The organism is Paenibacillus sp. 23TSA30-6 (assembly GCF_014858585.1).
GTDB lineage: Bacteria > Bacillota > Bacilli > Paenibacillales > Paenibacillaceae > Paenibacillus.
This window is the reverse complement of sequence record NZ_SLTL01000010.1, coordinates 57,672-173,014: the sequence shown is the minus strand read 5'-3', so window position 1 is coordinate 173,014 and position 115,343 is coordinate 57,672. Positions and strand designations below refer to the sequence as shown.

Genomic DNA, 115,343 nt, shown 5'->3' with positions numbered 1-115,343 from the left:
GCCTTGCGCTCATTTGCGAATTGAAGCAATCAACTGCTATATTTACCCGGGGTTTACTTCCGTCCATTTGAAGCTATGTAGACGACAATCTCTACCTGTTGATGAGTATTGATGTGTTTATTCTGGCAGTCGCAATATGTAATTTATATTAGGGAATACATTTATTGAGAGGTTCATATGAATATAAAATGATAACTTCAACAATATTAAACAATTAAACTAATGGAGGAAATCCAACATGACAAAATTTAGTCAGAATCCAAACGATTATTCTTTTTCAATTGATCCTGTCGTTATAGCAGAAGAAAATGTTTCGACAAATGGTGATTCCAAAAATACTTTTCCAAAAAATGTTCTAGTCGATAATAATCTGTCTTGGGAAAGCAGCTTAAGCGGTAAAGGTGGAGAATTAATTTTTAAATTAGATGAGGGCAAAACGATTAATGATATCCTCTTGGCTCAGCCAACTTTTAAAGCTTTTATTCTTACGTTTTCTCTTCATGGTTCAAACGACGGAGAAAATTGGTTTAGATTAGGTGAAGTAGAGGCTGTGCCCACTACTGCAAAAACGACTTACCAATTTAGCAATGAGATTCCTTTTCAATATTATAAAATAACTGTACTTTCATCTGGCCTGAATAATACAACAACCTATTATGGTGTACGATATATTCAGTTAAGAACCGCTTTAATCAATGGCGTTCCAGCCTATAGAAATTCCAATTTAAATCCCGCTATTGTGGAATAAAAATCAATGTGAGCATACTGCATCAATTCCTATATGCACATATACAAAAGAGGGGCTGGCTAATGCCACCCCCTTCTTTTTATTGAATTTTTTGAATCATGTTATAAATCATTTCAGCCGCTTCGGCACGTGTGATTTCCTGTTTTGCACGGAAGCTTCCATCTGGATATCCTTGTACTAAATTAATTTCGGTTAGACCAAGTACATCTTCTCTGGCCCATTCCACAATTTGAGAGGCATCTGAGTAGATATTGCTTTCTTGTTGTGGCGTAGCCTTGATAACGTTGTTCACCATTTTAGCCGCCTGCTCCCGGTTAATAACGCGATCTGGAGCAAATACCTTATTACTAAATCCACGAGCGACCTGATCTTTAATCGCTGTTTTTAGTAGATCAACATACCACGCTGATGGATTGATATCCTCGAAGCTTAAAGCCATATCCGTTTCGAGCGGTAATTTCAGGGAACGGACGAGCATCGAAGTGAACTCCATACGTGTTACAGGTCTGCTCGGCTCAAAAAGGGTTTGGGTAATACCCTTCACTACCCCCAAATCTGCAAGGGCATTAATCTTATCTTTATTAAATGCCCGCTCGATGTCACTAAAGCGATTGGGCTTCGTCTCGACTGAAGGTGCTTGAATGATTGCTGTTTCAGTCAACTCCTCTACATCGGGCTGAATCGGCTTGATGATCCCCCCACCTCCTGCTCCACCGCCTGAGGCTGAGGCTCCAGTACTCCCTGTTGTTTTACCGTTCGCTTGTTTTGCAAAGGTACGCTTTCCTTGGCTGTTTTCTGCCCAAAGCTGAACTTCATACGATTGTTTCTCTCTAAGTTGACTCCAAATAAAGCTTCGATCCTTACCACGATATAATTCTGTTTGTCCCTCACTGGTGAGCACGAAAATATCATTTTTGTGTTCTGACTCCCAATGGATCATAAACTCGCTATTGGTCGTTTCTGTTTTCGAAAATGCAAATTCTGGAGACGGTAACGTTTCTACCTCACCTTCTGTCTGTTTACCTTCACCGCTTGTGTTAACCGGTTTAACGGTAATACGATACACCGTGGAGCTGTCCAAGCCATCTACTTTAAAATTAGAGTTGGCCGTATGACCGATAAGCAGACCATTTTGGTACACATGGTAGGTATCCGCACCAGGAGCTTCTTTCCACGTAACTACCAGATCGGTATCTGTTACATCTTTAAATGTCAGCTCATGATCTGGTATTTGGCCTGGGAGCGCACGATACGTAAATGGAGTCCACTCACCTGCGCCCGTTGTATTGACAGCTTGAATGCCGAACGAGTACATCGTACCGGGTTGGATACCTGAAAGCTTAATACTAGTATCCTTGGTATCCACGATTTCACCAGTATCTTTCCGAATTACAGCATATTGATAAGCATTTTTGGTTTCATCCCAGTTCAGCAAAATCTGGCCATTCCCTAGCTCTGTGACTTTGACGTTTTGCACTTGAGGTGGAAGCGTAAGCAGCTTTTCCCGCACAGGCTGACTGAACCCGCTACTATTACCGCTGCTCACCTGAAAATCGTATTTTTGTCCACCTTCTAATCCGGAAACGACTACACGTGGTTCAGTGCTGTAATAATCCTGGCTATTGATTGATACTTTATATTTGGTCGCTCCATCGACTGGGTCCCAAACAATCGCGGCATCATGTTCCCGAACCTCTACCGCTATAAGACGTACAACCGATGCGGGTAGTGTTAACGCGTTGATAGTCGTATCTCCGCCTATACCACTTCGATTGTAGGCTCGGATTCGAATATTTGCAGTCCTACCTGCGGGCAATCCATCAAAAGTATAGGCATGGCTTCCCCGGGAAAGCCGCACATCTGGCTCATCATTAACATTCAAGATGTATCCGTCAGCCCCCTGCACATCTTGCCAACCTACACTGACAGAATATACATCATTTTCCACACTCGCCAGCGTGGTTACCCAATCAGGTAATGTGATGACCCCTAAATGAGCATAATCTCCAAAGCCCGTTGCATTTTCAGCTGAAATGGAATAATTATACTCCGTTCCTGCCTGAAGTCCCTGATCAGCGAATTCAGTATACACATCCTTATAAACAGATACTTTGTCCCGCTCCAGAGCATAGTATGTCGCTGTAATTACACGATTCCATTTCAAGTCGATTCCATCGTCCTTCACGGTTACGTTTTGAAATCCGCTCGGGCTATCTGGCAGGCTCAAAAAAGACACATGCTTAGCTGCACCCTCTCCGCTAGCATTCATAGCTGTTACAGAAACATCGTAAAATTCGCCTGGTTTCATTCCCGTAATTGGATTATATACATCCTGTGTGACTGTATCCTTAAATATGACTTCCCCCGTACTAACATCTGTTGCTGTAATCTTATAGTTGTCAGCTGAAAGCACTGGCGTAAAATCAGCCATGATTTGTGCTGAATTACGAGAAATGGTTCGTAATCGAATATGGTCCGGGGCATCAGGTAACGTTAACACGCGGACCCGATTGGAATAGGCATTACCTCCCACGTGATTACTGGAACGTACTTCATATTCGTATTGCTGCCCTCCCTGTAGCCCTTTGTCTGTAAAAGAATTTGTCGGATGCGCAACATCCCAAATCTCATTCGTCGTCAAATTTCGGATGGTATAGACGTAACCATCATCAAGGCCCGATGGAAGAGTCCATTGCAAATCTACCTCTGTATTTCGTACGGCTGATGCAGAAAGAACAACTGGCTGAGGCTGCTTCTGAATACGAAGTGCTCTGCTGACTGTTTCAGAAATGTTACCCGCCTGATCTTTAACCTTGGCATGAACATACCATTCACCTTCATTTGAAAGGTTAATCTGAATTCCTGTATCGGCAGCTGTATCCCAATGTTCGGGTGTATCTGGGCTGCTCGTGATTTTATACTGCATCGTTGTTGATTCGATCCCCGAATGCTGGTCAGCGTATCGTATCCCCATCTGAATATTCGTATCCTTCCATTCACGGGAATCTGGTGTTAGCCTGATCGTTGGGGGTTCCAAATCAATGTAAGATGTTGCGGACACCGGATCACTCCGATTTCCAGCTGCATCCACAGCTTGAGCAGTCACTTTTACGATGCCAGAACTATTTAATACTCCCGATGAACCAGGAACATAATTGCCAGAGCCCATTTGATATTCGTAATGTACTGCTGAAATATCCGTTCCACCCGAAATAGCAAATTGTACTGGCTTATTGGTGTATCGGGTGGGCATCGTTACCTCGGAAAACGTAACCTCCGGGGGCGTTGGCTTGGTTCGATCAATCATGACCGATTGAGTCACGATTGGACTAGGCACGTCCAGATTATTGATCGTTCGTGCTGATAGTTCGTACATCCCTTCCGCGTTTAATGTAAAAACGCCATTGTATGTCTGCCACTCCCCTGCTGAACTCAAACGATACTGCGTCATCTTGATTCCATTTACAGGATCACTTCCTGAATCAATAGCAATATTCACATTGTTGATCGTTGGACCCACCTCGCTAGCTCGGATAGCAGGAGCAGTCGGTCCCTTTTTATCAATAGTGACTTCCTTGCTTACTTCTTGGCTCACATTACCCACGTTGTCTATGGAGCGGGCATAAATCGTGCTTTTACCATCTTTATTAACATGGAATGCTCCACCATAATCTTGCCAACCTTGATTAATAACGCCCGTCAAGCGAAATTGTGTATGGGCCAGCCCAGAATAGTCGTCCGCTCCTGGCTGCAATGTAATGGTATAGTCATTACTGTTGCCCGTTGCACTTATGATCGGTGGCGTCGGCGGCATTTTGTCTATCCTGACATTCCCGGAAGAAAGACCACTGTACTGGTTATTCACGTCTACAGTCCGGGCATAGATTGTATTTACACCATGATCATATACAGTAAAGGGTCCTGTGTACTGTTGAAATGCTCCACCATTTAGGCTGTATTCATAGTATTTCAGCCCTTCAGGCGCCACGTCTCCATTGATCCAAACCGTTACAGGTCCTTTGGTCCATTCCGTACTTGCTTGGCCCTCAGCCCCTGCACTAATCTGGGGTGGTTTAGGCATCAGACCTGATTTGGGAATGACACGGACTCCAAACTTGGATATTTCATTACTAGTCTGCTGGTTAGTACCCATAGCTCTAAAATACCGAATATCTTTTAACGTAATAGAGTCTGTGATCTCTACCCATTTCCCTTGATAAGAGCTACTGGCATAAAATTTTGTGACATCGGTCCATGTATATAAATTCGTTCCATTAGGCTGCCAACTGTTACCCGCTGCTGCATTAGATACATATATATCAGTATGGTAAGACCCTTCGATATAAACAAAAATCTTATAATCCGATGTCTTAATAGATCTTCCAATATCAACAAAACGGTGTGCAGGCTGCGTAGTACCATCGCATTTATACCTTGCTGAACCCGTACCATTATAAACTTCAGTTGCTCCTATTCCATTTCCTGACCATAACCCCCAACTGTCACCCCCACCAGGTAAATTATTTTGGCAAAAAGGTCCACCGATGATCTCTTGGGTAGCAGCTGATACCCTCTCTGGAAATATAGGGAGGGCGGTTAACATGATCATTACAGCTAAAAATCCATATACCCACTTGCTATACTTCCTTACCTTTCGCTTATTTTTTGGATACATACATTTCTCCCTTGCTTTATTTTATTTTCAAAGAGTTTTACAAACTCGTTTCGGCTAAAATAGAAAAAGCACCCCAAACGAAGGCGGTTAAGCCTAAGTTTGAGGTGCTTCCTCAATGCAACGAGTATGTTTTGAAGCTATTATACTTCGTTCTAAACGTAATGTAAACAGCACGATATCATTTAAAATTCATAAATTGTTGTAATCCACATTATTCCACATCTCGGGATTAGCCTTGAAGCCTTAATTAACGTGAACGCCCAAGTTCCGAAAAAAGCCGCGCAAGTTCTGACTATATGAGTCCTGTATAGCGGAAGATTCCTTAAGAATATTTTGCATACTGTTCATAAATGCGGAAGCTGAAGTCGTATCAGACTTGTCAAACCGGTTCTCTATTCGCGTGTTATTTAGCAACTCCGCAATCTCTCCTGTACGTTCCTTATACTTCTCAATCCATTTGGGGTTTTGAGGAACCTTTTGTGCAAAATCTATCAGCTGACTCAGTCCATTCCCTCCACCTTTAATGTCATTGATGAACGCAGTATATTTTTGGGGATCAGCCTGCCTCATCACTTCAGACAGTTTGACATAATCCTCAGGGGCACCTAACGGACGGTCTATTGGAGTCGTGTAGTTAATATCTCCGGTCTCCGGATCAGTTGATCGTGTCAAAGCAATAGCCGCTATCTGGTTCATGGTTTCCAAGAACTCTTTGGCCTTATCCCCTTCCATATAGTGGTCTGCAATATACTTGGATTGGGAAACTCCCATCTCCAGTAGCACGGTTCGCTGGCTCTCATCTGTTACTGTACCATTGACGATAAAATTGGATTCAATCATACTGTACACCGCATTGGACACTTCTTCTGGCTGACCTTCTAAAACCCGGTTTAATGTATCGTTGATCTGGGTTGTACCGAAATACTTAGCAGCCTGTGATACAATAGCTCCTTCAGCCAGCTGCCTACCGGTTTCGCTAATCTCTACGGAGTCTTGAACAACGAGTTCAGAGGGTTTTCCTTCATAAAGTTGGGGGGATTGGACTTGCTTTGCTGCCGGATTTATCCGCAAGCTACTAGTGTTAACAACAGCTTGATGCATTCTAAGGGGCTCAAAATTCATTCTATTTCCTCCTGTCATTTTGTAACAGGCACTCTAAGTCGTATGTATAATGTAATGTGACCCTGTTTCTATATATATCGGACAAAGCACATATGGAATGAATATATGCTTTGTCCTAAAAATGAACAAATATTAAAGCAGTTAATCAACCGCCATAAATACTGTAAGCGAAGTGATATACAACATCTGTGTCTATAATCGAAGTACCTCTAACCTGAGCAGCTACCCCTGAGAGATCAAAATAGTGTGTAAAACTGATTGCTCCAGACAGATATTCCGCAATACTTCCAGTTGAAGGTGGCAGGGAGACGGTAACACTAAAGGCTCCATTCTGATCCGTATATGCAGTACCTGTGCGAGTGCGATTTCCACTGCTTTCGGTCCAGTTCTGATTCAACCATGTCACATCAACAGGCGCATTTACAACTGGAAAATTATCAGTTGTAGTAACGACACCCTTCACAGTAAAACTGCTGCTTCCATTAACTCGATAATGGCGCCCATAAGAGTAGGTTGGGTAGTCATTAGGCCCATTTTTAGAAGAATCGTAACTGGTAATTACAATTTTTCCAGCCCGAAGTACTGGTTTAAGTGTTAGTGTATACAAATGGTCAGTTGAATACTGATTTGTGGTGTATACTCGTACATAGTAGGTTCCAGTATTTAAAGAAACATTGTGATTCGTTTGCGGGAGAAGCACCATCTGGTTGCCACTGAGAGCTCCATAAACTTCCGCTTTGTAACCGTAGCTTTCCGAGGTACTATCCAGCTTTACATTTAATGCATCGTAATTACGGCTTGCGGGGATCGTGATTTGATACCAGTCGTTATCAATGCCTGAATGGATGGAACGTGAGTTAAGGGAAGATCCACCCGTACTAAAGGTAAAGTTATAAGCATGAAAAGCGCTCTCATCCGGCTCATATGCATCGTAGCTGGAACTTGTATCGACAGTTAGATAGAAGGGATCATTAATGCTAGAGCCCTTCTTGGCATGAACTGCAATCGCATAAGCTTTTTCAGATCCGATAGCGTTGCGCGCTCCTACGTTTTCGGGAAGTGATGCAGCCCCCTGTTCATAATTGTTAAAATAAGTCCCGTAGGTGGAAGCGTCAATAGCATTGGGATTAATGTCACCTGTCGTCATATCAAACTCGTATAAGTATAAATCATAGTCAAGCTGTGCTGAAAATGGACCATCCAGCTGAGCTTGCAACAATTCGCCGGGCTGCAAGTAGATTGGGTATAAAAACTGTGTACCTCCCTCTTCCGTAATCGTACCGGAATACGTAGCAGTAGATGCTGTGGCTGCTGTTGGGCTTGCTTTCAGCGAAGGAACAGTTTCTTTTTTCAATGAGGGTGTCTCTGGTGTCTTGAAGTTGAGATCTTCCTTCATTGCATACACCGAAGAAGTAATACTGTCCGGCTTGTCTGCCCGCGTTAGCTGCTTAATAACATCTTCATTCACAGCTGTTAGCTGAACATTGGACTCCGCCTTAATCGCTTGGTCCGATACCCTCTCTGTGCTTTGACTCGCGTTCGCAGTCATCCCGAAGGCAAACAGGAGCATCGTACTCAGCATAACTGCAATAGCCTTTTTGAACCTCTTCATACTGAAATCCCCTCTCAAATGGTTTAAGGAATTCCCGCTATTCCCCGGATAAACCAGGGTAACTTCTAGGCTGTATGACTCTATCATAAAACACTTCTAGTTCTAATGGAATATACTGTACTAAATATTTTTATTTGTAATATATGATATCAGGACCATTGGCGTATAAAGTAATGTAGTGTGGCTGAATCAAAAAAACATAAAGAGTCTCCTTTTTCGAAAATGGAAAGCCTCAGCAAGCCATTGCGAAAAAAGCGACTCTTATGTTTTACTCTACTACGTTAAAAGATGATTTAATTTCTAATACTGTAAGCAAAAAGATAAATAATATCCGTTGTGCTAATCGAGGTTCCATCGACTTGAGCAGCTACCCCAGTAAGATCATAATAGTGTGTAGAACTAATTTCACTCAAGTAATCCACATTTCTTCCTGTCGATTGTGGAAGAGAAAGTGTGACACTAAAGGCCCCATTCGCGTTCGTATAAGTGGAGGCCGTTCTGGTACGGTTACCGCTACTTTCGCTCCAGTTCTTATCCAGCCAAACGATAGTAACAGGTGCATTCGCAACCAGATAACCGTCCGTTGTTTTAACAACACCATTCACGATCAGGCTGCTGCCTCCATTAATACGATAATGACGACCATAAGAGTAAGTCGGATAGTCATAATAGCCATTGGAGTTATAGCCAGTGATTTCAATTTTCCCAGCCTTGAGTACCGGTTTAATGGTTAGTGTATACAAATGGTCAGCTGAATACTGACTTGTGGTGTATACTCGCACATAGTAAGTTCCCGTGTTCAAGGAGACATTGTGATTGGTTTGCGGGAGAAGCACCATTTGGTTACCCGTGAGCACCCCATAAACTTCCGCTTTGTAGCCATAGCTTTCCGAAGTGCTATCGAGCTTTACATTTAATGCATCATAATTACGGCTTGCTGGTACCGTGATTTGATACCAATCGTTATCTATACCGGAATGGATGGAGCGTGAGTTAATCGAAGAACCTGCGTTGTTAATCGTAAAATTATAAGCATGAAAGGCGCTCTCATCCGGCTCATATGCATCATATTTGGAGCTTGTATCCACAGTTAGATAGAAAAGATCATTAATACTTGACCCCTTCTTGGCATGAACTGCAATTGCATAAGCCTTTTCAGATCCAGTCGTGTTGCGTGTTCCTACGTTTTCGGGAAGTGATGCGGCTCCCTGTTCATAATTGTTAAAATAAGTACCATAAATCGAATTGTCAATGGCATTGGGATTAATGTCACCTGTCGTCATATCAAACTCATATAAGTATAAGTCATAGTCAAGCTGTGCTGAAAACGGTCCGTCCAATTGAGCCTGCAACAATTCACCGGGCTGCAAATAGATCGGATATAAAAACTGTGTACCTCCCTCTTCCGTAATCGTACCGGAATATGTTGCGGAGGACGCTGTGGCTTTCGCTGATGCTGACTTTGGACTTGCTTTCAGCGAAGGGGTAACTTTCTTTTTCAAAACAGATTTCTGTGGTGTTTGTAAGTTGATATTTTCCGTAATGGCATACACTGAATCTGTAATGCTGGCGGGCTTGTCTGCCCGTGTTAAATGTTTAATGACGCTTTCATTTTCAGTTGTTAGCTGAACATTGGACTCCGCTTTAATCGCTTGTTCCGTTTTACCCTCTGTGGTTTGACTCGCGTTCGCAGTCATCCCGAAAGAAAGCAGGAGCACTGTGCTTAGCATAACCGAAGTTGCCTTTTTGAACCTATTCATACTGAAATCCCCTCTCGAATGTTTTAAGAAATTTCCACTATTTCCAGATACATCTGGAAAACTTCTAAGCTGTCTATCACTATCATAAAACAATTTTGGTTCTAATGGAAGATACTTCTTAAAATATTCTTATTTGTAATCCGTGATAATTAAGTCACCGCTTTTGGAACTATGTGTACTCGCCTCCTACACTTTTCTCTCTCTACTCTTCTTTCCTAAAAACCACGACGAAAAAGGCTCCCCTAATTAAAAGGTAGCCTTCTTTGGGTTTCAATGCTAAAAAACTTGAGCGCACGCAAAACACGTAAAAAGTTATTTTGAGAGCTTTGCTTCAATCCGCACTCATATAGAGTGCGACTTTTGCTAATGAATCTGCAAAGTTACTTTCTGCGTATTTCAATCCACGCACTCATATAGAGTGCGACCACATCTCAGAAAACAACAGGATACGAACCTAAAGTATTTCAATCCACGCACTCATATAGAGTGCGACTAATCACGGAATCGGCTCTTAATAATCAATCAGGGGATTTCGATCCACGCACTCATATAGAGTGCGACTCATGAAGCTGGAGAGTTAATTAAGAAGCTCGAAGAGATTTCAATCCACGCACTCATATAGAGTGCGACTACATTCGGCGATATCGCCTAACGCTACATAGGCCGATTTCAATCCACGCACTCATATAGAGTGCGACAATGCTAAGATAGGTTCATAAGGAAACAGCGTACTGATTTCAATCCACGCACTCATATAGAGTGCGACGGTCATTGAATTGTCCGCTACCGAATCGACCTATATTTCAATCCACGCACTCATATAGAGTGCGACTTCAGACTTCTTTTTACTGTAATACATACAAAGCTCCTTAATTTCAATCCACGCACTCATATAGAGTGCGACATTCGATCACCAAGGGTCAACTTATCAATCAGCCTATTTCAATCCACGCACTCATATAGAGTGCGACCTATGAGCTCACAGGTATTATCCTCACGAAAAATCAATTTCAATCCACGCACTCATATAGAGTGCGACGCTTCCCCAATAAATGTAGAATTACGGCCTGCTGATTTCAATCCACGCACTCATATAGAGTGCGACGTAGTATGTGTTTCCATACTCGTTTGCTGCTGTATTTCAATCCACGCACTCATATAGAGTGCGACCCTTTGACATTTACCAAAGTCATATCCTCATAATCATTTCAATCCACGCACTCATATAGAGTGCGACGCGGGGGAATCTCTCCTTCTATCCCAGGAGCCAGTCCAATTTCAATCCACGCACTCATATAGAGTGCGACTGATACTTGTTGGAAAATTTTTTGATCATAAAAATATTTCAATCCACGCACTCATATAGAGTGCGACAAAAATTATGCAAAGACAGTCTATTTGTGGGACTATTTCAATCCACGCACTCATATAGAGTGCGACCCCATGTTGACCATGATGACCGTCCCAATCATATTTCAATCCACGCACTCATATAGAGTGCGACATCCCGATTGAAGACGTTGACAAGGCGCTACGGCAATTTCAATCCACGCACTCATATAGAGTGCGACTTATTGATGAATCGGAGGGTGATAAGTAATGTATATATTTCAATCCACGCACTCATATAGAGTGCGACAGCGAAAATGCAGTAATTCATACCCTAACGATATCAATTCCACACATTACCGTAAAAACTGATGCCCAATAAGCTTGGATCAACTATTGACTTTTACGGATAGATAGCCAATCCAATACTTTTCGACAAGTTTCGAGGTGCGAAGGACCCGGGATTTTCATGTGCGCTTGGGGTTCGCACCGAATCGGCTTCTATATGGTTACCTATTTTTAATGAACAGATCAATCAACTTAGTTTCGACACTATTTTACCATAAAAACCCTACCATTCTCTTATTTATACGATATAATAAAATGATATGGATAGTTCTTTTTGACTACAAGGCACATCGAATTACCCATAACATACATAAAAAGGGGAATACAGATGAAAAAACTTAGCGTATTTATGTTGGTATTATGTTGCTTTTCCATTTTGGCAGCCTGCTCTACCGATCCGGTAAAAAAAGATTTAATTACCTATGTGAATGATGGAATGCTTCCCTTAGCACAAGATGAAAAAGCAGTAACTGATAAGTATGAATCCGTGACCGGAGATAAATACACAGATGATCTAACACTATATAATACTTTAAAAGACAACATTATCCCCGAATATACCAAATTCGTTGATAAGTTAGAAGCTGTAAAGACGGAAACTCCTGAGGTAAGAGCCGTCCACGAAACCTACATCAAGGCCGCTAGTACTCAAAAGGAAGCCTTTATTATGATGGTTGATGCGTTGGAAAAACAGGATATGGGCTTAGTCAATGAAAGTAACGCCAAACTCAGCGAGGGTAGAAAGCTATTCCGAGATTTTGGCGAACAGGTCAACGCACTTGCCAAAGAGCATGATGTGACTATGAATAAGAAATAAGATTTAAAACTCCCTTTTTGGGAGTTTTTTTTCTATATACCTACGAATATTCGAAGCAAATAACCGCTTTTCTTAATTCTCTGTCATAAAATAAATAGACGGAATCCGCCCCAAACGCTTGAAAATAATATCCCGTGAAAGAACCGATATAGGTAAAAGTCTCGCCATTGGCACATTTAGGTACATGAAGCAAGTTCGTATGTTCGAACTGGAGCATCTCTTCGATAGATTCACCATATTCCTTTATATAGCTTTGGGCCTCTTCGGACTGAAATGCGATATCATCCAATATACCGTTGACTTCAGGAAAACTCAACCCCCAACCACTCGATTGTTTGTCCTCAAAATCGCGGGTAAGTTCTTCTACGGACTCTTTGGCATCCCCAAAGGAGGAATACGGATAAATGTTGTTATTTTTCAGGAAAAACGCTTTGCGGGATTGGTAGTCTTGTTCATTAGCTATATACGCATGCTCCACTTCATCCAGAGACATGACTTTCCTTTTCATGCGTAGATATGCTTTATCCCCGGTGGATTTCAGCGTTTCATAGGCAGCTTCCAACTGCTCTTTCTGATGAAGGATAAAATAATCCCAATCCGCTTCGAATTTGTATTTACCATCCATCACATCGAACCCCAGCATATCTTCCTTCGTGAATGTGGTGTGAAATGACTGGGTATCCTCACCTACACTGCTCTCGTGAATTTCTTTTACGGAAACAAAATGCAACCACTCGTCCTGCTCCGGGAACAAAAATTGAAGATTAATCGAGCAAATCGGCAAAAAATGCTTCCGATAATGTTCAAGATCACCAACAAATACGTCCTCATATGCTGGAAAATGTTTGATGTATTTCTCAGGTATATTCATATTTTCCTCCTACATTGTGTGATTATCCGTCAGCTTTTCGACCCGAAACGTTCCTTCACAGGATGTAACGCTGTACAGCTCATCAAAACCTTCTTCGTAGCTCGGTACTTCAAGCTTACTCATTACGCTTTTAATACCGATCTCAGGAATATGCTCTTTACCTGTCCGTTCCTCATTACGCTTAATAGATTTTGCAAAATCAGGTTCAAAATAGTAGCCTATAATTTTAAATCCCTTATTTTTTGAAATAGCTATATATTTTTTCCGTTCCTCGGCTGTCGGATTCGTATTGTCCACAACAAAGCGCTGTATCGTTTCGATGGAGGCTTGAAGATAAATATTTTCCCTGTTCCGTGTTTTAAGCATGTCTAAATTTATTCTAATATGTGTTTTAAAGAAATACTCTTTATAAAATGTCGATTTTCCAGAAGCCTGAATTCCTATAAAAATGACACATTCCAACTCTCACACATCCTTTTCCAAGTAGACGTATTGGTTGATGTAGTTTGTTTCTGATAGCCCCACCTTTGCGTTACTGTTGCTTGGTAATACATACCCCGCGCTTTTGCCAAACGGAAGATCATTCCAATTTACTCCTTTTTCCACAAACAGCTTATCTTTCGGTTGTTTTCCAAAAACCATGCTGTACTTTGCCAGGCTTGATATCCTGGCGTTCGATACGTAACTCATTGCGCTTCTCGTCTTCTAAATGTGCGCAACACGCAGCATCATGGAAGCTTCCATTCCATTTCTCAGCCGCACTGCCATCTGCAATACACCAAGGACAAATGGCTTCATAGGACTGTGAGCCACATCCATTTTTGTTGAATATCCATCTTATATATATATGTCCTCCTCTATGATTATGGTCTATACCCATTTCATTGAATTGTAACAAACGGGTTTGTAATCCGCTATAAGTGGGCCGTCTACTTTCTGTTGTGTTGGTTCAATGCGATTACGATGGTGACAATTAATCCGATCAACGCAACCAGCAGCGTACCCAACATCATCATTAATGTCAAAGCATCTTTAACCTCCACAGCCCTCACATCCTTTGCAGGAGACTAGCTAACTGCCCACCCAAGCCATTTTGTCGTCAGCGTAGCAACTATACCTATGGGTTATTATCTACGGGCATACATTTCCTCTTCTACTCTTTCAATCGCTTGAATCAGCGTCATGTGAGGGTCCTCACGTTTATACTGCATGGCCTGTTCGCCTGTACCGCCAGCATCACACCATTCCCAGTACATATGCACATCTACGGATTCCTGAAAATATACAGATAAGGCTTCGACCGGATTCATAGCATACATCGCCATAAAGGTTTCATCTGGGAGTTGCTCATAACGCAGGTATTCGTCTTTCATCAGATAGAGCAGATGCTGGATTGCCTGATCATTCACATTAAAAATGACGGATGAACGCATTGCGTCTTTCAACTGTATTCAGTATGATTTTCATAGCATGACGAATCTGCACAGCTTCGGGACTGATTTTGAGCAGGTGAATTAAATCGTTAGTGGTTAAATTGGGGTTCCAAGGAGCTGGCTCAATAATCCGTGTCCATGCATCGTTATACCCGCTTTCAAAAACCTCAATCGCGTCCGAAACATCGACACCGATGGTTTGCCATTTTCGTTGAAGTGCATCTACAATATGATAATAGTGTAGCTCTGCCGCTTCTTGCTCTCCCTTTTCCTGCTCCCACACCTGATTCATGCGTACAATATCCTTGATCGCTTGCACATTCGCTTTCCGTTTTTCAGTCATAGGTATCATCCTCCATTGAAATTCTGGTAAAATGGCAATAGCAAAGCTAAGGGTATGTTGGATACATCCCTTTGGGTTGTAGTATGCCAGTCTCGGATATGCCCTTAGGGTCATAAAATAAATATAACTCTATGGTCATATTTTGTCAACGATATATGGAGGAAATCCAAATGTTAAAAATCAGAATCAAGCTAAAGCAAGTTCTCAAAGAAAAAGGTATCACTCAAAAACAATTAGAAGAACTATCCGGTGTTTCACAAGCAAGGATATCCAAACTAAGTAGTGATGACCGACAAGAAGTGAACTTGCTTATGCTTGAAAAGATCGCTCATGCTCTGGAGATCAAGGACATTTCCGTGTTAATGCAGTTTGAAGAAACAGAATAGCGTGGTTTGTGCATGTTAAACGTAGGAATAGATTAAGGAGTCTGTGTTAAAACAGGCTTCTTTTTTGGTATTCAGCTTTTTAGGGCGGTGGTCCGAACAATTCCACGTCTATAAAAAAAGTTAGTTCATCTTGAGTTTATTAGCATTTATAACCAACATAAAAAAGGTTGCCAAGTTCTTAGGCAAACCTTTTTTATATTTCAAAGAAAATGAGGAACGTCATAGCTGTGCTACATGTGTAGTATGAGAAATACGTGCTTTCAATTCACGCTCCTACTTAAGGAGCGACCTTCTCCAAATCCAGTCGTATACGTAATTAAAACATTTCAATCCACGCTCCTACTTAAGGAGCGACGCCATCTTTCCAGAGCGGCACACACTGTTCTGACGATTTCAATCCACGCTCCCATATATAGGGAGCGACAGCATGCCTTACAAAGCCTTACCCAGCAAGGCTTTGTAAACGCTTTTTCGCAAATCTCTTTTCAACTCACCAATAAATGTTAAAAACTACACCTCAAAATCGCTGAATCCCTTGTCTGGCGCGAGGTGCGAATGTTCCGGGTCCCTTGCCTTGTTCTGTTATAAATTCTTTTTCAATTCCTGATCCTTTTGCTGCTCACTCAAATGCTGTAGTTCCTTGCTGTCATACACTAGACTCAGGGCGGGTTCGAAATTATCACCATGTAAATCAAGCAAAATTTCTGTGTCTTCTGTCTCCCATACTGCCTGATAATGCAATTCGCCTGTCGCTACAGCCATTCCCCATTGGCTTGGTGTATCTTTGTATAACTCTCCCTTCCAAAGGGTATCATCACTGCTAGGTTTGCCGTATTTCTCCGTTAGGCTCTTTTTTAAGTCATTATAATTCTCAATATACTCATTTTTATTGGTATGTTTTTCGGTCACTACATAAGCTGCACGAACCAATTGATCATCCACAAATAAGTACATGAGTCCGCTTTCCAGTCCCAATATCTTGGAATAATAGCCAACTGACTCATGATCTTCTTCCTCAACCTTCATATCTTCAGATGCCTTTACTTGTTCTTTACTCATTCCCCAGCCTACGTTGCGAAATGAAATTTTACCTTGATATCCCTTATTTTCAGTCGCTATCGTCTCATGCACAGATGAACTGGCAGAGCCTCCTGATGTATTTGAACTTGTAGCACTCTCTGTACTCGTGGTATCGCTCTTGGAAGTAGTACACCCCGATAGAACGACCCCTGCCACGCATAAACATAAAAATATCTTTTTCATAAACTGACCCCTTTACCGAATATATACCAAAACTCTACCATGACTTTGGTAATGGGTCTATAGTTATAATCATTCAAACCATTTTTCAGCTATCTATTCCCGAACCATTACGTTATAATAATCTCAATTATTTTATTCCGATGTGAAAAGGATGATATATATGAGTCAAGCTCCAGCCTCGATTCCCCGTCCGTTGGTCAGGGCTAATCAATGGGTGATTGTGCTGTCTGTGGTCTTTACCTGGATTACAGGGGCGTATGGGGTGTTAGCTATTCCGCTTGTTGCGGGGTTACTCGGTGTGCTTTTCAACTTCAATCCGGTAATGCGGATAGCCAAGCTGTTTTTAAAGAAAAGTCCTTCCTCATATGTGCAGGAGGACCGGGGACAGCAAAGATTTAATCAGCTCCTTGCTGTCTTTTTTCTGCTGGTGGCTCTGGTAGGATTTACGTTCCAATGGAGTATTGTCGCTTATGTGTTCTCGGCGATGGTGCTGGTGGCGGCATTGGTGGCTATTCTTGGCTTTTGTGTCGGATGCTTTATTCTCTACCAATGGTCCCAATATCAATATCGGAGAAGAAATCACGTATAGATTGTCTCCCCTTCATCCTATTTTGCAACAATCGTATCCTCAAATACAAAAACAGAGATGGCTATATCTTCCTCCACCTTAATATCCGAAAAGAGGTGCAGCAGTCGGGAATCCATGTAATCCTCCAGTTCTTTGTTGAACTGTACGGGATAGATTTTTTGAACCATTTTGGTTCGGGCTGCATGCACCATCTCTTTCCCGGCAACCTCTTGTGCCAGAAACTTTTCGGATGGGGTTAAATTTCCATACAGCATCGTGATGGCCATGTTATCTACAAAGGTTGTATGTATGCGTTCCGGGCCTTTTCCAAATAGCTCTTTACGTACTTTTCGAATAATTTCGTTAAAACCCGTTTCCCTTCTCATATCGCACCGCTCTCCTAAAATCTACTAAAATCCCTATTACTATTTCCATCATAACCGATTCCTATCATATAAAACAGAGACTAGCGAAAGTGATTTTTGGAACATGCTCTAGTTGCCTATTTTGGGTATTGATAAAAAAAAGCTGGAGACGAATACTAAGTGTTAGACTGGAGTGTTTGATATGGCGATATTTTGAGAAGGAAAATCGCCTCATCCCGTGCTGTTTCGGTATTTTCTTTGAAAACAGACGTCAGGTAGATTTTATCTGCAATTATAAGCGTTCATTAATTTTGATTAACATTTCCTCTAAAATTTGCTTCTCCTCTTCGGTCAGGGCTTGAACAATTTCGTCCTCCACCTTTTGGAAAGAGTCACTAAAAGCTTCAATCAATTCAATGGCTTTTGGTAAAACATAAATATTTTTTTGCCGTTCATTATTGGCCGGGATTTTGCGCTCAATGAATCCTTTTTGCTCAAGACCTTGAAGTATGCTCGTAATGCTGGCTCCGCGCAGATGAAACCGATCGGCAAGATCCTTCTGAATTAAATCATTTTCTTGATTCTCGTAGATATAGCTAATCATTTTTCCTTGTTGAGCATTTAATCCCAACTCTTTTATGCTCTCGTCCGCTCTTTTCTTTAACTTAAGACCGATAATCTGAAACAAATCCAGATAAACCGTATCCTTTTGGGTTTTCATAATCGTACCTCCTCAAATTATTAGAAGTCTAATTGTCAGTAAATAAACTATATAAATCTCTAAACTGTTTGTCAAATAAAAATTTAGTTTGTTGACAGTCATAAAACTAACAGTTAGAATTCTAAGTGTTTCAAATTGAACACTAAGGAGGAACGACATGAAGAATGTAACTCAAAGCTCTACGTTAGAAAAAGTTACAGCGATTACGAATGTACGTATTTTCGATGGAGAAAAAGTTATTGAGCCCAGAAATGTTATCATCCATGGGGAAACCATTATTTCGGTAGGCGGAGACCTTCCGACGCATGCAACGATCATCGATGGGGAAAATGCGACATTATTGCCCGGCCTGATTGATGCGCATGTCCACACTTCAATCGGTGGGTTACGAGATGCTTTAAAATTCGGCGTTACGACAGAGCTCGAAATGAACGGCGATTTTACGGAAAGAGGACGCGAGATCCAGTTGAAAAATGTGAATGACGTCGCTGAAGTCCGTTCTGCTGGCACAGCGATCACCGCTCCGGGTGGTCATCCGGATGAATTATTTCCGCATGGGGATGAAATACCTGAGTTCGTATTAAAGGAATTGGAAAAGTTATCGGAGGAAGACCGGAAAGCTATGCTAGCCGCTTACGCTCACGATCACGAAAAAGTGCCCCAAGTGACGACTGTGGAAGAAGCGATCAAACATGTGCATACCCAAGTGGAGAATGGTGCCGACTATATTAAGATCATGATTGAAGAAGGGACGGTCATGGGTGCCCCTGGACTGCCTGTTTTAAGCGACGAGATTCTAAAAGCAGCCGTGGCAGAAGCCCATAAGTTCGATAAAATCGTCATAGCCCACGTCTTGACGGCTCATTCTTCGCAAACCGCCATCGATATTGGGGTCGACGGATTGGGACACTTATTTCTCGACAGGCCCGAATACACATCTGAGTTGGTGAAATCCATAGCGGATTCAGGCGCATTTGTTATACCGTGCTTGGTATTGAACTCATCCATTCTTGGGAATTCGGCATCAGAATTGGCGAATGATCCACGTGTTTATTCCAAATTAAGTCCGGAATGGATCGATATTTTGAACTCTAGCTTCCATACTTTCCCACAAGGCAATATGGAGAATAGCTTTAAAAATGTGATGGATCTTCACCGTGCCGGTGTGGATATTCTGGTCGGGACGGATGTCGCCCCCGTTCCCGTTCCAAATCTTGGCGGCCTTTCTCATGGAGCCAGCGTCCATCATGAAATGCAGTTGCTGGTTAAGGCAGGGTTCACTCCGACAGAAGCGCTTCAGTCGGCTACCGCAAAACCGGCCCGTTGCTTTGGACTTAACGATCGCGGCCGTATTACCGAAGGTGCGCTCGCTGACCTTATACTAGTAAACGGTGATCCGACAGCCAACATCTCGGATACCTTGTCGATCAAATCCGTGTGGTTCAAAGGTGTGCAACAACTATGTTAATCAGAGTCGATATCCCCGTACAATGTCGTCAGAGCGATTGCATACATTATTAACGAACCAGACGATGTCAGTGTCATCGAAATAATTATCCGGCCGCCCTCACAAACCATATAAAAATCCGGTATTTTTTGATTCTGTGCAAGGAACATTGTAAAAAGTGCGCACCGCATGGTTTCGGTACGCACTTTTTTTATCCTTGAATATGAGACTTATTCGTAGGCACCGATGTTCACAGCGACTCCCTGTACTCTAGGCTTCCCGTCAATATCCAGCGTTCCAATGATGGCACGGTCCGTGTTCCCGGCATCGATCGCCGGTGACGAAGACTGCAAATGGAAGTCGCCGTTCGCGGCATTCACGAATTTAGGATCGACAAACAGAGAATGCGTATCGTTGCCGGTCCCCGATTTGTATGCGAAGAATCCCGTATACTCTTTATTTTTCCAGATCCAGTTGGCTTCCGAGCTGCCGCTCGGAGCAAAATATAAGTTATAATCTACAACATTGCCGGAATTTTTGGTGTATCCATTGGAGATCAGCACATCCGTGGAGCTGGCCACGAAAATATTGTTTTTGATGACGTTGTTTCGCGTATCGTACTGAACCAAAAGCTGGCCGCTTCCATCGTCAAATGTATCGTTCTTGTATAGCGTATTGTTCACGATCTTGCAGTTTACCGTTGAGCCGCGCTCCTCATTGTAACCGCCCGTGGCAATGCCAGTCAGCCGGTTGTTATATATCACGTTGCTGCGGACCGTAATATTGCTGGTGGCTTTGCCAGCATGCTCGGAAGCAATTTCGATGCCGATGTCGTTGTTGTAGCTGTAGTTCTGCTCGATAATGCTGTCCTTGCCTCCATCCACATAAATGCCGCCGGCCGAGTTGTCATCGCTCTTGTAAGATGGGTTATTTTGAACAGAATTATTGTACACCCGGTTGCCCTTCACCAGCCCGTTTCGCGCCTGATCGTAAGCAGTATTCGGCGCAGTTCCCTCAAAGCCGATCAGATCAATCCCGATGTTGTCATTATTGTGAATGAGGTTGTCGGTCACCGCAAAGCCGTCCACGTTGCCGTTTAAAACGAGCGATTCGCTGGAGCCCAGCACGAGATTGTACAGCTCATTGCCGCTGATCGTAAGGTCGTGAATCGAAGCCGGAGCTTTCGTGCCGTAAACAGCGATACCGTGAGCGTCCCGGCCCAGCCGATCTTTGCCGGTCGGGGTGACCGTGTTTTTGATGTCATGGATTTTGTTGTTGGACAGATTAATGAAGCCGCCCGAACCGTGGACATAAATACCTACAGGCACCGCATTCTTGGAAGCAGTGGTGAAATTACGGATTTCAAACCCCTGAACGGTAACGTAATTGACATCGGCCAGTTCGATCAGCCCTTCGTTCCCGCTGACCAAAAGTCCGGTGCCGTCAATGATGGCGGTCTCCGTCCCATAGTTGGTAAACACAATGGAACCCTGCGAAGCGGAGCCAGAGCGGGTGATCTTCAGTTTCTGATTGTACACGCCGCCCCGGACGTAAACCGTGCTGCCCGCAGGAACCACGTCGGCCGCGTGCTGCAGCGTCTTCCACGGCGCGTCGCTCGTTCCTGCGTTGGAGTCGCTGCCGCTCGTGGCCACATAATATTCTGTATCGGCCGCGGAGGCGGCGGGAGGCTGCACATTTCCTACCGCCAGACCTAGCCCCAAAACCATGGCTAAACCTACCATAAAAATTTTCCCTAATTTCTTCATGGTCCTCCATCCCCCTTTTCTTATTTTTTTGTGAATTATACCACAAATTCACTAAATCTGTTACGCTTGCAAACGGAGTACAGCCTTGACCGTCCGCGAGCCTCCAGGCCCTCTAATGCCAAGAGTTGGAGAGTGAATGAAGAAGTGTAAGAGTTTTTTCTCATAACAAATAAAACACAGCCTACCCTATCGGCAGACTGCGCATGTTCTTATTCCAAAAGGACTAATCCTTTACCAGTCGATTTGAAAGCATCAACATGATAAAAGAGAATAAAATGATGACCGCTACCCAGCTCCAAGAGAGTGTCATATTTCCGACCTCGGACGCGGTGTAAATCGCCGTAGGCAGGGTTTGAGTCTGTTCAGGAATATTACCTGCAAGCATCAGCGTAGCGCCAAATTCCCCTAACCCTCGTGCAAATCCGAGAATGTATCCTGAAATGAGAGGTCGGTAGGCAAGGGGCATCGTAATGTGGCGAAACACTTGCCATTCGTTGGCACCTTGCACACGTGCAATCTGCTCCACCTCAGGGTCTACAGCTTCAAAGCCTGCTTTAATCGTGCGGTAAGCCAGTGGAAAAGCAACAACTACAGCCGCCACCACTGCAGCTCCCCACGTAAATACAATCGTCTGCTGGAACAGGCTTTCGAAGACAGTGCCAATCCAGCTTTTCCTTCCCAGCAATATGAGCAAAATAAAGCCGACAACAGTGGGAGGCAAAACGAGCGGAAGAAGTAGGACGGTCTCGATCACGCTGGTTCCCCTCCGCGGCGTGCAGTACGCCATCATCCGCGCTACCACAGTAGCTAATAAAAAGACGATGATGCTGGCGACGACAGCGACTTTAACAGATACGATAACCGGAGGAAGAAAAGCTGACCAATCCAACGGGACCCCCTCCTTTATCTGTGAATTCTATTTTCCCGTCATTTCTGTAGGGGCTGAAAATCCATCTTTGCTGAACACACTCATAGCTTCATCTGTCCGCAGAAAATCAAGAAACTCGCCTGCTTCCTGGCTATGTTTGGTTGCTTTTACAATGCCTTCAGGATACAGGATGGGTGCATGCAATTCCTCGGGCACTTCCAGTGCTATGACCGTTTTATCGGATGATTTGGCATCCGTCAGATAGACGAGCCCTGCATCGGCGTTGCCTGTTTCAACATAATTCAATACCTGTCTTACGTCCTTGGCGAATACCATCTTAGGCTCCAGCTTGTCCCATAGTCCGGCCTTCGTCAGCGATTCTTTGGAATACTGTCCGGCGGGAACGGTAGTAGGCTCCCCAACAGCCACTTTCAGGAAAGAAGGACCCATCAGATCATTGAGCGTAATGCTTTTGTTATCTGTGCTTTTCGCCTTATCTTGCGGAACAACCACAACCAGTTTATTTTGAAGCAGTACGTTATCCTTTTCCACCAATGAAGCATCGGTTAATGCCTTCATTTGCTTCAAGCCTGCCGAAATAAATACGTCAGCGGGTGCGCCTTGCTCAATTTGTTTTTGTAATGTACCAGATGAAGCGTAGTTAAAGGTAAGTTTGATATCTGGGTGCTGTTTCTCATACTGGCCCTTGAGCGTATTCAGACTATCTTGAAGACTCGCAGCGGCTGATACGACTAGTTCTGTCTTGGGTGCGGACTGTACAGCAGCCGGAGACGAGCACCCAGCCAGAACCCATGCCAACAATCCAACGAACGTGAATATGTACCCAAATTTCTTTTTCAACTTGTTCTTCCCCTATCCTATAAATTCCAAAATGAGATGACGAAAATGTGATAGCGAAAATAAGGAAACATTGTACATCTCATAACGGGTCGAATCTATTGGGTCAACCCAAATATTTGTGATAAATCGATCTCGCCTCGGCGATGTCCTTCGTGCCATGAATTAAGACGCGTCCATCCTGAAAAAGAACGATTCGATGCGTTCCGATAACAACGGATACCAGGTATGAATTATGCTCCACCTTGCCCCCCTGACGGGATAACAAACGTGCCGCTTCATTCAGATCACGTACAGCACCCGGGGCCGGGCGGATTTGAACCGTATCTCGTCCGCACAAGACAGCCGTTTTAGCCTGATGCTCCGATTGTAAAAAAGGATACACAGGGTGCTCACCACACGTTGGACAATCGGCTTTCTTCATCGCGCTGATTTGGATTGCCTGATGCTGATTGTTCCACAGATCGAAAGAAATCAGCTTCCCCTGTAAGGCTGATTCGTCCCCAGTGAGCAGCTTCAATGCCTCGGCACTTTGGTAAGCCGCCACCATCTGTACAACCGGGCTAATCACACCGACCGTATCACAGGTCGCACCGCCGAGCGGTACGGTTCCGAGCAGGCAATGCAGGCACGGTGTCTGTCCTGGCACGATGGTAAAGGTTGTCCCATAGCTGCCCACACACGCCCCGTAAATCCAAGGGATTTGGTGCTTGACCGCGTAATCGTTCATAAGCAGACGTGTATCGAAGTTATCGGTGGCATCTATGATGAGGTCTACCCCTGCCGCGATATCATCGATTTCCTCCAGCGAGACGTCCCGGACTAGCGCACGAATGTCCACGTCCGAATTGATTTGCTGCAATCGCTTCTGCGCGGCCACTGCCTTGGGGATCTGATCACGGGCATCCGCTTCGTCATAGAGCTGTTGGCGTTGCAAATTGCTCCAATCTACATAATCACGGTCTACCAACGTCAGCCGTCCGATGCCCGCTCGCACCAGCATGTCAGCATTGGCAGTGCCCAGTGCGCCGGCCCCCACCATCAGCACGTGCTTACTACGGATATTTTGCTGGCCTGTCGGTCCAATTTTCGAGAATAATTCCTGTCTAGAATAACGGGCATGAGACGCATGCGCATGTGCTTGTGCAGCAACTTCTATTTTCTGGATTTTGTCCATTTCTGACATCGTTGATTTACGCCTCCATACTTATCCATTGATAGCTACAAGTTGATCAGACAAGCTAAAAGTTCAAATGTCGCCCTTATTCGAAAGCTTTGGGGTATTTTGAGGATTCCAGCCACCCAGCTGATGCCCCTTCCATTCTGAGCCGTCCTCCCACACTTCCTTTTTCCAAATCGGTACGATTTGCTTTAACCGTTCAATGGCATGGCGGCTGGCTTCGTAGCAAGTATCGCGGTGTGCAGCAGAGACAGCAATCACCACACTCGTCTCTCCAATTCTTACCGTGCCAAGCCGATGTGTAATCGCAGTACGTGTAGAAGGCCAGCGCTCTGCAATTTCGTCACCAATCTGCTTCATCGTGTTCATGGCCATCGGGACATACGCCTCATATTCAAGCAGCACCGTTCGCTGACCTTGCGTAAATTCCCGAGTCGTACCATTAAAGGTCAGCGAGGCGCCATGAGAAGGGTCGAGCACCTTTGAGGTTACTTCATCGGCATCAATCGGGTCGTACGTAATGGCAAATAAACCACATTTTGAAACGACCGTCTCCATCCCGGGTGCTGACTGATGAAGAGCAATTACATCTGATGGAAGCACAAGTTCATCTGGAGAAGCCAGCTTTTTATGATGGGTAAAAAAAGAACCTGGCAGTTGTGAAGTCACTTCCGGGTACAGCTCATTCAGCTTTTTTCGAATGTCTGCAATGGTCACCGCTCCCTGTGAAAGTTCTACCGTGATCACATCACCAAGTTGCTCCGCCATACCTGCGAATAGTTGAATACGGTATTGCATATGATCTGCCCCCTTGCACCTATTCTATCGATACACCTATCCTATTAATAGAATTTACCCTCCTGAAACCGGAGGAATAATCGCAATCTCATCATGTATACTCACGAGGTCCTCAGGAGCGGCGTAGGCTTGATTTCTGGCAACAAAAGAACCCTGCAACTGAGCTGCTGATGCAGGGAAACACTCGGATAGCAAGTCTTTTAATGCGGCAACGGTCATCGTTTCTTGCACGGTAGGCACCGTAATTATAGGCCCTCCCATCTGTTCCGCAAGTCCGGCAAATACTTGAATATGATAGTTCATTTAACATGCCCTCCTTTTCAGTACAGTGAATGTCCACCACATATGTACCAAGAAAAACCAACATGAACTAATACCCCGAAAGGTTTTATTCCATGCTGGTTAACTATGACGGTGTACATTGAAGATTTTTATATTATATTTTAGATTCAAACAGTTCATCAATCCGTTCGGTATGCGTATATACATTCAGAGAACGACTGCGTATAAAGCCGACGGTCGTAATTCCCAGATCCTCAGCCAACTCAAGTGCAAGCTCTGTGGGAGCTGACTTGGACAAAACAACTTCACAGCCGATCTTCGCAACCTTCAACAAAATTTCAGACGAAATGCGTCCGCTGAATACTATGATTTTGTCTTGTAATACAATATCATGTTTTAGGCAATGCCCATAGATTTTATCCAGCGCATTGTGTCGGCCGATATCTATTCTGGACAGGATCATCCCGTCTTTGTCGCACAGCGCTGCATTATGAACACCACCGGTCTCCTGAAACGTAAGTGCCGAGTTTTGCATTAAATTCATCAAGCGGAAGCAATCGTCAAAAGACAGCGTAACATGGGTGTCATTCATTCTTTTTGCCACTTTCGCATCATTCATAAAATAAAAGCCCTGTCTACTTTTTCCGCAGCAGGAGGTAATGTATCGTTTGGAATGGAAGTTTTGATAAAATTCATTCATTCGACGGGTTTTAATATGAACAAAGCCTTCTTTTTCCTGAACCCAAATATCTTCGATATCATCGTACCGTTGAATGACGCCTTCAGAGGCCAAAAAACCTACTGCCATATCCTCCACATACTCCGGTGTACAAACCATGGTAGCAAATTCCTGCTGATTGATTTTGATGGTCACCGGATGCTCCGTCACCACAGTGTCTTCAAAACGCTTGATCTGACCGTCACGATAACGTAGAATCTCACGTTTTACCTCAGCTGGCTTTTCCATGTGCTCCACTCCCTTGTTTCTGACAGGCTGGCTCTTCGGCTCACCCGCCGATGTGTGACATTTCAATTTTAGACGTTGCTTGCTGTGTATGATTCAGCCGTTCCTCTGAATAGCGATCGGCACGTTCTCTCCAAACACGCTCAATGTAAGCTCTAATCTCGTCATCGGACTGTTCGGAACGCAGCATCGCGCGAAGCTTGTACCCTTGAGAGGCAAACAGGCACGTGTACAAGGAGCCTTCAGCAGAAATTCTCGCTCGTGTACATGTGGAGCAGAAGGCGTCCGTAACAGACGAAATAATGCCAATTTCCCCGTCTCTGTCCTGATACCTGTAGCGCGTCGCCACCTCACCTTTGTACTGGGGTGGGACAGGCTCCAACGGCATATGCTCGTGAATGGCTTCGATGATCCGCTGCTTGGAAACGACCTGATCCAATTTCCAGCCATTGGTGTTGCCTACATCCATAAACTCAACAAAACGTAAAATATGCTTTTTCTTTTGGAAATAGTCAGCCATGGGAACAATATCCTGATCGTTAAAGCCCTTTTGCACGACCATATTTATTTTCACCTGCATCCCTGCTTGAGCCGCAGCCTCAATACCATCCAGCACCGCCTTTACGCTGCTTCTGCCCCCGTTCATTTGGCGGAACCGATCATCATCGAGCGAATCCAGACTAACCGTCACTCTCTTCAGTCCCGCCTCTCGCAGTGCTGCAGCATATTTAGGCAAAAATACGCCGTTTGTCGTCATTGCAATATCTTCAACCCCATCGAGCTGAGTTAACGAATGAATAAGCAAGGATAAATTTTTCCTCAGCAACGGCTCGCCACCAGTAATACGCAGCTTCGTAACGCCCAGCGAGACAAAAATACGGGAAAGGCGTGTAATTTCCTCAAAGGTCAATATTTTTTCTTTTGGCAAAAACGGATAGTCATGGCCAAATATTTCTTCCGGCATACAATATCGGCACCGAAAATTACATCGGTCTATGACGGATATTCTTAAGTCCCGTAACGGACGATTCCATTGATCGTCGCTCCGGTTCGCCATCCTGTTCACCTCAATCCGTCTTCATTAATAAAACTCTTTACACTCTAAATTGGAACGGTATTTCCATTCATTTTATACTGAACCAAAAAACCGGCATCACAACAACTTCTTCGCTTATGAATACCGAAGAATCTGCTAAATGCCGGTTAATTTATCTACATCAGGATTTTACGAATCCCACATCATGTGATATAGAAAAATCAAACTAACAAGCGCTGCGACAAATAAAATATACGCGATTCCCACGTACACTTCATTTACGATTGCTCTGAAATAGATTACATTCCTATTGTTAGCAATCCTGGAACGTTTGTCAATGATTTTTCGTTTTCTCAAACGATAATCATTATCAATTAAAAAAATTAATAATGTACCGTTGAACTATCTTAAATTTTACGTTATAGTTACACGAGATGACATGCAGAAAATGACATATCTAAGTTATTCAGAAGTTATTGATATACAGACGGTGCGTACTGTTTGTTATTAATACATATTCAAATGGCGGATTGGCCTCCAGGACCTAGAGCTTGGTCACTACTCCACCATAAACACAAGTGCTGGAACACGAGCACTTGTGTTTATGGTGGAGTTTTTTTATTCCTAATTTTTAAATTTAAAATCTGAAAGGAGCCTGAACCGTGACTGATAGTACGATCAAAATTACATTAAACGGACAGGAACTGAAAACGAAGAACAGCGCAACGATTCTTGAAGTGATTAACGAAAACAATATCGCCCATCCCCAGCTGTGTTACGTTCCTGAAGTCGATCCGATCCGCACCTGTGACACCTGTATCGTCGAAGTAGATGGAAAGCTGGTGCGTTCCTGCTCGACACATGCTGCGGATGGCATGAATATTCATTTACACTCGGACCGCGCGAAAGCAGCTCAAACCGAGGCCATGGACCGACTATTGGAAAATCATCTCCTCTACTGCACGGTGTGCGATAACAACAACGGTAATTGTAAATTGCATAATACAGCAGAGCTCATGGAAATTGAACATCAAAAATATCCGTATCGACCGAAAGTCGACCCAACGGAAGTAGATATGTCCCATCCTTTTTACCGTTATGACCCAAATCAGTGTATTGCCTGTGGCCAATGCGTAGAGGTATGCCAAAACCTTCAGGTCAATGAAACGCTGTCCCTCGACTGGGAGGCTGAACGTCCTCGCGTCATATGGGATGATAGGGTTGCGATTAACGATTCCTCCTGCGTTAGCTGTGGTCAGTGTGTAACCGTCTGCCCATGCAATGCCTTGATGGAGAAATCTATGCTGGGTGAAGCAGGCTTTATGAGCGGCATGGATAAAGACTTATTAAATCCGATGGTGGATTTAATAAAGGAAGTGGAACCGGGCTATAGTGGGATTTTCGCTATTTCCGAAGCCGAAGCAGCGATGCGTGAAACCCGTACGAAAAAAACGAAAACCGTCTGTACGTTTTGCGGTGTAGGTTGCAGCTTTGAGGTTTGGACCAAAGGCCGCAAAATTTTGAAGGTACAACCTACCTCTGAAGGACCTGTTAACGGTATCTCGACATGCGTAAAAGGGAAATTTGGCTGGGATTTTGTGAATAGTGATCAGCGTTTGACTACCCCCTTAATTCGTCAAGGCGACGAATTTGTGGAAGCGACCTGGGAAGAAGCACTGAATCTGATGGCCAGCAAAATGGGTGCTATTAAAGAAACGTATGGCGGTAAAGCGCTCGGCTTTATTTCCTCGTCCAAATTTACGAATGAAGAAAACTATCTGATGCAAAAGTTGGCGCGTCAGGTATTCCAAACGAATAACGTCGATAACTGTTCGCGGTATTGCCAATCCCCCGCCTCATGGGGGCTTCAGCACACCGGAGGCATTGGCGGCGACAGCGGTACGATTAAAGACATTGCCAGAGCAGGTCTGGTCATGCTGGTCGGCTGTGCGCCGGGAGAAGGACATCCGGTGCTGGCTACCCGTATTAAACGTGCGCATAAGCTGCACGGTCAAAAGTTGATCTCGGTCGACCTGCGCAAGCATGAAATGGCAGAACGCGCAGATCTGTTCATTCGTCCGAAGCAAGGTACTGATTATGTATGGTTATCCGCTGTAGCCAAATACATCATTGAGCAAAACTGGCATGATGCAAAATTCATTGAAGAACATGTAAACTTCTATCCTGAATATTTGAAATTGCTGGAGCGTTTCACCCTGGAATTTGCCGAACAGGAAACTGGTATTTCCAAAGAGACACTGATTCAGGTAGCGACTATGATTCACGAAGCCGACGGCACTGCCATTTGCTGGGGCATGGGGGTGACGCAAAACATCGCAGGCTCTTACACTTCGATTGCAATTGCCAACCTACTGCTGGTGACCGGAAACTTTATGCGTTCAGGTGCAGGCGCATATCCGCTTCGCGGACATAACAATGTTCAGGGTGCTGCTGATATGGGTACGATGCCGGATATTCTCCCAGGCTATCAGCCTGTCACCAACGATGACATTCGTGCCAAGTTCGAAGCGGCCTACGGGGTACACATTCCAGGCCAACGCGGACTGGACAATATCCAAATGCTGGAGGCCATTGAAACTGGTGAGCTAAAAGCAATGTATATCGCCGGAGAAGAAATGGCGTGGGTGGATGCGGACTCCAACCATACACAGGAAATGCTGGCGAATTTAGATTTCCTCGTCGTTCAGGATGTATTCCTGAGCAAAACAGCAGAATTCGCGGATGTCATTTTGCCAGCCGTACCTTCGCTTGAAAAAGACGGAACCTTTACGAACACCGAACGTCGTGTCCAGCGTTTATATGAAGCACTCCGCCCTATGGGAGACAGCAAACCGGATTGGTGGATTTTCAGCCAATTTGCCAAGCATATGGGATTTGATTGGAACTACAGTCATCCAAGTGAAATTTTTGAGGAAATGGCGTCACTCACTCCATTTTTCTCCCAATGTAATTATGACGTATTGGAAGGCTGGAACAGCTTTCACTGGGGATCGCCGGATGGCAGCAACACACCACTTCTACACACCAACGGCTTTAACTTCCCGGACAAAAAGGCACGTCTCGGTCTTTTTGAATATGTACCGCCTAAACAATACCCGGCTGAGTTCGATCTGTCCTTAAACAACGGCCGACTGCTCGAACAATTCCATGAAGGAAATCTGACGACCAAATCACCGGGCATCCAGCTCAAGCTTCCAAGTGTATTTGTGGAAGTATCGCCGGAATTGGCGGAGGAACGCGGAGTCAAGGACGGATCGCTGGTTCGTCTGGAATCGCCATATGGTGCCGTGAAGCTGCGTGTTCTCGTCACCGACCGGATGCATGGAACCGATGTCTACGTACCTATGCACTCCAGCAGCCATGACAGCGCCGTGAACCTGTTAACTGGCGGAGCATTCGATGTAATCACCAACACACCAGCTTATAAGCAAAACAAGGTGCGGATGCACATTTTGGAGGTAGACGGTCAAAATCCGCTGCCACGTATCAACCCGCGCTATAAACAGCGTCATCCGCAAAATGGGGTTGAAGTGGATCGGAAATGGAATCGTCCCGGTTATGTCGATCTGGTGGATCAAAAATAAGGAGGTCGGACTCATGGCTAAGCCTATTTCAATCGTACGAAAGCGTGTGTTTACAGAAGAAGAACGACAAAAACAATCGCTGGATCAGCTTACTGCTGATCTGGCGGACAACGGGGCGGCCTTGCAGAAGACGCTCGAAATTGTACGTGAGCTGCACGATAGCGGTCTTCTCGAAGCGGCTCAGTCTATGCTGAAAGCCAAAGAAAGCATCGCCAAAATCGCTGTAGGACAAGCAACTCGCAAGCCTGTGACAAACATCATCAACAATCTGATGGGAGCAGCCGGCATGCTATCCGAGGTAGACCCTGAGCTGATGAAAAAGCTGGTGGGCAGCGTTACTACGGGCCTGAACGAAGCCGAAGAGCATTTAAAACAGAACAAAAAGACTCGCCTGCGCGATCTCATGAAGGCCATGAATGATCCGGATGTAAATCGGGCGATGGGTTTTGGCATTCATTTTCTCAAAGGGCTGGGAAAAGGCTTGTCCGATAAGTAGCTGAATATAGCGTGGAGAAGGACATCGAGCTACAGGATTATATTCGACGCTATCAGCAGGAGGACGATCAGGAATGCCTTCAGCTATTGCTGGAGCATTGCTGGCCTTATGTGGAGACTTTGATCGGGGAGCTTGCAATAACAACGGAAATGAATGAGGATTTCGTCAGGAAGCTTCGGCAAAAAGAAAAGACACGCTTCTCTTTTATAGCTGGCCCCACTACAAACGGGAGTCAGCTCTTTTCTTGTTCCCTTGATACATCCCCTACAACCGAACCTCCCTGCCTCGTCTCTCCGTCAAAAATTGCAACAGCCAAATACTATAGTTGATAAAAACCAGCGTAAAACTAATGACCGAAAACAGCGGAATTGTATGTACAATGGTAGCATAAACGATCCAAATCAACAGGATTATCAGCAGACAGATACGGAGGATTGCGTTGTTGCTTGATTCCTTGCGGAACAGCAACCTCTTCATATCCATAGTATGGTCGTTACGATGAAGTAGATGGACAAAGATCAGAATATGCAGAATCAGGTGAACAGCAAAAGCAATGAAGGCAAAAACGATACCTGTGGCAAATAGAGCAAAGCCATTTTCCAAATCAGAAGATTCATGTTCAAGCTCCGGCAATTGCCACATCCAGTACAACATGAACCCGTGACAGGAAGCTAGCGCAATGAGAATTGAAAATATATATAAAAATACTTTACTGACGGCAGTCTCCAAGTTTAATTCCTCCATACGGATAAGTATGGCTCTCTTAACTCTCACTCATATTCTCTGAGTAGTATAGCGAATTATTCTTATAGATCCAAATTTTAATAGAGTAAAACAGATCATAAAGCAAGGATTAAAGGAAAGGTTACCCTGAGAAGGATACACGGGATAAGGCTCAAAAACGTTCTATTCTCTGTTGTGGTATTCATTATTTTATTTGGGGCTGGATGGGTCAGGTTTATAAAAAATCACACCGAGGCGGCAGTAAAAGGCTATCCGGGAGTATACCGAATAACCTTTTTCAGCTACAACATGTACAGGTTCACATTACTACTCTACTTTTTATTTTTTATCCACCTGCAATAGCGTCACTGTTTTGAGAGAAACAGCATCTTTGATTTGCTCCTCTGCGATGACCTTGAGTTTAAGCAAACTGGCAATCTTCGAAGTATCCGGTTTGGAAAACAAGCGCCATAGCTGCGGATCAGGCAGTGAATCATACAGCTTGGTATGATCGTATTCCTTGCGGTGCTGCTGCACAACTTTGACCCGGTAGCTGCCAATTTCCCAATCTGCCACTCCCTGCTGCGCACAATGAGCTGTAATGTCATTACGCAAATCAGTCAATTCGCCTTCAATTTCTTTTTGCTTCTGCTTTAACTGATAGTAGCGACGCACCTTGTTTTCCAATTCCATCACGCTCCTCTGCTTACATATGTATGTTTGCAGAAGCGTTTTAGGACAAGTTTGTGGTGTGAAAATATAAGATGTATCTGCAAAAGCATTTCCCGGGTAATGGAGAGACTCAGGAAATGATCTTGAATCATCCGATCCGGGATCATCCGAACTTTATTTAGGGACATTGGCACCTGGATTTACAGGACCTGCTCCCTTCGATTCTCCTTTGCGTTTAACATAATTGGACCAGTAAGCCGTTAGAATAGGCACCAATATAGAGGTAACGATGACCGAAGCGGCTACTAACGCAGTTGCGGATTGCGCTACGGGCAGGAACTCTGGCTTTATATTCGCAACAATGACCGGATTGGCAACCGCCGCACCTGCCGTACTGGAGGCTGCAAGTCCTGCTGTACCGTTGCCGCCGCCGATATACTTGTCCGCCAGGATCAGCGGAATGCCTGTAATAATAATGACGCCGATGCCCAATATAATACCGAGTAAGCCGGTTTGGACAATCACACTCAGATCGATGGAACAGCCCAGTGCAAAACCGAAAAACGGAATAAGCGCATGCGTAGCGCTACCAAAATATTTACGAAAATCGTGATCCAGATTCCCCAGCATGAACCCGACCAGAAACGGCAGTACCGCCCCCACAAAAGCCTGCGGCTCAAAAACGGCCAATCCCGTACTACCCAAAATGAGCATGGTCACTAACGGACCAGATTCCAAGGACATCAGCACGAATGCCCCCGCCTCTTCCCTGGAACCGTATTGCTGCATAATGGAGGCGTATAGCCCACCGTTCGTCATATCCATCGAAGAAATCAGCGCCAATACCGACAGGCCCGCAAATAACCCACTTTCCACGCCGCCGACGGGTAGCAATTTGGATGCTATGATAGCCACTACCCAGGCAACTGCGATTTTGGTTAATACGAGCGTACCTGATTTACGTAATACCGTACCCGTAGCTCGTATATCAATGGAAGCGCCCATACAAAAAAACCACACCGCCAAAATCGGTACCGTCCCCGTCATTAGTCCCTTCGTAAACGATCCAAAGTAGTCCCCGGCCCACGGTATAAATGTATGAACCAATGCTCCTATAAACAGCGGCACCAACATAATGCCGCCCGGAATTTTATCAATGCTTTGCTTGATTTTCATAACTTCATTCAACCCTTTCGTTTTTGCCAGCGCAAAAACAAGGCCGTATTACTTGCGGCTCAAGCCTAATTCGGGAATCAACCTTGCGAAAGTTTCATGGCTCTCCTTCAACTGCCGTGCGAATGCTTCTGCATCCTTAACACGTAGCCCCAATCCATGCTTACGCATTTCTTCCCTGAATTCCTCATCTTTCGTCCCCTTGATCAGTGCGTCCGCCAGGGTTTGAGCAATCTCATCCGGCGTATCCCTGGGCACAGCCAGTCCTCTCCAAGTCCCGATAAAATGTACACTCAGCCCAGTAGCCTGCTGTAACGTCGGCACACTTGGAAACGCTTCCGAAACGGTGTCTGCCTGTATCGCCAGTATGCGCAGCTTCCCTTGGTCTACATACTTTTTCACTTCGGCAGGACTGACCGGCACAGCATCCACGAAGCCACTCATCAACGCTGAAACGGCTGGCCCAGCTCCCTCATAGGGAATATGGGTAAAGCGGACTCCGCTTTTTTGCTCCAGCATCGCAGCAGCGAGGTGCCAGATGCTCCCCGTGCCTGCATTGCCCATTTTCAGCTTGCCAGGATGAGCATGAGCGTCCTCCAGAAATGCTTCGGCCGTCGTCCAGGGAGCATCCGCTCTAACCGTGATGGCAGAAGGGTCCATATTGGTTTGGACCAGCGGTTTAAAGCGCTCATAGGTAAGGGGCAGCAGTCCCAGATGTGGCAGTGTGGTCAGCTCAGCAACCAGATACGTTACAGTGTAACCGTCCGCCTGCGCCTCAGCCCCTTCCATCAGCCCGACCGAACCGCCTCCACCCGTCCGGTTAACGACGATGATCGGCTGGCCGAGATGCTTTTCGGATGCTTTCGCCAATGCTCTTGCCGTGATATCCGTACCGCCGCCCGCCGCATAAGGAACGACGAGCGTGATGGGCTTCACAGGAAATGCACCACTGTGGTCACGCAAAGCGTGTTGATCCACATATTCACTGATACTCAAGGCAGAAAGAAAAGCCACTCCCGCCGCAACCAGCACATATTTTTGCCATGGCTTGTTCTTCATTACGCTTCCTCTTTTCCAAAAAATGAACTGGGCCAGTCACGCACCCGTTTTCACCCCCAGACGTTTTCGGTCATGATATTTGCGTTTACATGAAGTCAATGTACCGCAACGCGGGGGCTACAGCTATCGCTTAATCTTCGAATTTATCTTCCAAATCCCCAAAATACCGACCTTTTGGCGGATCTGCATATCTATTGGAACATTTGCTGATTTCCCGAAATTTCCCGGGGGTCACCTGTTTATGCTTCCGGAATACACGGATAAAGCTGTTCTCATTCCGGTAGCCGACCTGATCAGCAATCTCTGCAATTTTCAGATGTGTTTCGCACAGTAATGCACACGCTTTTTTCACTCGCAAACCAGTCAAGTAATCGTATACGGTGCTACCTGTCTCTTCCTTAAACATACTGCTCACCGATGACACGCTCATATGGACCTGATCTGCAATTTCCTGAAGCCCAATATTTAAATGCAAATGATGCTCCATGTAATCGATCATCTCCTGTACACGTACAAACTCCTTGGACTGTCTGTGTCCAGAGAGTTTTTCGCCGATATCAGCTACAATCGAATACATTTGCTTCTCGATATCTGTAAGATCAAGCGTCTGAATCTGATTCCAGTGGTAATCAACAAGCTTGTCCGGCGGCGTCACACCATGAGTCATGCACCATTTCAGCAGCTCCTCCATCAGTTCATGAACAGACAGATACACCTGCAATGGGGAGGTCCTGTGAAGACGAAGTTCTTCTCCCCATTGGCTGATCAGCTCGATACTTTTCCCGGCTTCCTGTGACTCCACGGCACGAATGATTTCCACATTCCGTTTTTCCACCGCTGATGAAACATGAGCATGCTCTTCTGGCCTAAAATACTCTGTAACATCCATGTTCATCCCCATGCTGTCCGTGCTCATATGCGAACATCCATATCCCTCATACAAACGCAAACCAAGGGCTTCTTTCCCCTTTACAAATGACTGACGTAACTCATGGATATCGGAGAATGCAGGACCCATTCCTATGGAAATAGTCAGGGGCAGATGCTCATCCACAACCTGAATCAGCCTGTCTGCGCTTTTGCGGAGCAGAATGCTGTCTTTGACATCGGCATCGGTATCAGCCCCAGTCCCAGTTATAGCTTCATCTTCGCTCTCACTTAACTGTAGTAGTACAACGAACCCGCTTTCCTCATCTGGCGCGCTTACCGCCTTCCAGTGAGGTTCAAGCCATTCCAGTAAAATATTATTCAACGCATATTTGAGCAGCATTTTATCCTCCTCTGGAAAGCTTGCTGCCCAGGTAGAATACCGATCGATTGACACGATCATCACAGCCAAAGAGCTGCCGTCCCAATCGGAAAAATACTGTTCCCATTTCATACGCATTTCCTGTATGCCCATTCTACGCTGGATGACATCTTCCATGTATTTGGAACGCAACTCCGGTAGACTTCGCTCCACCACCAGTGATTTGCGATGGAACTCTCCAACCAGCTTGCCAATGACCGGCTCCAGATCATACAATCCACCTTGGCGCGTTCCTTTGTAGCCTGAATTTAACAGGCTATTAATTCTTTTCATAGGGCGAAACGCCGCATAATTGTAATAGTAGACCGCTGAGCAACCCGCCAGTATCGAAATAAAGGCCAACCACAACATCATGTTGCGTGCCAGCTTGACATGCTTCAGCAGCTTGTCCATAGGAACAAGCGATACCAGACGCCAGCCCGTCACATCTGAAAAGGTCTGGTTCGCCATGTACTCCATCCCCCCTACCTCTACATAAGCATAGGGGCTCACATCCAGCTCTTTTAAAACCTTGTCCATTTCGTATAGGGGTACAGACGATTTTAACTTGGGATAGATCAACTCACCCTCCAGATCGTACACATATTGCGAGTTGGATAAATGAATATACAGCTTGGAGAAAAAGCGATCATAATCCAGATTGATCAGCACCGCGCCGATGACCTGCCCATCCTTTACCACGGGTCTTGCCAGCGAAAGGAGTTCTACCGTTCCATGTTCATGATTCGTGCCGTACCATCTTCGCTTAATCAGTAATGGCTTCTTTTGAATGTCCCGAATCCAGGGAACCCAAGTCGTATCCGGCGCTTGGTCCCAATCGGGTACATAGCCGTATTCGCTGGATACGAGAGCATGCTTTTCCAAAGAAATAACTTCAGCCGAATGAATCTCTTCATGCGAAGAAAGGGCTTTCAAGTATTTCTGTAGCCGTTTGATGACGGGAACGTTGTTTGACAGTGATTTCCCATCTGTTTGTAAACGTGCAAATGCCTCAACATCCGGGGAATAGGCTGCATCCAGCGCCTTATTATCGGACTCCCGAAATGCCCTGTTGGTCACATCCAGATTAATTTGCAGCAGTTCTATGTTCGGTGTGTTCAATTCGGTATCCAAACCCTTGCGATATCCCGAATACGATAGCAAGCCGATCACACTAATAATGAGTGATACACTTAGAGTGAGTAGCAGAATGAGCCTTGTCTGTTTATTTTTCAGAATCAATCGAAGCTTTAATCGCAGCATTCCCGTAAATTCATCCTTCCGGACTTCGTTTTCCAGCATCCCTTGCCAACAACGTACAGGCTAACATATACTCCCTAAATCTATTTGACACAGGATGGGGAATTCCCTGCCTATTAACTCTACGAAGAGCAATAAAAGGTAGCTATTATTGTCAATCATTAGACACTTTCAATAAAAAAGAAGAAGCCTCCCTGCATGGGTAAGACTTCTTCTATGGGTTTATCCTGTATCTATCATATAGCCAAAAAATGTGTTGAATTCGTGTTGCTTAGCCCGTTTTTTCCACCTGAAAACGATCCAGCTCCCGTTGCATCTCCTCACGAATCTGACGAAGCTCTTTCACCTTCTCAGCCGATTCCTCAAAGGAACGCTTCTGCTCCACGGTAGAGGCGGTAATTTCTTCGCTGCCTGCGGCGGATTGCTGGGTAATCGCGCTGATGTTCTCAATGGCTTGCTGTACCTGTACGCTCAGTTCCCGAGATACATTCATATCCGTCGACAGCTTGCTGACTTGGCTGGCAATTTGCTGTACTTTACCGCTTATCTCAGTGAACGATTCCCCGGTGGACGATGTTGCCTTCTCCTGCTCACGGAATAGCTCCTGACTTTGCGCCACAGAGGTCTTCACCTTGTTCATAGCCTGCGTAATGCCCTCGACTGCGGTATAAATTTGCTTCACAGCCGACTCCGACTGATTTGCCAGCTTTTTCACTTCGTTGGCTACGACTGCAAAACCTTTTCCAGCCTCACCCGCACGCGCAGCCTCAATTGAAGCATTCAAGGACAGCAGCGACGTCTGGCTGGCAATCTCGGATACATAACCGGTCATCGTCGTAATCTCGGCTGCATTGGCCTCCAGTTCCTTGACTGTCTGCTCCACCTCGGACATCGCTGAACGATTTTCCGCTACAATGCGTAGCTGATCGCTCATCACACGTGTACCTTGCTCAATGACACGCAATGCGTCTTCGCTATATGTAGAGGACTGCTTGGTCTCCAACAAATTCGCTTCAAACTTCTGCTGCATCTCATCCACAACGCCAACGGTGGTCGACAGATCCTCAGCAATTTTTTGACTACCAATCGCCAGTTCCTCTGTTGAGGTGCTAACTTGCGTCACGATTTCCTTCATGGTCTCATTATGCTGGTCAATATCCCGAGCCATCAGATCAACACGATTCCCCGACTGGTCAATAGAGAGCACAATGTTACGCAAGTTCCCGATCATGAACCGGAACGATTCGTTGAGCTCGTCCAGCTCATCACGTCCCTTCGTTTGCGCGAGCTGCACCGTCAAATTCCCATCGGCTTCGCGGCATCCGTCAACTTGCGAGTTCTGAGGGCAAGCTGCCTGGATGTATATGTATTATATAGCCCGACCGCCACCAGAAGCAGAACAGCTCCTGCCAAGGCCAATTGCCAAGTAAAACGAATACTCTTGGTCAATTCCTCTGTATATTCGTCATAACGCGCTTTTGTTAGAATATCCAGCATGAACACATCGTTCTGGATCCCCTGTACACGCATCGCATTACGTTTGGATTCAGGGCTGCTTCCGGTGCTCATCGCTTTATCCGTCGCAGCCTTCAATTCGCTGAATTTCGTTTCAACGGTATTCAGACGCTTTTGCTGCGTTTCGGTCTGCATCATGCCTTGCGAAAGCAAAGCAATCGTTTTTTCCGCCTGACCCAGTTGATTTTGCACATCCGTTTTGTTGCTCTCTGTCATAGAAGAAGAGTAGTTTTGCAGCGCCTGTCCTGACTGAATCAAATAAGCATTGAGTTGCTGTACATTCAGCATGGCTGGAACGAGACTACTGCTTTGCGAGTTGATACGGATCAATTCAAAAATAATATAGGCCACCAAAGCCAGGCATGCGATCAGGGAAACCATCGCGTTAAGCACCAGTTTACCTTGCAGTTTCATCAGGAATCATCCTCCGTTTTACGAAAATTTATTGGGTGGGCACAGTAAGACTGCCGGACTTGACCTGTTCCTTCAAGTCATCCAGCAGCTTTTGCTGCTCCGGGTTCAATGTCAAAATACGAATAGGCGCCAAACCTATGCCTTCTTCCGTAAGACCGAACACCATATTCTGGTCCGTAAATTTTCTTTGATGATCTGCAAAGCTTTTGACTGCCGTGTAAATGGCGACATCCACATTTTTAATCATGGAGGTCACTACTGCTTTTTCCGCAATAAAGAACTGGTCGCTGTCGACCCCGATTGCGAACTTTTGTTGCTTTTGCGTCTCCTGTAGCGCACCCACACCTGTAAGACCTGCCGCCGCATAAATCACATCAACTCGATCCTGATCTATCATGTCGCGCGCTATCTCCGAGCCCAGCTCCGCCTTGCCGAAATCTCCCGCATACGTAGCGGTAACCTTGGCATCAGGCTTAACGGAGCGAACCCCTGCTCGATATCCTACCTCAAACTTTTTCAACAGCGGAGACTCCACTCCCCCGATAAAACCCACCTGATCGGTTCGGCTCGCCATTCCTGCAACGACCCCTGCCAAAAAGCTGCCCTCTTCTTCTTTAAAAGTAATGGAAGCCACATTAGGTAAATCCGATTTTTCATCCACAATTACAAATTTGCGATCCGGATATTTTTTCGCAACGGTTTCCAGACTTTCTTTCACCATGTACCCCAACCCGATAATCAAATCGGATTTTTCTTGAACAAGCTGTTCAAAAGCAGCATCATATGTCTTGGTCTTGGAAATTTCCCGATATTCAAAAACGATTTTCCCCTCGTCCCGTGCCTTGACCAAACCCCGAAAAGCCGCGTCGCTATAAGACTGATCACCCAGACCAATATCTGACAGTACAATTCCTACCTTAATCGGTTGCTCCTTGGTTTGTGCTGCTGGCTGTCCACATGCACCCAGCAGTAATGCAAAAATAGTGACAATGGGAACCCACCTCAATGTTAATAACTGAACTCGTTTCTTCATGACATATCACCTCAGCATAATTTGCAAATCCCCAACATCTTTATATCGGTTATAAAGGCATTTTTTTTCATAAGGTTTTCTGTAAATTCATTGTAATGGGAGAAGTAAACTGAGGTGATATTTCCCATTTATCATTTGCTCCTGCTCCATTTGGAGGCCATCACGTCGGTTTTACTTTCTATGAGATCCATGACCTCCTCACGATGTTTAGCCTTGAACAGATCAATCATGTCCACCAGATCGCCGCGATCCAATAGCTTAACTCCGTTAACAGCAGCAAGTGTTTTACAGGATTCCGTGTAGCGTCCGGAAGTGATAACGACAGACTTGTCTGCCGCATAATAACGCATGGAGGTGTAAATTTCCTGCACCGCGCCCAAGCCGACCGGGTTTTGTACTGCATAACGCTTGGCCTGAATCACGACTCTGACACCTTCACGGTCTGTAAAAACCAGATCCGCTCCAAAATCGCGGCTACTGGTCGTTTTGTAGATGTCCTTATAGCCGAGCGCAGATAACAACCGTTGCAGATAAAGCTCAAATTCTGAGCCATCCTCCATCCTGTCTATATCCTGAATTCCGATTTTTCGCGGGTCCAGATCACGTAAAATCCGATTTCTGCGCCGACGTACCAGTCCTCTGATGATGAGTATGAGTAACAGTAGGAGTACAATAAGTCCTATTCCTAATTCCTTATATGCCGATAATTGCTCAAGCAGCATTCCTCTTCCCCTTTTCTACAATAGGCGTGCAGCGGTGTATTCCTTTTCAAGACATTCCACTTTATCACGCGCTGACACTCGTGTTACACAAGGACAGCCCCGCCGGATTCGACGGGGCTGTCTTCATTTTGCCTCAAAGCTGCCTACATTCTAAACTCCGCAATATTATTCCCGATTCAGCAGGGACTCTCCGGCAATACCCGGCTGAGTCATTTGATACGGGTCCAAAATAATGTCCAGCTCTTCCTCAGTCAGTACATTATACAACAGACACAACTCGCGTACCGATTTGCCAGTTGTAATCGCCTCACGGGCGATACGTGATACGACCTCATATCCAAGGTGGGGATTGAGCGCGGTAATAATGCCTACGCTGTTTTCGACATATTCACGACACCGCTCCACGTTCGCTTCAATTCCGTCCACACAATGAATGCGGAAGACATGAAAGCCCTGCTTCATAATTTCCAGCGATTGCAGCAGGTTGTAGACAAGCACAGGTTCCATCACATTCAATTCCAGCTGACCAGACTCGGAAGCGAGACAGATCGTATGATCATTCCCAATGACCTGAAAAGCAATCTGGTTGATGACCTCACACATTACCGGATTTACCTTACCCGGCATAATAGATGAACCCGGCTGGCGGGCGGGCAGACTCAGCTCTCCGAGACCAGCACGCGGCCCCGAGGCCATCAGGCGAATGTCATTCGCCACCTTGGACATATTCATCATGCAAATTTTTAACGCGGCAGACACTTCCGTATAAGCATCCGTGTTTTGAGTGGCATCGACAAGATTTTCGTCAGCCTCTACAGGGAAACCACTTACTTCAGCCAGCACCTCCGCGACACGCTGAATATAACGACGATCTGCGTTCAAGCCGGTGCCTACCGCAGTTGCGCCCATATTGACCGTCAGCAAATGCAGCTTCGTGGCACGGACACGTCCGATATCACGGCCCAGCACACGCGCATAAGCCTGAAACTCCTGTCCCAGCCGGATCGGTACTGCATCCTGCAAGTGGGTTCGGCCCATTTTAATCACGCTGTCAAACTCTTTCGCCTTACGGGAAAACGCCTCCTGAAGCTCACTCATGGTGACCAGCAGCTTGTCAATCATACTTAGAACAGCCAAATGGACAGCCGTAGGAAAAGCGTCGTTTGTCGATTGCGCCATGTTGACATGGTTGTTGGGACTAATCTCCTGATAATCTCCACGCTGCTTGCCGATCAGCTCCAACGCCCGGTTCGCAATCACTTCATTTGTATTCATATTAATGGACGTGCCTGCGCCGCCCTGAATCGGATCGACGATGAAATGGTCGTGCAACTGTCCTTGAATCACCTCGTCAGCTGCCTGAATAATGGCCTCTGCCTTGGGACGATGCAAGCGGGTCAGCTCCATGTTTACCGTTGCTGCTGCCTTTTTGACGATCGCCATGGCTTTAATCAGCTCAGGATGCAGCCGTTGGCCGGTAATTGGAAAATTCTCTTTTGCCCTCAGTGTTTGTACACCGTAATAGGCGTCTGATGGCACTTCCTTGGTACCTAGAAAATCATGCTCCAGCCTCATATTCTTCGATTCCTCCGCTGTATATACTACGATCTTCAATCCGGACCAGCCGAATTGACATAAAAAGACCCTTTAAACGGTCCTCATTTCATTATACGTTCCCATTCCCTTGCTTTTCCAGTCGAATAAAAGCGGAAAAGCATATGAAATCGTATAACAAGCTATTATTACCTGTATATAATATCGTTATTCGCCAAATCATCAGCAACGGCTCAGATACGGATTTAGTGGTTTGTAATAAAATCGGGTAGCGTCCAGTTGACCGTCAGCCGATTGGGCATACCCTGGAATCACGCCCGCTTCCACAAATCCGATAGATTCGTATAGCTTATTGGAAGGATCGCCCACCCTCGTATCCAGCACCATCAGCGTTCTGCCCTGACGCAGCGCCTCCTCTTCCGCAGCCTGCATCAGTTGACGCGCAATCCCAAGCCTGCGCCCGGACGGATGCACCATGAGCTTCGCAATTTCCGCACGGTGAGTTGCATTGGCCTTTGTAGCCAAATGGAGCTGCACAGTTCCAACAGGCACACCGTCCTTCTCCGCAATCCACAGGACTACACTATCCTGAAGGACACTCTTCCAATAAGCTGCTGCTTCCTGATAAGCCAGTGGCGGTAAAAATCCAATAGAAGCACCGTCCGCCACCACGTCGATCAACAACCGGGTCAGTGTATCTGTCAGTGCATCGTTCAGAGATTGAACGGGATAGACTGCTATTTCATTAGACATGGTGATTCCTCCCCGGTGATATTTGATAACAATAAAGAAAGAAAGCAAACCATCCTTTTAGGATCGCTTACTTTCCATGATGTTACTTTAGTTTCTATATACGCTTTATGTCCCCTTACTGCTCTGCCATATAAAAGAACTCCCACAAATGACCATCTATATCCTGAAAGCTCCATCCGTACATAAAGCCGTGATCCTGAGGTTCGTTCGAAGGTTTTCCGCCGGCTTCCAGAGCCTTGTGGACAATTTCGTCCACCTTTTCTCGACTCTCCACCGATAAGGCAACAATCGCTTCTGTTGTTTTCGTTGCATCCGAAATTTCTTTTGTAGTGAATGCTTTAAAACGCTCTTCAACCAGCAACATAACAAATATTTGCTCACTGACAATCATACAGGTTGCATGCTCATCGGTGAACTGCGCGTTAAATTCAAATCCGATTGCTGTGAAAAAATCAATGGACTGTTGCAGATTTTTTACTGGTAAATTCACAAAAATTTGTTTGGCTGTTACTCCCATGACATTTCACCTCTTCATCAGTTATAAAACCAAATTTTTATGCTGCTTCTCCAACAAAAGATAACTTAACTACCGCAGAAAGTCAATCAATCTGACATTTCAATCATTATATTACTGTTCCCAATTCAACTTATCCAGAGTTCGAGATAATACAGCCGCTGCTTCTGCCCTCGTCACCGATGCAGTTGGAGCAAAACGGCCTTTCCCGTCTCCCTTCATAATGCCCACGCTGGACAGAGTATTGACAGCCGGAGCTGCCCATGTAGAAATGGCTTGTGCATCTGATAATGACGCTGAGACACTTCCTGCCGCTGTATCTTCCGCAGTCCCGGCGAAGCGCAGGACTCGCTCTACAATCACAGCCAGCTCCTCCCTCGATATTGGAGCATCAGGTCTGAAGCTGCCGTCTGCATAGCCATTGATCAGTCCAGCAGCGGCTGCGGTACGCACCGAATCCGCATACCACAATTCCGATTGTACATCGTCAAAGCCCTTCACCGTGCGATCTGAATGCTCCAGTCCAAGCGTACGAACCAGCATCGTAGCCAGCTCCGAGCGTTGTACCTGACCATTCGGCTCAAAGCGTACGTTCGATAAACCCATCTCACCAGTCTCATTCGCGGTGGACGCTGACTGATTTGCCCCTGCCACAATCAGACGCGTAGCCAAGCGTGTAATGTCCTGCTGCGCCCAATGACCGGAAATATCGCTGAACGATCTGCTTACATTAGTTTCCCCGCCATCCAGCACGACATAGGTTCCACCCGAACGTCCATACACAGTCAGTTCCTCACCAGAAGCGGTAAACGGAACCGGATGATAGGACAACTGTCCGGCTTGGTTGGTGGATACCTTCACTACAGCAAGTTGACACATATCTACCGTTGCGGGAACACGTAGAAGATAACGTTCATACCCTTTACCGAAATTACCGCTACCTGCCAACGACTGCTTGCGTCCATCTTCGCTTCGCAACTCCGCCACAACATCAACAGCTCGCACCAGCTTGCGCCCTGCCGGAATATCTGTGCGTTTAGCCAATCCTTCGTTCGGCGTAACTGTAAAGCTCAAGGAAATCTGTTTTACAGGCACCTGCCAGGTGTCAGCCAGCTTTAGAACAGACAAACGACCTGTTCCTACTTCATAGCCTCCCTGTGGCGTTTCTACTCGCAGGGTGTGAATACGGTCATTCAAGACGGCACCCAAAGCATCTCCGTTTAGAATCACTTCGAATAGCTTAACATCCGCTTGCTCCCCTGCACGGACTACGAGCGTACCGTTCGCCCCGTTCCGAATCGCATTTTGTATGTCAGCGGCTGGTACCTGTGCGACTGCTCTTTTCAGTCCGTTTTGCTCTGTTACTATGGACTTGGCTTGCACCACATTAACGCCTGACGAACCGTTACCATTCTGCCCGCTATTTGCAGTCTCACCCTGTCCGTTATTCGTCGTTCCACTCGCGTTACCGCTACTATTGTTCCCGGTGTTGTTGCTGCCATTGCTCTCCTGCTGATCATCGTCATCATCTTTATTCCGACCACTCTCGCCATCTGTTGGCGGTTCCACTGTTTGGCGTGGCAAGCCAATTTGAGCAACCAATGGATCATGATCACTTACCCGCCCGTCCGCGGCGCTAAAATCCGCATTGATATGAACAATATCCAGCACGGATGATTCACTTATGGACGGACTGACCAACAAATGATCCAGTGTTTGCGAATTCCCCTCATAAATATACGAATACCGCTCCTTCTCATCCAGCTTATCTACCAGATTCGTCAATTCCTGTCCCCGGACCAAAGCGAGCGTTTCGGAAAATTGAAAATCATTTAAATCTCCCAATACGACGATATTCGCCTGATGGTTTTGAGCCAGCACCGACTTCACAAAACCATTCACAATCGTTGCAATCTTCGCCCTTTGTATTTCGCTGCTTCGTACGGGTGGCTGAATCCCTCCAAATGGCGCCTGATCGCCCCCTTTGGAATTAAAATGGTTCGCGATCACGATCACCTGCTGACCTTCAAACTCAAATTCAGCAGCCAACGGCTTGCGTGAGTATTCAAATGACGCATTCAGCGGATCAATACGACCGGGATTGAGAGAAAGCCCCTGCTCTCCATAGGTCACCGATGTAACCGAATCTCCCTTCGACTTATCCGTCAGCGTGACACGTTGCGGATTGTAGAGAAATCCGACCCGAATATTGCCGCCGGGAGCGCCGCCATCCTTATTATTTTCAGGTGCTATATCTGTAAAAGCATACTCCGGCCCCCCATGAGCACGAATCGCCTCAATCAGCACCCGAAAGCTTTCCGAAGCATCTGTGGTGCCGTCATCCTTCTCGCCGTTATTGTCCTGAACCTCCAACAGCCCTACGATATCCGGGTGGTTCAAATTCACGGCGATGGCCTGTCCGAGCTGATCAATCCGTTTTCCATCACCGGGATCGAAATTTTCCACGTTAAAGGAAGCAACCGTCAGCTTACGATCATCCTGTACCAGACGTGTGTTGGCTGGCTGGAGACCCCCTGACACAATATCTGGCAGACGCTCAGGCAACAGCTTGAAATTACTAAAGCTGTAGCTCACAATTCCCGTGATGGGACCCGCAAAACGATCTCCTGTTTTCAACGGAACCGCGGGCTTGGCGTCGATCAAAATCCGCTGCGGATTCAAACTTGCTTCAGTCAGCATCAATCCCCCTGCTTCAGTCAATACCTCGCCTGTGTCCGTCCCGTTATCAATCCTGACCGGAATTTCATAACCATAAGGACCGATTACACGCGCATCTCTCAACTCAACACGCATGGCCTCCAGACTTTCAAAATAGTCCAAACCATCCTCCTGTGGATCGAACACCGTCATTCCGTCATTATCCACAACAGATTTCGGCATCACACGCCCCTCTTTTCCAAGCAAAATCGGAGACGGCAGTGGACGGTCCTTGGCGACCACCGAAACCGAAGAAGCTACAATTTCCGTGGTCGTCAGGTCTACCGGCTTGCTGGCATAGGTTCTTTCCGTATATTCCTTCATAGAGCCGCTTACCCATACCTCATCCCCAACCTGCACACCGCTGCCAGGCTTGTACACTAAAATGGCCTCGGATGTTTTTTCATCCTGATCCACCTTATCGTCCGCCTCCTGCATAAAGAAGCTGCTTCCCTTCACCATCGTCACAATTCCTTCGACATCCGTTACCTTTTTCCCCTCATAAGGTGAACGATGGGCTGCTCCCTGTATATCATGGATACGGAGCTTCTCCGGCACATAGACATCTGCATATACACTGGCTGCTACAGTCGTGGGTGATGATGGTACCCCCGTTTCTACTAAAGATGCAGGCTCTGCTGAAGCTTTTCCATCGAACAGTAACCCCGGCCCTCCACCCGACAGCACCAGTGCCACACTAAGCCATGCGACCCCGAACCTTTTTAATTTCCTGGGTAACGTTACTGCTATGTATTCTTGTTTCATCAAAAGATGCGCTCCTCCCAATTTTAGCTATGATCACGCTTACAATATATATTCCATATTTAAACATACCATAAAATAGTCAAACCAGTACCTGAATTATGTAAAATGAATGGCTCCTGCCGTAGCATAATGAGATCAAATTATTGTAAACTTGTTCTAATACAGAAAAAGGTGGCACACACGCTATGGAGCACTTGCTTAACGATCAGGTTAAAAACATTCAAATCAGCGGCATCCGCAAAATTGCCAATAAAGTGGCCGCATTGCCCGGAACCCTGTCTTTAACGATCGGACAGCCGGATTTCCCTACCCCTTCGCATATTATGGAGGCTGCCCACCGGGCGATTAACGAAGGACGCACGTCCTATACGCCAAACCCGGGACTGCCCGAGCTACGGGAAGCGGCCGTGGCGTTTGTAGCGCATAAATACGGACTGAATTACCGTGGACAGGATGAGGTTATCGTAACGAACGGAGCCAGCGAAGCGCTGGATATTGCCCTGCGTACCATTTTGTCACCCGGTGACGAGGTCATTTTGCCTGTGCCCATCTACCCAGGATACGAGCCTTTGATTCGCTTGTCAGGTGGGGTGCCCGTGCTGGCTGATACCCGCAAAAGCGGCTTTAAGCTGACTGCTGAGATACTGGAGCCTTATTTGACCGAACGGACGAAAGCCGTCATCCTCGGATATCCTTCAAACCCAACCGGACGAGTGATGAGCCGCGAAGAGCTGGAAGCCGTCGCAGATTTGCTGAGAGACCGTGATCTGTTTATCATTTCAGATGAGATATACAGCGAACTGATTTACGATGCGTCACACGTGTCTATTGCTGCCCTTCCAGGCATGCGGGAACGCACCATCGTCATCAACGGCCTATCCAAATCGCACTCCATGACGGGCTGGCGGATTGGTTTTACGCTTGCACCCGCTGCAATTACACAGCATATGGTCAAGGTTCATCAGTACAACGTGACCTGCGCCAGCTCGATCAGCCAATATGCTGCACTGGAAGCCTTGACCGTCGGTGTCGACGATGCACTTCCGATGCGTGAAGAATACCGCAAGCGCCGTGACTATGTACATGGAAGGCTAACCGACATGGGCATTCCACTTGAAAAGCCCGAGGGAGCCTTTTATCTATTCCCTTCCATCGCCCATTTTGGCTTAAGCTCGATGGATTTCACCCTGAAGCTGCTGGAAGAGCATGGGGTGGCTGTCGTGCCCGGAGATGCCTTTTCCTCCTATGGCGAAGGGTACATTCGGTTGTCCTATGCTTACGGACAGGATGTGCTGGAACAGGGATTGGATAAAATAGAAATGTTTGTTAAAGGAATTGCGAGGAGTTAAGGTGGGGGGAGGCGCTACGCCTTAAAGTCCCACAAGTCTCTAACGTGTGTGGGGCATAGGGTGGGAAGAAGTGCCCCTCTCACCGCTTTGCGCGGTGAGTAAACAAAAACAAGCCCTTGAATCACCCGTACAGGTGGTTCAAGGGCTTGTTCGTTCACCTACTACTCCCTCACCATCGGCGTAGAGATTCATGGGTGCAAGCTTTAAGCACAGCGCAGCGGAGGGGGCGGAATGGTGCTGGACAAGCGAAGCGTTCGCCTTTAAATTCCGATTTTCACCTTTAGACTTCAAATCAAAAAATCGGAATTTAACAGCGATGGTAAGCACCATCCGCCCCCGCAGCGTCCTTTAAAGCTCAAACCTGAATCCACGCGCCCCCGCCACTCTCTTACTTTAAATGCATTTTGAATTGCAGGAACAGTTCATTGTAATGAGCCAGCATCCGCTTGCCCAGGTTGTCGTAAACCTCCAGCTTATCCGTAATTTCAGATGGTGGATAGAAGCGCTCATCACCGGATATATCTTCGGGCAACAGCTTCTTTCCATCCGCGTTAGGTGTGGAGTAGCCTACAAATTCGGCATTTTGGGCGGCTACATCGGGCTGCATCATGAAATTGATGAACTTATGGGCCGCGTCCACATGGGTGGCGGTTTTCGGAATAACCATGTTATCAAACCACAGGTTGGAGCCTTCATCCGGCACGATGTAATCCAGCTTGTCGTTCTCATCCATGATTTCGGACGCATCGCCGGACCACACAATCCCGGCAGCAGCTTCCTCGTTTGCCAGCAGCATTTTAATCTCGTCACCGACAACGGCCTTGACATTGGGCGCTAATTTCTCCAGCTTCGCTAAAGCTTGCTGCAAATGCGCCTCATTCGTGTCGTTCAAGGAATAGTGAAGGCTGTTCAGTGACATACCCACGACTTCCCTCGCACCATCGACCAGCAGGAGGTTGTTACGCAGCTTTGGATTCCACAGACCATCCCAGCTATGAAAATCAATGCCCTTCGTTAGCTCCGGGTTGAACACAATCCCAACCGTACCCCAAAAATACGGCACAGAGTATTGGTTTTTCGGGTCAAACGAAAGGTTCAGAAAATGAGCATCCACATGCTTCAAATTCGGCAGCTTGCTGTGATCCAGCGGGAGCAACAGGTGCTCCTGCTTCATTTTAGCCAGAGCATACTCCGAAGGAACCGCTACATCAAACGATGTTCCTCCCTGCTCAATTTTCGTCAGCATCGCCTCATTGGAGTCGAACGTCTGATAAATGACGGTAATCCCCGTCTCCTTCTGGAACCTTGCCAGCAGCTCAGGGTCGATATAGTCTCCCCAGTTGTAGACCGTCAGCGTATTGCCACCGGAATAGCCTTGACTGGAGTTCAGCCATGCCGCCACCCCCATCAGACCGAACGAGATGATAAAAATCGACAGAAACACGCGCACAAGCGACTTCATCTAGGTACCCCCATTTCCGCCGCAGGCTCCTTTTTCCCATTCCGATTCGCCTTGCGCATAATAAAGTAGTAACCCACCACCAACAGCACGGTAAACAGGAAAATGAGCGTGGACAGCGCATTGATAGACAGGGAAACCCCCTGGCGGGCACGCGAGTAAATTTCCACTGATAAGGTAGAATAGCCGCTGCCTGTCACAAAAAAGGTCACCGCAAAATCGTCCAGCGAGTAGGTTAGCGCCATAAAGAAGCCCGCGTAAATCCCCGGCTTGATAAAAGGTAAAATCACCTTGGTTAGCACATCCATCCGGCTGGCACCCAAATCCCGGGCCGCATCCACCAGCGATGGACTCATTTCCTGAAGCCGTGGCAAAATCATAATGACCGCAATCGGCACACTAAATGCAATATGGGACAGCAACACCGAGTAAAAGCCCAGCTTGATCCCCACCATCGTGAACAAAATGAGGAAGGATGCGCCAATAATGACGTCCGGGTTCACGATCAGCACATTGTTGAGCGACAACAGTGTATTTTTAACCCGACGGTTCTGCATCTGGTGAATAGCCAACGCTCCCATGATGCCAATAATCGTGGCCAGCGCAGATGATAGCAACGCAATGACCAAAGTATTAATGACAATAATAATCAGCCGAGTGTCTGCAAACACCTCTTTATAGTATTGGAGCGTAAAGCCTTCAAATTCGTGCATCGTCCCGCCGCTATTGAACGAATAATACATCAAGTACAAAATAGGTGCATACAACACAAGAAAGACGAGCACCAAATAAATATTCCCGAACCGGTTTTTATTTGCCATGCCGCACCCTCCGTTTCGTTCCCGAGGTAATCAGCATAATGATTGCCATCGCCAAAATCAGGAACACCGCAACCGTAGAGCCCATACCCCAATCCTGTGTGACCAGAAAATGCTGCTCAATCGCCGTTCCCAATGTAATGACGCGGTTGCCCGCAATCAGACGAGTAATCATAAACAGCGACAGCGCCGGGATGAATACCGCCATACACCCGGATCGCACACCTGATAGCGTTAATGGGAAAATGACCCGGCGAAACGCCGTCCACTTGGAAGCGCCCAGATCACGCGCGGCGTCCAGCAGTGAAGGATTCAACCCTTCCAGCGCATTATAGATGGGCAAAATCATAAACGGCACAAAAATATAAACCGATACAAACACAAAGCTGGAACTGGTAAACAATAATTGCTGACCACCCAGTCCGACCAAGCCCAACACAGCATTCACCGGACCATACGTACCAAAAATTCCGATAAAAGCATATGTTTTAAGCAGTAAGTTAATCCACGTCGGTAAAATAATGAGCAACAGCCACAGTTGCTTATGTTTGGTTCGGGTCAGCAAATACGCCGCCGGATAAGCCACCAACAGCGAAAATACCGTAATCAACAACGCATACCAAAACGAGCTAAGCGTCATGCTCAAATAGACAGGGGTCAGAAATTGTACATAGTTACTGAACGTGAAATGACCGTCTACATCAAATAGCGAATAGTAAAATACAAGCACGACCGGGGCTGCCACGAACAGCACAATCCATAAATAGTAAGGCAGCAGATACGCTGCTCTCGTATTACCGGACATGCTGCTCCACCTCTTCATAGGCCTCCAGACGCCGATCAAATTCTTCCTCTGTTTCCCCGAACCGCATCACATGGATCGCTTCCGGGTCAAAATGGAGACCGATTTCGCTGCCCAGCTCCGCTTTTTTGGTAGAATGTACCAGCCACTCCTGACCGGAATCATCATAGCAGCTAATTTCATAGTGAACACCACGGAACAACTGGGTATCCACCTTTACTCGCAGTTTGCCCTCTGTAACGGTTGTAATCTCCAAATCCTCGGGTCGAATCACAATTTCAATCGGTTCATTCGGGCGTAATCCTCCATCGACACATTCAAACTGCCGACCGTTAAACTCCACCTGATAATCTGCGATCATGCGTCCTGGCACAATATTGGATTCCCCGATAAAATCCGCAACAAACCGATTGATCGGTTCATCATAAATATCATTCGGCGTACCGCTCTGCTCAATCTTCCCTTTGTTCATAACAAAAATTTCGTCCGACATGGCCAGCGCTTCTTCCTGATCATGCGTTACAAAAATAAAGGTGATTCCAAGACGCTGCTGCATTTCACGCAAAATGTACTGCATTTCTGTCCGCAGCTTCAAATCCAGTGCAGACAGCGGCTCATCCAGCAGCAGAACGTCCGGCTCATTGACAATGGCCCGTGCAATGGCAACACGCTGGCGTTGCCCTCCGGACATTTCAGAAATTTCCCGTTCGTCGTAGCCCTCCAGATTGACAAAGGATAATGCCTGCGCAACCTTCTCCTGAATGGCCTTTTTGTTCATCTTTTTGATTCTCAGACCGAAAGCCACATTTTCAAACACATTCAGATGTGGAAATAAGGCATAGTCCTGAAAAACCGTATTGACCTGCCGTTCGTTGGCTGGAACACGATTAATCAGCTTGTCATTCAAATAAATCGAGCCTTCCGTCGGCTCTGCAAAACCCGCAATCATACGCAAAATTGTCGTCTTACCGCAGCCGGAGGGCCCCAGCAGCGTATAGAATTTGCCACGTTCAATCTCAAAGCTGACATCAGCCAGCACCGGTGGATCGTTGTCATATTGCTTGGTCACCCGTTCGAATCGGATGATGGTTTGCTCTCCCATAACACCCTCCCTCAATATTCGACTTCATTCCATTTCATTCACTTCATTAAACCTATTTACTCAGAGCCTATCATTGAACCTTGAGATTTCCATGTAAAATAGTCTGTCAATACACGAATCGCCACACCAATGGCTTCCTCTGCAGGCTCCAGCTTGGCATGATGCAGACCATAAGGCGTATCAACGCCAAGCCAGAACATCAGCCCCGGAATTCGCTCCAGAAAATATCCAAAATCCTCTCCGGTCATCGCTTCCGCACATTCAATGAGCTGTACATCCTGCCGTTCACGGACCCAGTTCATAAATTCCTCTGTCACCTTGGCTTCATTGAACACTTGCAAATAATTTGAGCCATAATGAATTTCTGCATGGCATTCAAACCCAGCTTCAACACCGCGCACCAGCGCTTCAATCCGTGATTTAACCAGTGTCATCGTATCGGCGGATAACGTGCGAATGGTACCCTCCAAACGGGCTGTTTCAGCAATAATGTTCTGCTTCGTACCGCCGCTGACCTTGCCAATCGTAATGACCGCTGAATCCAGCGGGTTCACATTACGGGCTACAACCGTTTGCAATTGTCCAACCAACTGACAGGCCGCCACCACCATATCATTCGCTTTGTGTGGATATGCCGCGTGTCCGCCTGTACCCTTCAGATCGATAAACAGCTCTGATGTGTTCGCAAACAAAATGCCGGGGCGAGTTGCAATCGTACCCACCGGATACTCCGGTGCAACATGCAGTGCCACAATTTCATCTGGCATCCAGTCTGCCAGCTCGCTGCTGTCCCGCATCGGCAACGCTCCGCCCGGTCCTTCCTCGGCGGGTTGAAATATCACAACCAGATCGTCCTTGATCGGCTGGTTTGCAAAGTGAGAAACAATACCCAATCCAATCGTCATATGTAAATCATGACCGCAAGCATGCATGTAGCCGGGATGGGTCGAACGGAAATCATAGCCCGTCTCTTCCACAATTGGCAAACCATCCATATCGCAGCGATATCCATATCGACGTGCAGGAGCCGTTCCATGAATCAACACCAGTACGCCAGTACGCCATGTACGTATGTCCAGATGCTCCTGAGGGAGCGTTGCCAAATAATTCAGCAGATATTGCTGTGTTTTAAATTCCTCAAAACCTGGCTCGGGAATTTGATGCAAATCCCTTCGTATTTGAACAAAAGAAAGATAATCGACCGTGCTCATTCCGCTGATCCGCCTCCTTTTCCTAACTTATCAGGTTTATCAGACAAAAGAACAAAAGGACAAAAGCCCGGCGCAGCCGCCGAGCCTTGTCCGTTGTGCTTCGTCCCTAAATTGTGCTGTCAATGCATCATGCCACTAACAAGGAATCGTTCACCTTTTGTGCATTTAAAAATTCTTTTTTCAATCTTACAGAACGCGCAGGTCTTTCAAGATTTCAGTTTTTGATTTGGTCTTATCGTCGACCTGTTTGATCACACGTGCAGGTGTACCGGCAACTACGGAGTATTCAGGTACATCTTCGGTTACGACAGCTCCGGCTGCAACGACTGCACCTTTGCCGATTCGCACGCCTTCCAATACGACTGCATTCGCACCGATCAATACATCGTCTTCTACCACAACAGGCTGTGCAGATGGAGGTTCAATAACACCCGCAAGGACTACGCCTGCACCGATGTGACACATGTTACCTACTTTAACACGACCGCCCAGTACAGCATTCATATCAATCATTGTGCCTTCACCAATGGTGACACCGATGTTAATGACTGCACCCATCATAATGACTGCGTTATTACCGATACCAACCATATCGCGAATATACGCGCCTGGCTCGATGCGGGCATTGATGCCTTTCAGATCGAGCATAGGCACTGCGGAATTGCGGCGGTCGTTTTCCACCACATAGTCTTCTTCTTTAGCGTTAACGCTGTCCAATACAGGCTTGATGTCGGCCCAATCGCCAAATACAACGCCGCTGTCTCCGGAAATAAAAGCTTGAACATTCTCGCCGAATGATGCGGAAGCCAAAGCCCCTTTTACATATACTTTAACAGGTGTTTTTTTCTTACTGTTTTTAATCACGTTGATGACTTCTTGTGTATTCATTTCGATGGACATAGTAAATCGAACAACTCCTTCATCGCTTCATACGACTTCGCAAGCCGGAATGATCTTATTCTCTCATCCTTTATAGCACAAAAGTGCAGGTCTCGCAATTACGGATTCGAGTTACTTGTTGGCTTGTAGGCTCTCCAGCGATGTATAAATGAAGGATTCGAAGCCCTCGGCAGGCTCGCCCTGAGGAATGTTTACCTTCACGATGAAGCCGCCTGTTTTATTTTCTACAACAATATATTGGCGTGTGGCCTTCGAACCGTTCGCTTGCAGGAACAGACGGCTGCTGGTCAGCGCTTGAGGCACTTTGGCTTTGTCTACTTTCACCGCTTTACCAATAGAAGACAGATCCTTTTCGCCTTCCTTTTGAAGCTCGTCCAGATTAAAATCGGAAGGCAGCTTCGTAATTTCAGCGTAATAGTTATCATCTACAGCTAAGGCTACGCGGTTTTGATCAGGAAACAGGGACATGGGGTCAAACACATACAGTGAATATCCCCCTCCTTCAGCCAATGTAGCGGTCTGCTTTTCCTTTTTCCCTTCAAGGCCAAGCTCAAAAGCTTGAGTTTTCGGGCGTTCACCGCCTACTGCTTGACCGGAGCTGCCGTTTTGCGTGCTGTCTGTTGCAGTTTCTGTTTTTTCAATTTTCGTCAAAATCAGTTGCTTGGCAACCGCGTCGCCTTCCACTGCTTTTTCGTTGTATTCAAATGCGACCGAATCGCCTTCCTCAAGTCCGGCTACCACCGTGTCCAGTCCGTCACCCAGTTGGAAAGACTGGGCTTCACCATTGGTTTCAATTTCAACCGTGTGCGGGTCAGCGGCTCCGTTGTATACACCTGTTCCCTTTTTAACCTCAGGCTCGGCGATTGGCTCCGGTTTAACTTGTGGCTGTTGCGTCTGCGGTTGGTCTGCCCCTTGAGGTGCGGTATTATTGGTTTGCGGTTTCGTTCCACAGGCTGACAGAGCCAGCACTGACACTACAGTTAACAGTATGATTGAAAATGTGTTGCGTTTTTTCATAAAATCCACCTCCACTTATGATAGACGAGTTTGTGCGGCAAAAGTTCTACGCAGCTTCATACTTAAAATCCTTCTTCCTGCTCCCGCTTTTTATATCCCACGCAGATGTCAGGTACGGTATAATGGGCTGTATTAAATCTAATTTTCGAGATACCGATGGAAGGAAACGTACACGTATTATTCTTCCTCCGTACTGGATGGAGCTGTCACATGAATCAAGCGCACAAACCGTCATTTTCCTTTGAACTACTGTACATCGTAGGTATTATCGCTATTTCGTTCTCCTCGATCTTCGTAAGATGGTCTGAAGCCGAGGTGTCCGTCATCGCTATGTACCGCTTGTACCTGACCAATCTGGTCATGCTGCCTCTGGTCTGGAAATACCGCACCGAGCTGTTTAGCCTGACTCGCAAGCAATGGATGCTAATCATCTGGTCCGGTATTGCACTAGGGCTGCACTTCTTGCTCTGGATGGGCTCGCTGCGACTGACCACAGTTGCAAGCTCTACCGTTATTATGACACTGGAGCCGATCCTTGTCATGCTCGGTTCTTTTTTGTTTTTCCGCACGGGCACAAACCGCGCTATGCTCATCGGAATGGGCCTGGCTTTTGTTGGCTCGCTGGCGATCGGAGCCGGGGATTTTCATGCCTCGGGACAAGCCTTGCTTGGAGATGCCTTATCTTTTCTGGGGATGGTGGCCGTCTCTATCCATATGCTGATGGGCAAGCATCTGCGCGAGCATTTGAGCGCCTTTGTGTATAACTTTTGGGTATTCGCCATCGCGGCCACATCGCTTGCGCTGTATAATGTGATCAACACGATTCCCTTTACCGGATATGCTCCACGGGAATGGGGATTGTTCCTGTTGCTCGCCATTGTGCCCACGCTGTTCGGCCATTACCTGTTTAACTGGCTGCTCAAATACATTAACGCCACAGCGGTGTCGATGGCGGTACTCGGTGAACCCGTTATTTCTTCCCTGCTGGCTTGGGTGTTGCTAGGAGAAAAACTTTCTGCCTTACAATTTGGTGCAGGCTTCTTCATTCTGTTCGGGGTATGGATTTTTATCCGATACGGAACGGATTTCAAGAAGCAAGTTGTCCACCAAAGTGAATTGCCTGCCAGTGAGCTTCCCCTTAAGACAGGCTCCTAACTTATTTACCCCATTTTCATGAACGGTACTCAATTGAATAATCTTAATGATAAAAAGGAAAGGCGGAATCCCTTATGAAATCCCTTGTATCCAAACGCTGGCTGTTAGCTCGACTATATGAGCCAGATATCATCATCGCCGACTGCCGTTCTCTGCTCGGACAAGCCGGAGCGGGACGGGCTCAATTTAATGAGGATCATATTCCGGGGGCTGTTCACTTCGACCTGGAGGAAGACCTCACGGCTCCTCTGGGTGAACATGGTGGACGTCATCCTTTGCCGGATGCTGACACACTTGCCGCGCGCCTGAGTCGCGCCGGAATCAACGCCTCTTCACGCATCATCGCCTACGATGATCAAGGCGGCATGATGGCCTCCCGCTTCTGGTGGCTACTGCGCTATTTGGGGCATGAGCAGGTGTATGTGCTGGATGAAAGCTACAGCTTCTGGAAGGAAGCGAAGTTCCCAATTACGGCAGACCAGCCGATTCGCATTCCCTCGACCTTTGTGGCAAATGTTCAGCCACAAATGCTCACAAGTATGGAAGAAGTACAACGTATATCCGAAGGTTCTGTTCCTATTGGCTCCTATATCGGTTTTTCACCTATATTGATCGACTCCAGAGAGCGGCCGCGCTACCTGGGACTGGAAGAGCCCATAGATCAAGCAGCGGGGCATATCCCCGGTGCGGTGAATTTCTTTTGGAAAGAGGTTTTGGACGAAAAGGGTACATTTAAAAATTCGGAACAGTTGCAGCAGCACTTTGCCGACCTTGACCCAAATGCAGAAATTATCGTGTATTGCGGTTCTGGCGTATCCGCCTGCCCGAATGTGCTGGCCTTGGGCGAGGCAGGATTTAGTAAGGTGCGGTTATATCCGGGGAGCTGGAGCGATTGGATTTCTTATGAGGAGAATCCAATTGTGGTGGGGGAAGAGTAAAAGCGGAAAGATGCATAGCAGTTTGTAAAGTCTGAATACATCACCAAGCGATTTCCTAAGTTATATCTTTAGCAGGAGCGGTTGGATTTCTTACAGTGAGAATTCTATTGCGACTGGGGAAGAGTAGAAGGCTTAAGTAGATATACAGTATGTAATTTGGAGTACATCGCTCATGTAGCGATGTACTCTTTTGCGTTGTGCTCAGGAGTATCGAGGTCAACACGGAGTCAACGAATGGAGGTGAACGTACTTACAAAACGGTAATGTTGATTTTGGGAAGCTTTGTATTCTACATTCTGGCCCCCACCTTTTGAAAGTTGAAAGACACTGTGATTTTGCTCGTGGTCGGACGACCACCATCGTCATGCTGGAGCTGTATATTGTCCTACAGCACCTCACGTACATGCGATTCCACTTGATTCACAACCTCACGCGCGAGAAACAGCGAGAACATCCCTCAAGTGGTCCTAAAATCGGGAGAGTCGACAAGGGTCTAATTCACTTCTTGATTCCCGATCGATTATTTCACTTGCAGCCAGATGCGCAATCAGCGGCGCCAGCGTAATCGCAGAATGCATCACCGCCAGATAAAGTCCCTTTATGTGATCTTGGAAGCCCACGATCGGATAGCCGTCTTCAGGCATTGGTCTCATCCCGACCTTTATGCTTTCCAGTTCCAGTTGATTCCCGTCCTTCAGACTGCGACGCAACGTGTCGAACGCTCGCTTACCGACCGCCTCTGGTCCGTTTTCCTCCGACTCGTCGATATAATCTTCCGCAGCCAGCAGCGTATAATCCGTCAGTTGACGCGCTTCAAATTGCGCATTTGAGATTAATGTGCGTATCAGTTTATTCGCAGTTTTCATCCGAATCAGAATGGAAGGCGACGACGTTACCGGCACGGGACAACCTAACGGGTTGCAAAGTTCGGGTATGCCTGTACCTGCGGCCAATACCACGACATCCGACTCCAGAAAACCCTTGGACGTATGGACGCCGACCAGGCGGGAATCTTCTTGCTGCAGCTGTGTAACGTTGGTACCGAACTGAACCTTTGCTCCGTACTCCTGCGCTTTGCTCAACAACAGCTCCGTTACCCCTATAGGGTCCACCGCACCTTCTTCGCTGGCAAACATCGCTTCATCCGGATATTCCTTCAGATTCGGCTCCAATGCCTCAAGCTGCTCCCGGTTTAATTTTTGAAAGTGGAGTTGCTCCCTTAGGGGCGGAGTGCCCCAAGTCAGCGCTCCATGCCAATGAATTTTCAGTTCGGACAGCTCTTGCTGAAGCGCATGATATTCTTCCAAAGCTGCATCGTACAAATGCCAGTATTCGGGAGCCACCCTATGAGTCGTATGTATCCAGGCAAAAGATTTTTCCGTGACTTCACGCGCCGCGGCGGGGTGTCGTTCAATAACTGTTACATCTTGATTTCGTTTGGCCAGATGATAGGCCACGGACGCCCCGACAATCCCTGCGCCAATAATCACTATTTTTTGTTTATTCAATAATGACTCCCCCTTTGTCACCCTATTGTAACATAGGCGTCATGATAATCAGACGTTATAACATATGAGGGCAGTTGGAGCGACTGGATCAGCTATGAGGAAAATCCGGTGGCTACCGGAGAGGAATAGGCATTCTCAACGGATACACAGGTTCTAAAGCAAATAAACTGCCAAGCAACTATAGCTCATGGCAGTTTATTTGCTTTGTTTGAAAATCAACAAGGACTCAACTTGAGCTTAGTGAGAATGGTTTCTTGAAATTGCAACCTTCTACAGAACTCCAAAGCTGACTTTTTTCTACGTTCTATTGGTTTGCCCCGATTGCATATAACGTTTCCGCATCTATGACATGACCCGACCTTAGATAGCTCTTATCTTAGGTCCTATCGTGTGTTATCTGAATATGCTTCTGTGCTTGACACCTGATAACCAAAGGGCACAAGCCCCGCAGCTTAGATGCATTGTTATATGATTTCGGCGACATCCTTAATTTCAATTCATTTATTCTTTTTCAAAATTCACTTACGTAATTCTAATATTTTCAAGTCAATTATAAAATTTTGTTGTTTCAGAATATCCAACCCGAGGAGTCCTTTATGTATCTTAAGGCAATATGCCTACATCTATTTCTATATTTTGAATGCTGTATCTCTGCGGAGGTGAATCACAAAGTCTTGATTTGATGTATGGTACACTATGTTCCCAGGCTTTACTTGAAAAAACTCTTTATTCGCATCTTCTTCTGATATTGTGCGAATCGGTGCAACTTCATCTACTATTTTTTTGTTGTCTTCCTCATGATAATTAATTATAGAAACCAGAACAAATTGGTCAGGGAACAGTTCTCTAACTTCTTGCCATTTCATGTGTTCTACCTCTTAGCTTTTCGTCCTATTTCTTCTTTTTATCATTTTAACATATGCCGCAGCTTGAATATTATGTTATGCGTAGTTCCTGACTCCTATGAATTGCTAACATTTGTTTTATTTTTCTTTAAATCTACCCATTACAATGCTACTGTATAGTCTACCATCAGTAAGCAACTTATCATGTTTTAATACTCCTTCAATTTCAAATCCTTGTTTTTTATATAATTCTATTGCGTTCTCATTTGTCTCTAACACGTTCAATACCATTTTTTGTATACCAACTGAATCAGCCCATATTATAGACTCTCTTAATAGATTCTTTCCAATTCCATATCCCCAAAATTCTTTTAGTACGCATATTCCAAATTCCACTTTATGCAATAGTCGCTTTAAATTTGTTCCTTCGCACCGCGAAAAACCAACAATGCGATTTTCAATTTCAGCAACTAAGAATAGGTTCCTTGGACTCGCTTGATCTGTTTTAATTATCTCCTCAAATCCGGAGGCGTCAATAAATTCTTCTCCACTTTCTCTGTCCATATTTTCTGTCTCGCTATCAATTTGTAATCGTAGCTCAGACAAGCTTTTTGCATCTTCAACTGCTGTAGATCTAATACGATATTTTAGTTCTTTCACATTAAAGTCATTTGGTTTAATAATCATTACGAATCTTCCCCTAATTGAAATGATCTTATAGTCAGTTCATTAATTATTTTTTTAGGAATTACGCCTAATGTTCTAACGATTCCTGAACCCGTCAGGGTTGTCTGCTGAAGTGCCTCTCCGAAATCCTTCCCGCAGACCCAGGCTCCATCGGAGCCGCTGCTTGAATATTATGTTATGCGTTGCAATTGCCATCCCTGAGAATACCATGAGGATTATCCTTGTATGTAATTCTTCTTAGAGAGTGCCTTTACAACATCCATTTGATGATTGTGTGATATTCCACTATTATTAGTAACCTTGTTCCATAGTTCTTTAATGTTTTCTAATAGATTTGGTTGTACCTTTATTAATTTAACAGCCTTAATTGCATAATCCTTGTTTTTTGATTTTCTTCTTGTGTTATAAAGACCTTTTGGAATCCCTTCAATACATCCCTCTTCGCATAATCCCAGAAAAGCGTTCTTTGGACACCCCTTCTTTTGCCCCCATGATCCTTTACCAAACAATTCAGACGTAGCAATATCCCAGGCTTCGACTGGTGAATTAGTTGCTCCTTGATAAATTAGCTCTACTGCTTCAATAGCTGCTTGGTCATACTTGCTCATTTAAATCCCCCTTGAGTTAACTTCAAATATATGCAAGTGTTTCGCATAACGCTTCTGTATTCATGAACCCCAAAGGGGTTGTATGCTGAGATGCCTCTTCGAAATCCATCCGCAGACTAAGCTCCGTCAGGAGCGCAGCTTGAATATTATGTTATACGACAGAATCACTTCTTCGATCAACCAAAATTCTTCCTTGATCCTAATCTGTCATTGCTCTGCTATGTGTTCCAATAAATCTCCTGGTTGACAACCTAAAGCCGTACATAATTTATCAATTACTTCTAATGACACATATTCATTCGTATTGAGCTTCGCCATTGTAGCAGACGAAATCCCCGTCATTTTCAGTAAATCCTGCTTCTTAATTTCCCTGTCGATCAATAATTTTTGAAAAGGTTTGTAACTAATCATCTGATATTCCTTTCACACATGAAGTGAATTTTCTTTAATTATATGAAAGTATATTTTCTTTATCAAAACGTCTTCAACATGTATTGACTTATATGTTCGTGTTAAAATTATATTCAATAAGTTAAACTTTTATTCGCAAAATTAAACCCATTGGATGATGTTCAATTATGCATACTTCTTTAGAAGTCTTACTCGATTCACTGATTCGTAATCGAATTGAATCTTTATATGGCGAGCTTATCAAAAACAACTCCAGCTACAACCAGTTCTCATCCGAACGGAATCTTTACTTCAAGCAGTTACATGAACTACTATCAGAGGATATACAAAAGACTCTATTCCTTTTTGATGACGCAGACCTTTCTGTTCAAACTATTTTAGAGCGTGAAATCTATTTGCAAGGTTTTAAAGATGCTCTTCACCTACATAACGAATTAGATTTATCTTTAGATTGAGAGCCCATTGGCTCTTTTTTCTTTTGATTCTGTCGTATAATGTTGCACATTTCTTACGTTCAAGCGGCTTAAGGTGCGTAGCATCGGGTCGTCAGACTTAGCCGTTTGAATGATCGTCTGAATAAGCTTCTCCGAAAACCCACTTGGCGACCAAGGAAAGGTAGCGACGAAGCAGAAATTAATGTTATAGGATGTCAGCGCCTTCTTTGTATTCCCCAACTTTAGTTATTTTTAAATATCGTGTCTCGTTAGCGTAACAACAATGCGTAATATCTGAATTGTATTTTACAAGTTTACGTAGCAACGTTATCCATGAGTTCAACAAGCAAACAATTAGAACAGTTCTTCAGCAAGGGGTTACTTAATCTGATACATCTATCTTACAAAAGTAATATAATCAATGTTAACTGGATCAATACCATCTACTCGAAGTCGCGAGTTAATCTGTCCTCGATGATACTGACCATGAAGTGCTACGTGAGTTAAAATATCTCGTATAGAAGTCATAAACTCTTTACCACTACTATTTGTGTATGTTATTAAGTTATCCAGGTCAGTTTTTGCTATTTCAGCGAGAAATGTTTTGAAGTTTTCTTCATTTTGTTTAATAAGTTTTGCACAGACTGTTATATCACCATCCGACCAGATAGGCATTTGTGAACTGTCCATTCCTTTTAATCTAGTTAACCATATTTGTTCAGCATATAGAATATGAGTAAATAAACTTAACTGCTGCTCCCCAATCTCTACATTTTGAAATACTTCTAGAATGCTTTGATTAGCCCAATTTAAATGCTCAAACATCTTTTGAATTGTTTTCAATGGTACCGCCTCCTACATTATCAATCACTTGTTTTATATGAATTCTATAAAAAGAGAAAACAAAGTTCTACCCGTTCTTTAACTCAACCGTCCGATAGCTGAAAGGCATCTTTGTAATAAATGATCAATAACTTATAATGTATTTTTATAATGTTGCTGATTTCCTATAACGTTTCTGTGTTCACGACGTCCAAGCGGCTTAAGGACCGCAGGTCCGGGTGGCTCTGCCACTTAGCCGGTTGAATGTGTCCGGTGGATCCACTCCCCTGAAATGCCTCTTCCGGACCAAGGGTCGAGCTTGTCTCGGCCCGCAGCGTTGAATGCAATGTTATATGATATCACAGCCTTTCTCGAATTCACCCACAATTCACTTCTTTATATATTCTTTGAGTATCTATTAATTCTTCATCGTTGAACTCCATTCTATATACATCTGGTTTTGAGGTTTTCATTAAGAACTCATACCCGTATTGATCATCGAAGTATCTCATCATTAATATCATGACCAATCCATGTGTTCCTATTGCTATCTTCTGCCCCTTATAGTTCATTATTATTTCTTTTAATCTTGTTACAGATCGTCTTTGACAGTCATTTATGGACTCACCAAAAGGTTCCTTATAATACGGGTCTTTAAACATCTTACTTACGAGTGAGTATACTTCTTCGTCTGGAATAATCGTATCCTCTCTTGAAAATACAAGTTCTTTAAGATCTTCAAACACTAAAATCTCTTTATCACTTTGTTGTGCCAACTCTTCAATTGTTAGGATTGCTCGAACATATGGACTTGAAATAAATACACTAATTCCTTCATCCTTCAGCAGTTCGGTTATTCTATGGGAATCAAACTTTCCTTTTTTAGTTAATCCTCGAGTTCTTTCATTTCCTTCCGATTTGGATGATTCACTATGTCTAACAAAGTAAATATATGTTTTCATATTTGCCCCCAGGATAACATTCAATTGATATATTCATAGCTATGATTTCACCTAACGCTGATAATGATACAAGATGGCAGTTTGCTCATTACTTATCAGCGTCTTTAATACCACAGTTATTTAATGCGATTATAAAGTCAAGCATGATCTCTTTTATATTACTTTGATCGCACTTTATATAGGTTTGGATTTGAGAATATTCTGGCATCTCATTCCCTCATTTCATCATTGCGTGTATTTCAACTAACATCTAATCTATGTACTTCGTAAATACTGCATCTTCAAGTTAGTATCTGAACTACATATATGATAACGCACTCAGTTCCACTTGCGAAGAAAAAATTGGTGAAAAGGGAATACTAAGCAGAGTGCTCAAGCTTCCATATCCATGTGATCCAGCAGGCTCTGAATACGCTGGATATTTTTCGTGCTGACATGCTTATAGCGCTGTGTTATAACTACTACTAAATTAAGCGTTGAGTTTTTACTCTCCCCCCACCTCTACGTTAAAAAAAGAAGTTACATGGCCTAGTCTCGGACTAGTTCAGTAACTCCCTTTTCAAACCCTATTTCAATAGGTAGATTTATTATTCTTTTACCGCCCCGACCACGATCCCGGTCACAAAATAACGTTGCAGAAACGGATACACGAGCAGGATCGGCAGTGCACTGATAAAGATTTGCGAGGCCCGAATGGTTCGCTGGGATAGATTGGCGACGGCTTCCGGGTCGAGCTTGGACATGTCGGCCTGAACGATAATCGTCTGCATAAATGTCGCCAGCGGAAGCTTTTCTGAATCTCGAATATAGATCATCCCGTCAAAATAAGAGTTCCAATGTCCGACCATCATGAATAGGGAAACCGTGGCAATGACGGGTATGGAGACGGGCAAATATATTTTGATAAAAGTCTGCAAATGCCCTGCCCCATCAATAAAAGCGGCTTCCTCCAGATCCTTGGGTACGGTACGGAAGAAATTAAGCAGCAGAATAATGTTAAATACCGCAACCAATCCAGGCAGAATCAATGCCAGCAATGTATTCATCAGTCCAAGCTTCAGAATCAGAATGTAGCCCGGAATGAGACCACCGCTGAATAACATGGTGATGACAAAATACCAAAGGTAGATATTGCGTGCACGGAAGACTCGCGTCTCCTTGGAAAGCGCATACGCTGCAATCGTATTTACCACTAACGCAAGTCCCGTTCCAAGTACCGTCCGCTTCACAGACACCCACAAGGAGGAGAGGAAATTGGCATTATCAAACGTCTTCGCATAGGCTTCAAGCGTAAAGCCAATCGGCCAGAACGTAACCAGTCCGGCATTGGCAGGTGCGGATGCGCTAAGAGATACCATGAGCAAGTGATATAAAGGCAGCAAGCAGAGCAGCGAAAGGATGGTCAGGAACACATTATTGAATATGCTGAATACTCGATATGGAATCGTTTTATGGTACATCGGCTCGTCATCCTTTCTAGAAAATTCTGTACCCCGCGAATCGGTATGCCAGTCGGTATGAGATCACGATCAGGATTAAGCTAATAACCGATTTAAATAAATTCACGGCGGTAGCGAAGCTGAACTGCCCACTAAGCAGACCTTCCCTGTACACAAAGGTATCGATGATATCCGCTTGCTGATAGATTAATGGACTATATAAGTTAAAGATCTGATCGAAGTTTGCATTGAGCACATTGCCTAGTGCCAGGGTTGCGATCACGATCCCAATCGGAATAAGCGCCGGGATGGTAATATACATCGTCTGCTTCCAGCGCCCCGCCCCATCCACTTCAGCCGCTTCATAGAGTGACGGATTAATACCGGACAGTGCCGCCAGGAAAATGATCGTGTTGAAGCCAAACTCCTTCCAGACATCACTTGCAATGATCGTAAAGCGGAACCAGTTGCCATCCCCCAGGAAGAAAATCGGCTTGATGCCGAATACAGAGGAAAGGAATTGATTGATGATCCCTGTCTGGGCCAGAATATCGATCAGAATGCCTGATAGCGTAACCCAAGACAAAAAGTGCGGAAGATACACGAGTGTTTGAATGGTTCTTTTGAGCGCCATCTTCCTGACCTCATTCAACAATAAGGCGAAGATAAACGGAATAATCAGGTTCATTACCATTTTGGAGCAGGCAAAAAACAGCGTATTCCACGTAATTTGCAGGAAATAATCATTCTCCCACATGTACCTGAAATGCTTCAGTCCGACCCATTCAGAATTGAAAAAACCCAGTGCAGGTTTATAGTCTTGAAATGCCATAAGAATCCCGGACATCGGAATATACGAAAAAATAAAAACCATAATGGCCGCCGGCAACACCATCAAGTGGAGAATCCATGGTTGTTTATAGACTTTCTTTTTTCTTCTATTCGGCTTGCTTCCAATGTTCGCCTGCGGCACCCGGTTAGCCTCCATAGCGCTCTCCTGTTCCCAAAAAAAGTTTTTGTGTGTAATGGGGATCTCTGCTATAAATAGTATCAGGCAATTCTCAGGTCTGACTATATAACATTGTTAGGATGGATATGGTTTTGTTAGGAATATCGATTGAAGGAGACTTTTATGAATATATGGAAGCGCTTTATATTATTCCAAGGAACGGCTCGATCCCGGTTTAGTCTGTTTGCCAAAATAAACTGCTTAATCGTGGTTTTGTTCATCCCCATTATTATCATGTATACCTACTCGAACAATGTCACCTACGATGTCGTAAGCAAAGAGCTGCAAATATCCAATACCAAACAGCTCACGTTTTTATCCAGTCAGATCGATTCCCGCATTAACCAGATGATGGATTTCAGTCTTATTCTCTCTAGAGATCCCAATGTCAGAGCATTCAATGGTTTGAACATGTGGGATGATCTTTATGACCAGATGCAGACCCGATATGTCATTCAGGAAAAGATGATGCTTCAATCCGGGGTCACCGATATATGGCCCACCCGATATGCTGTGTATTCACAGCAGAACCAAGATGTCATCGCCAACTACAACAGATCATCAGGGTATGATGAGAATTACCTAAAAAGAAATATGAGTGGCCAATGGACATATGGTGATCATGGTGCGGAATCTCAAGAGGAGCTTCAATCCTTTTACTGGTTCTTTACCGATTCCTTGGCCCAGCCGGGGATGTTGACGGGAAGCAACCTGGTGATTGAAGCCAGCTTCAGTTATGAGAACATTCAGAACATGCTGGACACGTACAAGAAAGGTGGACAAGGCGATCCCTTCTTTTATCACAAAGGGAATTCGCCCATTCTGAACCGCAGTGCAGACAAGCAGCTATCCGAAGAACTCATTCGTTATCTGGATACTCACTCCCCGGAGGACACTACACCGGATGTCGTGAAGCTGAATGGGAAGAACTATCTGGTCAGTTCTGTAAAGTCTTCATATTTGGATTGGCATTTAGTAGATGTGGTCCCACTCTATCAGATCCTGCAACCCATTTCACTCAGTCGGAACCTGTTCTATCTCTTTATGATTCTGCTATTTGTTGTGGGCATTTCCGCTTCAATACTACTGTACAGAAACGTTCAATATCCGATCAAAAAGCTGATCCAGGGCTTACAGCGTGTGCAGCGGGGAGACTATTCCGTACGTCTGCATAGCAAGGATCAGAATGAGTTCTCATTTCTGTTTCATCGATTTAATGATATGTCTCATCAAATTCAAGATCTGATCGAGAATGTATTTCATGAAAAGATCAGAGCCCGGGAAGCCACGCTGAAGCAGCTACAGGCGCAGATCAATCCCCATTTTCTGTATAACTGCCTTGGCTATATCATCAATATGGCCCAGATGAAGGATGAAGAAGCGGTCATCTCTATGGCTTATAACTTAAGTGCATACTATCGCTATACCACCCGAATGGAACGAGAAACGTCTTCTTTGAAGGAAGAAATCAAGCTGCTCGTCAACTATTTGGATATCCAAAAGCTGCGCAATGGGAGAATTGAATATCACATCGATATCCCTGAGCATATGCTTAGCCAGTCTGTTCCACGTTTAATGCTTCAACCGATTGTGGAAAATTCGGTCATTCACGGCATAGCGAAGTCGTATTCATCTGGTGAAATCCGAATTAGCGGGGAAAGCTCGGACGGTTTCTGCAAAATTTACATTGATGACGACGGACCCGGCCTGAGCCCGGATCAGTTGGAAGCTCTGAATCGTAAAATGCAGCAGCCGTTGCAGGAGGAAATGGGCTGTGGTCTCTGGAATACGAACCAGCGGATCATGCATCTATTCGGCAATCAGTCATGCCTTATTTTCAAGCCGTCCCCGCTCGGCGGATTCCGAACAGAGATCATCTGGGAGATTCCAACAGAGGAAGAAAATCATAACGATATAAGTTGAACTAAACATTTACACGATAACGGAGAGGGCAGATCTGGAGAAGCGAAGCGTTCGCCTAAAAGCTTTCTGAAAGAAAGCTACATCGAAAACATAGGCTTATCCCCAGATTTCCCCTTTTGTAAGGGATTCAAAAAATCTGGGATAACAGCGATCGGAAGTTGGTTCTGACCGCGCAGTGGTCCCGTGTAAAATCATTCGTTCAACTTATATATACAAACCAACAAGGAGACAAATAACATGCAGATGATCATCGTAGACGATGAAGCACACTGGGTAGATAACCTTTCCATGACCAAACCCTGGCACACGCTGGGGATTGAACATGTGCATAAAGCTTACTCAGCACATGAAGCACTACAAATTATCGATACGCACCCCATTGATATTGTGATCTCGGATATTCAGATGCCCGAAATGACAGGGATTGAACTGATCGAACGGATCAGAGTCCGTGACAAAAAAATAAAGTGTATTCTTTTATCCGGATATTCCGAATTCGATTTCGCCAAAAAAGCCATCCAGTACGAGGCCGTTGATTACTTGCTGAAACCATCGACTGACGATGAATTGATGGGCGCCGTTCAAAAGGCTATTGATCAATTAAACACAGAATGGGAGCTCATAAGCTCACTTAAACGAACCCAGTTTACCCTTCGGGAGAATCTGCCCCATTTACGTGGTCGACTGCTCCTTGAGGCCTTACAGGGACATCGATTCGCAGCCGGCGAATGGGAACGGAAACTTGCGAATTACGATCTGCCCTTCCACGCTGGAGATTACGCGTTAATGCTTGTACGTATGGAAGAAGAATTCAGGCACTATGACAACAACGATCAAACCTTGATCGAATATGCAGTCATCAATATGGCTGAAGAGATTATGGGTGAGTTTATGGAAGTCTGGGGCGTGAAGGAGGAACATGGATATCTGGTGTTTCTGCTTCAACTTAAAGAGAACGATACCGACATTGGAAAAGAAACTATACTGGAGAAGCTTTCTGTGCAGCTTCAGTCTAAGGTCAAGCAGTTCCTGAAGGGTTCCCTCTCCATCGTCATCACCGAGTGGTTCCCGTTTCCAAAACAGCTATATGACCGCTTTCGGCAGGCCTCGGCTTATTTCCGGCAAATTGTCGGAGATGAGCGCGAATTCGTGATGCGGGTCAGTGACGTGGAAACGCCCGCAGCGCAGGGCCCCCTGGATGTCCTGTATACTCCGCCCTCTTTCATTCATCTGTTGGAGAGCGGGCAATGGGATGCCGCAGAAGAAAAAATAGTAGCCGTCTGTGAGGAATTGGATGAGAAATGGTCGGAATCGTGGGAGCATTGTATGGAGGCAGGTTTTTTAATTACGGCTTCTTTCACCAATCTCGCACACCGAAATAGGCTTACTCTGGCTACCTTAATGGGTAGCGATATGGAGTGGCTGCAGAGCGGGAAAGCTTTCTCCACCATCAGTAAACTGCGAAAATGGTCGCTTAGTGTGCTCGGCAAACTCAAGGAAGGCACGTCCAACGAAATCAAAGACATACGTTCCGAGTATGTGAAGAAGATTCAGGATTTTACGGATAAAAACCTGCATCTGGATGTTTCCCTCCGTGTACTGGCCGACCATGTCAATCTGCATCCGACCCATTTGTCCAAGATTTATAAGATTGAAACTGGTGAAGGCATAAGTGATTATATCTCGCGCCTGCGCATGGATCGTGCCTGTCACAAGCTGAAAATGACCACCAAAAAAGTATATGAAATCAGCATGGAGATTGGATATATGGACCCTGCTTATTTTATCAAGGTGTTCAAACGCCAATTTGGGGTCACGCCGCAGGAGTACAGAGACCATCATAAATAGCATGATAGAGTCCTATCGAAACTAAAAAACTCATATAGATGCCATCCCCGCCGACTTGATACAGTTACATTTGTAAAGATCATACACCGTAGGGGGATTGAAGAATGATCAAATTCAAAACATGGTGGTCGCTGCTCATGGTCATTGCACTTATCACAATTACAGCCTGTGGCAGCGGCGAAACATCCAATGAGAATGCCACGAACGATAATACGCCGGCGGCGGTCGGTTCACCCGAAGCAGAAGCTGCTTTTGCAAAAGGGAAATACGATCCACCCATTGAGTTCAGTTCGGTGTTGATGCCGAAGAAATACGTTCAAGGGGACACCAAAGAAAATAACGTTCACGATCGGTGGATGCTGGAAACGCTGGGCATGAAGCATAAAGATACCTGGTATCCAGCCAATGATGATCAATACAAACAAAAGCTTCAGTTGGCCATTGCCTCTGGCGAGAAGCTGCCTGATTTCGTTTCGGTACCCACCAATGCGGTATTGACCAATCAACTTATTGATTCCGGTCAATTCATTGCCATCGATGAGTTGTTCGACAAGTATGCAAATAAAATTCTGAAAGACCACGCGGCAGCGCATCCGGAGCTATGGTACCCTTTCACCAAGGACGGCAAGAAATACAATATGCCGATCCTGGAATACACAGATAATAACGACACGCTGCTGTGGCTCAGGGAAGATTGGATGGAAAAGCTGAATCTGGAAGCTCCCAAAACCATCGCGGATCTTGAAAATATCATGGATAAATTCAAGAACGAGAACCCGGATGGCTTAGCACCTAATGAAGTTTTTCCACTCGCAATTTCCTTGAAAAATAATACAAACACCTGGATGGGCTCACTCGATTGGTTATTCGGAGCATACGGCACGATCCAGGAGCAGTGGAACAAAGACGCCGATGGCAATCTGGAGTACGGCTCCATTAATCCAGGTGCAAAGCAGGCACTCGCGAAGCTTAGTGAATGGATGGAAAAAGGCTATATTCATACCGACTCCGCCCTGTGGGATGAAGGTAAATCTGCGGAGAGCTGGACGAAAGGCGCCGCAGGCATTCTGCCCGGAGCCAACTGGATTCCAGACTGGCCAGCCCCCGATCTGTTGAAGAATGTACCTGGAGCGAAAATTAAAGCTTATCTGATTCCAGCAGGTCCAGATGGACTCATCGGTACGAAATGGCAGAACTCCGGCGTCAACGCCAGTATTATGATTAACAAGGACGCGAAGCATCCTGAAGCCATTTTCCTGTACTATAACTATCTGCTCGATAACCTGGCTAACCCGGCCGCTGGCAGTGAATATGAATACGGCTTCGCCAAAGGCTACGATTGGGACATCGTGGACGGACAACCGACCAGTGATAAAGAGAAGATTAAAGACTTCTCCAACGAGTTCCCTTTCCTGACTGGCCCGGCACGTATCCCGGATCTGTACATGAAGACACTCGTTAAACTGGCTGATGGGAAGACGCCAGAAACCCCTTATGAGAAACAAATGGCCGAGTTCCGCAAACCCGAAAACTGGGCCGCAGCCAAGGTAGTCATGTCGCAATTAGACATTCGCAAACAGAACTACTTCACCGGTGCTGCGACACCAACGATGGTATCCAAATGGAACCTGCTTCGCCAGTCCGAAATGGAAACCTTCAACAAAATCATCTACGGCAAGCTGCCGATTGATGCCTTTGACCAATTTGTAGCCAATTGGAAATCCAATGGCGGTGACCAGATTACGCAAGAAGTGAATGATTGGTTCAAGTCGGTGTCTGGGAAGTAAGGGATAAAAATAAGAAACAAATATAAAACAAGCCGAAGCGTGTGTTTTTGTCGTTTCGGCTTGCTTTGGTTTAGTTTAAGATCGCTACGCTTTATAGGCATTCGGCCTTTCGTTTTCGCCTTCTGCCCCCATAGACTGACACAGCAAGGAAACCGTGAGCTGAATGCCATCCTGTAATCCTTGTAAGTATAACCTCTCATTCTGTATCCCCTTGCTTAGAATATGCCGATTCTCCCACTCTGCATATTTCTATGATTTAGACTTGCAGCCACGAAGTATAGCGACGAAGCCAATTTTTTATATTTTTAATATAGGGCATTTATGTATTTTAGATTGCTATTTGATTTAACAAATTTGCTTTAATTTGAAGACTGTTCTCTCTTCCTCCACCCATAGAAATCCTATAATATTTCTCGTTTTTTCTCCTCGAAATTGTAAAACTCTTTTTATCGGCTTCAAGTAAGCATGTCTTTATTTCATTATGCTCTAATATAACTATTTCACTTTTATTCAATTTTTCTTTACCACATATTAATAGCATTTTGAAGTTAATGCAGGGATCATATTGTTATTGAATAGAAGCGATAATGCTGCTCCGGAATAAAAATCTGCTTGTGTTACTTTTGCCATTATTATTACCTCTCTCTATGTCAGTATTTAAGGTTGCGCATAACGTTTCCGTATTCATGCTTGTAGGGTTATCTATTGAAACCCCTCTCCGAAATCCTTCCATTAAACCTAGGCTGCCTAAGGAGACGCAGCTTTAATCTGTTGCTATGTGATGAACTATGCCCTCAGGATAAACCCTCAGGAAATCTTCCTTTAATAAATTCTTCATATTCGCTTCTAACCTTGTTATAGCAGTTTAATAATAATGCACGTAAAAATGAAAATGGAAATATCAGTTGTGAACCACCCTTCCTGATCCTCGTACAAATTGCTTGTATAAGATAGGAAAGGCACTTTAATAAATCCTCCATAATCAATTAAATTTCGAAATTCATGAACAGCATTATTACGATAGTCGTAAATACCGTTGGCAATAGTGTAGTGTGAAAAATATTCCTTATCTTTCTGGTCTACATCGTCTAATGTGAAGAATGAATCTAATGGAATCTCTTCTAAGCTTTTCTTCCATTTTTTCGAAATACTGCTTATATTGAGTTCTGATAGTTGGATCTTTATAGAAATCATTAAGGAAGCGGTGAACAAGGCGACCGGCATAGATCCAGCGATAGATGGTTTTGCAGCAAACGATGGGTCGACTTTCTGCTCGAAAGCGCTCCACAATCTGCTCGGGGGACCAAGTCGCTTGCAACTTTTCTTCCAGTTGCACCGCTTGCTCCTCCGTCCATTTGCCTTTGGGTACGGAAGCTTGGCGGCGCTGCGCGTAAGCTTTTGGGAGCGTTCTGCCTCGTAGGACTGTAGCTGAGCATTCCGACGGATTTCCCGGCAAATGGTCCCATGATGTCGCCCCAACTCCTCAGCGATGGCTCTTGAACTTTTCCCCTGCTGATGCAGGATTTCTAGCTTGCTTCGTTCGATTATGCTAAGATGTGTGTAGCTCATGGTGGATTCTCCTTGTGTGAATGTGGGTGTAGGAACTTTCATTCTACACGAATCCGGCCATGGGCCCTTTTTTATTTATTTCCAGCAGGTGTCGCACTTCATATGACAATCCGTCAAATCAAAAATTCTATCCATATTGTTATTGTTTGTTGATTTTTTAATCTCTATAACTAAATGATTGCTTATATTCTCTCCTCTTTTATGAATTATGATATCTGGAAAAGTCGATAGCCCCATGTATTCTATACTATCTACAGTGATGTCTTTAGTGAATTCTCTTTTGATTTCTTCACATTCTTTTTCTAAGAAATAAATCATTTTCTTTTTACTTTCTTCATCAACATTTCTGTTGTACTCAAAATCAACATCATATTCATTAAATTCTTCTTGAAGATAAACTGCCAACTTATGGGTAATCGTTCCTTCATGTAGATCATGACTTAGTAAATATTGATCATGTTCAAATAAGTTTGAGATTGCTCTATCAACCCTCTGTTTTATGTCAATTCTCATTTTTTTCATCTCCTATTCTCATGCTTAGGACATTACAGATAACGTTTCTGTATTCATGAACCCCAAAGGGGTTGTCTGCTGAAATCCCTCTTCGAAATCCAACTCGCAGACCTAGGCTCCATTGGAGCCGCAGCTTGAATATTATGTTATCAGATGTCAGTGCCTTCCTTGATTTACTCAACGTCAATTTTTGTTAACTCCTTTGTCAGTATTATTTCCAGAGGTTCATTCTCAAGCATTAAACATCCAGCATCTCTATATCCAAGCTTTCTATAAAAATGTTGAGCTTCTTCATTTGAAAGTGTTGAGGTCATAACCATTTCAAATCCTTTTTGTTTCATCAATTCTTCCCAATAGTGGACAACTTTTTTACCAATACCTGTTCCTCTATACCCCTCATCTATCCATATCATATTCATAAATGGTGTGTTGTCCCAAAAAAATCCGTATCTCATCCAACCTATTTCTTGATTGGATTCTCTAATTATTAGAATTTCATTTTCTTTTATTTTTGTTTTTATAAGTGTCTTATGTATGTGCTTGTCTCTTAACGAGATATACTCATAATCTGATTCAATCGCAAAATCAATCTTCATTGTAGATCCTCCCATTTCACTCTCATTGAATATCTTATTGGCTAACACTTAGCACTGATTTCTCATAACGTTTCTGTATTCATGAACCCCGAAGGGGTTGTCTGCTGAAATGCCTCTCCGAAATCCTTCTCACAGACCCAGGCTCCAACGGAGCCGCTGCTTGAATATTATGTTATGTGTAGTTATCACTCCATTGATTGACACCCTAATTTACGCCTTCCAACCCATCTCTTTATACAATCTTCTAATCTGTTTTATAAAACTATCATCTTCCCTTCCCTTATTTATAATCTCTTCATCGGTGGTTACAGCCCATCTAAAAATTTGTTCAATACTCCCGTAACTACGTTTAAATCCTTTGGCCAACTTCAGTATGTTTTCTTTAGTTGCGGCAAATGATAATACTACTCTTAACTCTTCATCTGTCCAAGGTCTCCCCTTATTTTCTGTACTATACGCTTGTTTTTTCTCATATTCAAAAATCAATAATTTCGTTTTGTGGATTACTTGGTCTGTTGTTAGTTCTTCAATTCCTTCATTAAGTAATTCAATTAATCTATCTTTATATTCTTTCTTTTTCATAGATTTCCCCTCCATGATCTTTTCAATAATTACACATAACGTTTTTGTATTCACGATGTCCGACGAAGTCGGATGTGTCTGCTGAAATACTTCATCGAAATTCTCCCCGCAGACCAAGGCTCCGAAGGAGCCGCTGCTTGAATATTATGTTATGAGATGTCATTGACCTCTTCGAGTTAGCCCCAAAATAGTCCGTTATGTCCTTCATCCACGATCTTTAACTGTGTTTCAAAATCTTCATTCGGTTCAATATCATCTATGAAATGCCATTTCCCTTTACTGTCTTGCCAATATATTTCCCATTCGTTTTCATCTAATCTGAACTGTGCTACAGGCGTCTGCACCCATTGATCGCTTTTGTATCCTTGTCTCTCTTCAATCAATGTCACATGATTTCCCCTGATCTTATAACTGATTTTAATCTGGCTTTTCACATGTTCTGGTACTGCATTTTTGGTGTACTTGTCCATAATCTTCATAATCCGCTTCTTCGTAAAGTCATCCATGGATTCTGTCTCTCCTGCCCTGATCGGTTTTGCTTCAATTATATCACGATGATGTCTCATAACGTTTCTATATTCATGAACCCCGTCAGGGGTTGTTGCTGAAATGCCTCTTCGAAATTCCTCTCGCAGACCAAGGCTCCAAAGGAGCCGCTGCTTGAATATTATGTTATACGACGGAATTTCTTCTCAGATCTGCCTTCACTATTAGTTATCTTCCTGTACGTATTAATTCAAATAGGATAATTTGCAGTTAAACGTATCTCATAACTTATATGCGCAGTTTACGGCTGTTGTTTCTGTATACGTTTCCCTTTATAGATTGAATCAATCTACCTTTTTATTATTTCTTTTTATATACTCTAAGTTCCTTTGCATCTTTTCGGCCAATTCCTTAGAGATGTTATTAACTTCATATAATGATATCCATATAGTGAAAAGGGCTGTTTTAAGTTTTCCACTTACACCAGCCATTGTTTCTCCCTTTAAATATGATGCATAGTCTGTTCGCTGCTTATTTGAAAAAGAATCCATTAATTTATTTAAGTCCTCTTCAAAAAAGTTATATTCTAGCTTATGCGCAAATGTATTCCTCAGATTATTGATCTTCAATATTGCGTCCATGTTCTCTCTTGGGACCAGCCCCATTGAAAACACGAATCTTACTTTGTCAATGAAACGTAATTTATCTCTTAATAATTCTGGATGAAGTAAGTTTTTTAATAATATTTGCTCTAATTCGTATTCAATATATAAGTGTGCTCTTAATATAGTTTGAAGATCACTCTCAGAACTTGTGTCAGTTGTAAACTTGTTATATTTTTGTTCAAAGTCAGCAGCAACTGATTCAATTTCATCTAAATCTTCTTGGCTTAACAATGAATCCATATTAAACCTCCATCTTTGTGATAAATTCTGTCGTATAACGTTTCTGTATTCATGAACCCCGTCAGGAGTTGTCTGCTGAAATACATCTTCGAAATCCATCCAGCAGACCAAGGGTCCTTCAGGAACCGCCGCTTTAATACTATGTTATATGATGGAAATGCTTCTTCGAGGTTGCTTACTAATCTGCTTTTCACTTCACTTATCTAATTTTTTCTTTGATTCATCTTTTCTCATGTGTTATCATATTCTTAAATAAAGACCAAGTGCGTCAACACTTGGTCAGTACAATTGGCTTGGATGGCTTATCCCTTCTTAAAGCTTTCGGAATAAAAACCCACCTTTGGCGGTCAACCTTGGGGTGGGTTTTTACTTTCTCTTGTTGTTATTGATGTGGATTGTCAACACTAAACTAGACAATTTTTTTGTGGTGCCTCTGCTTGAACTCAGCCGGACTCAAGTAATCCAGAGAACCGTGAATCCGAATATGGTTAAACCAGTGTACATAGTCATGTAATTCTGTGGTTAGCTCAGCAAGACTTTCAAAATGACGTTTCTTCACAAACTCCGTTTTGAAAATTTTAAAAGTAGTTTCCGCAACGGCATTGTCATAGGGACAGCCTTTCATGCTCAAAGAACGCTCAATCTGAAAAGCCTCCAGCGCAGCGTCGATGAGCTTATTCTTGAATTCATTGCTTCGGTCGGTATGGAAGAGCTGAATGTCATTCAGGTTGCCCTTAACGGAAGCCAAAGCACGGTAAACCAGCTTGGCATCCTTGTGGGGGCCTGCACTGTAGCCGATATTCTCGCGGTTAAACAGATCTACAAAGAAGCATACGTAGTTCCAATATGAACCCACTCGGACGTACGTCAGATCACTTACGACGACAGATAACTCCTGCTCTTCTTCAAATTTCCGGTCCAGTACATTCGCTTGCTTGGCTTCATTGCATCTCGTGGGATGAGGCTTGTACTGAGCGACCGTATACGAGGAAACCAACCCGTATTCCTTCATGATTCGTCCAATTCTCCGCCTGGATACCGTAAAGCCTTGCTGGTTCAACGCTTTTTTGATCTTAAGCGTACCGTAGTTTTGACGGCTGCTTTGAAAAATGTCCATAATCAGCCTGTTTCAACTCGTCTTCGTCCTCCTATTTCAAGTGCAATTGGATTACTACAAAATGGAAGTGGGAAGATACATCAATACCCTCCCACACGATTTCCCCTCTTCAATCCAATAACTTCTCTTTATACAATCGCCTCATAGGCGACGATTTCGCATGCTTGAATCTCATCTCCGGCCGCCACAGATTCACGTATTTTTTGACCATGTCCTGCGAGGTATGGCCCAAAATATCCTGCAGGCTGTAAGGATCACCTTCATTCATAATATACAGCTTGGCAAAGGTATGCTGGAGTGGGCTAGAGCGTACGTCCTTAATCCCTGCTGCTTCCCCATACTTGCGAATAGAAGCTTGAACAGATCGTACCCCGAGCGAATGTCCATCCAATGTGACGAAAAAGTGCAATGATGGTACTTCTCCTCTGGCTTTGACATACCGAATCAGCAACTTACGGACATCGTCACAAAATGGAATATCCCGCGGCTTCCGACTCTTCCCGATGACCCCGAGCAACTGGCTTTCCTTCACATCGACCTGGTTCATTTTAAGCTTGGTCAGTTCACCAACTCGCAGACCACAATCCAAAATCAAGGACAGCATGACGAAATCACGGAAGCCGATGAAGGTCTGCTGATCAGGTTGCTGAAGCAGTGCAATAACCTGCTCCTCTGAGAATGAAGCTATTGTTGGCCGGTGGCCTTTGCGCAACTTCAAATGCTCAGCAGGATTATGCGCAATCCAGCCTTCATCCGATAGGAACTGAAAGAATCGTTTTATGGCTTTGATCCGGTTATTGATCGTATTGAGCTTGTATCCCTTTTTTTCGACCATCACCATAATGAATTGATTCCTCAGAAAATCCGTTGAAACCTCAAGTAGTAACCATCAGTATATATATCTATTGTATTCATACAATTTGGCAATTCACTTCTTATCTTCTTCACATTATTCTCGATATTGACCGAATTCAGGATTAATTCTTTAGACCAAGGAATTTTCCTATACTTACTCAATTCTCTGCACAATCATTTTCATTCCACAGTTTTATATCTTCCAACAACTTAGAATAATTCACTTTTGTATAATCTGTTACATCTACTTCATATAACTTCCCTAGTTTAAACGTGTCATATCCTCTTGTTGTACATCTTTTTATAAATTCTTCATAAGTCAATAAATGATCTGCTTTACCTCTATCGGCCAAATACCGCCCTTTTTTATATGAAGTTACAATATGGCTTAAATGCCTTGACGGATCCAAATCCCGCTTTTTTTGTCGTTCAAACAAAATATCTAAATCTCCAATTAATCGAATAGTCAGAACCTTATAACCATATTCTTCTACCAATTTCTGAATATTGGGTTTTTGCTTCTGACTAAAAGGATAATCAGATATGATATTTTTTTCTCCTTTCATTTGTTTCTCCATTAATTCATAATATTTTACCCATGCTATCTTCTCTACCTCTTGCTTTTCTTCCAGATTATTGTAACCATACAAATCAGAATAGTATTCTTTCAGACTATCCTGAGAAAGCATATGAAATGGACCTAAAGAATTTATCAAGATATTGCTCAGATAAGTTTTTCCTGTACCTGGTAAACCCGCTAATAAGATCAAAACCCTATCCATCCCTATCACCTCATTAAAAAAGAGCACAAGGAATTCTTGTACTCTTCTTATTATTCTGCTCTTCATTATCCCTTATGAAAAAGACTAACACACTTTTGTAATTATTTTACTGTATTGAGATGACCCTCTTTATTCATAAAGATTCCTATTTTGTGTTTTACAACTTCTTTCACTGCCTCATTACATGGGATGATATTATGACGTAATGATTTATTTACTTTTGTTTCTCTAAATGTTTCCTTCGCTGTTTGTGTCCATGTTACTAACAACTCAGTACCAACATTGAATTTACGAATCCCATTATCAATTAATTCATGAATATCCTTTTCGTTTACACCTGTCCCCCCATGGATAACTAGAGGTACATCGACTACCGCATTGATTTCTTTTAATAGTGGTATATTTACTTCTGTTTTGGATTTATATTGACCGTGATTAGTACCGATTGCGATTGCTAAAGCATCTACTCCTGTTGCTCTAACAAAATCTACGGCATCTTTGGGATCTGTATAGCTCTTCTTATCTTCATCTACATGGATCCCTTCTTCAGTACCGCCAATAGTTCCTAATTCACCCTCTACTGAAACACCATGTTTATGAGCATAGTTTACTACCGCTCTTGTCTTCATAATATTCTCTTTAAAAGGTAAATGAGAACCATCGAACATTACGGATGTATATCCTTTGTGAATTGCCTCTTTAATATCATCAAAGTCTCTTGCATGGTCCAAATGCAACACTACATCTACCATTTCTGTTGTAGCCATAGACTTGCATACGGCAACGAAATTTTCATGACCTATATATTTCGCTGTATCAATACTTGTTTGAATAATAATGGGTGCCCCTTGCTCTTTTGCCGCACGTATCATATCAGGTAACATCTCTAAATTATGTGCGTTAAATGCACCGACAGTATAATTTAATTCTTCAGCTCTTAGTGCTGCTTCTTTTAATGTAATATACATAAAATCATATCCCTCCTGAGAATTCTTTATATTTTGCTACCTTATCGCACACCACGTGTAACATCTTTAGAAACCTGCATCATTTGATCCATCTTCTTTAAATAGATCTGTAATGATTCTTCATCATTTACTTTTGCTGCTTCCGCACGTTTCTTGTTATAAAGTTTTAATAAAGTCTTATAACCTTCTCCAACTGATTTTTTTGCTTGAAGACTTTTTTCAAATGCATCGATCGCATCATCCTCTTCACCAAGCTCATGAAATGCTAAGCCGATCTCTTCATAAACTTTTGCTTGTTCCTCTCCAGCTATTTGATTTACTTCTTCCTTCTTCAAGGAAATAGTACGTAATAATTCTTCCTTACGTTCTTCTGTTAATACCACTTCTGCTGCCGCTTCTTTTTTCGGTTCTTTATTCTTCTTCTTACCAAATCCAAACATGATGCAAACCTCCCACTACCTCTTTCTTAAAAAGGTCCACTTAAATTCCTAAAATGCTTTTAGAATTGGACCAATGATCCATGCATATAGTAAAGCGGCTGTTACGGTATCTACATCTGTCGCTGTTGCATTGACAAATCCCATATTATTGAAAATGGTAACTAACAGTGCCGGTAACAGCGTAATGAAGAAGCCATGTACAATACCTCCAATAATTGCTCCGCGACGTCCACCCGTTAAGTTACCAAAGATCCCGGCAGTACCACCCGCGAAGAAGTTTGTTAGTATACCTGGCAAGATCATAGCCCAACCAAAGACAGGCAATACAAACATGGCAATAATTGAACCTATCGTAGTTGTGATGAACCCTACAATTACTGCATTAGGGCTATATGGAAACAGTACTGGACAATCCAACGCAGGTACCGCATTTGGAACCAGGCGCATTGCGATCCCTCTAAATGCCGGAACAATTTCACCCAGCAATAAGCGAACCCCGGCTAATAAGACATATACCCCTACTACGAATTGAATAGACTGTATAAACGCAAACATGATATAGTTGGTATTTCCCGATAAGGTAGAACCAAACTCTGGACCTGCAAACGCTGCCGTAATGATATAAAGCGGAACCATCAATACCATCAATGATAAATACGTATCTTGTAAAAACTCTAATTGCGTTGGTAATTTCCAATCTTCAACTGATTTTTTGTTTTCACCCTTTTCACCAAATAGTTTCGCTACACCCGCTTCAAATACATATCCAACCGTACAAAAATGTCCCAGAGCAATTTCATCCATACCCGTAATCTTACGAACAAACGGTTGTGCAATCGCCGGCATAGCTACGGCAAAAATCCCCCCAATGAAACCGCCTACCAAAATCAATGCGGCGCCGCGCAAACCTGCGAAATATCCAAACACCGTTGTCATCGTTGACATCCAAAGAATCGCCTGACCCGTTAAAAAGATATACTTCCATTTCGTAAACCGCGCAATTAAAATATTGAATACAAAGATAGCCAAAAATGTTAATGCAATATCCCGACCTAAGCCTAAGTCATTCATTGCTTGACCGTTAATTGCTTCAATCGAAGGAATAATCCCTTGCATATGGAACCCTTCTGTGAAAATCTTTCCAAAATAAGTCAAACTATTGACAATAATACTAGAACCCGCCGACAACACCATAAACCCTAACAACGTCTTTAACGAACCTGAAATCACTTGTCCTAATGACTTCTTTTGCAAAATCAATCCTAACATGGCAATCAACGCAACGGTGATTGATGCTTGTGTCAAGATATTCTGGATAATAAAGTTTACTACTCCCATTTTCTCCCTCCTTATTTCCAGAATGGATTAAGCCAAAGCGCCCTTTTCCTGTAATACCGGGGTGATTTTTTCTTCAATTTCTTGTTTGGATACAATATTTTTCAAATAAATAATTGTCGTTTGTTTGGGATCAATTGAGAATTTCTCAAATTGAGTTTGGAAATTTTGTGCAGTCATAATGATATCCGGCTTATTTGATACTGCGGACGAGATATCACTATGATCCAGTTTCGCATCAACACCCAGCTTCCTTAGAACATCCTCAGCCGCCATTTGACACGCAAAGCTGCTTCCCAAGCCTGCTCCACATACAAATAAGATATTTACTTTTTTCATACTGCTCTCCCCTTAATTTAAATCGTTTGGTTTCTACTCATCCTATCTTGAAATCTGTCTTATTGAATCTTCTGCTCGCTTTGTATATCCTGAATTGGGGGATTCCCGTGTAATGCCTCATTAAAAGCCCTCATATCTTTTGCAACAATTAACTTATTTAATTTTTCTGTATCGTCAATTAACTCAACCAGACTTTTCATAATTCTTATATGCGAATGTGAATTTACTGCAGCTAAGCAAAAGACAATTTTTACAGGATCGTTATCCGGATGGCCAAAATGAACTGGCTCCTTCAACGTCATGACACTGATGCCTAATTTATTGACTCCGTCTTCTGGCCGTGCATGTGCTAACGCTAGATGCTTTCCCACAACAATATATGGCCCAAATTCTTCAACAGACTTAATCATTGCGGTTATATATCGCCCTTCGATGACCTCCTCTTGTAATAGAGGCATTGCAACCTTCGTTATCACCTCCTTCCAGTCTTGCCCTTCCTGATTTAGTAAAATGTTAGAATCCGTTAAAACATCCTGTAGCATCGGCTGTATCTCCCTTGTATTAATTTTTAAATGATGTTGTTTGAAAGTTTCTTCTACTTTCTCATAGCTTTCCTGTGTGATCGTACCGCCGCTGTCAACGATCAATGCCAGAACATCCTGGATAAGCTTCGTGGCATCCAATTTATTGGAAATCGTTCTTCTTTTATTTTGGTGTTCAAATAAGAACGCTTTTACTTCCTTCTTATCACTTTCCATTAAAATAGGGTTTAGTAATAAAATCGGCTTTTTAGGGTACTCAATGGGAATTGAAGTAAAGATCAGATCTACATCCAACTTGTCAATAAAAGCTAATTCATACGAGCTTAAAACGGCTACAATCTCGATATTGAACTGCCTTTTTAAATTGGAAGCTAATAGTTTTCCGGTTGAAATTCCATGATTACAAACGACAACCGCCTGATAAACATCTTGTTCTTCTTGGTTCATCCGGCTTGCTGAAGTGGAAAAATACACGGTTAGGAAGCCAATCTCATCTTCCGATAATGCTTTCTTGGTATAATCCTCTATTCGCTTGCTGAAGCAGGCTACTGCGTTATAAATTACTGCATAAGATTCTTTAATCGTGTCTTTCAATGGATTAAATACCTGTAAATCGTTCTTGGTTCTACTTAACAATCCGGTGATATGCTTATACAAACCTTCATATAAATCTTCTTCTTCCTGAGAAAAAGGAATCCCCGTTACTTTCTCTACATGTTCTATTAATTGAATCGCTAACAATTGTGCTGCAACCCAATCAAATGAACTATTCATATCTTTTGGTTTCAACGATTCAATGGTGAATGTAATATATTTAATTTCATTTAACGAAGGATATAATGAAAAATCGGCACAAATCGAATCCACAAAATTTCTTACCGGGCCTTCTTTTATCTCTGCCCGTGCCTTTGTTAATTCACTAACGGTATTTCCTTCTTGTACACGTCTTCCCCATATAGCTACAAACAAAGTGATCTGATTACGGTACACATGATTAGTCTCCACATTAGACTTTTTCAATAATTCATCATAATGTTTCCCAAGTGTTTGCAATACTTTTCGATCCAAATAATCCAGTACAAATTTACTTACGGTATCTGTATACCGCATCAGTTGATCAATATCTGTCATACTATTAATAACCTCAAACAGCATAGACCGTATGGACCGCTCATCCCCTTGCAATACAATGCCTTGCTTCGTCAAGCTTTCGACGGAAATCCCATATTGATTTAAATATTGACGAAGTTTACGCATATCTTCATCCAACGTACTTTTAGATACCTGCAACTTCCCTTCCATTTCATAAAGCAACGTGGTTTTTGTAGTATCTGTAATATCCAACAGCAAGGCAAGAAAACGTTCATCCGGTCGATAATAATCCTTTTCCTTATTGTCACCGACTTGCGCCAGTAACTTTTTCGTTTCTTTATCAGGCAGAACCAATTTCATTCCTTCGCCTCTTGAAGTAGTAACAACTGGATAATTATTTTCAGCCAAATATTCATTAATCAGCACCAATTCGTTTCGTAAAGTACGTTCACTGATACGAAATTCTTTGCTCAAATCCTCAAAAGTTAATGGCGTACTTACTCTTAAAAATCTTGCAAATATTCGTCGTGTCCGTTCCTTCATAAAATGTAACCCCTTTCTTAATTTGATTATAGTTATTTTAATTTAATAAGTTTAGTACAGCTTTTTGCAACTTTAATTCGCAAGAATGTAAGCGCTACAGAGCTGGTGGATATCATACGGAAAAAAAGATTAACCTTAAACGTGTGTACCGGTTAATGAAGCTGAAGGGGTCAAAAAGCGTATTTAAGAGCGCTATTCTTGACCCTTTATGACAAATCCATTGTCTCCTATGTATTCGGGCGTTCCAAATAACAAGCTTCTTGTGTTCCAGACCTTGAAATTAGCTTTACTAGAAGCTTCGGGAAGTAAACCTATGCTTCATAGTGACCGAGGCTATCAATACACTTCGCTGGCTTTCATCGATAATAGCCCTATGGAATCGTTTTGGGGAACTTTAAAATGAGAGGTATTATTTAGATACTTATCCTACCTTTGAGGAGCTTGAAAGAGACATTAGGACCTACTCCACTTTTACAATTATGAACGGTTGCAAGCAAAACAAAACGGCCTCAGTCCAAAGAAATTCAGGACCAAGGCCGCTTAATGGCTCAAAACCATAATTAGTGGTTGACGAAGTAGAAAAGCAAGTAGAACGAGGATGAAAATGGAAAAACAGTTACCTCTGAAGTAGGACTTTATTATTATGTAATAAAATACTAGCGGCTCTAAATTGGATTTTATTTGAACCAACGTTGTATGAAATCATCATATTATCGGTTCATTCCTTCTCTGAAATTTCTAGATCATTATGGTTTGCTGATATTTCCTATAACGTTACCGTATTCACGACGTCCCACCGACTTAAGGACCCTCCAGGGTCCGGCTGCGCTTGCGCAGTTAGTCGGTGCGGATGTGTCCGCTGAATCCACTTCTCTGCCGATCATATCTCGCGGACCGAGGAGCCGCCAGGCTCCGATGCGTGAATATGATGTTATAGGATGTCAGCGTCTCCTTTGAAATACTCAGATTATACTAATGTGAAATCATCAATTATTTCAACAACTTCAATTTTTCCATTAATCAGAAGCTCAGGAAGTTCGTTTTTTACATTTCCCTTCCAATATTCTCTAGCCTGTTCGATTTTTTTTGAAAATGATGCTCCGTCTACCTTTGGTAATAGGTTCCCATCACCTTCAAAATAACTCCCTGTTACTCGTAGCTTAACAATCTGCAAAACCTTCCGATTAAAAGAATCAAATATCTCCTTCCATTTCAAAGCATCCTCATAACTTCTCGCAGCATATAAGCAAGACAATCTAGAAGGATAATCCGGGTATTCTTGTAATCTCACCATTTCTACTATTACTTCTCTAACAGATCTGATCGTTTGTCCTGCATACTTCATCGTTGCTGCAGCGTTCTCTTTATCCAGCTTCAATCCTTCATTTGAATAATGATCATGTAAAATCTTAAAAATATCTTCACCGTTATTATTTGTATATGTCTTCTCAAAAAAGAAATGATACAGGTTGTTCTTCTGGTTTTTGTCAAAATTGATAATCTGTCCAGGACTCATTTCTTTCCTAGTCACAATATGATAAACAAGCATTTCGTTCTCATTCATAGTCTACCTCCGTTTGACCATTAACGTAAAAAAACAATTCAATAAGTAACTAACAATATTGATTTTGATATTTAATTTTTACGCTGATTTCCTATAACGTTCCTGTATTCACGACGCCCAGCGAATGCTGGGTGTGTCCGGCTGCTCCTGCCTCCCTGAAATTCTTCTGCCGGACCGAGGGCGAATGCCCGATGCGTGAATATAATGTTATAAGATGCCGGCTCTCCTTTGAAATTACTTCAACCTATCTTCCAGATTATTAGTGCAATCTTGTCCCATCCCTTTAATAAATCCCTTTCCATTCGCTAACACCTTTGCGTGCTTCAATGCATATGAAGCATATGACTCTGCAAATGGCATTAAATGCTGATCGATATAAGTTGAAAAGAAATCTTTGTGGATAACATCAATTACATAATGTTTACCTTTGTACATCCACTTCAATTCATCGTCATTTTCATGACGTAATACTCTGACCCAAGGCGTAAATACTAACTCGTTGTTGCCATCTTCATTAACATTAATCCCTAACATTGGACCATCAATAACTGCTATCCCCATAGTTAAATAACTACTGAAATAATGAGCTGTTTTCGGCGGAGTGCAAACTTGAGAATAGTGACTCATTGCCTTAATGACTGGCATTACAACAGAATTATATGTGTCACTTCCTGATAGTTCAAATTCTCTTCCCTTCCTTACACACTTGCTAAAAACTTTTGAATTGTAGGGAGAATTGCATATAAAATCATGTTCAACAAGACCAAATAGTCTATTTATTGACAGTGACCAAGTGTCTCTTGTGTCGTTGGATTTTATTTGAATGCGATTATTGTTAAACAAACCAGTATATATAGGAAAGTTGTCAAGAAAAGGTTTATGTTTTGTTAGAAAAAAGACGTATGGTAATGATGATTGCTTACATTCTATCAATAAACTTATGTGAGGTCGCACTCTAGTATCTGGGAAATCCTCATAAGTATATAGTCTTTTTTCAGCCAATATATCTATATTCCTCATGCTTTTAGTATCTCTATCAACGAAACTCCATTCTTCTGTCAAATCAAAAGATTTTAGTTTTTCAGTAATTATTGTTTGTAATGGATACCCAGATGATTTAACTGCCTCTAAAATATCCTGCTCACTTATTCCTTGAGACAATGCATTCGTTAATGGGTTTTCAAATTTAGAAATCATGTTGAAACTCCTCTTTTTTTTGTTTTAATCGGTTTCTTATAACGTTCCTGTATTCACGACGCCTGGCGTATGCCAGGGTGTGTCCGGCTGCTTCTGCTTCCCTGAAATCCCTCTGCCGGACCGAGGGCGTATGCCTGATGCATGAATAATATGTTATGTGCTGTACCGTGACTCCATGGATACGCTTAATAATACTTAATTAGTTGTCCCCTAGTCGGTATCATTAGTTCATCACTCATAATTATTTCCGCTAATTCTTTGATAACCTCAATCTCTCTTCCAATCCTAAAGTTATCTTCATGATTGTCAGCATCTGCAATGGGTTCGCCGCTAATGATATTAGAATGTGCTATAGCACATCTCCCGGAATGATAAAAATGTTCTCCCAAGTTAGTGATGCCTTCCTGCTTTAACTGTTCAATCTTACTTTTACTTTTAATGAGTTTCTCTATATTATTATTTATCCAGTCTTTTTGTTCTTTCCCCGTCTTATAAGTCATATTGATGATTTTAAAACAACTCAAAAATTTATAAAAAATACTATTTGAACTGAATGCTTCTCTATAAATTCCTAAAGCAATTTTCTGTTCATGTGTTGAAGCTATTTGCCTGTAACTAGTTAAATCTATTCCCCCACCTATCCTTGCAAATTTTCGAAACGCAACGTTAGTAGGCGTCTTATGAGAGGCCCATCCACCACCAGCAATGATCTCTACTCTTGATTGATACAACCAGCAAATCTCACTTAAGAATCTTCTAGCTGCCTCGTTCGCTAATTTAGCATTTTCTTTAGTTGTTTCAATAAATAAGTTATGACCTTCTTCTGAACTCCCTCGAATTATTTCTATGTCAAATGAATCGTATCTGACATTATATTTTTGTTCACAAAAATCAAAGCTTGTATCAAAACAAGTACAAACCCAAACTTTCATAACAGCCCTCACTTTTTAGTTTTTCAAGATATTGCACATAACGTTTCTGTATTCATGAACCCCGAAGGGGTTGTCTGCTGAAATGCCTCTCCGAAATCCTTCTCACAGACCCAGGCTCCAACAGAGCCGCAGCTTGAATATTATGTTATGTGTAGTTATCACTCCATTGATTGACATTCTAATTTACGCCTTCCAACCCATCTCTTTATACAATCTTCTAATCTGTTTTATAAAACTATCATCTTCTCTTCCCTTATTTATAATCTCTTCATCGGTGGTTACAGCCCATCTAAAAATTTGTTCAATACTCCCGTAGCTACGTTTAAATCCTTTGGCCAACTTCAGTATGTTTTCTTTAGTTGGTGCAAATGATAATACTACTCTTAACTCTTCATCTGTCCAAGGTCTCCCCTTATTTTCTGTACTATACGCTTGTTTTTTCTCATATTCAAAAATCAACAATTTCGTTTTGTGGATTACTTGGTCTGTTGTTAGTTCTTCAATTCCTTCATTAGTAATTCAATTAATCTATCTTTATATTCTTTCTTTTTCATAAATTTCCCCTCCATGATCTTTTCAATAATTACACATAACGTTTCTGTATTCATGAACCCCAACGGGGTTGTCTGCTGAAATGCCTCTCCGAAATCCTTCTCACAGACCTAGGCTCCAACGGAGCCGCAGCTCGAATATTATGTTATGTGTAGTTATCACTCCATTGATTGACATTCTAATTTTACGCCTTCCAACCCATCTCTTTATACAATCTTCTAATCTGTTTTATAAAACTATCATCTTCTCTTCCCTTATTTATAATCTCTTCATCGGTGGTTACAGCCCATCTAAAAATTTGTTCAATACTCCCGTAGCTACGTTTAAATCCTTTGGCCAACTTCAGTATGTTTTCTTTAGTTGGTGCAAATGATAATACTACTCTTAACTCTTCATCTGTCCAAGGTCTCCCCTTATTTTCTGTACTATACGCTTGTTTTTTCTCATATTCAAAAATCAATAATTTCGTTTTGTGGATTACTTGGTCTGTTGTTAGTTCTTCAATTCCTTCATTAAGTAATTCAATTAATCTATCTTTATATTCTTTCTTTTTCATAGATTTCCCCTCCATGATCTTTTCAATAATTACACATAACGTTCCTGTATTCACGACCCGACGCATGTCGGGTGTCCGGCGAATGCCGGACCAAGGACGAGTGTCCGTAGCGTGAATAATATGTTAGGTGGAGTTATTGCCTCCCTCGGATAATTGCATCAATTTTTCTGTCTAATCCATTCGTTTACTAATAAATAAATTAAAGATTGTGCTTCTGTTATATACATCGGTTCTTTAGGAGGTTCATAATCTAATGCATGTCTTGCTTCCATTCCAATTGCTTTATAGCTGTTAGCAGTCCTAGTAAATCTCTTAAGGCTCTCTGAAGAAATTGAAGAAAAAGATTTTACATCAGCCTCTTTAGCTATTACTTCAAAAATTTTATATAATCCTACCCAACTTTCATCATCGTACGATATCAATTTTATTACTTTATCAATTACCTCGTTTTTTTCACACAGCTCTAACAAATCAGGTACAGAATTAGCAGGATTAGAAATAGAAATCTCAATTGTTCCATTAGCTTTTATTATTTGCGGAATTGCCTTCATACTCGCAGAACCAGAAAGCTCCGCACTCATAAAGAAGGTACGTCCGCCATATTCATTTAGAAGATAAATATCCGGTACAGTAATTCTCTTATGTGTTCCCAACACTAACTTTGTCACACCATCTATTAGCTTCACTAGATTTTCTACTTTTTCTGAAACATTTTTATAGTCATCAGTAGAGAAGATATCTGATGACTTTAATCGATATTCACCTTCTTCTTTGAAAATTGTTAGCTTTTCGGTATTGAGTGACTTTGAAAGTTCATAAAGTTCCTTTTCATCTCCAGCTAAAGATATGACCCACTTCATAGTGCCCCTCATTTCATTTTCACAATAATTACACCTAACGTTCCTGTATTCATGACCCGACGTATGTCGGGTGTCCGGCGAATGCCGGGCCAAGGACGAATGTCCGCAGCGTGAATATTATGTTAGGTGATGTTAATATATGTTCTTCGAATCAAAAATCTCTACTAGGTTCAAAATTATAATAAGCTCCAAATCTATCGTAAATCCTATCTACTGCAACTTCAAAATCTTTGATGATGACTTTAAGTTTTTTGTCATTGATACTTAAATCCATACCTCCTTCATGAACAAATGTATTTCTTAACTCAACAATTTCTTCAATAGAGTCAAAAAGAGAAACTTTTCTGTTTAAAATCGGCTTGTTTAATACAGTAAATATATCTAATTTTTCATCAAGCTTTTTAAAATTTTCTGCAACTATTCGTGGTCTTTGAAATGAAAATTTTTCAACTAAAGCCTCTTCAATTGAGGTATTCCCAGCAGAGATATCTCTTAGATTATTTACTGAAAACCGCGCTTCTTTAAACAGCTTGTCCCTATTATCTGTATATTTCAATATCACAATAAATGATTTCTTCAAATATTCTTCCCAAGTTGCTACCAAGTAAGGTATTAACAAGTTATTAGAAAAGAATCTTGGATTTAGATCATCTATAAATGAAATGCCTGTATGCTCTACCCTTGAAATATCACCTTTCAAATTCCTTGAATCTAAATATATTTTGGGTTTAATAAGTGCATTCTTGTAAACCCACCTAGCGATAAAAAGTCCTGCTTCTAACTCAGTAGGGACTTTTTCATCTATTATAAAATAACGGTTTTTGCCCTCATCCGTTGAAAAACTTCCTTTAAAATAATCTTTTATATATTTAATAGTTTTATTTTGATGTTCTAAATCCCAATAACTTCTCCCTGATCTAGTTCTTGTATAAACTAAAATATTACCGTCTTTCTTATAAATGTCGAGTTCTACTCCAACATACGATCTATAATTCTTATATTCATACCAAAAATAACTTGCTAGCATACCTTGATTTTTGAATTCGTTTCTTTGCTTTGTGTAGCCTAACAAGGCTATTAAATTTATTAATTTATTATAGGCTGTACCTTCAGGAAGAATATTTTCTGAAGTAAAACTCATCTTTAAATCATACTCCTTTGATTAAAAACAATTAATTTTACCTAACGTTCCCGAATTCACGACGTCCGACGTAGTCGGATGTGTCCGGCTGCCTCTGCCTCCCTGAAATCCTTCTGCCGGACCGAGGGCGTATGCCCGATGCGTGAATATAATGTTATCAGATGTAATTCCTTCTATAGAATCATCCTACAATCTCTTCTTCCTCAAAATTGCAACCACATCCAATTGCTTGTCCAAAACATTTTGGGCATTGCTCCCAGTCACATCCGGGCACATGAAATTCACCTTGTTTAACCATACAATCAGCACAAGTTTCCCTAGTATGTCTTAATCCTCGTTCATACTTCTCTTCACCGTATCTAATTCGAGGATACGCTTCGCCTTTTATCAGATATTCTTCAATATATTTTGATTCTATAAAATCTTTTGGGAATAAGCGATGTACCTCTTCAGAGTTATAAATAAAAAAATCTTGTTTGAAGAAAGCCATCAATTCAGCTTCTTCTTCCCATAGTCCTTCATCAATGAAATTATGTAATTCACCATCCAGAAATCTATAATGAAATGAAGTTGCAAACTCAAATAACACTGAATACTTTGATTTTAGTTCTTGAACAGGTAAATCTACTTCAAAGTGCATCATTTGGTTTCTTAATGCTATAGCCTTTTTGATTTTTTGAACGTCATTCTTTTCAAGAGGTAGCTCAAGAATGTTAATCATTCTATCTAATGCCAATGAAAATGAAATAGTATTTTTAGGATTATCTATATTTTCATAAATCAGAAACTTATTTGAACGTCTAAGTTTCTCTTTAGTCATCAACTCAATTGACTGTACAATATTTATAAAAGCAATTTTCCACGCTCTAAAATCTTCTTCAGCATAACTGTAGTAAGAAAGTGAAGAATTTAAAAAATCATATGCATTCTCAAGTAAATTCATTTTTAATCTCATTTGAAGTCCTCCTTAGATTATTTCTGATAACGTCTTATTTACGAACTTCCGAAAGAATGCTCTCTTCGTCTTATTTACGAACTTCGTGAATCCTGCACTTTTCTCCTTATTCCCGCACTTTCTGCGTTTCAATCCTCCAGCCCGCCCATCCGATCCAACGGACTTTGAATCCGCCCAATGTCCCGTCTGCTCACATGTGTATACCGCTCCGTCGTTCGCACACTCTGATGCCCTAGCAGTTCCTAAATATAGCGAAGATCAATCCCATTCTCCAGCAAGTGGGTCGCAAAGGAATGCCTTAGCGAATGGATACTCACCTGTTTGCGAATGTCCGCTTCAGCCAGCGCTTTTTCAAACACTTTCTGCGCTGAACGTTCCGTCAGGTGGCGGCCTTCCCTCTGCCCTGGAAACAGCCAGTCTTCTGGCCGCTCCACCCCTATGTACTGCTCGACCACCGCAAAAGCCGCTTCGGAGAGCAGCGTTTGCCGATCCTTCCTGCCCTTTCCCTGACGGACTTTCAGCACTTTCCGTTCATGGTCGCAGTCTTCAGGACGCAACCTCACCACTTCGCTTACCCGCAGCCCGGATGTATACGTCAGGTACAGAATAGCCTTATGCTTTGGATTTTTCACTACTTTCAACAGACGCATGACCTCATTCAGGGACAGCACATCCGGTAGTTTACTCTCCTTTTTCGGACGAACATAGGCGGAGGATTTGGGCTGCTTTAGCACATGGCGAAAATAAAATTTCAACGCACTGATCGCTTGGTTAACATAAGCGTGCGAAAGACCTTTTTCGAGCAGCACCAGCGCATATTTTTGCACCACCGCATCATTTATGCTTGCTTCGGTCCCTTGCAAATCGGCAAAAAAGCGTTCCGTTTGCGATATGTATGCTTTAATCGTCTTGCTGCTGAGCCCCTTGCCACCAATGCATCGCGCAATTCTTGCCGCTGATTCGGATTCCATTCACCTCGATCCGAAGAAGAGGGAACCGCATTAGCCTGCGTGTCCCGTCGATCCAGCCATTCCCGGATGTACGGTAGTTCTTTATTCAAGCGCTCGTCGTACTCAAACTTACAACTCCGATACGCTTCCAACAGGCTTTCTACAGCCGAGATACTGTACGGAATCGCCCAGATTTTTTCGTCTGGAACCCATTTCCTGCCTGGTATGGATCGAATCCCTTCTCGCTCCTTGACTCCGTATCGCTCCAAGCGTACGCTGATCGTTTTTTCATCCCGATAAAGTAGGTTTATCTTCATCTCACTTGCCTCCTTAGTATATCAGCCGTTCAAAAAATTGGAAATCTAATTTTGCACAAAAAAAGGGACTTAAGATGGATATTCATCTTAAGTCCCTGATTCTTTCAGAGTAAATTATTGATCCATTAAGTCCAATTTACATTATCATAAAATGTCTTACCTTTATTTGTCCAGTTGCTCCGTCACATCATCCCATAGCACTGCCGCCACCTTCTCCAACAGATACTCCAGCTTCAGGTTCAGTAGCTATCCAATTGGAACTCGCTCTACTCCCCACATAAACAAAAGATGAGCCTGATTATTTGTTTCTCATTTGTTAATACAATAAGGATAAGCCGTTAAAAAGCGCATTTTGTCGCCATTTTTTTCAGATAGACCGCTTGTATTACAATCATATATAAAGAACAACGAATTATATTTGCCATCTATTTTACTCAAATCATGTAATAGTGGAGATAAAAAAGAATCAACAAAGGAAACATCTTTTATACCATTATCTGCCCCATCCATCAGAAAGACTCCTTCAGCAAAATCTTCGTCAAAATCATCTATTTCATGGTCATTTAAAAAATCGCTAAAAACATCCTCATTCTCATCTTCCGGGTATTTAATCTCAACATATTCAAATAACTCATCATCAGAGGCAAAGTGACCGTACCAGACGGACACCATATTTTTTTCAAAGCAATTCATATCTTCACCCCGCTAAATTTCAGTTTATACGTTTAATCTATCTGTATCCCGCACCAGCTACCATGCCCTCTACCCCACAACAGCTGTTGAAGCTAAAAAGCCCGCGCTGATCGCGGGCTTTGCTGAATATTTAGTCAAAATCATGCCTAATAGACTTGTTACTCAACCTTGAACTGTTTTAATTCGTCTTGAAGCTTATTGGACAATTGACTTAATTGTTTGGATAGTTCAGCAACCTGCTCGAAGCTCTCCAATTGTTCCTGCGTGCTGGCGCTAACCTCTTCGGTTGAAGCTGAATTCTCCTCCGTGGTGGAAGAGATGATCTCCAGCGCCTGCAAAATCTCATCTTTGTGCTTGTGGACTTTGGAGGTGTTGTTGCTGATCTGGATCATTCGCAATTTCAAATCTTCCAAATCCTTGTTAATGCTAAAGAATACTTGCTTCGTGTTCTCCACCGATCTCGCATTTTCTTCTGCAATTTTCAGGCCGTGAGCCGTATGCTCAACCGAAACACTGGTTTTTTCTTCAATCACACGTACCTTCTTGTAGATTTCCTGTGTCGCCAGTGCCGTCTGCTCAGCCAGCTTGCGAACCTCCCCGGCAACAACGGCAAACCCTTTGCCCTGTTCTCCTGCACGTGCAGCTTCAATGGAAGCATTGAGCGCCAGCAGGTTGGTCTGCGTTGCAATTTGGTTGACCGTGTCCACGAAGCTCGAAATCTCGTGACGGCTTAGATCAATCTCCTGAATAATAGACGACATCGCTTGTGTGGAATTGTGGTTCTCTTCCGCCCATTTGGATAACTGATCAACTACAGCTAGCCCCATTCCGCTTTGCTCGGCAGAGATTTGCACCATCGTTTCGATGGCTTTGGCATCATTGGCAATTTCGTCAATTTGGCCGGATAATGCTCCGGTTTTTTGTAAAATGTTATCCGTTTCGATGGATTGGTAGTTCGTTGCATTGGCAATCTCATTGATTGCTGTCGCAGTATCGTTCATTGTTATCGCGGTTCTGGAAGAAATGGATTGCAAATCGTGAGAAGACTGATTCAAGACTTGAGCGGAGCCGCCCACCATTTGGAGCATGCCTTGAATTTTTTGAACCATATTGTGAACTCCTTGAGAAATTTGCCCGATTTCGTTGTTGGAATGTGTATCAAACTGAACGGTTAAATCACCATTTTCAATCAGTTTGATTTTTGCGAGCAACTTCGGTATTGATCTCAACAGATAACGGAGCGTTATATAACAAATCACAACGAGCAGGATGGTGGCTGCCGCAAAACCACCAATGGTAATCCAGGTAAACGCTCTTAATTCTGAGAGCACCTCTTCTTCAGAAATGGTTAAGCCTACAGACCACCCCGTATCTTTACTGGTTGCATACCCGATATAACGACGTTCGCCATTATCATTAATTAGCTGTACTCCGGACTCGCCGGCAATCATTTTCTTTCCGATCTCTCCAAGATCACCTGTGCTTTCATTAATCTTTTCTTTCAGCACTTTATTTTGATCGGGGTGATACAAAATATCACCTGTTTTGGATGCAAGAATCGAATAACCTGTGCTTCCAAGCGAATAGCTTTGCATAACGGCAGGGATGTCTTTGAAAGCAATATCGACAGCAGCAAATCCGATTAATTGATTACTGCTATCTTTAATCGGATAGAAAATGCCCATGAGCACATTACCCGAATTGACGTCCTTATAGGGTTCTGAGTAGTATAAACCGTCTGCTTCAACAGCTGGCTTGAAGTATGGGCGTGTATGGATATCGAAATCCGGTTTAGAAGCAACACCATCATTCTGAAGAAAGAAGCCTTTGCCAGATATTCCTGCAATCCAGGCGTCGGCAAAAGATGGCTCTGCCTTTACAATGGCTGCCAGAGTCGCTACTGTTTCGGCAGCATAAGGAGAAGTTTTCACCATTTCTGCCGATGAGGTGGTTTCTAAATATTGCTTAAAAAGATTGTTCGTTGACATTTGTTTGACAAGTGATCCCTTTTCTTTAAACAACGCATCGAATTGAGTGACAACGGCCTGCGTCTTGGTCTGGAGCATGGCCTCTTGCTGCTTAACAAGTATGCTTTGCGTGCTTGCAAACATGAACGTCCCCAAGGTTGCAAAGACGACAACGATAATGACTAACAACACCATGGCCAATGTGTTCGCAATGCTGGATGATCTGAATACGCGCTTTTTAGAATTTTGTGACATGCTGCCATCTCCCCGAGGAATATTGAGCGAGAAGCTCTTAGATAATATGTCGGAAGTTTGCAGTTGTTTTAATAGGTTTTTAGTATATACAAATTAAGGTATTAAACGGGACCTAGATGCCTATAGTATACGGGAGATGCAGCGTATGTCCCCAGGCTCGATTTCCGTCGACGAGCAACTGGATTAGCTATGAGGAGAACCCTGTAGCTACGGGTGAAGAATAAACTGAAGAATGAACAAAATGGGGAAACAACGAATAGAGATGCAACGAGATAGCAGCCATTCTATAAGCCTATAAAAAAAAGCATGGATGAGAGCGGTTAGACCGCCCCATTCATGCTTGCCATGCACCAGTTATAAACTGGACAGAATACTCAGCCCCGGCTCATTTCGTAATCGCCGCAACAACGTTGTCAACCAACGCTTTTGACGAGATAGGACCGCCAAACGTCCATGTCTTGCTGTCCAATGCATAGGTACGTTTTTCTTTGACAAAATTCAGGCCGTTCCAGACCGAATTATTTTTCAGCGCTGCACCGAAAACATCATCGTCCGGCTGCACAATATAGAGGAAGTTGCTGTCCTGAACGGCAGGCAGCGCTTCAATGCCCACGGTTGAAAAACCATACGTTTCAAGTTTGTCCGGCTTCCAATCGTTAATCAGCCCGATCTTCGCCAGTGTTCCCACGACAACCGAGTTATCCGAAAACATGCGCAGACTGGCCGCATTTTGATAAGTGAACGCCTGTGTCAAACTATAATGAAAGTCCGCTTTACCCGCAGTGGCAAGCTTTTCTTTGGCTTCCGCATAATGCTGATCCAACTCCTTCAGCACCTGCTTCGCTTTATCTTCTTTTCCAAGAGCGACCGCGATGTTATTGAATATCTCTACCATTTTGTCATAATCGTAGCCTTTGCCGCTATTCAGGCTAAATTCGACTGTCGGTGCAATAGCTTTCAGTTGATCATAGATAGCTGCATTTCCATCAACATTGGAAATAATCAGATCCGGCTTCAATGCAGCAATCGCCTCCAGATTGGGCTCGTCGCGCGTTCCTACATCGGTCACGCTGCTGTCCAGCCCCGCCTCCGAAGATACATACTGCTTGTATCCGGCATTATCCGCATTACCAACAGGCTGAACACCCAGCGCAACCATATCCTCCGTAAATGTCCATTCCAGCACGACAACACGCTTTGCCGGGCTGTCGAGTGTGATCTCACCACGATTATGCTTTACTTTCACAGGACCAGCCGCTTCGGCTGGTGTGCTGTCCGGAGTTGCCGTCTGGCTTTCCGATGTATTGCTTGCAGCTCCGCAGCCTGCCAGAACAAGCGCAAAAATCAGCAACATTACAATCCCACTCAAACCTTTTTTCATAGAACATATTCTCCTCGTGTATGTACATTTTATAGATAATGATAATCGTTATCATTTTTGGATTATGACGGAGAAATATCATTTTGTCAATGGTAAAAGGTTAAGTCGAGCATAAGGCAAAGAGCCTATGCTGAACACGGCTTATTTACTTTAAATGGCTGCCGAGACATTCTCGGCAGCCTGAGTTTCCCCCTATATGCGCTCTTGCTAAATTGAAAATACACATAAAGGTGTATTTATAAATCTTCTATTTTAGAGCCACTTCGGAAACAGTACTGCCGTACTTTATCAAGGCTTCCTGGAGCAAGTTTAGCACTTGTACTACTTTGTATCCTTTTCCCGTTCCTAGAGGTTTAAGCACTACCATATTTAGATAACCCAATTTCTCATTTGGGTTCAACTGGTTATTAAAATGGTGGCGGTGTGCTACAAATATTTGATTCAGCCCTGCCTCAGGAGCTGTCTCTAACAGCTGATCCAGCTCTCTCTGCACCAGACGTGGCTCAATTTGAACGTTTTGCTGGCTAAAAGCAATTTCTGCCGTTTGTCTCGCTCGCATAATTGGGCTAGCACTGACCGGAAGCTGTATCGGGATTTTTCTTGCCGTAAGCAGTTCACCCAGCCTCCAAGCCTGTTCCCGGCCTAATGTACTTAGCATGACATCATTATCATGTGTATTTTCAGGCTGTGCATGTCGAAAATAGAGATTGTACCCTCCACGGAGAAGTAGTAAAAAAGGATCGGTTACAGAATTTTCAGCATGTAGCAATTTATTTAGCGCCCAGCCCGTTTTGGACATGCCTGGCTGTAGCGGCAATAAATCTTGCTGTTGCAGCAGCTTTTTCATTAAATCGTGACTGCTTTGCGCTGCTACGCTTCCTGTTGCCTCCGTTGTGATCTCCACAATGGAGCTACCAGCAACATTCCAAACCTCCGCGCTTTCCTGTATCCCGCTCCATTCCCCTTTATATTTATGGGCTGTGATTGGGCCAAACAAATTCGTTTTCGTCAGCATTTCGGTAAATTTGCCCTCTTGCTCCCGTCGCAGCGGTTCCGGTGCATGCTTCAAGAAAATGGCCTTCCAATCATCGGGATGATTGAGTGCGGATACATTTACCTTCACCTCATATGAAAGGTTCAAGGATTGATGTTCTCCACTCCAATCTACTTCCTTGCTCAACGAAGGATCATTCAGATTAAAGCCTGATTCCTCCATTAATCGCATCGCTTGTTCTATATTTTTGCTCTCGGAAAGATTTATTCGCTTCTTGTAAGTGATTTCCCATTGATCTTTGCCCTGCTTGAGACGTCCGCGCAAAATCCAGCCTGCATGGTACAAATCCAACGCAGGCGTATCCAAAAAGCGAATATCCAGCTGTTGATGCGCTGCCTGATCCAGATGCACAAGGTCAACACGTAATTCATGCTCATCTGACAGTACCTGATTACCGTCTAATAGAAATTTAATCTCATACTGCATTTCTGTTTGACTCATAGCAGTTCTCCCTTTTCGTATATCTCTAGAAGCTTGCAAGCAAAAACTACAAGTTTTATGATTTACCCTACTGGAACTGCTTCTTTTATTACCGGAAAGAAAGTTCTTGCATTTTTCGCTCCATCTGTTGTTCGAAATACAGTGATATCAAGTTTTTCTCCATTCAGTTCAACCGGGATATGCTGCCTTCCGTCCAGAAAAGCAACCGTACCTAGAGCAAGTAGACCTTCCGCACTTGTACCGACAAAGAAACCTCCAATATCTTTGAAAAGCTTGGTTTTCTCACCTGATTCCTTCTTTTCCTCCAAGGTATATTTAATGGTTATGACTTCAGCCAGTTTGCTGGCTTCTATTTTATTTACTTCTACATGCTGGATGAATACAATGGAATCCTCTTTCTTCAATTGCACATAGGGACCATCGTTAATTAAATAATGGTACCAGAAATGGTGCCCACCCAATTTTCTTTTTTTACTACCTTGTTCACCCAGGAACACATGTTCAAAATAAGAGGTGCTTTTTCCTTTAATTAATTTGAACCAGAGTGTTTTTAGCATGTCCATCCACTCTTCATCTGAACTGCCATCTGCAAGATGTCCGTTGGATTGGGCGTACTCTCGGGCAAGCTGCATCGGTTTAGTTCCGATCGCAAACTGCAAAAACTCGTTGACTTCAGCCTGCTCCTCAGGAGTTGTTGTTTCTTTTTTATCTTTTAGCCATTCATAGTTGTCATGCAGTTTAATAAATAAATCGTAGGATTTTTGTTTACTTTGCGGAATGTGGGTTTCCTTAAATACTGTAATTTCATTTTGTTCACTTCCTGGGGTTGTAACTTGATCTGGGGTCGGGTCCATATCAACGATAACATAACCTTGTTCCGAATCCTTTTGATTTTCACTCAGTCCTTTGATTAGAGGAAGTATACCGTTACCCTTCATATCTGCTTCCCAAATTTGTTGAAATATCATAATCTGTCCCTCCAAAGTGGATTTATTTTTGAACCTGTATCATCTTTTGTATGTATCGTTGTGTTTATGTATAAATATTAATGGTTAAATAAACAAATGATGTTAATCTCTTAATCCATTTGCAAACTTTGGAGGGATAGATTTTTGGGGGAAGAAAATGATATTGCCGGAATAGTTGCTAGAACATTCTGCCGAGTTGGATCAAGACGTGGAGATTATCGTGTATTGCGGATCAGGTAGTATCCCTACTCGAACGTTTTGCATTGAAATTGAATGAGAAGAGATTTGCTCTATCCGAGGAGTTGGGACGACTGGATTAATAATTATGGTAAAATAATCTCATATAATACTCCCTGGAGGTTGCGATAACTATGAAAATCGTATTCTTTTAAGTCCGAGGTCCGCCGTCTCACTCCATACACTCCGCCAGTTAAAATTAGGCTTAAAATTAGGAGGATGATATGGATATTGTGATTCGGGAGATCATGGTCGGAGATGAAATTAACTGGAAGGAAATAGATGACAGTTTTACTGTTGATTCTACCATCGTCCTGTCCCTGACGGGTCGACAAATCGGATTTACGGTGAAAGAAATTCCTGGCTATACGAAAAGCTATTCAGAAGAACAGTTTGAAGAAGCAGCGGACGGAGACTGCTCAGAATACATCGATAGCCCGGATCAAATCGCGTACTTGGCCTGCGCCGAGAATCAAGTAGTAGGTCGTATCGTACTGAAACGGAACTGGAACAAATATGCTTATGTAGAAGACATAGCAGTTGACAAAAAATATAGAGGGCAGGGAGTAGGCCGTAAACTGATCGAACAAGCCAAGCGGTGGGCGAAAAACGGTGGAATGCCCGGAATCATGTTGGAGACGCGAAGCAATAACGTAAATGCATGCAAATTTTACGAAAGTTGTGGCTTTGGAATAGGCGGATTTGATCTTCACTTGTATCAGGGTATTTTATAAACACAGTGATGAAATTGCGATTTTCTGGTATCTGATCTTTGAATAACTTCAGTAGGTCATAGCCGAGATGTTGTAAACACCCGCCAACAGGCTAAGTGGTACATCAATTATGCTCCATTCAGGACCGCGTCAACATCTGCGCGGGCCTGATGCATTCCCATTCCCTTTCCTGCACACAGGATTCCGTTAACTGGAACTTGATTCACTGCGTTAACCCAATTGCATCGTGGTAATACAGGTATCGTCGTTTTCAAACGTGGAGATTTTGGATTTTGCAGTTTTCCCCTCACGCTCCACCGTAACGCTATAGGTTTTGTCACGCGGCAGCCATAGATCAATAAATCCATTGGGCTGGGATTTTATTGAGGTTTTATTCATGACTGAATTTCCATCAGAATCGTGAATCGTTACACTGAACTCTTCATCCTTCATTTCGCCTTGACAACCAGTCAGGCTATGGGTTGCACAAGGGTGGGTCTGTTCCATATATGGCGCTATCGAAACAAAAAACTCGTTATCAGGCAGATCGTAGGTCTTGGTTGTGGTACCATCCTCCGATACGCTCAACTGACTGGAAGTGATGGAAGCGGACTGGGCCGTTGCCTTTCTTGTACTGAAATCATGCACCAATTGCTTGATATTTGACGCTCCTTGGGTGTCGGCTTCTTCTCGCTGGGCATTTCCTGCAATCAGATATGTCCCTATGGCAACCGCAACTAGCCCCGTAGCTATCAAGGTTATTTTTTTCATCTTGAGTTCATCTCCTTGTCCCTTTTTTTACTATTATAAACGAGTGCACATCATGATGGCAGGATGAACTCTTTATGTCACCATATGCTCACATTCATCTGCTATACAGGTCAAGAATTGAGCAACAGACGGTTTTCACTCCATTTCTTATAAAAAATCCTGCACTTCACATAGCCACACCATGTGATCTCCATCCTTGCCCCAATAATCCTTTGCAACGGTGTAAGGGGTGCCGAATTTTCGCAGCCATTTGGTCTGGGCTATTTTGAAGCCGCTATCCAGGCAAAAATGCGTAACTTCCATTTCCTTCAGCCTGGTCATCAAAGCCCGAATTAGCGTCGAGCCTACTCCTTGTCCTTGGTAACCGGGCAGCACATATAAACTTCCCAATGTCCCCACATGTCCGAGTTCATCGTTGGTACATTTCCTGATAGCTTCTCCGCAAGGGCCATAAGAGATCGTTCCAACGACGTTATGGTTATGTTTGGCCATCAGGAAGAACAAGTCTGAATTCAAAGCTGACAAAGATGTACGCAGCAACCGCTTTTTGTGCTCAATCTCCTGCTGCATGTCGTCGATTAAGGCTTCCAGACCCTCCTGTTCAAATGCCACAGATATGGAACTTTCAAAAACGAGATCCGCCGCCTCCAGATCCGAAGGAGCAGCAAGTTGAATACTGAACTGTTTTTTCATGATGTCAAAACTCCTGGTCATTAGTCTTTTTTTGCATTTGGCCTGATGTAGTGTCGCCTTGAAAACAGAACTAAAAGATTCTCCATACTCTGTTATCTTATAACACACCTTTGGCGGTATTTCAGGATATACTGTTCGTTCAATAAGTCCGTCAGTAACTAAACAGTTGGAAGGACTGGTAGTTTCATCAGTATCAGATGGGAGATTAACTGTTCTGTTGGAGATTGATACTCATTCACACAGTCGAGAAGAACCTGTAAAATCCAATTCAAATAAAAGATGATGAAGAAAAAACACCCTGTCCTGGGCAATCTCAAATCCATAGGATTCATCTCTTAGGTGCAAAACTTGATGTTGATAATAAGATATCGAAAACATTAAAAGCTAATGATAGCAATCTAATCAGACGCTCGGCGTCGGCTTCAATTAGAAAATCATGATCTATTGGCGCGAATGATGGCCCATTAAATAAATCATGCCAGCGCACCAGCGAAATATCATCTTTATCGTTTATATTCATGGTTAATATTCTTAGATTCTGCTCTTGATCAGGATAGGAATAAAAAAATATTCATGATTTAAATCAGAAATGCGTTCGTCATTATGATATCTTAGAAACGGATAATATGTAGGGGGGTTCTGAAAAAAGGCGTATTTAAGTCTCCTGCAAGCAGAGAGGAATGAACACACATGAAACAATTAGGCGAAGCTCTGGCCCGTTTTGTACAACAACAAAACTTGTATAATGAAGTCTACGGGCTGTTCCACGACCACGACATCCGACCCCGAACGGAGAAATTAATAGATTGCTGGGACAGTCGGATTCCTGTATCCCCTGAGCTTGAGTATCTATATAGCTATTATGAAATGATTGATGCCAATGCAGCGGAAACACGTAAATTGAAAAATGCGGCCGTTGAAATTGGAGATGCCCGTACCTTTAAGGGAGAGCTAAAAGACGAAGACACATACGAAACCAAAAAAATGAATTTATCAAGCACGTAGAACCGTTGTTGCATCATTTGCTTGGCGAAAATCAAACCGCTTATTTATTTGAATACCTATCCCTTTGTGAATAAAATCCTTTTGTACAAGAGAGGTGGGCCTTATATGATCTATATCGCATTGCTGCGGGGCATTAATGTGGGTGGCAACAACAAGATTAATATGAAAAAGCTCAAGGAGACGTTTGAAAAGGCAGGCATGAGCCATGTGACGACTTACATCAACTCCGGAAACATCATTTTTTCCAGTGAAGTTCAATCCAACGATGAGCTGTCGCTCCAACTGGAGCAGGCAATTCTCGAGGATTTTAGCTTGCCCATCCGGGTTATCGTCCGCAATATGAGGGAAATACAAACTATTATGGAGGCATTGCCGGAGGAATGGTCTAATGATACACAGATGAAAAGTGATGTATTGTTTCTGTGGAATGAAATTAACGATATTTCCGTTCTGGAGAAGCTCCCTTTGAAGCCAGGAATAGGCAATATAATATATACGCCTGGGGCCATTCTGTTTTCTGTCAGCAGAGAACATGTCATAAAAAGCGGGATGACGAAACTGGCCGGCTCCAGTCTGTATCAGCATATGACGGTGCGGAATGTGAACACGACCCGCCAGATTTATAAGCTGATGCAAACGGCTGAGCAGGAAGAGTTACGTGCTTTAGACTCCTGATTGGAAGCCTCCTTCCTAAGCATTTTGTTTTCGTTTAGTAGACAAATCCGAGAGCTACCGTAGAGGATAAAAATCAAAAAGGGAGCCTTCTTGCGGCTCCCCAACTGCAATTCTTGGATGTATTGTTCCCTCTAGACTCTGGCTATTGAGCTGATGAAGTCAACCCTCATATGGAATACCACTCATCGGACTAGCTTCGTCAAATTGTAAAACCGTCGACCAGTTCATTCAATCGGGCAGCGCTTTCCTTCACCTGATCAGACTGTTGTGCCACTTCAAGAGACTTTTCCGTCGATGAAACCATGTTCTCAGCAATGTGCTGGGTAGATACGGCGGACTGTTCGCTGGCTGTTGCAATCTCATGGATAGCTCTCACCATGGTTTGGATCGTTGCATTCACCTGCTTAGAGGTGGCGTTCAAATCATTAACTGTATTCGTATGCTCAACTACATCATTGTAATATTGTGCTGCCGTATCCTCAAGCAGCTGATAATCCTTGCTCACCTTGGCATGCAGGAAATCCAGTAATTCCTCGGCATTAGTCGTTAGATTGGCTACAGATTGTACAACCTCTTGAGTAACACTCTGAATTTGGTCTACCGCCTGTTTGGACCCATCTGCCAACTTGCGAATCTCGTTAGCCACAACCGCAAATCCCCGACCTGACTCACCGGCACGAGCCGCTTCGATGGATGCATTTAGAGCCAGCAAATTGGTTTGCGCCGTAATTTCCAGAATAGACTGGGAGAGTATGCGAATTTGGTCTACCGCCTTGGCTTGTTCTAGCGCTTCCGTCATCTTTTCACTGGTCTTCCGGTAAATCTCTTTGGATGCTTTATTGGACTCACTAGCTTCATGCTTCAACGCTTCGGCCTTTAGACTTGTATCATAGGCAGACTGGGCTCTTTCTTGAGTCTTGACCGAAATGTACTCTGCCGCCCGCTGCATTTCATCCGCAGAATGATTCATGTTTTCTGTATATGCCGAAGTCTCCTCCATCGCTGCGGACAGCTGTTCGACCGTAGCCGATACGTCTCTAATCCGCTCATTGAGATCTGCCATATTATGATTCGTCTGATCACTTAGCTGATTAATTTGGCGAGATTCATTGATAACCCCCGTAATAACCATTGAGGTTGAATCTGTCATTTGTTGAATGGCACGTGCAATGACAGCGATTTCGTTATTTCCCTTGAGCAGGGTCGGATCAAGTGCTGCCGTTAAATTGCCTTGGGTAATCTCTTCACAGTATTTCGTAATGGTGCTCATCCGAGAACGGATATTCCGAATGGCCGAAAAGGAGATCATACTAAGGACAGCCAGCACTAGAGCCAGAATCACGATCAAAACAATTGTGCGCATTTTTATCTCATTTTGCGTATTTTGATATAAGTTGGCGGATTGCTCATTGTTATAATCAGAAATCGTAGTCAGCATCGTAACAATTGCCGTACTGGTTTTATTAATCCGGCCTCTCTCTTCCGTGTCATACGTTCCGCTATTTTTTTTGACTGCCATGATTTGCTCAATATCCTGATAATATGTGTCTATACTCCCCCGGAGTTCCTCGTACAATTTCTGTTCCTTAGCATCCAAATCCCTTTGTGAGAATTCATTTAGCCCGGTTGCAACGCTATCTTTTCCTTTCTGCACCTGCTTATACTGTTTATCTGTGTACTCCTTATTATCGAGTATTTTTGTATAATTAGCCCGCATATTATAGAAATCACTTTTGACTTCAAGTATATTCGTTTGGTGCTGAAAGCGATCCATATACAAAATACCTTGGCCCTCTTTAGCTTGATTCATCCCCAAAACCCCTACCAACGATACAATAAGCAAGCCCACCAAGCTGATCATGATCATGGAGACCATCGTTGTCGTGACCTTTAAATCTCTAAATCCTTTTACTTTTTTAGTGCTGTCTGATAGTTTTGTTCTCATCAAAACTCCTCCAGTCGTCTATGTATAATAGATCACGCTGCTCTCATAAACGCTATCCCCCAAACAATAAAAATTAAGAGATTACACCGTGATGAGATATATATCGGTAGAAAGCGCTTAATATTTTAATAATAATAACAGTGCTGCTAAAATAAAGAATATCAGTCCCGTGAAAGTGAGCTTGGGACAGACAAATGTGATTATTATTTTAGGTGCTCACGAGCTTGGAAAATTTGCTAAACTAAAATAGTAGTCTTTATACCAAAGTGGGACATATATCATCAACTAATCAAGAACAAACTCAGGATGATAGGAGAGAACCTATAGTGACAAACCTACAAAATCAAAAACAAGTGTATATCATCCATGGGTATACAGCTTCACCAGCCGATCATTGGTTTCCTTGGCTACAAGACAAGCTACAGGAGGATGGCGTTTCTGTAGCTATATTGGATATGCCCAATTCGCAAGCTCCCCAGCTTCATGAGTGGACCCAACATTTATTATCAAACATTGAGGTTCTACATAAGGATACCTATTTTGTTGGTCATAGCTTGGGGTGTGTTTCCATATTAAGATATTTGCAGCAAGTAAGTATCCCAGAGCAACTCAGTGGTCTTGTCTTCGTCTCCGGTTTTACCGATCCAGTGCCAACCCTGCCGTCATTAGATGAGTTTACAACTGATAAGCTGGATTATGAGCAAATCATGGATTCAGTAAAGATGCGTGCAGTTATTGCTTCAAAGGATGACACGATTGTCCCCTTTGCATTCAGCAAGAAACTAGCGAATGACATCCAGGCGGATTTCCACGAAGTAGAACACGGAGGACACTTTTTAGAGCGTGACGGCTTTACTTCCTTACCCATTGCATATCAAGTTTTAATGGATATGATGAAAAGTTGAAAAGCTTTGGGCCCGAATGGATTCCGTGGAGTGAGCGTAAAAGGTAACACTTAAATTCGCAAAATACCCCATCGCTTATATTAAGCAATGGGGTACGCCCCTTTTTAACGGTCCCGGGTTACCATATAATTCATTAAATGCTTCAGAAAAGCGATGTTGCGGGGTACCTCTTTCAACGCTTCCATAGCAAGGCAGTAGTGTTCCCACATCTCTTTACTGGCACCTTCCTGACCCAGGATGGATACGAAATTCGAATTGTTGTTCTCAGAATCCTGGCCAACAGGTTTTCCGAGTAAGAGCAGATCTCCTTCCACATCAAGCAAATCATCTTTAATCTGAAAAGCAATCCCCGCGTGATACGCGAATTTCTTCAAAGCAGCAATTTCCGACTCCTTGACCTGTGCGAGCATGGCAGGCATCACCAGACAAGCCTCAAATGCCACTCCGGTTTTGAAAAAGCACACCATATTTAACTGCTCCAGTGTCAATTGCTTTCCTTTGGAATCCAGATCCATCGCCTGTCCCATACACATATCTTCTGCCTTTTGGGCCGAGTATTGTATCAAAGCAAGTACGGTTTCGGCATTGAACTGGTCAAGTGACGATTGTTCCCCAATCGCCTTCTGGATCAGATACAAACCGGTTAATTCCGCGGTAGCGCTATTGTGCACCTGATGCAAGGTCTGACGCCCTCTACGGGTAGACGCATTATCCTGAGAAGGCAGATCATCGAAGATCAGGGATGCGGTATGCATATACTCTAATGATCTCACAAGAGGCACGATTGCCGATGCGTCTAGTCCATATTCGTTCACGCCCATCACCCAAGTTAATATAGGCCGTATCCGCTTCCCATCCCCTTCAAGACTGTAATTTGCAGCATCGATAAGCTGTTCCTTCATCACCGGAATCCCGTGAGGTTTGGTAATTTTCAATTGGTTATTAATCTGATGGCGGATCGTTTTGAACGTATTGAAAAAATCTTCCTTTTCCTTCGAATCGTTTTTCAGATGGGTAATCATCTGGTCCCGAAGCAGTTTATCGAAGAAATCTACATCATCCGCCTTTCGCACCATCTGCTGGATGAGACGATTGAATTCCGGATTTCCAGATGCAAAAATCTCCATCATTTCATTATACTTTTCAGTACCTACACGTTCTTTATAACGTTTGAGTCCATTCATTGCACGATTCAATATCACCTCACGGGCCATGGCATCGGAATCATATACGTTATGGATCAAATAGGAAATAACCGCCCAGTATAATTCAAAGGGATTGATAAGATCCGAACGCTGATCATGATATTTTAAATAGTAGGTATAGGGTGTTACCGCACCATCTCTCATATCGTCAACCATATCTGCAAAATCATCAGCCAACTGGTTATAGATACCATAAAAGAATGTTCGTTGCTCAAAGCCCTCATCCTCGGGAGCACCAATTACGGAACGGACAATCAATCGGGACGAAGAAGATTTTAAAATGACAGGTATATAAAGCTCTTCATTGGTGTAATTAGCACGCGTTAGGTCCTTGACACGGTCGATATCCTGGGAATGAAAAAAGACATAGGACTGCTCGAAAAATGTTTGCTGTGTATCCGGCCGCTGATGTTCCTTAATATACTCAAAAGCATCCGAGAGCTCTGAGTGTATGTATTGAATTAACTCCATATTATTTCCGGTCCAATCGCCCAACTCAGGCACAGATCCAGTGAGAAGCGCAGCACGTATCATATGGGAATATTGTTCTTTCTCTTGAGCGTTCAAAACCTGGGAATCGAGAAGATCGTCAATAAAAGGATAGGTTAGACCATAGGAATAACCAAGTTTGATGGCTTCATCCAGTCTGCGAGCACGTTCCACAGGTGACACTTTATCGTCCATCTCTTCCATCACATGCAGAATAACCCCGATAATGATCTTAATTAGTTTGCGCTGGGCTTGCTCGGCATCCATTTCCTTTGGAATATGGGAGGATACGGACCTAAGTTTGTTGATCACCCAAATTGTGGCGGTTTCTATGCCTTCCTTCTGGGCCCACCGATACAACCCGGCCAAATTCATAAATTCCGGCTGATCTCCCCCGTTTGTACGGGTGGATTGAATCAAGTGTTTTTTGATGTCAGCAATGACACGCTGAATCCGGGTCTGTGTGTCAGGAGAATCCAGAGCTTTGCCTAGATCCCTCATATAAATATAGGAGACGCTTCGATCCAGGTAATCATCCAATTTGCCTGTATAATTCAGCCATTGAATGTATCTATGATAATCCCGAGTATCAGGTTTTCTCTTTGCCCTCGAAAAGAAGGATAGCCATGAAGAATGATGAATATGATCCCTTTTCCACATTTGAATATCTTCTGTCAGGGTAGTCACATAAGTTTTGTCTATGACCTGTGCATAAAGTGATGCAAAATACTGAACCGCCTTCTGCTCAGCCAGCTGATATCCTGTATTGGCATGATTTATAAATTCCTCATTCATACGATGCATTACCTCAACTTCTATTTTTGTTAAACATGGTTGCATTTCTTCCCTGACGGGAATGGGGCGGATCATGTTTTTATCTTTATACGGGAAAGAATCTGTGAGGTTACGAAATTATCATGCTGCTTACCGAAATACACTTATTGGCTTCATCAAGCAGATGTACCTTTACTGACTGGTCTGATACCGTTCGAATTATATAGTATAATCGATTTTAAACCGTCTGTTGTTCTGCTTACCTGGTTATATTATGAATGTTACGAATAGGGGGTTGCGGTAGAAGTCAGCAATTTTGCATATATTCCAGAGGGATTAGTTCGTCATACGATACCGGCTGGAAAATATGTGAAGGTCACTCATCAGGGACCTGAATCCCAAATAGATGGAACCTATGACTCAATCCGTGATAGGGGGATCAGTACTTCTCGCTCTTTTGATTTCGAGTATTGGACTGATATTCATTCTCTGGAACAAAAGGACAGCACGATAGATATTTATATGCCTTGGGAAGCTTAGTCGATGTAACAAGAGCAGAATGTACTGCTACGCATGTGTTAATTTATATTATTTCGAGGTGTTTTTATGGAGTGGCTGGAAACGATCAGATTATGGAACCAAACGCCGGTTAAGGTACTGGACATTCGTCATTTTACGATGAAGCCTGGAGAGAGATTGAGTTCCTATTCCCTGCCTTCAAGCGGATTTCTATTCGCCAATCAAGGAGAAGCCAGATTGATGCTTGATGAAATCGAAACCTCAGCAGCCAAGTTTCAGGTTCTCCACGGCGGAAAAGGAGCACATCTGAATATCTGGTGCTTAAACCAGCCGTTTGAATACTACCTCATTTTATACAAACCCGTTCAAGAACAAGCGGGTCAAAGTCCGTTCGAACGAGAAGATCGGATGGCTCTATTTAGACAAAACTATGCGTTTCAGGCCCTCTATCCGCTCCCCCTGATATCACTTGTCGAACAAATGAATCAGCAGTGGTCTAATAGAAATGAGCTGGACAAACTGCAAGTGAATGGATTGTTCTATCAATTCGTGCATGAACACTTTCGTCAACTACAGATGAAGGAAATCAAAATATCCGAGCCGGATCTGGCTACACAAATAGCCCAATATATTCAAGAGCATTTTCAAAAACCAATCGCTATGGAGACGATGGCTAAACGGTTTCATTACAGTACCCACTACCTCGTAAAGGTGTTTAAGCGCAAATATGGATGCAGCCCTATCGAGTATGTCGTTCAAATCCGCATCAACAGGGCCAAATCCTTGTTAGCTGAAACAGATGCTTCCATTCGGGAAGTTGCCGAAAACGTTGGTTATACCAATTTTTATTACTTTAGTAGACTTTTCAAAAAGCAAACCGGCGAAACCCCAACACAATTTAAAATGCATAGCCTTGTTATAAGAAGTTCAACGAATACAAATTTTACACTCAAATCATTCATTGCTCCCGGATCAGGACAACGTTATATTGGTAACAATGATAATCATTATCAATATGACGCTTGGAGAGTGGACAATATGAATGTTAGTTTTAAGCCTGCTTTTGCTGTTACCCTTTTGTTCAGCTTAACATTGCTGCTGGCAGCTTGCAGTGGCACGAGTGACGTTGCGAAGCCAATTGAAACAAGATCGTATACCGATGCACTTGGACGGCAAACGGAAATTCCTGTTCAACCCAAAAGGGCTGTTGTTATTACATACGGCGGTTATTTGCTTCCATTAGGCTTAAAACCGGTAGGTGTCAATCAGGAGATACTCGACCTTTATCCTGACAAGATGGCTGATGTCGCTAGCATAGGCAAAGGAACAGGTAATGTCGAGGCCATTTCCGCATTGGAGCCGGATGTGATTATACTGTCGGATTTTCACGACAAAGCAACCTTTGAGCAGTACCAAAAAATCGCCCCAACTATTGCAGTAGCATGGGGTGGTGATCCAGACGTGGTGAATACACTACGGACGTTTGGCGACATTATGAACCGGAAAACAGAAGCAGAATCCTGGATTGCTAAGTTCGAGAAAAAATTGCAGGGCATTCGGGAACAAACTCACATCCCCATTAAAGCAGATACTACCGCAATCTCTTTCATTATTCACAAGGGAGAGGTACTGCTTGGAGGTGAGGGCGGTACGCTCGGAAAATTGATCTACCAAGATTTCGGTTTCCAAATGCCTGAGCAATTCAAACCATATGCCGATGGCGGAACTGCTCTTTCCATGGAAGCTCTGGTCCATCGTCCGGCTGACTATTTCTTTACTCAAATGACCGATCAAGAGTTGAAGCAAACCATGCAGCTATTCAGCGAGCCTGTGTACCAAACGATTCCCGCTGTGAAAAATAATCACATTATTAATGTTTCCCGTGATAAATGGAACAATGGCCCCTACCTGGTGGATGAGGCGGTCGATTCGTTGACTGAACAAATATCTCAAATTCAGCCATAGGGACATACGGCACCTTCATTGACGTTTTTCAGGGGTAAAATGATTAAAAATAGCGAGAAGCCCAAAAAAATCGGCATCTCGCTATTTGCTATTCATAAAGTTCCCATGTTTCTGTACATAGCTCAATGAAAGAATTTGCAGCATGTCTGCAATCGTCATACCCCAAACTACCAGAATGAGAAAAAAGAACAGGATATTCGTTGTTTCTTTTTTCTTCTCTCATATCAAATAAATAATGATTTCCTCTCCCATCCATCCCAAACGACACGGCATTCGGCATATACTCCGGCAACTCGTAAGCTAGATTCATTTCTCTCAAATCTTCGGTATCGAAAAACTGAAAATAACGTTCTCCATTTTGAAACTCCCCGCCGTTAGAGTATTTCAAAAAATGGATATAGCTGTCCGGAAATTGTCCTTGAGGCAGATGCCAGCTAACAGGATTCAGAGGTTTATATTGATCGTAATATGGAGAAGACTTCGAAAAAGGGTTCACTTGTCTTTCTTTTATTTCATAACTCTCTTGCTCCGAAAGCTTTATGTTCCATGTGTTCAGAAAACGGGATAGTTGTTCATTCGTCACACTTGGACATTTTACAAATTGATGTTCAAAATAAATATTCCAGATGATAGCCAACCTCCGATGAATCAGTGTCTCTTAACCTAAATTATAACGGATATTATACTTGTTCTCCAGACTTCAGCTATTGACCCCTTCTACTCCTCGTCCCTTGCCGCCTCCCAAGCTTCTGCCACAGCTATAGGTGCCTTGCGACTGGTTTCTCCACTGCCTTCCTTTGTCCACAGCGATGGGTAATAGGCAAACACCTGGCCGGGTTGAAGCTTGCGAACATCGTCCTGCCAACCTTTCCAACGGAACGTCTGGTAGAAAAGCTCCAAGTCCCCCTCAGCCAGCCATCGAAAAAAACCGGAATAGGCCTTTTCTGTAGGTTCCCAGGCAAGCGTATCCGGTGCAAAATAGTAGATTTGTCCGTCATTACCGAAACGCCCTGTATTCAGTCCAAAAAATCCGCCTGCTGCATCATAGGCCACAATCAGCATTCCCCAAAGCGCGGGCACGCTTGCCGGCTCTTGAAGTCCGTTCCACGAAGTCAAACTGCCATAAATTCCAGACCCCCCTGCACCCAGCAAGGTGATCCAGCCGTGATCAAACACGATCCCTCCTGTCTCATAGGCAACCGTTCCCAAATACGATTTCGTACTCACCTGCAATCGGTACAGCGTATCCCCCAAAGCCGATTCCGATTCTGCCGATATAATGCTATATGGATTTTGGCCTTCTTTCAGGATATTTCTAACCTCTTCCCATGCATGGTTTTCCTTATCCAGCAGTTCATCAACCGTTAAAGTATGCATGTTCATTCCCCTCTCATTGTCCTAATCTCAACCTTCAATCCACATGCTGAGTCTTTAAGACCTGTGTTTGATCCAAAATCACCCACTGATTCAGCTCGTCGTATCCTTTTACAATTGCTGTGATCTCATGCTTTGGATACGTCCACTCAGGTGGTACCTTTTTCCCATATGAACGATGTGTCTGCCAATCTCCTCCTCATCTTGTGATAAAGTTCATTCATACGCCATTCCTGCGAGGATCAACTCCTCCTGAATCCAGCTACTTCTGGTAGACAGTTGCAGCAAGTCGGCAGCGATCTGCTTGATCTGCTCTTGTAACACATGTGGCTGGTCAGTTCCTTCCAGAAAGCGACTCAAGAAATGAAGAAATACATCTACCTTCCTGAGCTGCATCAATACAGGTAAAGCATCAATCTCGGTTTGGGACAGATGAACTCGGCGGCTGAAGCCCCGGCAAAAATCCCGAACTGCTCTCGTCTCCTCCGGTTGACCCAACAATCCTGATAAAATAACCGCTGGTTCCATGACCCGAACGTCTAACGTACAAAATTCAAAATCAAGCAGTGCAGCCACTTGGCTATGATCGTTATCCTTTACTAACAAATTGGAAGCGTTCAAGTCCCCATGTACAAGCTGATGCGGCAACTCTTCCAATGCATGAAGCGAATCTGTAATCTCTTCATATACTTTTCCTATCAATCGCAGCTCGTCATGCAAAGTTTTTAGAGGCTCAGGCGGATGCAGGCAAATCTCTCGAACGATCTC

At 43.6% G+C, this 115,343-nt stretch carries 101 protein-coding genes, 6 pseudogenes and 1 CRISPR repeat array (1 of these 108 only partly in view); of the genes and pseudogenes, 20 read left to right on the top strand and 87 right to left on the bottom strand.

The window, feature by feature from the left end:
* Window positions 1-238 precede the first annotated feature (238 nt).
* Complete coding sequence (locus E0698_RS11915; protein WP_134913387.1) at window positions 239-748, top strand: discoidin domain-containing protein; 510 nt, start codon at window positions 239-241, stop codon at window positions 746-748.
* 79 nt (window positions 749-827) lie between these two features.
* Here the strand turns inward: E0698_RS11915 and E0698_RS11910 are convergent, their stop codons facing one another.
* The 4 genes from E0698_RS11910 to E0698_RS11895 form a co-directional block, all read right to left on the bottom strand.
* Window positions 828-5,423 carry a fibronectin type III domain-containing protein gene (locus E0698_RS11910; protein ID WP_192511685.1) on the bottom strand — a complete coding sequence of 1,532 codons (4,596 nt, stop codon included), beginning with the start codon at window positions 5,421-5,423 and terminating at the stop codon, window positions 828-830.
* Window positions 5,424-5,666: 243 nt separating this feature from the next.
* A complete protein-coding gene (locus E0698_RS11905) occupies window positions 5,667-6,545 on the bottom strand; it encodes a hypothetical protein (protein WP_192511684.1) in 879 nt (292 codons plus the stop codon).
* A gap of 145 nt (window positions 6,546-6,690) precedes the next feature.
* Window positions 6,691-8,157 (bottom strand): Ig-like domain-containing protein, encoded by a 1,467-nt coding sequence (locus E0698_RS11900; protein ID WP_192511683.1) that lies wholly within the window; start codon window positions 8,155-8,157, stop codon window positions 6,691-6,693.
* 293 nt (window positions 8,158-8,450) lie between these two features.
* On the bottom strand, window positions 8,451-9,917 hold the full coding sequence (locus E0698_RS11895) for a hypothetical protein (RefSeq protein WP_192511682.1): 1,467 nt from the start codon (window positions 9,915-9,917) through the stop codon (window positions 8,451-8,453).
* Window positions 9,918-10,310: 393 nt separating this feature from the next.
* A CRISPR array of direct repeats spans window positions 10,311-11,556; the repeat unit is 32 nt; unit sequence ATTTCAATCCACGCACTCATATAGAGTGCGAC.
* Between the two features lie 366 nt (window positions 11,557-11,922).
* Between E0698_RS11895 and E0698_RS11890 the strand changes: the two genes are divergently transcribed.
* On the top strand, window positions 11,923-12,411 hold the full coding sequence (locus E0698_RS11890; protein WP_134913384.1) for a hypothetical protein: 489 nt from the start codon (window positions 11,923-11,925) through the stop codon (window positions 12,409-12,411).
* 40 nt (window positions 12,412-12,451) lie between these two features.
* On the opposite strand, the gene E0698_RS11885 is transcribed toward E0698_RS11890, so the two are convergent.
* The 7 genes from E0698_RS11885 to E0698_RS26785 form a co-directional block, all read right to left on the bottom strand.
* Complete coding sequence (locus E0698_RS11885; protein ID WP_192511681.1) at window positions 12,452-13,282, bottom strand: siderophore biosynthesis protein; 831 nt, start codon at window positions 13,280-13,282, stop codon at window positions 12,452-12,454.
* Between the two features lie 9 nt (window positions 13,283-13,291).
* Complete coding sequence (locus E0698_RS11880) at window positions 13,292-13,744, bottom strand: AAA family ATPase (RefSeq protein ID WP_192511680.1); 453 nt, start codon at window positions 13,742-13,744, stop codon at window positions 13,292-13,294.
* A 3-nt stretch (window positions 13,745-13,747) separates the two neighbouring features.
* On the bottom strand, window positions 13,748-13,972 hold the full coding sequence (locus E0698_RS26490) for a hypothetical protein (protein ID WP_202894874.1): 225 nt from the start codon (window positions 13,970-13,972) through the stop codon (window positions 13,748-13,750).
* Entirely contained in the window at window positions 13,896-14,162 is a 267-nt protein-coding gene (locus tag E0698_RS27665; RefSeq protein ID WP_443146910.1) for a CbrC family protein, read from the bottom strand. Before E0698_RS27665 ends, E0698_RS26490 begins: the two co-directional genes overlap by 77 nt.
* A 49-nt stretch (window positions 14,163-14,211) precedes the next feature.
* Window positions 14,212-14,325, bottom strand: coding sequence for a putative holin-like toxin (locus tag E0698_RS26795; protein WP_337916212.1), 114 nt, complete (start codon window positions 14,323-14,325; stop codon window positions 14,212-14,214).
* Window positions 14,326-14,409: 84 nt separating this feature from the next.
* The gene (locus E0698_RS26790; RefSeq protein WP_238353963.1) at window positions 14,410-14,691 is read right to left on the bottom strand and encodes a hypothetical protein; all 282 of its coding nucleotides are present in this window, start codon (window positions 14,689-14,691) and stop codon (window positions 14,410-14,412) included.
* Between the two features lies 1 nt (window position 14,692).
* Window positions 14,693-15,058, bottom strand: coding sequence for a hypothetical protein (locus E0698_RS26785; RefSeq protein ID WP_238353962.1), 366 nt, complete (start codon window positions 15,056-15,058; stop codon window positions 14,693-14,695).
* 170 nt (window positions 15,059-15,228) lie between these two features.
* On the opposite strand from E0698_RS26785, the gene E0698_RS11865 reads away from it, so the two are divergent.
* On the top strand, window positions 15,229-15,444 hold the full coding sequence (locus tag E0698_RS11865) for a helix-turn-helix domain-containing protein (RefSeq protein ID WP_134913380.1): 216 nt from the start codon (window positions 15,229-15,231) through the stop codon (window positions 15,442-15,444).
* A gap of 582 nt (window positions 15,445-16,026) precedes the next feature.
* Here the strand turns inward: E0698_RS11865 and E0698_RS11860 are convergent.
* Window positions 16,027-16,707, bottom strand: a complete 681-nt coding sequence (locus E0698_RS11860) for a hypothetical protein (RefSeq protein WP_192511679.1) — start codon at window positions 16,705-16,707, stop codon at window positions 16,027-16,029.
* 160 nt (window positions 16,708-16,867) lie between these two features.
* Between E0698_RS11860 and E0698_RS11855 the strand changes: the two genes are divergently transcribed.
* Window positions 16,868-17,296 carry a DUF4395 domain-containing protein gene (locus E0698_RS11855; RefSeq protein ID WP_192511678.1) on the top strand — a complete coding sequence of 143 codons (429 nt, stop codon included), beginning with the start codon at window positions 16,868-16,870 and terminating at the stop codon, window positions 17,294-17,296.
* Window positions 17,297-17,313: 17 nt separating this feature from the next.
* On the opposite strand, the gene E0698_RS11850 is transcribed toward E0698_RS11855, so the two are convergent.
* Entirely contained in the window at window positions 17,314-17,661 is a 348-nt protein-coding gene (locus E0698_RS11850; protein ID WP_025685630.1) for a DUF2294 domain-containing protein, read from the bottom strand.
* 271 nt (window positions 17,662-17,932) lie between these two features.
* The gene (locus E0698_RS11845) at window positions 17,933-18,361 is read right to left on the bottom strand and encodes a MarR family winged helix-turn-helix transcriptional regulator (RefSeq protein WP_192511677.1); all 429 of its coding nucleotides are present in this window, start codon (window positions 18,359-18,361) and stop codon (window positions 17,933-17,935) included.
* A 157-nt stretch (window positions 18,362-18,518) separates the two neighbouring features.
* Here E0698_RS11845 and E0698_RS11840 point away from each other — a divergent pair, with 157 nt between their 5' ends.
* Window positions 18,519-19,829: an amidohydrolase family protein gene (locus tag E0698_RS11840; protein ID WP_192511676.1), complete on the top strand. Its 1,311-nt coding sequence runs from the start codon at window positions 18,519-18,521 to the stop codon at window positions 19,827-19,829.
* 209 nt (window positions 19,830-20,038) lie between these two features.
* Here E0698_RS11840 and E0698_RS11835 read toward each other — a convergent pair whose 3' ends face one another.
* From E0698_RS11835 to moaA, 8 genes are all read right to left on the bottom strand, one after another.
* Window positions 20,039-21,574 (bottom strand): right-handed parallel beta-helix repeat-containing protein, encoded by a 1,536-nt coding sequence (locus E0698_RS11835; protein WP_192511675.1) that lies wholly within the window; start codon window positions 21,572-21,574, stop codon window positions 20,039-20,041.
* 223 nt (window positions 21,575-21,797) lie between these two features.
* Entirely contained in the window at window positions 21,798-22,463 is a 666-nt protein-coding gene (gene modB, locus E0698_RS11830) for a molybdate ABC transporter permease subunit (protein ID WP_192511674.1), read from the bottom strand.
* A 27-nt stretch (window positions 22,464-22,490) separates the two neighbouring features.
* Entirely contained in the window at window positions 22,491-23,303 is an 813-nt protein-coding gene (modA, locus tag E0698_RS11825) for a molybdate ABC transporter substrate-binding protein (protein WP_192511673.1), read from the bottom strand.
* Between the two features lie 103 nt (window positions 23,304-23,406).
* On the bottom strand, window positions 23,407-24,486 hold the full coding sequence (locus tag E0698_RS11820; protein ID WP_192511672.1) for a thiazole biosynthesis adenylyltransferase ThiF: 1,080 nt from the start codon (window positions 24,484-24,486) through the stop codon (window positions 23,407-23,409).
* A 63-nt stretch (window positions 24,487-24,549) separates the two neighbouring features.
* A complete protein-coding gene (locus E0698_RS11815) occupies window positions 24,550-25,278 on the bottom strand; it encodes a molybdenum cofactor biosynthesis protein (protein WP_273041977.1) in 729 nt (242 codons plus the stop codon).
* A 54-nt stretch (window positions 25,279-25,332) separates the two neighbouring features.
* Window positions 25,333-25,581: a MoaD/ThiS family protein gene (locus E0698_RS11810; RefSeq protein ID WP_192511671.1), complete on the bottom strand. Its 249-nt coding sequence runs from the start codon at window positions 25,579-25,581 to the stop codon at window positions 25,333-25,335.
* Window positions 25,582-25,714: 133 nt separating this feature from the next.
* On the bottom strand, window positions 25,715-26,527 hold the full coding sequence (gene fdhD, locus E0698_RS11805; protein WP_192511670.1) for a formate dehydrogenase accessory sulfurtransferase FdhD: 813 nt from the start codon (window positions 26,525-26,527) through the stop codon (window positions 25,715-25,717).
* Between the two features lie 40 nt (window positions 26,528-26,567).
* Window positions 26,568-27,581 carry a GTP 3',8-cyclase MoaA gene (moaA, locus tag E0698_RS11800; RefSeq protein ID WP_192511669.1) on the bottom strand — a complete coding sequence of 338 codons (1,014 nt, stop codon included), beginning with the start codon at window positions 27,579-27,581 and terminating at the stop codon, window positions 26,568-26,570.
* Between the two features lie 641 nt (window positions 27,582-28,222).
* Here moaA and fdhF point away from each other — a divergent pair.
* Together fdhF and E0698_RS11790 are read left to right on the top strand one after the other, a co-directional pair.
* The gene (fdhF, locus tag E0698_RS11795) at window positions 28,223-31,165 is read left to right on the top strand and encodes a formate dehydrogenase subunit alpha (protein ID WP_192511668.1); all 2,943 of its coding nucleotides are present in this window, start codon (window positions 28,223-28,225) and stop codon (window positions 31,163-31,165) included.
* 13 nt (window positions 31,166-31,178) lie between these two features.
* Window positions 31,179-31,661, top strand: coding sequence for a DUF1641 domain-containing protein (locus E0698_RS11790; protein WP_192511667.1), 483 nt, complete (start codon window positions 31,179-31,181; stop codon window positions 31,659-31,661).
* A gap of 264 nt (window positions 31,662-31,925) precedes the next feature.
* Here the strand turns inward: E0698_RS11790 and E0698_RS11785 are convergent, their stop codons facing one another.
* The 12 genes and pseudogenes from E0698_RS11785 to E0698_RS11730 all read right to left on the bottom strand — a co-directional run bounded on the left by E0698_RS11785 (window position 31,926) and on the right by E0698_RS11730 (window position 47,824).
* Window positions 31,926-32,390, bottom strand: coding sequence for a hypothetical protein (locus tag E0698_RS11785; RefSeq protein WP_192511666.1), 465 nt, complete (start codon window positions 32,388-32,390; stop codon window positions 31,926-31,928).
* Window positions 32,391-32,723: 333 nt separating this feature from the next.
* Window positions 32,724-33,077: a hypothetical protein gene (locus E0698_RS11780; RefSeq protein ID WP_149093888.1), complete on the bottom strand. Its 354-nt coding sequence runs from the start codon at window positions 33,075-33,077 to the stop codon at window positions 32,724-32,726.
* A gap of 153 nt (window positions 33,078-33,230) precedes the next feature.
* Window positions 33,231-34,232, bottom strand: coding sequence for a 2-keto-3-deoxygluconate transporter (kdgT, locus tag E0698_RS11775; protein ID WP_192511665.1), 1,002 nt, complete (start codon window positions 34,230-34,232; stop codon window positions 33,231-33,233).
* 48 nt (window positions 34,233-34,280) lie between these two features.
* Entirely contained in the window at window positions 34,281-35,288 is a 1,008-nt protein-coding gene (locus tag E0698_RS11770; protein WP_192511664.1) for a tripartite tricarboxylate transporter substrate binding protein, read from the bottom strand.
* A 130-nt stretch (window positions 35,289-35,418) separates the two neighbouring features.
* Entirely contained in the window at window positions 35,419-37,875 is a 2,457-nt protein-coding gene (locus tag E0698_RS11765; RefSeq protein WP_192511716.1) for an AraC family transcriptional regulator, read from the bottom strand.
* Window positions 37,876-38,107: 232 nt separating this feature from the next.
* Window positions 38,108-39,765, bottom strand: a pseudogene (locus tag E0698_RS11760) (methyl-accepting chemotaxis protein).
* A gap of 28 nt (window positions 39,766-39,793) precedes the next feature.
* Window positions 39,794-40,798 (bottom strand): BMP family lipoprotein, encoded by a 1,005-nt coding sequence (locus E0698_RS11755; protein ID WP_192511663.1) that lies wholly within the window; start codon window positions 40,796-40,798, stop codon window positions 39,794-39,796.
* 131 nt (window positions 40,799-40,929) lie between these two features.
* Window positions 40,930-41,520: a restriction endonuclease gene (locus E0698_RS11750; protein ID WP_134913360.1), complete on the bottom strand. Its 591-nt coding sequence runs from the start codon at window positions 41,518-41,520 to the stop codon at window positions 40,930-40,932.
* 165 nt (window positions 41,521-41,685) lie between these two features.
* Window positions 41,686-43,095 carry an aspartate ammonia-lyase gene (gene aspA / locus E0698_RS11745; protein ID WP_025685648.1) on the bottom strand — a complete coding sequence of 470 codons (1,410 nt, stop codon included), beginning with the start codon at window positions 43,093-43,095 and terminating at the stop codon, window positions 41,686-41,688.
* A gap of 201 nt (window positions 43,096-43,296) precedes the next feature.
* A complete protein-coding gene (locus E0698_RS11740; RefSeq protein WP_134913359.1) occupies window positions 43,297-43,827 on the bottom strand; it encodes a GNAT family N-acetyltransferase in 531 nt (176 codons plus the stop codon).
* Window positions 43,828-43,942: 115 nt separating this feature from the next.
* Window positions 43,943-44,344 (bottom strand): VOC family protein, encoded by a 402-nt coding sequence (locus tag E0698_RS11735; protein ID WP_192511662.1) that lies wholly within the window; start codon window positions 44,342-44,344, stop codon window positions 43,943-43,945.
* Between the two features lie 111 nt (window positions 44,345-44,455).
* Window positions 44,456-47,824 carry an S-layer homology domain-containing protein gene (locus tag E0698_RS11730; protein WP_192511661.1) on the bottom strand — a complete coding sequence of 1,123 codons (3,369 nt, stop codon included), beginning with the start codon at window positions 47,822-47,824 and terminating at the stop codon, window positions 44,456-44,458.
* A 185-nt stretch (window positions 47,825-48,009) separates the two neighbouring features.
* On the opposite strand from E0698_RS11730, the gene E0698_RS11725 reads away from it, so the two are divergent.
* Window positions 48,010-49,173: an aminotransferase A gene (locus tag E0698_RS11725; RefSeq protein WP_192511660.1), complete on the top strand. Its 1,164-nt coding sequence runs from the start codon at window positions 48,010-48,012 to the stop codon at window positions 49,171-49,173.
* 388 nt (window positions 49,174-49,561) lie between these two features.
* On the opposite strand, the gene E0698_RS11720 is transcribed toward E0698_RS11725, so the two are convergent.
* The 7 genes from E0698_RS11720 to E0698_RS11690 all read right to left on the bottom strand — a co-directional run bounded on the left by E0698_RS11720 (window position 49,562) and on the right by E0698_RS11690 (window position 56,482).
* Window positions 49,562-50,635, bottom strand: a complete 1,074-nt coding sequence (locus tag E0698_RS11720) for an ABC transporter substrate-binding protein (protein WP_149093880.1) — start codon at window positions 50,633-50,635, stop codon at window positions 49,562-49,564.
* Window positions 50,632-51,453, bottom strand: a complete 822-nt coding sequence (locus tag E0698_RS11715; RefSeq protein ID WP_044647356.1) for an ABC transporter permease — start codon at window positions 51,451-51,453, stop codon at window positions 50,632-50,634. Before E0698_RS11715 ends, E0698_RS11720 begins: the two co-directional genes overlap by 4 nt.
* A complete protein-coding gene (locus E0698_RS11710) occupies window positions 51,443-52,255 on the bottom strand; it encodes an ABC transporter permease (RefSeq protein WP_025685656.1) in 813 nt (270 codons plus the stop codon). Before E0698_RS11710 ends, E0698_RS11715 begins: the two co-directional genes overlap by 11 nt.
* The gene (locus tag E0698_RS11705) at window positions 52,245-53,354 is read right to left on the bottom strand and encodes an ABC transporter ATP-binding protein (protein WP_044647358.1); all 1,110 of its coding nucleotides are present in this window, start codon (window positions 53,352-53,354) and stop codon (window positions 52,245-52,247) included. Before E0698_RS11705 ends, E0698_RS11710 begins: the two co-directional genes overlap by 11 nt.
* A 56-nt stretch (window positions 53,355-53,410) precedes the next feature.
* Entirely contained in the window at window positions 53,411-54,565 is a 1,155-nt protein-coding gene (locus E0698_RS11700) for an N-acetyldiaminopimelate deacetylase (RefSeq protein WP_192511659.1), read from the bottom strand.
* A gap of 186 nt (window positions 54,566-54,751) precedes the next feature.
* Window positions 54,752-55,465 (bottom strand): 2,3,4,5-tetrahydropyridine-2,6-dicarboxylate N-acetyltransferase, encoded by a 714-nt coding sequence (gene dapD / locus E0698_RS11695; RefSeq protein ID WP_134913353.1) that lies wholly within the window; start codon window positions 55,463-55,465, stop codon window positions 54,752-54,754.
* Window positions 55,466-55,576: 111 nt separating this feature from the next.
* Window positions 55,577-56,482: a hypothetical protein gene (locus E0698_RS11690; RefSeq protein ID WP_192511658.1), complete on the bottom strand. Its 906-nt coding sequence runs from the start codon at window positions 56,480-56,482 to the stop codon at window positions 55,577-55,579.
* Window positions 56,483-56,692: 210 nt separating this feature from the next.
* Between E0698_RS11690 and E0698_RS11685 the strand changes: the two genes are divergently transcribed.
* Together E0698_RS11685 and E0698_RS11680 are read left to right on the top strand one after the other, a co-directional pair.
* Window positions 56,693-57,637, top strand: a complete 945-nt coding sequence (locus E0698_RS11685) for a DMT family transporter (RefSeq protein ID WP_192511657.1) — start codon at window positions 56,693-56,695, stop codon at window positions 57,635-57,637.
* Window positions 57,638-57,711: 74 nt separating this feature from the next.
* On the top strand, window positions 57,712-58,575 hold the full coding sequence (locus tag E0698_RS11680; RefSeq protein WP_192511656.1) for a sulfurtransferase: 864 nt from the start codon (window positions 57,712-57,714) through the stop codon (window positions 58,573-58,575).
* A gap of 467 nt (window positions 58,576-59,042) precedes the next feature.
* On the opposite strand, the gene E0698_RS11675 is transcribed toward E0698_RS11680, so the two are convergent.
* The 5 genes from E0698_RS11675 to E0698_RS11655 form a co-directional block, all read right to left on the bottom strand.
* Window positions 59,043-60,083, bottom strand: a complete 1,041-nt coding sequence (locus E0698_RS11675) for an NAD(P)/FAD-dependent oxidoreductase (protein WP_134913348.1) — start codon at window positions 60,081-60,083, stop codon at window positions 59,043-59,045.
* A gap of 629 nt (window positions 60,084-60,712) precedes the next feature.
* Window positions 60,713-60,949, bottom strand: a complete 237-nt coding sequence (locus E0698_RS11670; protein WP_134913347.1) for a hypothetical protein — start codon at window positions 60,947-60,949, stop codon at window positions 60,713-60,715.
* A gap of 117 nt (window positions 60,950-61,066) precedes the next feature.
* Entirely contained in the window at window positions 61,067-61,615 is a 549-nt protein-coding gene (locus tag E0698_RS11665) for a GNAT family N-acetyltransferase (protein ID WP_134913346.1), read from the bottom strand.
* Window positions 61,616-61,830: 215 nt separating this feature from the next.
* Window positions 61,831-62,223 (bottom strand): DUF6979 family protein, encoded by a 393-nt coding sequence (locus tag E0698_RS11660; protein WP_134913345.1) that lies wholly within the window; start codon window positions 62,221-62,223, stop codon window positions 61,831-61,833.
* A 207-nt stretch (window positions 62,224-62,430) separates the two neighbouring features.
* Window positions 62,431-62,634, bottom strand: coding sequence for a helix-turn-helix domain-containing protein (locus E0698_RS11655; RefSeq protein WP_019686344.1), 204 nt, complete (start codon window positions 62,632-62,634; stop codon window positions 62,431-62,433).
* 167 nt (window positions 62,635-62,801) lie between these two features.
* On the opposite strand from E0698_RS11655, the gene E0698_RS11650 reads away from it, so the two are divergent.
* Entirely contained in the window at window positions 62,802-63,089 is a 288-nt protein-coding gene (locus E0698_RS11650; protein WP_192511655.1) for a hypothetical protein, read from the top strand.
* A 375-nt stretch (window positions 63,090-63,464) separates the two neighbouring features.
* On the opposite strand, the gene E0698_RS11645 is transcribed toward E0698_RS11650, so the two are convergent.
* From E0698_RS11645 to E0698_RS11630, 4 genes are all read right to left on the bottom strand, one after another.
* Window positions 63,465-63,911, bottom strand: a complete 447-nt coding sequence (locus E0698_RS11645) for a DinB family protein (RefSeq protein WP_192511654.1) — start codon at window positions 63,909-63,911, stop codon at window positions 63,465-63,467.
* A gap of 356 nt (window positions 63,912-64,267) precedes the next feature.
* Window positions 64,268-64,852, bottom strand: coding sequence for a histidine phosphatase family protein (locus tag E0698_RS11640; protein WP_192511653.1), 585 nt, complete (start codon window positions 64,850-64,852; stop codon window positions 64,268-64,270).
* A gap of 587 nt (window positions 64,853-65,439) precedes the next feature.
* On the bottom strand, window positions 65,440-66,312 hold the full coding sequence (locus E0698_RS11635; RefSeq protein ID WP_134913342.1) for a carbohydrate ABC transporter permease: 873 nt from the start codon (window positions 66,310-66,312) through the stop codon (window positions 65,440-65,442).
* A gap of 16 nt (window positions 66,313-66,328) precedes the next feature.
* Window positions 66,329-67,279 carry an ABC transporter permease gene (locus E0698_RS11630; RefSeq protein ID WP_192511652.1) on the bottom strand — a complete coding sequence of 317 codons (951 nt, stop codon included), beginning with the start codon at window positions 67,277-67,279 and terminating at the stop codon, window positions 66,329-66,331.
* 144 nt (window positions 67,280-67,423) lie between these two features.
* Here E0698_RS11630 and E0698_RS11625 point away from each other — a divergent pair, with 144 nt between their 5' ends.
* The 3 genes from E0698_RS11625 (at window position 67,424) to E0698_RS11615 (ending at window position 72,858) form a co-directional block, all read left to right on the top strand.
* A complete protein-coding gene (locus E0698_RS11625) occupies window positions 67,424-69,223 on the top strand; it encodes a cache domain-containing sensor histidine kinase (protein ID WP_192511651.1) in 1,800 nt (599 codons plus the stop codon).
* Between the two features lie 237 nt (window positions 69,224-69,460).
* Window positions 69,461-71,071: a response regulator transcription factor gene (locus E0698_RS11620; RefSeq protein WP_192511650.1), complete on the top strand. Its 1,611-nt coding sequence runs from the start codon at window positions 69,461-69,463 to the stop codon at window positions 71,069-71,071.
* Window positions 71,072-71,175: 104 nt separating this feature from the next.
* Window positions 71,176-72,858, top strand: coding sequence for an ABC transporter substrate-binding protein (locus E0698_RS11615; RefSeq protein ID WP_192511649.1), 1,683 nt, complete (start codon window positions 71,176-71,178; stop codon window positions 72,856-72,858).
* Window positions 72,859-74,068: 1,210 nt separating this feature from the next.
* Here the strand turns inward: E0698_RS11615 and E0698_RS27660 are convergent.
* The 29 genes and pseudogenes from E0698_RS27660 to E0698_RS11470 all read right to left on the bottom strand — a co-directional run.
* A pseudogene (locus E0698_RS27660) lies at window positions 74,069-74,427 on the bottom strand (transposase); the annotation flags it as partial.
* A gap of 75 nt (window positions 74,428-74,502) precedes the next feature.
* Window positions 74,503-74,940 (bottom strand): hypothetical protein, encoded by a 438-nt coding sequence (locus E0698_RS11605; RefSeq protein WP_192511648.1) that lies wholly within the window; start codon window positions 74,938-74,940, stop codon window positions 74,503-74,505.
* A 173-nt stretch (window positions 74,941-75,113) separates the two neighbouring features.
* Window positions 75,114-75,536 carry a GNAT family N-acetyltransferase gene (locus E0698_RS11600; RefSeq protein WP_134913325.1) on the bottom strand — a complete coding sequence of 141 codons (423 nt, stop codon included), beginning with the start codon at window positions 75,534-75,536 and terminating at the stop codon, window positions 75,114-75,116.
* Between the two features lie 210 nt (window positions 75,537-75,746).
* Window positions 75,747-76,118, bottom strand: a complete 372-nt coding sequence (locus E0698_RS11595) for a hypothetical protein (protein WP_040103232.1) — start codon at window positions 76,116-76,118, stop codon at window positions 75,747-75,749.
* Window positions 76,119-76,294: 176 nt separating this feature from the next.
* Window positions 76,295-76,624 carry a DUF3024 domain-containing protein gene (locus E0698_RS26485; protein WP_202894867.1) on the bottom strand — a complete coding sequence of 110 codons (330 nt, stop codon included), beginning with the start codon at window positions 76,622-76,624 and terminating at the stop codon, window positions 76,295-76,297.
* 324 nt (window positions 76,625-76,948) lie between these two features.
* The gene (locus tag E0698_RS11585) at window positions 76,949-77,608 is read right to left on the bottom strand and encodes a hypothetical protein (RefSeq protein WP_192511647.1); all 660 of its coding nucleotides are present in this window, start codon (window positions 77,606-77,608) and stop codon (window positions 76,949-76,951) included.
* Between the two features lie 310 nt (window positions 77,609-77,918).
* Window positions 77,919-78,629, bottom strand: a pseudogene (locus E0698_RS11580) (IS3 family transposase); the annotation flags it as partial.
* Between the two features lie 106 nt (window positions 78,630-78,735).
* Window positions 78,736-79,467, bottom strand: coding sequence for a tyrosine-type recombinase/integrase (locus E0698_RS11575; RefSeq protein ID WP_103049519.1), 732 nt, complete (start codon window positions 79,465-79,467; stop codon window positions 78,736-78,738).
* 172 nt (window positions 79,468-79,639) lie between these two features.
* Window positions 79,640-80,263: an AAA family ATPase gene (locus E0698_RS11570; protein WP_103049518.1), complete on the bottom strand. Its 624-nt coding sequence runs from the start codon at window positions 80,261-80,263 to the stop codon at window positions 79,640-79,642.
* Window positions 80,264-80,364: 101 nt separating this feature from the next.
* Complete coding sequence (locus E0698_RS11565) at window positions 80,365-81,231, bottom strand: class II fructose-bisphosphate aldolase (RefSeq protein ID WP_068501709.1); 867 nt, start codon at window positions 81,229-81,231, stop codon at window positions 80,365-80,367.
* Window positions 81,232-81,272: 41 nt separating this feature from the next.
* A complete protein-coding gene (locus E0698_RS11560) occupies window positions 81,273-81,671 on the bottom strand; it encodes a hypothetical protein (RefSeq protein ID WP_103049517.1) in 399 nt (132 codons plus the stop codon).
* Window positions 81,672-81,719: 48 nt separating this feature from the next.
* On the bottom strand, window positions 81,720-83,009 hold the full coding sequence (locus tag E0698_RS11555; RefSeq protein ID WP_192511645.1) for a PTS sugar transporter subunit IIC: 1,290 nt from the start codon (window positions 83,007-83,009) through the stop codon (window positions 81,720-81,722).
* 27 nt (window positions 83,010-83,036) lie between these two features.
* Window positions 83,037-83,345: a PTS sugar transporter subunit IIB gene (locus E0698_RS11550; RefSeq protein ID WP_068501702.1), complete on the bottom strand. Its 309-nt coding sequence runs from the start codon at window positions 83,343-83,345 to the stop codon at window positions 83,037-83,039.
* A gap of 59 nt (window positions 83,346-83,404) precedes the next feature.
* Window positions 83,405-85,522 carry a BglG family transcription antiterminator gene (locus tag E0698_RS11545; protein ID WP_192511644.1) on the bottom strand — a complete coding sequence of 706 codons (2,118 nt, stop codon included), beginning with the start codon at window positions 85,520-85,522 and terminating at the stop codon, window positions 83,405-83,407.
* A gap of 967 nt (window positions 85,523-86,489) precedes the next feature.
* Window positions 86,490-87,086: a DUF2441 domain-containing protein gene (locus E0698_RS11540; protein ID WP_192511643.1), complete on the bottom strand. Its 597-nt coding sequence runs from the start codon at window positions 87,084-87,086 to the stop codon at window positions 86,490-86,492.
* Window positions 87,087-87,320: 234 nt separating this feature from the next.
* Window positions 87,321-88,283: a hypothetical protein gene (locus E0698_RS11535; protein WP_192511642.1), complete on the bottom strand. Its 963-nt coding sequence runs from the start codon at window positions 88,281-88,283 to the stop codon at window positions 87,321-87,323.
* A gap of 185 nt (window positions 88,284-88,468) precedes the next feature.
* Complete coding sequence (gene mauJ / locus E0698_RS11530; protein WP_192511641.1) at window positions 88,469-89,215, bottom strand: methylamine utilization protein MauJ; 747 nt, start codon at window positions 89,213-89,215, stop codon at window positions 88,469-88,471.
* A 183-nt stretch (window positions 89,216-89,398) separates the two neighbouring features.
* Window positions 89,399-89,677: a hypothetical protein gene (locus E0698_RS11525; protein WP_192511640.1), complete on the bottom strand. Its 279-nt coding sequence runs from the start codon at window positions 89,675-89,677 to the stop codon at window positions 89,399-89,401.
* Between the two features lie 274 nt (window positions 89,678-89,951).
* Complete coding sequence (locus E0698_RS11520) at window positions 89,952-90,323, bottom strand: hypothetical protein (protein WP_023989607.1); 372 nt, start codon at window positions 90,321-90,323, stop codon at window positions 89,952-89,954.
* A gap of 158 nt (window positions 90,324-90,481) precedes the next feature.
* On the bottom strand, window positions 90,482-91,183 hold the full coding sequence (locus E0698_RS11515; protein WP_192511639.1) for a hypothetical protein: 702 nt from the start codon (window positions 91,181-91,183) through the stop codon (window positions 90,482-90,484).
* Between the two features lie 151 nt (window positions 91,184-91,334).
* Window positions 91,335-92,324, bottom strand: coding sequence for a HEPN domain-containing protein (locus E0698_RS11510; RefSeq protein WP_192511638.1), 990 nt, complete (start codon window positions 92,322-92,324; stop codon window positions 91,335-91,337).
* 181 nt (window positions 92,325-92,505) lie between these two features.
* A complete protein-coding gene (locus E0698_RS11505; protein WP_068942507.1) occupies window positions 92,506-93,279 on the bottom strand; it encodes a hypothetical protein in 774 nt (257 codons plus the stop codon).
* A 242-nt stretch (window positions 93,280-93,521) separates the two neighbouring features.
* Entirely contained in the window at window positions 93,522-94,172 is a 651-nt protein-coding gene (locus E0698_RS26775) for a tyrosine-type recombinase/integrase (protein ID WP_337916217.1), read from the bottom strand.
* Window positions 94,118-94,546, bottom strand: coding sequence for a hypothetical protein (locus E0698_RS27465; RefSeq protein ID WP_337916204.1), 429 nt, complete (start codon window positions 94,544-94,546; stop codon window positions 94,118-94,120). The genes E0698_RS26775 and E0698_RS27465 overlap by 55 nt, the downstream gene beginning before the upstream one ends.
* A 309-nt stretch (window positions 94,547-94,855) precedes the next feature.
* Window positions 94,856-95,239 (bottom strand): immunity 22 family protein, encoded by a 384-nt coding sequence (locus tag E0698_RS11490; RefSeq protein WP_149093863.1) that lies wholly within the window; start codon window positions 95,237-95,239, stop codon window positions 94,856-94,858.
* 158 nt (window positions 95,240-95,397) lie between these two features.
* Entirely contained in the window at window positions 95,398-97,461 is a 2,064-nt protein-coding gene (locus tag E0698_RS11485; RefSeq protein WP_192511637.1) for a methyl-accepting chemotaxis protein, read from the bottom strand.
* 385 nt (window positions 97,462-97,846) lie between these two features.
* Window positions 97,847-98,842 carry an ABC transporter substrate-binding protein gene (locus tag E0698_RS11480; protein WP_192511636.1) on the bottom strand — a complete coding sequence of 332 codons (996 nt, stop codon included), beginning with the start codon at window positions 98,840-98,842 and terminating at the stop codon, window positions 97,847-97,849.
* A gap of 247 nt (window positions 98,843-99,089) precedes the next feature.
* The gene (locus E0698_RS11475; protein ID WP_192511635.1) at window positions 99,090-100,337 is read right to left on the bottom strand and encodes a histidine phosphatase family protein; all 1,248 of its coding nucleotides are present in this window, start codon (window positions 100,335-100,337) and stop codon (window positions 99,090-99,092) included.
* Between the two features lie 62 nt (window positions 100,338-100,399).
* Window positions 100,400-101,305, bottom strand: coding sequence for a hypothetical protein (locus E0698_RS11470; protein WP_192511634.1), 906 nt, complete (start codon window positions 101,303-101,305; stop codon window positions 100,400-100,402).
* Between the two features lie 461 nt (window positions 101,306-101,766).
* Between E0698_RS11470 and E0698_RS11465 the strand changes: the two are divergent.
* Window positions 101,767-102,322 (top strand): annotated as a pseudogene (locus E0698_RS11465) (GNAT family N-acetyltransferase).
* A gap of 164 nt (window positions 102,323-102,486) precedes the next feature.
* On the opposite strand, the gene E0698_RS11460 reads toward E0698_RS11465, so the two are convergent.
* The 3 genes and pseudogenes from E0698_RS11460 to E0698_RS27460 all read right to left on the bottom strand — a co-directional run.
* The gene (locus tag E0698_RS11460) at window positions 102,487-103,026 is read right to left on the bottom strand and encodes a CueP family metal-binding protein (RefSeq protein ID WP_192511632.1); all 540 of its coding nucleotides are present in this window, start codon (window positions 103,024-103,026) and stop codon (window positions 102,487-102,489) included.
* A 147-nt stretch (window positions 103,027-103,173) separates the two neighbouring features.
* Window positions 103,174-103,719: a GNAT family N-acetyltransferase gene (locus E0698_RS11455; RefSeq protein ID WP_192511631.1), complete on the bottom strand. Its 546-nt coding sequence runs from the start codon at window positions 103,717-103,719 to the stop codon at window positions 103,174-103,176.
* Window positions 103,720-103,785: 66 nt separating this feature from the next.
* A pseudogene (locus E0698_RS27460) lies at window positions 103,786-103,944 on the bottom strand (winged helix-turn-helix transcriptional regulator); the annotation flags it as partial.
* A 465-nt stretch (window positions 103,945-104,409) separates the two neighbouring features.
* Between E0698_RS27460 and E0698_RS11445 the strand changes: the two are divergent.
* Together E0698_RS11445 and E0698_RS11440 are read left to right on the top strand one after the other, a co-directional pair.
* Window positions 104,410-104,724 carry a hypothetical protein gene (locus tag E0698_RS11445; protein WP_238353959.1) on the top strand — a complete coding sequence of 105 codons (315 nt, stop codon included), beginning with the start codon at window positions 104,410-104,412 and terminating at the stop codon, window positions 104,722-104,724.
* 105 nt (window positions 104,725-104,829) lie between these two features.
* Window positions 104,830-105,399, top strand: coding sequence for a DUF1697 domain-containing protein (locus E0698_RS11440; RefSeq protein WP_192511630.1), 570 nt, complete (start codon window positions 104,830-104,832; stop codon window positions 105,397-105,399).
* A 199-nt stretch (window positions 105,400-105,598) separates the two neighbouring features.
* On the opposite strand, the gene E0698_RS11435 is transcribed toward E0698_RS11440, so the two are convergent.
* A complete protein-coding gene (locus tag E0698_RS11435; RefSeq protein WP_192511629.1) occupies window positions 105,599-107,344 on the bottom strand; it encodes a methyl-accepting chemotaxis protein in 1,746 nt (581 codons plus the stop codon).
* A gap of 326 nt (window positions 107,345-107,670) precedes the next feature.
* On the opposite strand from E0698_RS11435, the gene E0698_RS11430 reads away from it, so the two are divergent.
* The gene (locus tag E0698_RS11430; RefSeq protein ID WP_192511628.1) at window positions 107,671-108,249 is read left to right on the top strand and encodes an alpha/beta fold hydrolase; all 579 of its coding nucleotides are present in this window, start codon (window positions 107,671-107,673) and stop codon (window positions 108,247-108,249) included.
* Between the two features lie 104 nt (window positions 108,250-108,353).
* On the opposite strand, the gene E0698_RS11425 is transcribed toward E0698_RS11430, so the two are convergent.
* Window positions 108,354-110,747: a polyprenyl synthetase family protein gene (locus E0698_RS11425; protein ID WP_192511627.1), complete on the bottom strand. Its 2,394-nt coding sequence runs from the start codon at window positions 110,745-110,747 to the stop codon at window positions 108,354-108,356.
* Between the two features lie 276 nt (window positions 110,748-111,023).
* Here E0698_RS11425 and E0698_RS27655 point away from each other — a divergent pair.
* A pseudogene (locus E0698_RS27655) lies at window positions 111,024-111,257 on the top strand (GyrI-like domain-containing protein); the annotation flags it as partial.
* Window positions 111,258-111,323: 66 nt separating this feature from the next.
* A complete protein-coding gene (locus tag E0698_RS11415; RefSeq protein ID WP_192511626.1) occupies window positions 111,324-113,201 on the top strand; it encodes a helix-turn-helix domain-containing protein in 1,878 nt (625 codons plus the stop codon).
* 88 nt (window positions 113,202-113,289) lie between these two features.
* On the opposite strand, the gene E0698_RS11410 is transcribed toward E0698_RS11415, so the two are convergent.
* The 3 genes from E0698_RS11410 to E0698_RS11400 form a co-directional block, all read right to left on the bottom strand.
* On the bottom strand, window positions 113,290-113,829 hold the full coding sequence (locus E0698_RS11410) for an SMI1/KNR4 family protein (protein WP_192511714.1): 540 nt from the start codon (window positions 113,827-113,829) through the stop codon (window positions 113,290-113,292).
* An 89-nt stretch (window positions 113,830-113,918) separates the two neighbouring features.
* A complete protein-coding gene (locus tag E0698_RS11405; protein WP_192511625.1) occupies window positions 113,919-114,578 on the bottom strand; it encodes a DUF2625 domain-containing protein in 660 nt (219 codons plus the stop codon).
* 213 nt (window positions 114,579-114,791) lie between these two features.
* A protein-coding gene (locus E0698_RS11400) for a phosphotransferase (protein ID WP_192511624.1) crosses the window boundary here: on the bottom strand, window positions 114,792-115,343 show its 3' portion. 456 nt of this gene lie beyond the right edge of the window; the window shows 552 of its 1,008 coding nt (coding positions 457-1,008); its start codon lies beyond the right edge, outside the window — the gene reads right to left on this strand; the stop codon is at window positions 114,792-114,794.

Excerpts from the sequence above, each read along its gene's own strand:
- E0698_RS11650 (WP_192511655.1), top strand. The coding sequence starts at position 62,802 with ATGCATACTTCTTTAGAAGTCTTACTCGATTCACTGATTCGTAATCGA.
- E0698_RS11905 (WP_192511684.1), bottom strand. The coding sequence starts at position 6,545 with ATGAATTTTGAGCCCCTTAGAATGCATCAAGCTGTTGTTAACACTAGT.
- E0698_RS11535 (WP_192511642.1), bottom strand. The coding sequence starts at position 88,283 with ATGATTTCTAAATTTGAAAACCCATTAACGAATGCATTGTCTCAAGGA.
- E0698_RS11915 (WP_134913387.1), top strand. The coding sequence starts at position 239 with ATGACAAAATTTAGTCAGAATCCAAACGATTATTCTTTTTCAATTGAT.
- E0698_RS11545 (WP_192511644.1), bottom strand. The coding sequence starts at position 85,522 with ATGAAGGAACGGACACGACGAATATTTGCAAGATTTTTAAGAGTAAGT.
- E0698_RS27465 (WP_337916204.1), bottom strand. The coding sequence starts at position 94,546 with ATGAAGATAAACCTACTTTATCGGGATGAAAAAACGATCAGCGTACGC.
- dapD (WP_134913353.1), bottom strand. The coding sequence starts at position 55,465 with ATGTCCATCGAAATGAATACACAAGAAGTCATCAACGTGATTAAAAAC.
- E0698_RS11720 (WP_149093880.1), bottom strand. The coding sequence starts at position 50,635 with ATGAAGTCGCTTGTGCGCGTGTTTCTGTCGATTTTTATCATCTCGTTC.
- E0698_RS11435 (WP_192511629.1), bottom strand. The coding sequence starts at position 107,344 with ATGAGAACAAAACTATCAGACAGCACTAAAAAAGTAAAAGGATTTAGA.
- E0698_RS11835 (WP_192511675.1), bottom strand. The coding sequence starts at position 21,574 with ATGAAGAAATTAGGGAAAATTTTTATGGTAGGTTTAGCCATGGTTTTG.
- E0698_RS11475 (WP_192511635.1), bottom strand. The coding sequence starts at position 100,337 with ATGAGTCAAACAGAAATGCAGTATGAGATTAAATTTCTATTAGACGGT.
- E0698_RS11480 (WP_192511636.1), bottom strand. The coding sequence starts at position 98,842 with ATGAAAAAAGGTTTGAGTGGGATTGTAATGTTGCTGATTTTTGCGCTT.
- E0698_RS11550 (WP_068501702.1), bottom strand. The coding sequence starts at position 83,345 with ATGAAAAAAGTAAATATCTTATTTGTATGTGGAGCAGGCTTGGGAAGC.
- aspA (WP_025685648.1), bottom strand. The coding sequence starts at position 43,095 with ATGAGGCTGGAGCATGATTTTCTAGGTACCAAGGAAGTGCCATCAGAC.
- E0698_RS11595 (WP_040103232.1), bottom strand. The coding sequence starts at position 76,118 with ATGAAAAAGAAAGAATATAAAGATAGATTAATTGAATTACTTAATGAA.
- E0698_RS11910 (WP_192511685.1), bottom strand. The coding sequence starts at position 5,423 with ATGTATCCAAAAAATAAGCGAAAGGTAAGGAAGTATAGCAAGTGGGTA.
- E0698_RS11440 (WP_192511630.1), top strand. The coding sequence starts at position 104,830 with ATGATCTATATCGCATTGCTGCGGGGCATTAATGTGGGTGGCAACAAC.
- E0698_RS26490 (WP_202894874.1), bottom strand. The coding sequence starts at position 13,972 with ATGAGTTACGTATCGAACGCCAGGATATCAAGCCTGGCAAAGTACAGC.
- mauJ (WP_192511641.1), bottom strand. The coding sequence starts at position 89,215 with ATGAAAGTTTGGGTTTGTACTTGTTTTGATACAAGCTTTGATTTTTGT.
- E0698_RS26785 (WP_238353962.1), bottom strand. The coding sequence starts at position 15,058 with ATGACTGAAAAACGGAAAGCGAATGTGCAAGCGATCAAGGATATTGTA.
- E0698_RS11485 (WP_192511637.1), bottom strand. The coding sequence starts at position 97,461 with ATGTCACAAAATTCTAAAAAGCGCGTATTCAGATCATCCAGCATTGCG.
- E0698_RS11470 (WP_192511634.1), bottom strand. The coding sequence starts at position 101,305 with ATGATATTTCAACAAATTTGGGAAGCAGATATGAAGGGTAACGGTATA.
- E0698_RS11865 (WP_134913380.1), top strand. The coding sequence starts at position 15,229 with ATGTTAAAAATCAGAATCAAGCTAAAGCAAGTTCTCAAAGAAAAAGGT.
- E0698_RS11710 (WP_025685656.1), bottom strand. The coding sequence starts at position 52,255 with ATGTCCGGTAATACGAGAGCAGCGTATCTGCTGCCTTACTATTTATGG.
- E0698_RS11460 (WP_192511632.1), bottom strand. The coding sequence starts at position 103,026 with ATGAAAAAAATAACCTTGATAGCTACGGGGCTAGTTGCGGTTGCCATA.
- E0698_RS11620 (WP_192511650.1), top strand. The coding sequence starts at position 69,461 with ATGCAGATGATCATCGTAGACGATGAAGCACACTGGGTAGATAACCTT.
- E0698_RS11810 (WP_192511671.1), bottom strand. The coding sequence starts at position 25,581 with ATGAACTATCATATTCAAGTATTTGCCGGACTTGCGGAACAGATGGGA.
- E0698_RS11585 (WP_192511647.1), bottom strand. The coding sequence starts at position 77,608 with ATGGATTTCGAAGATGTATTTCAGCAGACAACTCCTGACGGGGTTCAT.
- E0698_RS26485 (WP_202894867.1), bottom strand. The coding sequence starts at position 76,624 with ATGGATGACTTTACGAAGAAGCGGATTATGAAGATTATGGACAAGTAC.
- E0698_RS11520 (WP_023989607.1), bottom strand. The coding sequence starts at position 90,323 with ATGAAAAAGAAAGAATATAAAGATAGATTAATTGAATTACTTAATGAA.
- E0698_RS11540 (WP_192511643.1), bottom strand. The coding sequence starts at position 87,086 with ATGAATGAGAACGAAATGCTTGTTTATCATATTGTGACTAGGAAAGAA.
- E0698_RS11715 (WP_044647356.1), bottom strand. The coding sequence starts at position 51,453 with ATGGCAAATAAAAACCGGTTCGGGAATATTTATTTGGTGCTCGTCTTT.
- E0698_RS11570 (WP_103049518.1), bottom strand. The coding sequence starts at position 80,263 with ATGGATAGGGTTTTGATCTTATTAGCGGGTTTACCAGGTACAGGAAAA.
- E0698_RS11740 (WP_134913359.1), bottom strand. The coding sequence starts at position 43,827 with ATGTCTAATGAAATAGCAGTCTATCCCGTTCAATCTCTGAACGATGCA.
- E0698_RS11730 (WP_192511661.1), bottom strand. The coding sequence starts at position 47,824 with ATGAAACAAGAATACATAGCAGTAACGTTACCCAGGAAATTAAAAAGG.
- E0698_RS11755 (WP_192511663.1), bottom strand. The coding sequence starts at position 40,798 with ATGAAGAAACGAGTTCAGTTATTAACATTGAGGTGGGTTCCCATTGTC.
- E0698_RS11605 (WP_192511648.1), bottom strand. The coding sequence starts at position 74,940 with ATGAGAATTGACATAAAACAGAGGGTTGATAGAGCAATCTCAAACTTA.
- E0698_RS11425 (WP_192511627.1), bottom strand. The coding sequence starts at position 110,747 with ATGCATCGTATGAATGAGGAATTTATAAATCATGCCAATACAGGATAT.
- E0698_RS11725 (WP_192511660.1), top strand. The coding sequence starts at position 48,010 with ATGGAGCACTTGCTTAACGATCAGGTTAAAAACATTCAAATCAGCGGC.
- E0698_RS11735 (WP_192511662.1), bottom strand. The coding sequence starts at position 44,344 with ATGGGAGTAACAGCCAAACAAATTTTTGTGAATTTACCAGTAAAAAAT.
- E0698_RS11625 (WP_192511651.1), top strand. The coding sequence starts at position 67,424 with ATGAATATATGGAAGCGCTTTATATTATTCCAAGGAACGGCTCGATCC.
- moaA (WP_192511669.1), bottom strand. The coding sequence starts at position 27,581 with ATGGCGAACCGGAGCGACGATCAATGGAATCGTCCGTTACGGGACTTA.
- E0698_RS11685 (WP_192511657.1), top strand. The coding sequence starts at position 56,693 with ATGAATCAAGCGCACAAACCGTCATTTTCCTTTGAACTACTGTACATC.
- E0698_RS11815 (WP_273041977.1), bottom strand. The coding sequence starts at position 25,278 with ATGCAATACCGTATTCAACTATTCGCAGGTATGGCGGAGCAACTTGGT.
- E0698_RS11780 (WP_149093888.1), bottom strand. The coding sequence starts at position 33,077 with ATGGAATTGGAAAACAAGGTGCGTCGCTACTATCAGTTAAAGCAGAAG.
- E0698_RS11655 (WP_019686344.1), bottom strand. The coding sequence starts at position 62,634 with ATGATTAGTTACAAACCTTTTCAAAAATTATTGATCGACAGGGAAATT.
- E0698_RS11840 (WP_192511676.1), top strand. The coding sequence starts at position 18,519 with ATGAAGAATGTAACTCAAAGCTCTACGTTAGAAAAAGTTACAGCGATT.
- E0698_RS11490 (WP_149093863.1), bottom strand. The coding sequence starts at position 95,239 with ATGAATTGCTTTGAAAAAAATATGGTGTCCGTCTGGTACGGTCACTTT.
- E0698_RS11565 (WP_068501709.1), bottom strand. The coding sequence starts at position 81,231 with ATGTATATTACATTAAAAGAAGCAGCACTAAGAGCTGAAGAATTAAAT.
- kdgT (WP_192511665.1), bottom strand. The coding sequence starts at position 34,232 with ATGAAAATCAAGCAAAGCATTGATAAAATTCCGGGCGGCATTATGTTG.
- E0698_RS11615 (WP_192511649.1), top strand. The coding sequence starts at position 71,176 with ATGATCAAATTCAAAACATGGTGGTCGCTGCTCATGGTCATTGCACTT.
- E0698_RS11455 (WP_192511631.1), bottom strand. The coding sequence starts at position 103,719 with ATGAAAAAACAGTTCAGTATTCAACTTGCTGCTCCTTCGGATCTGGAG.
- E0698_RS11640 (WP_192511653.1), bottom strand. The coding sequence starts at position 64,852 with ATGAAAACATATATTTACTTTGTTAGACATAGTGAATCATCCAAATCG.
- E0698_RS11750 (WP_134913360.1), bottom strand. The coding sequence starts at position 41,520 with ATGCTGCTTGAGCAATTATCGGCATATAAGGAATTAGGAATAGGACTT.
- E0698_RS11510 (WP_192511638.1), bottom strand. The coding sequence starts at position 92,324 with ATGAGTTTTACTTCAGAAAATATTCTTCCTGAAGGTACAGCCTATAAT.
- E0698_RS11700 (WP_192511659.1), bottom strand. The coding sequence starts at position 54,565 with ATGAGCACGGTCGATTATCTTTCTTTTGTTCAAATACGAAGGGATTTG.
- E0698_RS11670 (WP_134913347.1), bottom strand. The coding sequence starts at position 60,949 with ATGAAATGGCAAGAAGTTAGAGAACTGTTCCCTGACCAATTTGTTCTG.
- E0698_RS11845 (WP_192511677.1), bottom strand. The coding sequence starts at position 18,361 with ATGAAAACCCAAAAGGATACGGTTTATCTGGATTTGTTTCAGATTATC.
- E0698_RS11560 (WP_103049517.1), bottom strand. The coding sequence starts at position 81,671 with ATGTTTGGATTTGGTAAGAAGAAGAATAAAGAACCGAAAAAAGAAGCG.
- E0698_RS11600 (WP_134913325.1), bottom strand. The coding sequence starts at position 75,536 with ATGAAGATTGATTTTGCGATTGAATCAGATTATGAGTATATCTCGTTA.
- E0698_RS11630 (WP_192511652.1), bottom strand. The coding sequence starts at position 67,279 with ATGGAGGCTAACCGGGTGCCGCAGGCGAACATTGGAAGCAAGCCGAAT.
- E0698_RS11515 (WP_192511639.1), bottom strand. The coding sequence starts at position 91,183 with ATGAAGTGGGTCATATCTTTAGCTGGAGATGAAAAGGAACTTTATGAA.
- E0698_RS27665 (WP_443146910.1), bottom strand. The coding sequence starts at position 14,162 with ATGGGTATAGACCATAATCATAGAGGAGGACATATATATATAAGATGG.
- E0698_RS11665 (WP_134913346.1), bottom strand. The coding sequence starts at position 61,615 with ATGATTATTAAACCAAATGACTTTAATGTGAAAGAACTAAAATATCGT.
- E0698_RS11660 (WP_134913345.1), bottom strand. The coding sequence starts at position 62,223 with ATGAGCAAGTATGACCAAGCAGCTATTGAAGCAGTAGAGCTAATTTAT.
- E0698_RS11855 (WP_192511678.1), top strand. The coding sequence starts at position 16,868 with ATGAGTCAAGCTCCAGCCTCGATTCCCCGTCCGTTGGTCAGGGCTAAT.
- E0698_RS11405 (WP_192511625.1), bottom strand. The coding sequence starts at position 114,578 with ATGCATACTTTAACGGTTGATGAACTGCTGGATAAGGAAAACCATGCA.
- E0698_RS11770 (WP_192511664.1), bottom strand. The coding sequence starts at position 35,288 with ATGAAGAACAAGCCATGGCAAAAATATGTGCTGGTTGCGGCGGGAGTG.
- E0698_RS11690 (WP_192511658.1), bottom strand. The coding sequence starts at position 56,482 with ATGAAAAAACGCAACACATTTTCAATCATACTGTTAACTGTAGTGTCA.
- E0698_RS11850 (WP_025685630.1), bottom strand. The coding sequence starts at position 17,661 with ATGAGAAGGGAAACGGGTTTTAACGAAATTATTCGAAAAGTACGTAAA.
- E0698_RS11680 (WP_192511656.1), top strand. The coding sequence starts at position 57,712 with ATGAAATCCCTTGTATCCAAACGCTGGCTGTTAGCTCGACTATATGAG.
- E0698_RS11890 (WP_134913384.1), top strand. The coding sequence starts at position 11,923 with ATGAAAAAACTTAGCGTATTTATGTTGGTATTATGTTGCTTTTCCATT.
- E0698_RS11635 (WP_134913342.1), bottom strand. The coding sequence starts at position 66,312 with ATGTACCATAAAACGATTCCATATCGAGTATTCAGCATATTCAATAAT.
- E0698_RS11705 (WP_044647358.1), bottom strand. The coding sequence starts at position 53,354 with ATGGGAGAGCAAACCATCATCCGATTCGAACGGGTGACCAAGCAATAT.
- E0698_RS11415 (WP_192511626.1), top strand. The coding sequence starts at position 111,324 with ATGGAGTGGCTGGAAACGATCAGATTATGGAACCAAACGCCGGTTAAG.
- E0698_RS11790 (WP_192511667.1), top strand. The coding sequence starts at position 31,179 with ATGGCTAAGCCTATTTCAATCGTACGAAAGCGTGTGTTTACAGAAGAA.
- E0698_RS11860 (WP_192511679.1), bottom strand. The coding sequence starts at position 16,707 with ATGAAAAAGATATTTTTATGTTTATGCGTGGCAGGGGTCGTTCTATCG.
- E0698_RS11445 (WP_238353959.1), top strand. The coding sequence starts at position 104,410 with ATGAAACAATTAGGCGAAGCTCTGGCCCGTTTTGTACAACAACAAAAC.
- E0698_RS11820 (WP_192511672.1), bottom strand. The coding sequence starts at position 24,486 with ATGTCAGAAATGGACAAAATCCAGAAAATAGAAGTTGCTGCACAAGCA.
- E0698_RS11895 (WP_192511682.1), bottom strand. The coding sequence starts at position 9,917 with ATGAATAGGTTCAAAAAGGCAACTTCGGTTATGCTAAGCACAGTGCTC.
- E0698_RS11505 (WP_068942507.1), bottom strand. The coding sequence starts at position 93,279 with ATGAGATTAAAAATGAATTTACTTGAGAATGCATATGATTTTTTAAAT.
- E0698_RS11575 (WP_103049519.1), bottom strand. The coding sequence starts at position 79,467 with ATGGTGATGGTCGAAAAAAAGGGATACAAGCTCAATACGATCAATAAC.
- E0698_RS11555 (WP_192511645.1), bottom strand. The coding sequence starts at position 83,009 with ATGGGAGTAGTAAACTTTATTATCCAGAATATCTTGACACAAGCATCA.
- E0698_RS11885 (WP_192511681.1), bottom strand. The coding sequence starts at position 13,282 with ATGAATATACCTGAGAAATACATCAAACATTTTCCAGCATATGAGGAC.
- fdhD (WP_192511670.1), bottom strand. The coding sequence starts at position 26,527 with ATGGAAAAGCCAGCTGAGGTAAAACGTGAGATTCTACGTTATCGTGAC.
- E0698_RS11900 (WP_192511683.1), bottom strand. The coding sequence starts at position 8,157 with ATGAAGAGGTTCAAAAAGGCTATTGCAGTTATGCTGAGTACGATGCTC.